Below are 85,362 nucleotides of genomic sequence, written 5' to 3' on the forward strand. Positions count from 1 at the left end.
CTGACTGCCTGCATTGATTTGAGTTACCGTAAGTTTTACAGGTCCCAGAACATCAGATATTTTTTCAAAACGATAATCGCGGAACCATTCGAGAACCTTGATGGTATTATAGATCGAATTATCATCATTCGGATGTGCAGCGTGACTCGGTGTTCCGTTTACGGTGGCATCAAAGACCACTAATCCTTTTTCAGCAATCGCAAGATTCATAAGCGTCGGTTCCCCGACGATTGCCACACTGATTTCAGGAAGATGTTTCAGAACTGAGTTGAGTCCGTGCGGTCCACTGCTTTCTTCTTCTGCAGAAGCCACCACGACAAGGTTATATTTCAGATCCTCCCGATCATAATAATACGTGAACGTTGCCAGTAATGATACCAGGCATCCTCCGGCATCATTGCTTCCAAGTCCATATAATTTTCCGTCCTCGATATGTGGTTCAAAGGGATCTTTCGTGTAGGCTGTATTGGGTTTAACCGTATCGTGATGAGAATTTAAAAGCAGTAAGGGTTTCCCTGTTGTATAGTGCTTATTAAACGCCCATACATTATTATTTTCTCTTTTGAAAGGGATGTTGTGAAGTTCGAACCATTTTTCTATAAGAGCAGCAGTTTTGTCCTCTTCTGAAGAAAAGGAAGGGGTGCTGATAAGATTCTTCAACAGTTCAATCGCCTGTTCGGTAAGTTCACTAATATTCATTATAAGGTAATCGTGGTTTTTATTGATTCTTTACTTCTCAACATTTCAATGTTTCCAATATAGACTTTGTTGACACCTCTGTTCAAGGCATCAAAACAATTATGTAGTTTTGGAAGCATTCCGTCGGCAATGATTCCTGCTGCTTTCAGCTCTTCATAAGATTCTGTATCTATCGTACGAATCACAGAATCTTCATCGTTTATATTTTTTAGCACTCCTTTTTTCTCAAAGCAGTAATAAAGTTCTGTTTCATTTTGTTTGCTTAGCGCAACTGCTATTTCCGTAGCAATAGTATCGGCATTGGTATTGAAAAGTTGCCCTTTTCCGTCATGGGTGATTGCACAGCAAACCGGAGTAATTTCATGCTCCAGAAGCAATGTCAGCATCTTTTCATCAACGGCAGTTACATCGCCGACAAAACCAAAATCATGGGTTTTTACCGGTCTCTTTACCGAAGTAATCAGATTGAGGTCAGCTCCGGATACCCCTGTAGCATTACATGACCTTGCCTGTAATCCGGCTACGATCGATTTATTTACCAACCCGCCATATACCATGGTGATCACTTTGAGGGTTTCGCCGTCTGTGATCCTTCTCCCGTCTACCATATGTACCGGTATGCCCATGGTTTCGGCTAAATTGGTGGCAAGTTTACCGCCTCCGTGAATGAGTACTTTAGGTCCTTGGATCGCTGAGAAGTCATCTAAAAAATGCTGCAGGGTATCCTGATTTTCGATCAGATTACCTCCGATCTTTACGATAGTCACTTTCATTTTCTTAACCAAAATTACGCATTTTGTTCTTCCAGGATTGATTTGATTACAGATTGTGCTGCCCAGGTTCGGTTATTCGCCTGTTGAATGACCAGCGACTGATCACTGTTGAGAACCGCATCTTCAACGATAACATTTCTACGTACCGGTAAGCAGTGCATAAATTTAGCACTCCTGATCTTATCGAGTGTGATCATCCAGGACGGATCGTTCAATAATATTTTTCCATAATCTGTAAAACTACTCCAATTCTTTGCGTAAACGAAATCTGCATCGGCAAGAGCTGCCTTCTGATCTCTGACAACCGGTGTATTTCCGATAATTTCCGGAGCGAGATCATAACCTTCCGGATTGGTGATCAAAAAGTCCACGTCCAGTAATTGCATCATTTTGGCAAAAGAATTAGGGACGGCATGGGGTAAAGCCCTTGGGTGTGGAGCCCAGCTAAGTACGACCTTGGGTTTTGGTTTGTTCTTAAATTCTGTAATGGTGATCGCATCAGCCAGTGCCTGCAATGGATGTGCGGTAGCACTTTCCATATTTACAACAGGAACAGAAGCGTAGGTACTGAAACTGTTCAGGATCATTTCTTTCTGATCCTCTTCCTTATTGGTTAGAGAAGGGAATGCTCTTAAGGCAATAATGTCTACATACTGTGAAATTACCGCTGCGGCTTCCCTGATATGCTCTGCAGTATCACCATCCATGATGGTTCCATCCTCAAATTCGAGTTTCCAGCCATCTGAATTGAGATTCATAACGATCACTTCCATGCCAAGGTTCTGAGCCGCCTTTTGAGTACTTAAACGGGTGCGTAAACTTGAATTGAAGAACAACATACCTATGGTTTTGTTACGGCCGAGTTCTTTAAATGCAAAAGGGTCTTTTTTCAGTGAAATGGCCTGCTCGATCAATCGATCCAGATCAGGGATGTCGTTAAGATCTCTGTATTGTTTCATTATTCTTTTTCAATTTTAATTTTTGATTCAAGTTATTTTACGCCTGCCGGAAATCGGGTATATCCGCCTTTTCCGCTGATAATATCCAGTAAGAATTCGTCTTTCAAACCATTGACGATCCACGTTTCTATACCGGCATTGGCTGCGATTTCAACCGCATCTATTTTTGAACGCATTCCGCCCGTTCCATGGGACGATTTTTTATCCTCGATCTCTCGTAGTATGGTTTGAAGATCATTGACCTCTGCTATGGTTTCTGGAATTCCTTGTTGCATGGACTCCCGGGTATAAAGGCCATTGGTGTTGGTCGCAATGATCAACAGGTCTGCCTGAAGTAGAGCTGCGGTTAAAGCTGCCAGTTTATCATTATCTCCAAATTTTATTTCATCGGTAGCTACGGTATCATTTTCGTTGATAACCGGGATATAGTCATGTTCCAGTAAGGTATTGACCGTATTGATGATGTTCTTTCGGGATTCTTCACTTCGGAAGTCGGAGTAGGTGAGCAGACATTGGGAAACAAGTAAACCCAGCTCGCGGAAATTTTCCTGATAGATTCTCATCAGATGAAGTTGCCCTATGGCTGCCAGAGCTTGTTTTACCTTAATTTCCTTACCATTGCTTTCAAGGTCAACGAATTGCCTTGCCGCAGCAATAGCCCCTGAACTAACTACAATGAACTCATAGGTGTCTTTTAAACTGGCGATTTGCCTTGCCATGTCTTCGATCTTCCCACGCGATATATAGTTGGTTTCACGGGTAAGGGTGTTTGAACCTACCTTCAATACGACCCTTTTCTTTTTGGTTGTTTCCATTTTTGGTCGATCGTGAAATGCTGGAGAAAGATCTCATTTATCGATCTTTCTCCGAGCACACACTGCAAATATGCTATTCTATTTTGGTGAACGCGGTATCCTTGTTCAGTGTATTTAAAATAAAGTTATCCTCCAGGCCGTTCACGATCCAGGTCTCGATATTCGCGTTGTTAGCGATCTCAAGCGCCATAACCTTGGAGCTCATACCTCCCGTTCCGTGTGTCGATTTATCATCATCGACCACTTCTTTCTTAAGTAAGCTGAAGTCATCCACTTCTTCGATGGTTTCCGGCGTACCCTCACGGAAGGATTCTTTTGTATAGATACCGTTGGTGTTGGTCGCAATGATGAGCAGATCAACATCCAGTAAAGCTGCGGTTAAAGCCGCCAGCTTATCGTTATCACCGAATTGGATCTCATCGGTTGCAACGGTATCATTTTCATTTATAATGGGGATATATTCGTTCTCCACCAGAATATCAATGGTATTTCTGATATTTTCCCTGGAAACTTCCTTTTCAAAATCTGAATAGGAGAGTAAACACTGCGAGGCGAGAAGTCCCAGTTCTCTGAAACTTTCCTGAAATATACGGATCAGGTGAGGCTGTCCGATGGAGGTCAGCGCCTGTTTTACGTTGATATCCTTATAATCGCTTTCCAGGTTGACGAATTGCTTGGCAACTACTTTTGCACCGGAACTCACGATAACAAATTCATAATCGTCTTTTAAAGCGGCGATCTGTCTTCCGATATCTTCAATTTTACCTCTTGATAACTGGTCGGATTCTTTTGTAAGCGTATTTGATCCTATTTTTAACAGGATTCTTTTTTTCTTCTTTTCTGGCTTACTCATTTTGTTGTTTTTTGAATTTTCCCTTGGACATCGAAGGCATAGGGCCTTCGGAAAAAATTAGATTAAATTAGTTATACAATATTTTATGATCACCGAATTTGCCCGTTTCCGTGTACGTACCATTTATTGGTTACCAAATGTTGCAGACCTATTGGGCCGCGTTGATGCAATTTATCGGTACTGATCGCAAGTTCTCCACCGAGGCCAAACTGACCTCCGTCTGTAAACCTTGTGGATGCATTATGATAAACCGCTGCGGTATCCACGTTTGCCATAAATTGCTCGGCAACGCTATTATCTCTGGTGATGATTGAGCTGGAATGTCCGCCAGAATATTTATTGATAAAGGCGATAGTTTCTTCTACGGTTTCCGTAGTTCCGATCACGATCTTATAATCGAGAAACTCTTCATGCCAGACATTTTCATCGGTTAGGGTAGTGGTGCCTTCCGTTCCTTTCAGGGATGTATCGGTAAGGATCTCCACATCATATTCGCTGAGCGCTTTGATCAGGCTGTTAACAAATTCCGTATAATTTGGAAGATTGCGGTCAATCAGTACTTTGTCAAGCGCATTACAAGCCGATATTTTGGCTGTTTTAGCATTTACGATAACCTTTTTTGCTAATTCAAGATCAGCATCCTTATGTACGTAAACAAAGTTATTACCTCTTCCGCTTACAATGACCGGACAGGTCGCATTCTCTTTAACAAATGCGATCAGGCGTTCTCCACCTCTGGGAACGATAAGGTCAACCGGTTCTGTAGGGTTGGCCAGAAATTCCTGAGTTTGCTGACGGTCGAATTTGAGGTAATCGATCCATGAAGTAGTCACTCCATGTTTTTTCATGGCTTTATGCCAGAGTTCCGTGATGGTAAGGTTCGAATTCAATGATTCCTTACCACCTTTTAGTAAGATTTTGTTTCCAGATTTAAAAGCGATACCAGCTGCTTCAACCGTAACATCGGGACGTGACTCATAAATGATCATCACGGTTCCGAAAGGCGCGGTCTTATTGAAGATCTCTAATCCGTTATCATGGGTAAAATGAAAGCGTTCCTTTCCAAGCGGGTCTTCATCCGAAGCTAGCTTGTGAAGAGAAGCGATCATACCTTCGATCTTGGCATCGTCAACCTTTAAGCGGTCTTCCATGGCAAGATCATCTCCGTGATAACTGTCGAGATCTTTCCGGTTAGCGTTAAGGATTGCCTGCTTTTCATCAGCGATTAGCTCAGCCATCGTTAACAATACATTGTTTCGCTCTTGAATCGTTAGTGTCGTATTCATTACTTGGTCTTCTCCAGGAGATCGGTAAATGCGTCGATAAACTCATCTACATGACTCCTTTTCAAAGTGAGGGGTGGTAAGATTCTTATAAGGTTCTTATTCGACGAGCCACCCGTAAATATTTTTTTCTCGTAAATAAGCCTTTTTCGTATTTCGGCTACAGGTTGTTCAAACTCCATACCAAGCATGAGTCCTTTGCCTTTAATTTGTTTTAAACCTGGGATTTCCCCGGCTTTTTCAATGAAGTATTCAGATATAACATTCACATTTTCAATGAGATTCTCTGAATCTAAAACCTCCAGCACGGCAATCGCAGCAGCACATGCGAGGTGATTACCCCCAAAAGTTGTCCCGAGCATTCCGTGTTTTGCCTGGAATTTTGGATGGATGAGAATTCCCCCAATAGGAAAACCGTTTCCCATTCCTTTTGCGACTGAAATGATGTCAGGTTGTATGTCAAAATGTTGGAAAGCAAAGAATTTACCACTTCTTCCATAACCGGATTGAATCTCATCTGCGATAAATACGGTTTCGTATTGGTCACAAAGTCTTCGGATATCCGCTATGAATGCGGAAGTAGGCATGTCAAGACCGCCAACACCCTGAATACATTCGATGATCACCGCACAAACATCTCCTTTAGCCAGTTCCGCTTCTAAAGCGACACTGTCATCGAAAGGGATGAATGTAGTTTCATGCTGCGCATTGATAGGAGCATTGATCCCCGGGTTGTCAGTAGCAGCTACTGCTGCTGAGGTACGGCCATGGAAAGCCTTATTAAAGGCGATCACCCGTTTCTTACCATTATGAAAAGATGCTAGTTTCAGCGCATTTTCATTGGCTTCCGCACCTGAGTTACACAGGAACAATGCATAATCATCGCATCCTGATAGTTTTCCCAGTTTTTCTGCCAGCTCCACCTGTAATGGATTTTGGACAGCGTTGGAATAGAACCCGATCGCATTCAGCTGGTCGGTCAGCTTACTTACGTAAACGGGGTGTGCATGGCCTATAGAGATCACGGCATGCCCGCCATATAGATCAAGGTACTCAGTACCGTTCTCGTCATACACGTTGACATCCTTCCCTTTTACGGGAGTGATATCATAAAGGGGATATACATCGAATAATTTCATTTCTTTTATTGAATATTAGAGATCCTTCGGTATGCCGCCATAATACCTTTGATCACCGAAGAGGTGAGTCCGTTGTGTTCCATGGCGTTCAGACCTTCAATTGTACAGCCTTGAGGAGTCGTCACATTATCAACCTCAACCTCTGCGTGTGTTCCGTCTTCAATCAGTGCGGCTGCTCCGATCGCTACCTGTGCTGCGATCGATTGCGCTTCATGAGGGTGGAAACCCATTTGTACACCTCCCTGCGTCATAGCTCGTAAAAATCTAAGGAAGAATGCGGTACCGCTGGCACCCAGAACGGTGGCTGCCTGCATGAGTCGTTCTTCGATTCGAATAGCTTTTCCGATCGTAGTGAACATTTTTTCAACGAATATGGTATCTTCATCTTCGAGTTCATTTGCACAGATAAATGACATGGATGCCTGTTTCACTGCAGCGGTATTCGGCATAGCACGAATCACCTTATTCGAAGGAATGTATTCATTGATCTCACTGATCGAGACTCCTGTAATCGTTGAGATCACCACCTGATCTTCTTTTAGGTGGTCTTTGATCTCATTCATCACTACCGGTAATATTCTCGGTTGAACGGAAAGAATGATCATTCGGGATTGTGCGATAGCTTCCAGATTATTCTCTGTAACCGTCACACCGGCTTCCTGTTGAATGTTGTTGAGGTTTTCTTTTGATTTGTCTGCTACGATGATGTCCTTTGGATCAAACATATCGCTGGATGCTAACCCTTTAATGATTGAACTTCCCAGATTTCCTGATCCAATAACTGTAACTTTCATTTAATGTTTGTTTTTTGTTAGAAATAACTTCCTTTTAAATTTAAACCCGTTACTTCATCTAAACCGAAAAGTAAGTTCATATTCTGCACTGCCTGTCCCGAGGCTCCCTTCACAAGGTTGTCGATAATACTGGTGATTAAAAGCACATCGTCATGGACATGCAAATGAATAAAGCAATTATTGGTGTTTACCACCTGCTTCAGATGAATTTCCTTTTCAGATACGTGAACGAACGGATGACTAACATAATATTTCTCGTACAAATTCCAAGTTTCCTCGGGTTTTAATACATTTTTAACATATGCTGTTGCAAATATACCTCTCGTAAAATCACCTCTTTGCGGAAGGAAATACATCTTTGGAAGTTCCTGTTGAAGGGAACTTAAACTTTGATTGATCTCTCCCAAATGTTGATGGGTAAAGGGTTTGTACCAGGAGAAGTTATTATTACGCCAACTGAAATGGGAAGTCGCTGAAGGAACTACTCCGGCTCCTGTACTACCAGTGGTCGCATTGACATGCATATCACTCCCGATCAGTCCCTCTGCGGCCAGCGGTAACAAAGCCAGTTGTATCGCAGTGGCAAAACAACCCGGATTAGCGATTGCATCGGCTTCCATGATCGCCTCCTTTTGTAACTCGGGCAATCCGTATACGAATTTCCTTCCTCCGAATTCGGCATCTGCATTCAATCTGAAATCGTTGCTCAGGTCGATGATCTTTGTCTTATCGGAGAAATTATGTGCCGCCAGAAACTTCCCGGAATTTCCATGTCCGAGACAGAGAAACAATACATCGATCTCAGGATCGATCGTATCGGTAAAAGTAAGATCACATTGACCATACAGATCTTCATGGGTTGCGCTTATCGGGCTTCCTGCTCTTGTGGTACTATAAACGAATCCGATCTCAGCCTTGGGGTGGTTCAGCAAAATTCTGATGAGTTCACCCCCGGTGTATCCGGATCCTCCTATGATTCCTGCTCTGATCATTACTTATCGTGGTTTACGGCCTGAGCGATCTTCGCCGCATTAGCACTTAATTTGATGAATCCTTTAGCCTCTTCAGAGGTCCATCCTTTGTTCATTTCCCCATAACTACCGAAACTGGCATTCATCAGGTCATGTTTCGAGGAGATTCCGTCTACCTGGAATCGGTACGGATGCAGCGTAACGTATACATCGCCACTTACGTATTTCTGTGAATCTTCAAGGAAAGCTTCGATATTTCTCATTACTTCATCGAGATAGTTTCCTTCATGTAGTAACATGCCATACCAGTTAGACAAGTAATCCTTATGTTGTTGCTGCCACTTGCTCAATACATGTTTCTCCAGCAAATGATGTGCTTTGATCAATATGAGTGGGGCAGGAGCTTCAAATCCAACTCTTCCTTTGATACCGATGATCGTATCTCCGACATGAATATCTCTTCCGATCGCATATTGAGAAGCGATAGCGGTCAGTTTTTCGATGAGGGCAACAGGATTGTCTTCAACACCGTCGATCGCTGCGATCTGTCCCTTTTTAAAGGTAAGGGTCAGGGTCTTTGGTGTTTCGGTCTTTAATTGACTCGGATAAGCACTATCCGGTAGCGGCTTGTCAGAAGTAAGGGTCTCGCTTCCTCCCACACTGGTTCCCCAAAGTCCTTTATTAATCGAATATTGTGCTTTCTCCCACGAAAGACTGATTCCTTTACTGTTCAGGTAATCGATCTCCTCTTGTCGGGAAAGTTTGAGGTCCCGGATAGGAGTGATGATCTCGATCTCCGGTGCCAGTATTTGAAAAATCATATCAAAACGAACCTGATCATTTCCTGCTCCAGTACTCCCGTGTGCGATGAATTGAGCCCCGATCTTCTTTGCGTAATTAACGATTTCAATAGCCTGAACGATACGCTCAGCACTAACAGAAAGCGGATAGGTATTGTTCTTCAGTATGTTTCCAAAGATCAGATACTTTACTACTTTGTTATAAAAGTTATCCAGCGCATCCAGACTTTTATAGGTCGATGCACCTAATTGCAGTGCTCTCTCCTGAATCGATTTAATTTCTTCCTCTGAAAATCCTCCTGTATTTACACTTACAGCATGTACCTCATACCCGTTCTCAGACAGGTATTTTGCACAATAAGAAGTGTCAAGGCCACCGCTGTAAGCTAAAACTAATTTTTTCATCGTTCTGTTTTAATTGATATATGATTTGTTATTTTTCTTTTTTTAAAAAAAGACTCTCTTTGATACTTTTTAATCTTTTGAAGACCTTTTTATCGTATTGATGTTTGTGATCCTTTTTGTTCTTTTCTTTTTCTGCAGGGTCATAGAGCATTCCCGTACACAAACACATCTTTCTTTCCGTTCTGGTGAGAATGTCGAAGTTCTTACAGGTTTTACAACCATCCCAGAAACTGGGATCATCGGTAAGTTCAGAAAAGGTAACTGGTTCGTAGCCGAGATCGTAATTGATCTTCATCACAGCAAGTCCTGTAGTGATACCAAAGATCTTGGCATCCGGAAATTTTGAACGGCTATGTTCAAATACCTTCTTTTTGATTTGGGTTGCCAGTCCCGAACCCCTGAAATCAGGGTGTACGATCAATCCTGAATTGGCCACATATTTACCGTGACCCCAGGTTTCGATATAACAGAAACCGGCAAAACGATTGCCATCCAGAGCTATAACCGCATTGCCATTTGTGATTTTTGTGGCAATGTACTCCGGTGTTCTTTTTGCTATTCCAGTTCCTCGCTGTTTGGCTGATTCCTCAATGGTATCACAGATTTCCTGAGCATATGGAATATGCGAATCATTTGCAATAAGTATTTGCATTGACAATTTGTTTTTTAAAAATAAATGGTGAAAATCTCTTTTGAAGGGGAACCGGACACACCTGGTTCCAATAAAATATGCACACCCTTACGGGCGGCGGCGGGGAGAATGCTCTTGACGGCGAACTGGAATCATAACGTAAGCAGGGGCTGTTGCGAAAAAAGCCCTGATCGTTTTAATAATATTGATTAATTCCTGATACATCCGTAATTGTTCTTTTCCTAAATGGAAGTACAATATTATAAATTAATTTTAATTTATGAACCTATTTCTTTGTTAAATTTGTAACACATTTAAAAAAGGGCTTGGGCTTAAATGAACAGAACCTCAATAAGTTATGAAATTAATGATGCCGATTCGGTAAAAAAAGCACTGCTGCACTGGTGTGCACCGAATGAAGAGATCATCTTTTTAGACAGTAATAATTACCAACAGGAGCATAGTAGTTTTGATCTGATCGTGGCTTTTGATGCGCTTACCGCATTGAAAACCGATTACCATAATGCATTTGAAGATCTTAGGGAATACCGAAGTATCACCGCAGACTGGATCTTTGGATACCTTACCTATGACCTGAAAAACGATGTGGAAGCGCTTACCTCTTCCAATCCCGATCATCTTGAGTTTCCTGATCTGTACTTTTTTCAACCAAAAAAAATCATTTACCTGAAGCAAGGGCGATTATATTTTGACTATTTACCCATGGTGGATGATGAGATCGAAAGTGATTTCCGAGAGATTTCGGAGATCGCTTTCCCAGAATCAGGCACTCCTTCATCAGAACAGCAGATCAAAATAAAGCTCCGTATACATAAAGATGAGTATCATACGAAAGTAAAAGAAATGCTCACGCATATTCATCGTGGTGATATTTATGAAGCAAATTTTTGTCAGGAATTCTATGCGGAAGAGGTCGTTATAGATCCCGTTCATATCTTTGAGAACCTGAATGCGATATCACGTCCACCCTTTGCGACCTATTTAAAGCTGGAAGGGAAGTATCTGATTTCCGCTTCGCCGGAACGCTATCTCCGTAAACAGGGGACAGCGGTTATTTCACAACCGATTAAGGGTACTGCGCGCAGAGCCCGAGATCCTGAAGAAGATCTCAGGCTTATTAAAGCACTGGAGACCGATCCCAAAGAACGTTCTGAGAATGTCATGATAGTGGATCTCGTACGAAACGATCTTTCCAGACTGGCTGTGAAAGGAAGTGTACAGGTATCTGAACTGTGCAAGGTCTATACCTTTGAACAGGTACATCAGCTTATCTCGACCGTAAGGGCAGAACTTAAACCCGGAGTGGATCCGGTTGATCTCGTAAAAGCGACTTTTCCGATGGGGTCAATGACCGGAGCACCAAAGATTTCCGCGATGAAGATCATCGAAGAACTGGAGGAAACAAGAAGAGGATTGTATAGCGGAGCCGTAGGGTATTTTAATCCAGAGGGTGACTTCGACTTCAATGTCATCATTCGAAGTATTCTTTATAATGCCGATAATCAGTATCTCTCGTTTTCCGTGGGAGGGGCCATCACTGCCAAATCTGATCCCGAAAAGGAGTACGAGGAATGCCTGATAAAGGCGAAGGCTTTACGTGAGGTCCTGGGAAATTGACCCGTTCCTATCTATAGGTTTTTAGTGGTCACTTTAAGGGAATTAAGTATATTTAAACTCCTGAATTGAACCTGCCTTAAATCTTTTATCTATGGAATATCAGGGATTTGAATTAGAGTGTCACGAAAAAAGTATTTTTGGTCAGCTTTGGAAACCTTCGGAACCGGAGGCCTGTATGATCCTGATCCATGGTCTTGGTGAACACAGTGGCCGGTATAGTTCATCCATTGTTCCGGAACTGACGCATCGTAATATTGCAGTGATCGGATTCGACCTTTTTGGCCATGGTCATAGTGAAGGTAAACGCGGATGCTGTCCGGGTTACGATGAGGTCCTCGATCTGGTGGATGAAGTGATTCTAAAAGGAAAGGAATGGTTTTCAGATATTCCCATGTTTATTTTCGGGCATAGCCTGGGGGGGAATATCGCACTTAGTTATGTGATGAAAAGAAAACATGACCTGAAAGGAATACTTTGTTCAGGACCTTTCTTAAGAACAAGTATAAAGGTACCGGCATGGAAAATGATTTTCGGTAAACTGTTGTGGAAAATAGCTCCTGAAATAACCTTGTCTAATGGAATCGAGCCGGAAGCATTGACTTCTCTTAGTTCCGAGGTCAGGAAATTAAAGGAAGATCCGTTGTGCCATACCCGAATTTGTCCGAATTATGCTTTTCCTTTTATGTTGTCCGGGGAATGGATTTTGCAGCATGCCGATCTGATTAAAATTCCGGCGTATATCGGTCATGGAACCGATGATCATGTTACCAGCCATTGGGCGAGCAAGGCGTTGTCTAAACAAAATGAGCGGATTACGCTGAAACTTTATGAAGGAGGGCGCCATGAAATTTTAAATGATTCCTGCAGGTCAATGGTAAACGAAGATATTTTAGTCTGGATGAATTCACAACTATCCTTACATTTACAGGGTGATCAGGCAATTTGAACAACATATAGCTTCTCGCTTTCCCTTCCTGAAAAAGTCTAAGATTCTGCTTGCAGTGAGCGGAGGGATCGACAGTATCGTACTTTTTCATCTTTGTAAGGCTCTTTCCCTTGATTTTTCCGTGGCGCATTGTAATTTCAAATTGCGAGGAAAAGAAAGTGATGAAGATGCAATTTTCGTAAAGGAACTGGCAGCACGGAATAACATCGATGTATATATAAAGGAATTCGATACATCCGGCTATGTGGAAGATCACAAGGTCTCCGTTCAGATGGCTGCACGAGAATTGCGATATGCGTGGTTTTATGATTTGTTGGATTCAAAATCTTTGGATTTCCTGATTACCGCACATCACGCCGATGATAATCTTGAGACCTTTCTTATCAACCTATCCCGAAAAACGGGATTGGATGGATTATCCGGAATTCCCGAACAAAACGACCGGATCCTCAGACCGCTGCTTCCTTTCTCCAGAGAAGCCTTACTGAATTTTGCAAAGGAGGAAGGAATAGTTTGGAGGGAAGACCGTACGAACAGTGATACAAAGTATCTCAGGAATCGTATCAGACATAATATCATTCCGGAGCTGCGTAAGTTGAATCCTGCTTTCATGAGTAATGTCAATGCAACTTTTAAAAATTTACAGGGCTCAGCTGCGATCATCGATAATCATATCGATACGATTAAAAGGTCTTTATTTGTTTCGGAAGGGGATGGTTTTCGGATTGAATTAGCCGCTTTAAAAACACTGGAACCCCGCGGAGCTTATTTTTTTGAACTGTTTTCTGAATTTGGTTTTACCGAATGGAATGATCTGGAGCACTTACCGGAAGCGCAGACCGGAAAAATATTGTATTCTGCAACGCATCGGATTTTTAAAGACAGAGATGATCTCATACTGGAACCCCTGGATCATGTTGAATCCAGAAAATTTTCTGATGATTATTTTATTGAGTCAGGAATAAAGGAGATCGAATTTCCCCTGCATCTTTCATTTGAAGAAGTTCCAGAGTTAAGTTCCACAAACAGAAATGCTATCGTTGTTGATGCCGCCAGATTGAATTTTCCATTACGTTTACGCAAATGGAGGGAAGGCGATTATTTTTATCCCTTCGGATTAAAGGGTAAAAAGAAGTTGAGCAAATTCTTAAAGGATGAAAAATTCTCCTTAGCCGATAAAGAGGCGCAATGGATTTTAACGAATGCGAATGGAGAAGTGATCTGGGTCATCGGTAAACGTGCGGATGACCGGTTTAAAGTAACGGAAACAACCCGAAAATTGATGCGGATCAAATACCGTATTTTATAATTATATATACTAACCTTTATTAAAATTAATACCTGTGAAGAAAATTCTATTTTTTCTACTGTTTTTAAGTACAGGATTCCTCATTGCGCAGGAGGAATATGTCGTAAGTGATCACTACACTAAAAAAGAAGTAAAGATAAAAATGCGTGATGGTATTCTTTTACATACCACTATCTATAGTCCGAAAGATACCAGTAAAGAATATCCTATTCTGATGCAGCGTACACCATACAGCTGTCAGCCATATGGCGAAGATCAGTTTCGTGCTACGATTGGTCCGAATACAACCATGATGAAAGAGGGAATCATTGTAGTCTATCAGGATGTGAGAGGCCGATGGAATAGTGAAGGGGTATATGATAACATGCGGGCTTATATTCCCAATAAGAAAAGAAAACAGATCGATGAGGCTTCAGATACCTATGATTCTATCGACTGGCTTGTAAAGAATGTGAAGAATAACAATGGTAAAGTTGGGATCTGGGGAATTTCCTATCCTGGATTTTATTCCACCTATTCACTTCTGGATGCCCATCCGGCCCTTAAGGCAGTTTCGCCCCAGGCATGTATCGGAGATTTCTTCTTCGATGATTTTCATCATAACGGAGCGTATCTTCTGAGCTACTGGATCGCGACTGCATTGTTCGGATATGAAAAGGAACAGCCGGTAACCTCTGGCTGGTATGAGTTTCCCGACATAGGAACACAGGATCAGTATCAGTTCTTTATCGAACATGAACCTTTAACCAAACTGGATACTTTTTACAAAGAGGATAACGTTTTCTGGGAGCAACTGAAAGATCATCCCAACTACGATGATTTCTGGCAGAAGCGCGGTATCATTCAGCATTTGGAAGATATAAAGCCTGCTACGATGATCGTTGGAGGTTGGTTCGATGCGGAGGACCTGTATGGTCCATTGGAAACCTATAAGAATATAGAAGCCCGAAGCAAGAACTATAACACTATTGTGATGGGGCCCTGGAGTCATGGTGACTGGGCGCGTTTGAGAGAGCGTCAGGCAATTGGTAATGTCTATTTTGGAGACAATATTTCCCAATTCTTTCAGGAGAATATTGAGACAAAATTCTTTAATCACTTTTTGAAAGGATCCGGTGATGATAACTCCGGACTGCCGGAAGCCTACGTTTATGATACCGGACTGAATGAATGGAAGACCTTTGAACAGTGGCCGCCTACAAATACAGAAAAAGAGATCTATGGCATGGGACTTCATGAGAATCTTGGGAAAGTTATGACTATGGAATACGGATACAGAGAATTTGTGAGCGACCCTAAGAAGCCGGTACCTTATTCTGAGGATATCAAAGTGGTTTTTACCCCCAGAAAATATATGACCGATGATCAGCGATTCGCTGCCAGAAGACCGGATGTACTGATGTTTGAGACAGAGGTGTTGGAAGATGATGTTACGCTGGCTGGCGATATTCTTGCAAAATTGAAGGTTTCGACCACCGGAACGGATGCCGATTGGATTGTGAAGGTTATCGATGTATGGCCGGCTGATTCAGAAGATTTTCCGGAAACCCAGGATCACCTTAAAATGAGCAATTATCATATGATGGTCCGCAGTGAAGTTATGCGTGGAAGGTTCAGAAACAGCTTTGAAAAACCAGAAGCATTTGTCCCCGACGAGGTAACCGATGTGAACATCAAGCTACAGGATGTTTTCCATACCTTCAAGAAAGGCCATAAGATTCAGGTTCAGGTACAAAGCACCTGGTTCCCGTATATCGATGTGAATCCGCAAACCTTCGTCGATAATATTTTTAAAGCGGAGGAAAGTGATTTTCAAAAACAAACACACAAAGTGTATAATTCCTCGAAGATCGAATTCACAGTGTTGAAGAAGTAACGGAATAAGGGATTTAAAATCAAGAATTTGAGGAAGCATGAATAAGGGTTGAATAAAAAATCTTTGGAATAATGCGAAATCAAGGGAATTCTTTTTTTTAAATCCTTATTTTTACGGTTAATTTTTAATTAAATCCTTAACTAACTATTTTATGAATTCAACATTCGGACTATGGGATTACGTGGTCTTCATATGTTATGCGGTACTGATTCTCAGTGTCGGACTATGGGTATCACGTGGTAAAAAAGGACATCAGCGTAATGCGGAAGACTATTTCCTGGCAAGCAAATCGTTACCTTGGTGGGCGATCGGAGCATCTTTGATCGCAGCCAATATTTCCGCTGAACAATTTATCGGGATGTCCGGATCCGGATTTGCAGTAGGACTTGCGATCGCCTCCTATGAGTGGATGGCTGCACTTACTTTGATCATTGTCGGTAAGTATTTCTTACCGATCTTTATCGAAAAGGGTCTTTACACGATTCCGGAATTTATTGAAAAACGTTATTCGACTAATCTGAAGACCATTCTTGCGGTTTTCTGGATCGCTCTGTACGTTTTTGTTAACCTTACTTCTGTACTTTATCTCGGAGCTCTTGCGATGGAAACCATCATGGGAATTCCTATGATCTATGGAGTTATCGGACTTGCATTGTTCGCGGCTGCCTATTCACTCTATGGTGGACTTTCTGCAGTAGCATGGACAGATGTAATTCAGGTAGTTTTCCTGGTACTGGGTGGACTTGTAACCACTTATCTGGCATTGAATACCGTTTCTGGTGGAGAAGGGGTGATGAAAGGATTGGAAACGATCTTCGAAGCAGCTCCCGAACATTTTACCATGATTCTGAGCCATGATAATCCTGAATTTAAGAATCTTCCGGGTATCTGGGTTCTCATTGGAGGACTTTGGGTAGCGAATATCTATTATTGGGGATTCAACCAATATATCATTCAAAGAACCCTCGCGGCGAAATCTCTTAAAGAATCTCAGCGTGGAATTCTACTTGCTGCATTCCTGAAGCTTATCATTCCATTAGTAGTGGTAATTCCGGGTATCGCGGCCTATGTAATGGTCAATGATCCTGAAATTATGGCTAAGCTTGGCGACCTCGGACTTTTCAACGAGCCATCTATGGCACAACCGGATAAGGCATATCCATGGTTGCTGCAATTCCTGCCTGCTGGATTGAAAGGTATCGCATTTGCAGCTCTTGCAGCCGCGATCGTTTCATCACTGGCATCTATGCTTAACTCGACTTCTACCATTTTTACAATGGATATCTATAAACAATATATCAATAAGAATGCAAGTGATATGACTACCGTTCAGGTTGGTCGTATCTCTGCTGCCGTAGCACTTGTCATCGCATGTATGGTAGCTCCGTTATTGTCAGGATTAGGACAGGCATTCCAGTATATTCAGGAATATACCGGTATTGTGAGTCCAGGTATTCTTGCAGTATTCCTGTTAGGTTTGTTCTGGAAAAAGACCACCAACAAAGGAGCAATCTGGGGAGCGCTGGCTTCTATTCCGATCGCTATGTACTTCAAGGTAGCACCGAACGGATGGTCAGATAGCCCTATCTTTGTTGATCTTCCTTTCTTGAATCAGATGGGAGTTACTGCGATCTTAACGATGATCATCATCGGGATCGTGAGTTTAAGTCAGAATAAAGGACAAGATGATCCAAAAGGAATTCCGCTTACCAAAAGCTTATTCAAGACCGGTCCGGTCTTCAATATTGGAGCCTTTGCAGTAATGATCATTTTGGTCGTACTTTATTCGCTATTCTGGAATTAAAAACAATTTCAATACTAATAAAAAACCGGGTTCTCACCCGGTTTTTTTGTTTATATACGATTCTGTCCTGTACAAGTTAAATAGATGTTGTTTTAATAGAACTTCACGCTCATCTTTCCCGTATTCAGGCCAATAAAATTCGTTAAAGGAAAATGTTCAACTGTTCTAAGTTTGTTGCCCTGTGTTTGATCACTTGACGAATCAAGTTGAATAATCACCCGTAATGATAAATGTTTCATAGGAACCGACGTTTGAATTATAAAATCAAAGGGGACTATTTTTTTGGGACCTACCTGAACCTGTTTCATTTCGAGCTCAGAAACTTTGGTAGCAGGAGCATCGAGCAATCCGGTATTCAGACATGAAATCTGAATACTGTCAGCGATCGTTTCCGGACAATTATCCGGAAGTATGATAGTTCCGGAACAAAGTACTTCATAATTTTGTTCAGTGGATTCCATTTGATCTTTCTATTAAAAGGTTTGCAACAGCCTCTGTAATGGGCAGCCCGGTATGTTGTTCTGCAAAAAGCCATTGCCCGGCAGGGTTCACTTCAAAGAAAACATACTTACCATCATTTGTTCTGCGCATATCGATGGCGCCATAGGCTAAATTTAAAGTTTTTTGTAGTAAAAAGATCTTCTTTTCGATTTCTTTTGGCAAGGCTTCAATACCTACCACTGATTCACCGACGACCATTCTCATATCTGCCGGATAGGATGTTTTTCTGGCATCGATGGAGACTGGGAAGATCTTGTCCCCGACAACAGTGATCCGCAGATCTACACCTTCAATATATTCCTGAAATATAACTGGAGCAATAGATACGTTTTCAATAAATTGCAGATCTGTTTCTTTTAGAATTCTGGTTTCTCTCCAATCATTGATCGAAGCAAGAAAGGCTTTGTAAACCACATTGCCGATTCCGAGATCTCTTATGAATGCTCTGGCCTTCATCGGATCATTCGTAACCAGTGTTCTGGGAAGATTTAATCCGATCCTTCTTGCAACAGACCATTGATAGATCTTCCTGTGTGCAATTTCATCATCCTTTCGCGGATTTATCCAGGGGCATTGAAGTTTATCTAATAAACCATCAATGGCCTGGGAAGCCTCACTCTGAATAAATGCATTATCCTGTGGATTTGATCCATTAATTGTAAAAGGCCTGACTCTTCGCCACCAACCGGCCTTTATGGTTTCACAATGAATAGCTCTGTTATTTATCAGTAATGTGGATTCCTCTGTATCATCCGAAATACGCAATCCAAATCCAGTAGAGGAAGGAAACTGTGACAGGTCAAATAACACAAATTCCTTCCCTTTCCTGAATAGTATTTCATGAACTTTTTCTGTGTGTTCCTCCTCTGGGAATGAAACAGTTAAGATCATAACTAATTACATTTGGTTTAATGATTGTAGTAGCTGCTTGTTAATCGCGTCAAGATCTGCGATCTGTTGATCGATCAAGAGTGCGATATTCATGAGTTCCTGCATTTTCGCAACATCATATCCTGTATTCTGCGGATCATTGAAATGATGAGGTGTCGAAAGAACAAAGGGTCGTCTTATATTGAAAAAACCGGGATCGATACGCTCAACCAATGTTGGATTTGGATCAAGAACCGGATCTTTGGAAATCTCTTTCTTTGTATGAACCGGATCCTGAATAGGGTCTTTTCTGACTTCCTTAAAGGTAGGTTGATCTCCTATGGGATCCTTCGGAATTTCTTTTAGAGTGACTACCGGATCAGATATTGGGTCTTTCGTCATTTCTTTGATCGTAGGAAGATTAATAAATGGATACATCGCATGTACAGCGTCGATATCACCTTGTGACAATCCGGAGCGTTGGCCTATAATCACACCGGCTGGTACGGGTTGCAGGGGTACTATGGTGTTATTTCCATTCTTTGAAAAAGCATTCACAGGATAATGCATGATTGATCCGTAATCATACGTTCCATAATCATCTCCATCCGAAATATGCTGATTGAAATTATGCTCTCGACCTTCCAGAATATTATCCCATTCAATTCTTACAAAGGTATCGCGGTCCTCCCGACTTTGCTCATGCCACAAACCGATCGCATGTCCGATTTCATGGATGGTGTTACCGGTAGAACAACCGGAACCGATGTTAATAGGTTGTTCACCCCCTTGCATTCCACAAAAGGAAGAACAGCCACTTGAAGTTTGAAATTTCACATAATTAGGATAGGTACTTGCATTGGTACTGTTTCTTTCAACAAACCTGATACGCGTATTTGCTTCCCAATGTGCAATTGCGTCCGTAATTCGGTTTTGGTTCGGAAATCCGGAAGCAATCGTATAGGGTACGACACCATTTGGCCATCGGTAACTACTTCCCGATATACCTACTCCTTCAACTAATCCGGAATCAAATTCTGCCTGAATCTGATCCATACTTCCCAGTATAATATCACCTTCAAACATGGCCATACCATCAACATTTGCATACTGCAGACCCTTATTGGTAAAATTGGTTCCGGATACTAATTTGGTACCCGCAACTTTACCTGATCGTAATTCTCCGTGTTCGTTTTCAGAACTAGCTTTCTTTTTTGCCATTTTTAAACTTTTTTAATTATTGATAAAATTGATTTAACTATGAATAGTTAAGTCATCAAAGATTTGAAATGGAGGAATTACAGGTATTCGTTTAGAGATAGTTTGATTGATTATATCGGCAAGGAGGATATTAAATGATTGATTTAAAGGTATTTAAAAATTTAGATTTAAGTAAGGGGAAAATCCCCTGAAATTTGGAATAATTCAAAGAATACATTGTCAGAAAGCGAATAGTTTAAAATTTATGGAGTATAAAATCGAAATTGTTAACGAAGAGCTGAAATAGCCTGGCTTGGTAATTTTACCAAATGGATGTCTTTTAAACTAGCGTTATCCCAGCCATCCTTCTCGATCTAAACTTCGGTATTGAATGGCTTCGCTGATATGAGTGCTTTGAATCATTTCATTTCCCTCAAGATCTGCGATGGTTCGTGAAACTTTAAGGATTCGATCATAAGCCCTGGCGGAAAGATTGAGTCTTTCCATAGCGCTTTTCAACATTTGAAAGGATTCTTCTTTCAACGTACAATAGTTTCGTATCTGGCGGCTGCCCATCTGCGCATTGTAATGAATCCCGGAGATCTCTTGAAATCGTTTGGATTGTATTTCACGGGCTTTGCTTACCCGCTCACGGATCGCGATACTGGATTCACCTTTCCGGTCATCCGATAACTTTTCAAATGGTACCGGGGAAACTTCGATATGGATGTCGATTCGATCCAGTAAAGGACCACTGATCTTACCCATATAGCGCTGCATTTCTGCCTGTGATGTAGCTACCGGGGCGGCAGGATCATTAAAATATCCTCCGGGACTAGGATTCATACTGGCAACCAGCATGAAACTGCTTGGATAGGTAACCGTGAATCGGGCTCGTGAAATGGTTACCTCCCGGTCTTCCAGAGGCTGTCGCATCACTTCCAGAACACCGCGTTTGAATTCGGGAAGTTCATCGAGAAATAGGACACCATTATGTGCCATGGAAATCTCGCCCGGTTGAGGATAGGAGCCTCCACCGACCAAGGCTACATCGGATATGGTATGATGTGGATTCCTGAAGGGGCGCTGTGTCATGAGTCCTTTGTCGCTCATCCTGCCGGCAACTGAATGGATCTTTGTTGTTTCCAGAGCCTCCTGTAATGACATGGGAGGAAGAATGGAAGGTAATCGCTTGGCGAGCATGGTTTTTCCAGAACCTGGCGGACCGATTAAAATAATGTTGTGTCCGCCGGCAGCAGCGATCTCCATGCATCGTTTTATCGTTTCTTGTCCGCGTACATCTGAAAAGTCAAATTCCGGGTGATCCAGTTTATGGTAGAATTCCCTATGTGTATCGATAACGACCTGCTTCAATGCCCCGTTTTCATTAAAGAAATCGATGACTTCGGTAATGTTATGAATCCCGTAAACGGCTATAGAATCTACTACGGCGGCTTCTTCGGCATTTTGCACCGGTAATATGATCCCTTTAAAACCTTCTTCCTTTGCTTTGAGGGCAATGGGTAAAGCACCGGTAATAGGTTGCAGACTTCCGTCGAGTGAAAGTTCCCCCATGATCATATAGTCGCCTATGGAAGTGCCGGTAATTTTTCCGGAAGCCATAAGTATACCCAGGGCGATAGGAAGGTCATACGCAGAACCTTCTTTTCTCAGGTCAGCCGGTGCCATATTGATGGTGATCTTCTTTCCGGGTATCCTGTATCCGTTATTCAGAAGGGCCGCTGCGATTCTATAATTGCTTTCCCGGATCGCATTGTCAGGTAAGCCTACCAGATGGTATCCGACTCCCTGGTCGATATGTACTTCAATAGTAATGGTAGTGGCCTCGATGCCAAAAATGGCACTGCCGTAGATCTTTGAGAGCATGGTAGTATATTTTTCTTAAAGATATAGAAAATATTCTATATTGTAAAAATCTAGAACATGCAACTGTTACTATAACGAAGATTAAAATTCCTGAACTTCTTGATTTACAGGGGGAAATTCCCCCTTTTTTAGGAGAAAAAGTATATGCTATATAGAATAATTGATATATTGAAATTATAACCAACCAAAACTATTCTAATATGAAAAACGTATGTTCTATATTATTTCTATTTATATCTACCATAATATTTTCTCAAAATCAATTAAAAGAGGGAAGTTATATAAAATTAAAAAATACAATTGAAGTTCAATCTAAAGACATTTCTTATCTCAATGATAATGCCTTAAAAAATAAAGTTTATGACAATTTATATTTAGAACAGTTGAATTATGAAATAATTGAGATAGGTGACAATTCTGTTAAATTGAAGGTGGCCAAAATAGCTGGTAATAATAACAAACAAAAAAAATTAAAAAACGCATATGAAGGTAAAATTTTCACAATATCTAAGGATGATTTTTACGCATCAGCGGAGAGTATATCTAAACCAGAAACTCTTTCAATAGGGATTCTTTCACTTCCCTTTAAATTTAGACCTAATAAAGAAACTGTTTATGAAACAGAGTTTAATTTAAACACAGCGATAAATATTAACGTTATTTCCTTAAATGATGAAACAACATTTAATATTCAATTGGGAGCTGGTATTGGAAGTGTTGGACTCGATACAATCAATTCAACAGGAATTGAAAATGATGAAACGCAAAATGTTTCAGCTTTAACCTTTTTGTATGGAATTATGTTTCAATATAAAAAAGTTCAATTTGGAATATACTCAGGATGGGATCATATAAATAACCAATCAAAATATAGTTGGGAAAGTAATGCTAATCCTTGGTTATCATTTGGTATAGGATATAGTATTTTCAAAATATCTGAAAAAGAACCAGTAAATCGATAAGTATAAAAGGCGTCTATTTTGCTCCTTTGAATTATATTATTACTATTTCAGATTAAATTAAATCCTAATACTTTGAAGAAATTTTATCTTGCATCTGTAGTTTTGTAGTTCAATTCCTGCATAGATCAGCAAGAATTAGATAAGGAAATATCCAGATTGCAAAAAGACATTGTAGGCCTTCAAAATAATTCAATGTTTGAATACTTTAATCAAATAGAGAAAGAAAAAAATATAGAAAATATTCTATATGACAATCATTTTCTAAAAAGTACATACAAGCCCAGAACGGGCCCAAATGCCAAAAAGATCAATAGATATTGTGGGTTGATGGTTTCCTGAAGCAGGTTTAGCGTTTGAATACTAACAATGGTGATGGCGAATCCGATGCAATTAACAATAGTCAACGCAGTTCCTCTGTATTCCGCGATGGCATTCTTTGCCACTAAAGTTGAAAAAAGCGGAGAATCGGCTATCACTGCCATTCCCCAACAGATCAGAAACACCAGAAAAATGGTGTTACTCGGAATCTGTAGCATAAAAGGTGATAGCAAACAACAGCAACAGGAGATCAGCAATGCCGTGCGTGCTACTTTTTTTACGCGTTTTTCCCGGGCAATATACACCCCGATCACACAGGCAAGTCCGCCTACTGCAATGATGATAAAGGATAATAATGGAACATTAAGGTCGGAACCGGGTATACTGAGATTTCGGTATTCGAGGAGAAAGGGAATGAAAGCCCAGAAAGCATAGAGTTCCCACATATGGCCGAAATAACCAAAAGCTGCAGTACGAAAGGATCCGGAAGCAAATACTTTAAAGAAGGCATTAAGATGGAATCCTTTACTGACCTTTCTGTAGGGGCCGTCACCCACCAAAGAGAAAAGCAGTATTCCTCCCATCAGGGATAACACTGAAGTAAGTATGACCACCCATCGCCAGGGCAGGGAAGAATCGACAGTAATGACCTTGACAAGATGCGGGAAGGCAGTACCCAGTACCAGGGCTCCTACGAGATAACCCAGAGACTTCCCTAATCCTTTGTCAAAATGGTCGGAAGCGATCTTCATACCAACAGGATATACCCCTGCTAAAGAGAAGCCCACCATGAATCGTGATGTTGCCAACGATATCAGGCTGTTTTGATCGAGAAGCATGATCAGGTTAAACAAGGCCCCGGAAACCGCACAAAAAAGGAAAACCTTTGATGGAGAATAACGGTCGGCTATCGTAAGAATTGCAAAAATCAACGTACCACTGATAAATCCGAACTGAACAGCGGCCGTTAAATGCCCGAGTCCCATGCGGTCGATATCGAATTCTCGCATCAGATCATTTAATACGGCATTACCGGCAAACCATAAAGAGGTACAGCAAAACTGTGAGATTACTATCGCCGGAAGTATCCTTAGAGTGGTTTTCATTACAATAGCGTGGGTTGGTTTCTGAAAGATACAATTTTAAACGGATTCGGAAATATAGCAGGCGAATGCTTAAATAGAACATGTTGTAATTAACTGTTTGAACTATAATTGGTCACGAATTTTTTCATCGGATTAATCGGGGGGGAAACCATATGTTTTTTATATCTTTAAGTAATATGTATAATGGGGGTAAAGCCCTGTTTTTCTTGTGTATTACCAGCCCTTTTTCATACCCCGACCTGTTTATTCACGCATAACGAAATAGCATGTCTGAAAATAAAACCAAGCGATTCCGGAAGTTGTGGAAATTCCTGATAGGAGCCTTCATTTTAATTTTGGCCTCTCTTTATTTTTTACCGATCATCTTTCATGACACCATTACTGAAAAGATCAGAGTACTTATCAATAAAAGCCTTACCTCAGAACTTACCTTTGAAGATTCTCAGCTTTCGTTTTTCAGATATTTTCCATCCCTTACTTTGTCGTTAAAGAATTTGTCGGTCAATGGATCAGAACCATTTCAAGAGGAAAATTTTGTAAAGGCAGAAGAACTGGGTTTTGGAATAAATGTTTGGTCATTGATTTTCGGAGGTAATGTGAATGTCGATGGTATTTATATCTATAAGGCAGATATCGATGTGGAGATCGATCGTTCTGGACGGGCAAATTATAATATCTATAAACAGCAACCGGTTTCCAGGGAAAAGGATACGATGATCAAAGATTCCTCCAACGTGAACATGGAATTGAAGATCATCAGGATTATCGATAGTAAGGTTGACTATCATGACCGTGCCATTGATTTTGATCTAATAGCTGAAGGCTTTGATTATACAGGAACCGGAGAACTTATCAGAGCGGATGCAGAACTGAATACCCACGCCGAGATCCGTAAGCTCGATATTGCAGCAGACGGGATTAAATATCTGGAAAACAAACAGATTTCTGCGGATCTTTTTACCAAATTCAATACCAGATCCCTTTCTTTTATATTTACCGAAAATGAACTGGAGATCAATAGCTTTCCCATTACTTTCTCCGGAGCCTTCAACGTTTTACAACGGGGGTATAATTTAGATCTGGACATCGCATCTTCCGGTTCAAAACTGGAAACCTTATTTACGGCGCTACCACCGGAATATGTAGCCTGGAAAGAAAATGCCGATATCAGAGGAGTGCTGAATGCTGACCTCAGGATAAAAGGGGATTATATAGCTGTGGATTCGATAATGCCGGATCTGAAGATCGATCTGGAAGTTAAGGATGGATTCATAGCTTATAACGAAGCTCCTGTACCAGTAACCGACCTCTATCTCAAAGGTAAAGCGGCGTTGTCCAGAACGAAATCTATATATATGGATATAGCATTCGATTCACTCTCCTTTCGAGCTGCAAGTGGTTTCTTTGATGGTGACTTTGCGGTTCGTGGAAAAGCGGATTCGCTGTATTTGAATTCAAATCTGCATGCTGATATCGATCTCTCTACACTTAACAGGGCTGTAGGAGTTAAAGATCTTGATCTGAATGGGAAGTTAGTGGCCGAAATGGATGCTGATGGTTTATATCATAAAGGGTCTCATAAACTTCCGAAGATCAATGGTAGCTTAAAGCTGACTCAAGGATTGATAAAGACTCCATATTACCCGAATCCAGTAAAGGATATCGAGTTTGATATGATCTTAAAGAATACATCCGGAAATTACAAAGATGCCTATTTACAAATGACCTCAGGAAATTTTGTGTTTGAAGATCAACCCTTTGAGATGCATGCGACCTTATCAGATTTTGAAGATATAAATTACGATATCAGAGCGAAAGGAACCCTTGATATCGGTAAGATCTATCAGGTGTTTTCGCATAAGAATCTTGATGTTCAGGGGATGATAAGGGCCGACCTGACCTTGCAGGGAAAACAGAGCGATGCCACAAATGGAAACTATGCTGCTTTGCATAACAGTGGTACCTTATACGCTAAGGATATTCTTATGCACTCAACGTATTTACCCTTGCCACTATTGATCGAGGAGGGTGACTTTACCTTTTATCAGGACCAGATGAGTTTTGATGATTTTAAAACACAGTATGGAACCACCAGTGCTATGATGGATGGCTATCTGCAGAACGTTATCAATTATGTTTTGCGTGATGATCAGATATTAAAAGGTGCATTCCGATTACAAACCGATGAACTGAATCTTAATGAGTTGTTCGTAGGGGACTATACCCATGTTGAAGATTCGACCAGAGTAGGATCAGGAACGGAAGCCGATAATCGTATAATGACCGATTCAGTAACGGCGGTGTCAGCACCCGGGGAGACCGGGGTGATCAAGGTTCCTGAGAATTATGATCTGAGCCTGGAGCTGATCACCAGGAAATTGCGTTATAAAGATCTTCAGATCGATGATCTCAGTGGTCAACTGGCGGTCAGCAATGGTAGTTTAGTGTTAAAGGATGCAGGATTGACAATCATAGGGGCAAAAGCGCGTATGGATGGCTTCTATAAGAATGAAGGAGCAGACAAGGCATTTTTCGAGCTGGATATTAAAGCTTCTGAATTCGATATAAATAGAGCTTATCGTGAATTGGAACTGTTTAAAGAACTCGCTCCGGCTGCGGCGAATGCCGAAGGGATAGTTTCTGTCGATTATAAGATTTCCGGTGTTTTGAATGGCTATATGCAGCCGGTATTTTCTAGTCTTGAAGGGGGAGGAGTGCTGGGTTTAAAAAAAGTTCAGATCAAAGGTTATAAACTATTGGGAACCGTGTCAAAGAAAACGAATGCTGAGGCGTTGAACGATCCGGAAATTTCTGATGTGGAGATCAGGTCTAAACTGGATAATAATGTAATGAATATCGAAAGGTTTAAGTTTAAAGTTAAAGGGTTCAGATTGAGAACCGAAGGACAGGCGAGTCTGGATGGAGATCTCAATCTTCGAATGCGTCTCGGACTTCCTCCTTTTGGAATTATAGGAATCCCGATCAAGGTTACCGGAAACCGGGAAGATCCGCAGATAAAGCTGGGTACCAAAGGTAAAGATCTGGAGGAGATCGATCTCGATGAAGAAGGACTTTCCGATGAAGAAAAACTCGAATTACAGCGATTACGGGATTCGATCCAGGGTGATCTTTCCGGTTCTAAACTCGATTCCGTGCAGCTTGAGATCAATAAGAAACTAAAGGATTCCCTGCAACCGCTAAATCCTAAGATTCCCGATACGATCAGAAATAACAAAGCCATAGATTCGATCAACCGAATCAATTGAATATTTCGAATGTCTCATCGTTATAGGTTACATTGTTACTTGTTACGTGTAACTTCGTCACTGCGTCACATCGTCACATCTTCACATCCTAAAGCTGTGAAGCAGTAAACTGTTTTCTGTCTTCTGTTTTCTGTTATCTGTAAACTGTTTTCCTCAATTCATGATTATACTGCTAATTTTAATTTCATCTAGCGGGTATTATTCAGTTATACTTTGATGTTATAATGGCTGAATAGAATTTTTTTCATAGTTTTCCCATAAATCCTGACTATAACCTATGAAGAAGTTATTATTGAATGTAATTGGGCTATGTGTAATCTTTTTAGTAGTTCAATGCAAAACCAAGGAGATTTCTCAGGAATCCTCTCCCTTAAAACTTACGCTGTCGGAAGCGAACCGGCTTTCTAAGTTACCTTTGGAATGTATGCAGGTCGAATATCCGAACCGCCTTGGACAAACCTTGCATGATTCGAGTCAGATCGGAAATCCAAAATTATTGCATCCTGCGTTTTACGGATGTTTTGATTGGCATTCTTCTGTGCACGGGCACTGGTCGCTGGTGAAGTTGTTAAAGGAATTTCCGGAACTTGGGGATTCAGAACGTATACGTAATCAGCTAAAAGCGAATCTTTCAAAGGACAATATAAATGCGGAAATAGCCTATTTTGACCGTCCGGGCAGTGCCTCCTATGAACGCACCTACGGATGGGCGTGGTTGTTGAAACTGGCAGAAGAGATCCATACCTGGGATGACCCGTTGGCCAGAGAGCTGGAATCAAACCTTCAACCACTTTCTGAACTTATCGCAACTAAGTTTATTGATTTTTTACCGAAACTTCTTTATCCGATCCGGGTAGGAGAACATACCAATACGGCTTTTGGTCTGACCTTTGCCTATGATTATGCAGAAGCATTTAAAAATGACGTGCTGAAAGACACTATAATTTCTCGCGCTAAGGCATATTATAGGAACGATCGTTCCTGTCCGATCACATGGGAACCGGGAGGATCAGACTTCCTTTCGCCATGTCTGGAAGAGGCAGATATTATGAGGCGCGTTTTGAACGTGGAGGAATTTCGCCAGTGGATTAAGGATTTTCTTCCGCAATTAAGCGACAAGGATTTTCATTTAGAGACCGGAAAAGTGTCAGATCGTACCGATGGTAAACTGGTACATTTAGACGGAGTGAACTTCAGCAGGGCATGGTGTTTATACGGTATTTCGAAAACATTGCCGGAGTATCGTCATTTGAATAGAATTGCCAGGGAGCATATTGCCCATTCACTACCTTCGATCGTAGATGAGAATTATGAAGGAACCCACTGGCTTGGGAGTTTTGCGATCTATGCTTTAAACAGTGCTCACTGATGCTTAGGTTTTTAAAGAATATTGGTCCGGGCACCTTGATCGCTGCTGCCTTTATCGGTCCCGGAACCGTTACCGTATGTACGCTGGCAGGAGTAAGATTTGGCTATTCTCTTATCTGGGCGATGATCTTATCGATCGTGGCTACGATAATTCTTCAGGAGATGTCGAGCAGAGTAGGAATTCTTACAGGTCGTGGACTTTCAGAAGTGATCAAATCGAATATCACCAATCGTTGGGTACGATTAGGAGGAGTTTTGCTTATCCTTTCGGCTATCGTTATTGGAAATACAGCCTACGAAGCCGGTAATATTAGCGGAGCGGCATTGGGGATGGAAGCCTTGTTAGGTAAGGCAGGACATCAGCTTTATCCCTTCATTATCGGAGGGGTGGCATTTTTATTACTTGCCATTGGGAATTACCGATTTCTTGAGAAGAGTCTGGTAGGACTCGTTTTGCTCATGAGTATTTCCTTTGTGATCACTGCCGTGATGACGGGCCCTGATTTCCTGGAGATCCTCAGGGGAATTTTCATGCCGGAGGTGAATGATGCAAATATATTGACGATCGCTGCATTAGTGGGAACTACGGTAGTACCCTATAATCTGTTTCTGCACGCCTCCTTGGTGCGGGAACGATGGAATTCACCGGAAGATCTGAAGGCATCCAGAATCGATACCCTGATCTCAGTGCTTTTAGGTGGATTGGTCTCCGTCTCTATTATTATTTGTGCGGCAGCAGTGAATTCAACCGCTGTCAATAATGTAATGGAACTAGCTATGACGCTTGAACCTCTGTATGGTTCTTTGGCAAAGTACTTTTTAGGAATCGGCCTTTTTGCAGCGGGGATAACTTCTGCGATAACAGCACCATTGGCAGCGGCCTATGTGGCCAATGGATGTTTTGGCTGGAATGCAGGTCTGAAGGATATACGTTTTAAGACCGTTTGGGGAAGTATACTGATCATCGGTATTCTGGTACAGACATTAGGGCTTAAACCCATTCAATTGATCCAGTTTGCCCAGGTGGCGAATGGTATATTATTACCGGTTATTGTGGTCTTTCTGTACTGGATCGTCAACAAAAAGAATTTACTGGGAAACCATGTTAATTCCAAATTCCAAAATATAATTACCTTTATTATTGTTTTAGTTTCTGTTTTCCTCGGATTACGTAGTATTTTAAAAGTTTGGGAACTGTTTTGAAAAATGTGATCGACATCAATTGTGACCTCGGAGAAGGCCTTAATAATGAGGCTGAGATCATGCCGCTCATCGATTCCTGTAATATCGCTTGTGGCGGACATGCAGGGGACAGGGTATCCATAGCTGAATGCCTGCGATTATCAGAACTTTACAGTGTAAAACCGGGTGCACATCCTTCTTATCCGGATAAATTGAACTTCGGCAGGATGTCGATGGAGCTACCGGAGGAGGAACTGATCCATCAATTGGAGTATCAAATGGATCTTATGCTGGAAGTGGTTGTGGAATCCGGAATAGATTTACATCATATCAAAGCCCATGGCGCATTATACAATGATATTGCAAGGAACCATAAACTTGCATCCGTTTATTTAAGGGCAATGGAACCTTATAAGGACCGCTTATTTCTATATGTACCCTGGAATTCGGCGGTAGCAGAAGTCGCACTTGAGAATGGCTATAAAGTCAGATATGAAGCCTTCGGAGACAGGAATTATAATGATGATCTTTCTTTGGTGTCCCGACACTCAGATCAGGCTGTTTTAACTTCAAAGGATCAGGTTTTAACTCATATCAAAGAAATGTTTGAAAACCAAAGGGTTAAAACAGTAAATGGGCTTTATAAAACTTTGAAAGCCGATACTTTTTGCATACATTCAGATACAGAAAACGCAGTAGATATCCTGAAATACCTCAGGGAATCCCTAAACACCTAAGATTTGGATAAATTCAAGCTTGAATATAAACCGTTTGGCAGACGTGCTATTCTTATTCAGTGGCCACGTCTTATCAGTGAATCGATACTGAATGACATTATTCGGTTTAAAAAGATCATTCTGGAACACTATCCAAAACTTGAATTGGTTCCGGCATACAACTCATTAACACTGATGTCACGGACGAATCTGAATTTTTCGTCGATGACCGATTCCTTACGAACCTTGTACAGATCGAATATGAAGGTACCTTTAAGAGAGAGGAAACTTTGGCATATTCCGGTTTGTTATGATCTTGAATTCGGAATTGATCTTGAGGAATTTTCTAATGCGAAAAAAATGAGTATAGAACGGATCATTGAACTACATACTGAACCGATCTATACGATTTATGCAATAGGTTTCTTACCCGGTTTTATGTATCTGGGAGGGTTGCCAGAAGCGTTACATCATCCCAGAAGGGGTAAACCGCGGCTACATATTCCACAAGGATCTGTGGGAATAGGGGGTGAGCAAACAGGTGTGTATCCTCAGGAATCTCCCGGAGGTTGGAATATAATAGGAAATTCGCCGGTGAAGATTTTCAATCCGAAAAATGAAAATCCCTGTGGCGTAAATGTTGGAGATAAGATCAAATTTTATTCGGTTGATAAACCGACACATGAACTGGTGACCATTCAAGTGGAAACCGGAATTTTTCATCTTAAAACATTAGAGCTGGATGATCAAAGTTCTTAATCCCGGTATATATACAACGGTCCAGGACCAGGGTAGATTTGGTTACAGAGATAAAGGGGTTCCCGTAAGCGGATTCATGGATACGATTTCCGGGCAACTCGCTAATTCTCTCGTAGGTAATCCTATTCGTGCGGCGGTTCTTGAAATGACGATGACCGGCCCGGAAATGATCTTCGATGAAGATGGGGTTTTTGCGATTACCGGAGCATTGATGTCGCCTAAACTCAATGGAGAAGATATTTCCAATAACAGAGCCTATGAGGTTAAAAAAGGAGATGTTTTGAAATTTGGTCGATTGGTTATCGGGTTTCGATCGTATCTGGCTATTGCGGGTGGATTTACCACTGAAAAGGTGTTAAACAGCCGTTCCTGGTATTTTCCAATCACTTCACTGACCCATCTTCCAAAAGGTTATGAATTGCCGGTAGGTGAAAAGTACAAAGAGTGCGATACCGATTCAATTCATCATGAGAATGAAATAGATTTTGATGATAACAGATTAAAAGTCTTTACCGGTCCGGAGTACGACCTGATCAGTAAAGATCAGCAGGAGCAGTTACTCAACGGTATTTTCTCGGTCGCCAAGGAAAATAATCGAATGGCCTACCAACTCAATGAAAGTATTTTTCCGCATAATCTTTCAATTCTGACCTCTGCAACACGGCCGGGAACAGTTCAACTGACACCAGCAGGGAAACTCATTATTCTCATGAAGGATGCACAGACAACAGGAGGTTATCCGAGAATCTTTCAGTTATCCGATGAAGCCATCTGTCTTTTAGCACAGAAAAAAACAGGCGACGAAATCTGCTTCGAAAGAATTTCGATTTAAGTAGCGGGGGAACCTGTGCATATTAAGTAGAACTGAAAAAAAAACTATTCCGATGTTTCTGAGATTAAGAAGCACGATCCACAGACCTTCTTCTGTTCACTTCTTCCGCAAGAATCTCTAATGCATCATTTTGAGAGATCTTATCAAGAATCGGTAGTGATCGTTCCTTAAAATCAGGGTGATTGCAGAATAAACGCCATAGCGCATGAATGAACTCCGTAAAATTCATTCCTTCATTGTAATCGATTAGATTGTGTTTGTGAGCATCAGTGATCATCTCACTTACGGATTTGCGTATATCGGTAAGACATTCCTCGATTGGTTTCATGACATCATTTACTGTTTTAGTTAATGTAGGTATTATAGCAGAAAGGGTTTCCAACTGGTCCTCCTTACGCGGAATACGTCTATCAATAGCAATCTGAGTAGCCAAAATACTGGCACGATATCGGGCAATATCCATGAATTGTGAGATCTTGTTTCGACGAAGCATGTCTTCGATCTCATTCAGAATCTTATACATTTCCTCGGAAGCATTTATATCTTCCATTTCAATCATTAAGCGAATCCGGTCAAACGAAGAAAACGTCTTGGAATTCAAACGCTTATATATATCCAGATAGGAAGTAGTGTTGTTCATAATGCCTTTGAGTTTTGGTGTTGATTAATAGCTGAATTTCAAAAAACGTGAAATTTAAGTGTTCCTGAAAATTAAAACGTTTAGCGGATAAAAAAGACGATAACGAGCCAAACTAGTTGTAAATCAGCAAACTATATATCGTTGATATACCGAAATATATTATTTTTATTATGCATCCTTTACTTGCAAATCGATGAGGTATTTACACCAGCCCTGTTCGTGAATCACGTAACCGGGTATGAAAAATGTACCTCGACATCGGAAAATTAAAGAGAAATTGCCTCGATATTACAGGGAAAAATCCCCCTTTTTATACCTGATACTTTTGGCTATCTTTCGTCTTATCAAAAAATTGGATGATTAAACCCTTTTAGTAAAATACTGATATTCTGTAAAATATAGTGTACATTATAATGAATTGAATTATGTTCCTCCGAATTATTTTAAATCAATAGCCAGGAAATATAAACGAGAATTTTAACTAAAATCAACCAGAATCATGAGAACAATTTTTAAGAATTTATCAGTAGTGACACTTTTATGTGCTGTAGTTATGGTATCCTGTAAAGAACAACCAAAAGCACCTGAAAAGACCGAAGAACAACAGGTTTCACAACGAATTGAAAAAGAGGATGTCGATATTTTGATCACGCCACCTACTGCACGTGAAATGCAGCAGCGATATCTGGCGACAAGATCCAATTTATTCCTCGATAGATACGGATACTGGGATGCCAGTGACTTTACTATGAAAATCAGTGAACTACGCGAATATCTGGATTATGTTGAGCAGGAACTCGGAGCCAACTATTCCGATGAATCCAAGATCTTTGTTTTCTTAGGAGTTACCGATTATTTGGATGACAAGGGTGATGTAGTAGATAATGAAAAATACCCAATGGGAAGTACTACAATCTTTTTAGCACCCTATCATAGCAGAGACGGATCCTTTGATTATGAAACACTGGATACTACCCAAAAGTCTTACAATAAAAGACAGGAAGGTAATATTCTGTCATTTATTGCAAAACCTGCCTATGCCAGTGATATAGAGCCAGCAGATAAGGCTGGTCAGGGTCATCCGCCAACAATTTATTAAAAATCAATCTGTTTTGACAATATGTTTCCCATTTCAGCTGATCGCAGCATTAGCAGCCACCTTGACGTGGAAGGATCTAAAAGGTACACCGGCATTTAATTTCATAGGATATCTCTGGTTTGCTATTTTTATCGAACTGGCATATCTGCTTACCAATGAATGTTATGCTGAAGATCCCTCCCAGCTCTTTCTGTGGTTTAAACAATTCATATCTGATAGATGGCTTTGCGAAAATATTTGGCTTAGTAATCTCTATGATATTGTTTCCTACATGTTCTTTATGAATTTTTTCAAACAGATCCTGAAACGCAAAAAGCATATTAAATTCATGTCGTTTGCAACGATTGTAATAGGTGTGTGTTTTCTGATCGAAACGATTATCAATTGGGACATTATTAATATTTCAGCTAATAAGGGAACCATGATCGTTGGTTCCCTTTCTATTCTGATCGGTTGCGGACTGGTCATGCTGGAATATTTGAATTCGGATGAACGACTGTCATTTTATAAGGATTACCTCCTTTGGATTATCATGGGAATCATTTGTTTTCATTTATTGATCACCCCAGCCTTTTTAGCTGCGGAAGTTATGGGTTATGAAAATACTGTGTACCTGAAGATTATCTATACGGGAATCATCATTTCAAGTATATTGTTTACGATCGGATTTATAGTGAACACCTTACATAAAAGAGCCGTCAGGAAGAAGTCCATTCTTTGAATTTCCTGATCCATTTTCCAAATAATGCCGGTAAGAACAAATGCACATCAAAGTAAATTAAGGCGTTCTTTCAATTTATTGTCATTCAACGATATTTAAGTCAATTTAAACCAAATGGAATTGTAATAGATAATAAAATCGATGGTTTCTGATTTATTTTCTCTGAAAATTAATAACTTCATGGTCTCATATCCAACCTAAAAAATGATCTTTCAGGAAGAAGTTGTTTCCAATTCATCTTCGGCATCAGCAGTGGAAACTGCTGTAGATTCCGCTGCCAGTCAGGTGACCTTTATTATCGTGTATGTTTCGATTCTGATCTTTATCGTCATCGTATTCCTGATCAGTTTCTTTTTTGCTTACCATAAACGGAAAACTAATCTATTACTTCAACAAGCTGAGGAGCGAAGGAGGTTCGAAGAAGAGCTTTCAAATGCGCAAACTGAGATCCAGGAGCAAACCCTTAAGAATGTAAGCTGGGAACTTCATGATAATGTCGGACAATTACTTTCGGTTGCCAAAATGCAATTGAATATGGTTAAACCCAAAATTCCGGAAATGGTACAAGATAGTTTTCAGGAAGCTTCCAATATGCTTGGGGAAGGATTAAAGGAGGTCAGAATGTTGTCGAGAAGTCTGAATACTGACTATATAACCCGAACCGGATTGAAGGAAGCTCTGGAATTGGAGATCAACAGGTTCAAACGACTTAAGTTTATCAATATCGATTATAAGCTTTCAGGAGAACCAAGAGACCTGGATCCTAAGGATGAAATAATTATTTTCAGGATCTTTCAGGAATGTTTTTCGAATGTCGTTAAATATTCAAGGGCTCAGAATCTGGAAATTTCATTGAAATATAATACAGAAAATATGATTGTTATGGTCAAGGATGACGGTATCGGGTTTAATCCTGATGAAACGGAATCCGGAATCGGACTCACCAGTATGAAAAGCAGAGCTGATCTTATTGGAGCAGCACTTAAGATCGATGCAGCGGAAGATAAAGGAGTAAGTGTATTACTGGACTATCCTTATAAGATCTTGGCAAATACCAACTGATAAGAAAAGTTAAAGGAGTAAAATCAAGAATTTCCCCCATACATATAAATTAATATCATTTGGCAATTAAATTAACAAATTATGGCAAACAAACCTAAAAAATGCATTCCGATCGCTGATGCGGAAAAATTACAAAAGAACTACATCAATACCATTGGAAAACTACTAAAACAGGAGTACGGGCATGATGAGGTTCAGGACTTTTCATGGACGGCCGGAGATCTTGAAGATTATATCGCCTGGCTAAAGGAGAAAACCGGAATCGAAGACCCGTCAAAACTCGGACTCAGATTTTATCTCGGTAAGTATGATAAAGAGGATAATACGCAAACCACTCTTTTCGTAGCTCCGTTTAAAGTTGATGAAACTACCGGAGAAAATGTAAATTTGCTTAAGGCTGAAGGAGTAGATGAGGAAGTTGAACCGCTAAATGATGCAGGACAAGGTTGGCCACCGACTATTTATCCATAATGAAAGCAGAGTATTTTATATTTACGATCTATACACTGGAAATTATCGCAACGATAATAGCCAGTATCACCTTTAAAGAGTACCGGCATACGCCAAGCCGGTACTTTTTATATCTTTTATGGTTTACAATTTTCGTCGAACTCATTGGAAGTATACCTGCAATTCTGTATTATTTTCCGACGAGTGGTTTTAGTGAATTTGTACATAATAAAGTTCCTGATTTTTTCTATAAAGGGAACTACTGGTTGTTTAATATCAACAGGATAATTACCTTCATGGTGTATTACCTGTTTATCTTACACTATCTTAAAACTCCCTGGATGCGAAGAATTACCATCGGGATCATAGGAATCATTATAGCCGTGTTTATTTCCGAATTGATTATAGATCCGGAGATCATTTTAAAAAGAGCTATGCCGATCACCAAGATCAGCGGTTCCCTGGGATATCTTATCATCGGTTCCTTCTTCCTGCTCGAGACGCTCCGGTTTGAACATAAGCAGCATATAACAGCCGTCATCATAATTTTCGGAGGTATGCTGTACCACCTTTTAACCGTTCCGATTTTCGTTTTTTCAAATCTGATAAGAGTAAATACATTGGCACATTACGGAATCCTGTTATTTGCCAATATCATATTATATGGCAGTTTTTGTTATGCCTTTATCACGGCTTCGGGCAGCAATGATGAAACGTTAGTGACCGATCACCTCCATTAATACCGTTCTTTTTGATTATCAGATAGAAATAGGGTGAAAATCCCCGTTTCCAGGCTTTGGATAAAATGTAATTTTACCACATCAAATTCATTTATTCGAAAGTTAAGTAAAAAGCCCGATTGATATGGTTAATCAGGATGTGGTAATAAGTTTAGTAGTATATATAAGTACGCTGATCATTATTGTATTTGTTTTTGTCGTACTGTACTACCTGGCTTTTCAACATAAGAGAACGCAATTGATGCTTGAGATCGCAAAACAACAACAGTATTACGAGGAGTTGAACCGATCACAATCAGAACTGCACAGGCAATCCTATAAAAACATTCGCTCTGAACTTCATGATAATATAGGTCAACTCTTGTCCGTCGCCAATATGCAGTTTAAAATGCTGGAAAATGAATTTCCGGATACCAAAAGAAATCGTTTTAAGGAATTGTCGGAGGTAATTCGTATGAGTTTATCAGAAACCCAGAAATTATCCCGCTCAATTCATCCCGATGATGAAGACCAGTTGGCACTTCAATATCTAATTGAAAATGAAGTGGAGCGCTACCAGCGATTAAAACATCTTTCTATAGACTATAAACTCCAGGGAGAAGTCACAGAGCTCAGAAAGGAGCACGAGTTGGTAATCTTCAGAATATTTCAGGAAACGATCTCCAGAAGCCTCCAGCTTACCAAGGCAACTCAATTTACCATACGGGTTGATTATTCTGAATACGAGCTTTCATTAACCATAGAGAGCAATGGATCAAAGATCGATCTGGCAAGCTCCGGTAACATCAACAGTCTGACATCTTTAAGGAATAAGGCGGCTGTGATCGGGGCAAATTTCTCGGTTACTCCTTCCGAAAACGGTGGAGTTTATGTAACTTTACGTTATACATATTAAACAAACCAACCATTATGAAGACCATAGCAATTGTTGATGATCATTTACTTTTTGCTGAGTCTTTGCAAAAACTTGTAGAATCTTTTGATGAATACAAAGTTATCTTTCACGCTACTAATGGTAAGCAGTTCATCGGTCAACTTTCTGAAGATAATAGCAAACCGGATATCGTTCTGATGGATATCAATATGCCGATTATGAGTGGAATTGAAACCATGCAATGGCTGAAGGATAATCTACCTGACCAGAAAGTACTGGCGCTATCGATGGATGATAGTGAGGCGACGATCATTCAGATGTTACGACTGGGTGCACGCGGGTATTTATTAAAGGATATCAATCCGGAAGATTTTGAAAAGGCCTTAAAGGATGTTTCAGATAAAGGATTCTATTTTTCAGATCGGGTAACCTCCACTTTGCTCGATAACCTGGATAAGGATCCATCAAAGCAGGAAATCACACTTAAAGATCGGGAAATTGAATTTTTAAAGCTCGCTTGTACCGAAAAGACCTATAAAAGTATAGCCGATGAAATGTTCCTTTCTCCAAAGACCATAGACGGTTACCGTGAAACATTATTTGAAAAGCTACATGTGAAAAGTCGTATTGGACTTGTACTTTACGCTATTAAGCATAATATTATTGAAGTTTAAACAACCCGGAATCTTAAGGGTTTAAAAGTAATTTTTTAGTCTTTCAAGCCATTTTGTTCCATTTTTGTAAGGCGCATAGCGAAGTGGTATGTCCAGCCAGTTACCGCGGGTGACTACCGGTTTTTTATGGGTGAATGTATCGAAGGTATGCTTCCCGTGATAAGCTCCCAAACCACTTTTACCAACCCCTCCAAAAGGGAGTCTTTTATTGGCAAGATGAATGATGACATCGTTAATAGCTCCTCCTCCAAAACTATATTTTTGAATGAGTTTTTTAGAAAATTCCTGATCCCGGGAAAACACATAGAATGCAAGTGGGTTTTCATAGTTCCTTAAAATGTTTCCTAGAGAAGTTTCATCGTTATAGGTAAGTACAGGGAGCAACGGACCAAATATTTCCTCCTGCATGACTGTGCTTTGTAGCGGGGGATACTCGAGTAGCGTAGGCGAAATATAAAGTTCTTGCTCATCATATTCGCCTCCAAATAAAACCTGGGATTCTTCGATATACCGCTGAAGTCTTTTAAAGTGTTTCTGATTGATGATTCTGGCCAGATCAGGAGAGTTTTTGATATCGGTTCCATAGACCCGGGTAATTTCCTCCTTTACTGCATCGATGAATGAAGCTTTAATATCCCGATGCAATACCAGGAAATCGGGAGCTACACAGGTTTGTCCGGCATTGATGAATTTTCCCCAAACGATTCTTTTCGCACTGAGTTTGATATTAGCCGTATGATGGATCACACATGGATTTTTACCACCCAGCTCCAGAGTAACCGGAGTCAGGTTTCTGGCGGCAGCCTGATAGACCAGTTTCCCCGTAGCAGGACTTCCCGTAAAGAAAATGTAACTCCAGGATAGGTCAAGAAGTGCTTTTGCCACATCCGCATCACCATTGATAACTCTTGCATGATCAACTGTAAAAACCTCATTGAGGATCTCTTCGAGAATAGCCGCGGAATTCGGTGCATATTCAGAAGGTTTCAGTATTACTGTATTTCCGGCTGCGATTGCTCCGATCAGGGGTACCATACTCAGATAAAAAGGATAATTCCAGGGTGCTATGATCAGTACCTGTCCGAAAGGTTCCTTATATATTCTGGCACTTGAAGGGAAATTAAGAACTGATGGGCGAACCTTAATTGATGTTGACCAGGATTTTAAATGTTTGATCGTATGCTTCAGTTCTCCAAGCGTTATGTAGAATTCAGTAGCAAGCGTTTCAAATTCCGGTTTGTGAAAATCAGCCTCCAACGCCTTCACTACGGTATCTTTCCTCGATGAAATTGCATTATATAGTTCCTTGAGTACTTCGATTCTGAATTCGATACTTGAGGTATTGCCGTTTCTGAAGTATAATCTTTGAGATCGTAAATACGTTTCTAGTTTATCATTCAATAATTTTGACACAGGCTTTTAAAATTAATTTTTATTGCAGTCAGTTGAACATCCCATAACCATAGCTTTGTGATAATCACAATCACTTAAAGATACTCAAGCTATATCGCGTATCAGCACTATGGGTACGATTAAATTCCTGACAGACGTAACTTAGGTGTCTGTCAGGACCAGAGAGGATAGCAACTGTACCTTGCACTTGTCACCGGAAGATTTTAACCGTACCTCAATAATTAATATTACTAAATTACTTTAGTATATCCGAAATATTACTTAATATTGTGCTAATGAATCAAACAATGATCAATATTATTGCTGTCATCATTATTGTGATTATTTCACAATGATGCGGGAAGGATATTGTTATTGTTAAAGCCTTCCAATTCGGAAGGCTTTTTTTATTGAACGGATTTTAGAAACCTATGAAAAATTATATCAGCATTATTATTGTCATTATCGTCATTATTAGCTCGCCTTGAGTTGATACGGATAATCATGTGCTGAATGAAAAACCTGTATCAACGTTGATACAGGTTTTTTTTTGGCGTATGATCAAGTGTCAATGATAAACTTTGAAAGTATTACTTGATTTGGATATGCTAAAAATATGATATTAAAGTGTTGTGAATCAGCGAATTAAGTACTATGACTTAGGGTTGGATTTAAAACAATTCTATTAAAAGACGGAAAATTAGAAATTCATTAAAATAATTTTGAATATAAATGTTAACCCATAGAAAATTTAACATAAAAAGTGATTTTAAATAAATACAGTAAACAAATTACACAAGACCCGTCGCTACCGGCTGCACAGGCCATGCTTCATGCATTGGGTCTTACCGATGAAGATCTCGCAAAACCTTTTGTAGGAATTGCAAGTACAGGTTACGAAGGGAATCCTTGTAATATGCACTTGAATGATCTTTCGACTCAAGTAAAGGAAGGTACCAAAGAGGCCGATCTTGTCGGACTTATCTTTAATACGATCGGGGTAAGTGATGGAATTTCAAATGGAACGTACGGGATGCGTTATTCCTTACCCTCCAGAGATATCATCGCTGATTCGGTGGAAACAGTGGTTCAGGCCATGTTATATGACGGATTGGTTACGGTAGTTGGTTGTGATAAGAATATGCCCGGAGCATTGATGGCAATGCTTCGACTGGATCGTCCATCGATCCTGGTCTACGGAGGATCAATTTCTCCCGGATGCCACAAGGGACAAAAACTGGATATTATTTCAGCATTTGAGGCATGGGGACAGAAAGTAGCAGGAACCATTACACAGGAGGACTTTAAAGCAGTAGTGCATAAAGCATGTCCGGGAGCGGGAGCCTGTGGTGGAATGTATACGGCGAATACCATGGCTTCGGCAATTGAGGCATTGGGGATGTCTTTGCCGTTCAATTCTTCAAATCCTGCTACCAGTGATGCTAAAAAGGCTGAATGTATCGAGGCGGGAAAAGCGGTTCGATATCTTCTTGAGAATGATATTAAACCTTCAGATATAGTAACTCGTAAATCGCTGGAGAATGCGATTCGTTTGGTGACCGTTCTTGGAGGTTCCACCAATGCAGTATTGCACTTCCTGGCGATCGCAAAGGCAGCCAAGGTAGAATTTACATTGGCTGATTTTCAGCGAATCAGTGATACTACACCTCTTTTAGCAGATCTGAAGCCTAGTGGAAAGTATGTTATGGAAGATCTCTATAAGATCGGAGGCGTTCCTGCAGTGTTAAAATATATGCTTAAGAAAGGTATGTTACATGGAGATTGTCTCACCGTTACCGGTAAGACGATCGCAGAGAATTTACTGGATGTACCGGATCTGGAAGAAGGGCAGGAGGTGATCCACACCGTGGAGAACCCGCTCAAAAGTTCAGGACACCTCAGAATACTTTACGGAAATATCGCGACGGAAGGAGCGGTTGCAAAGATCACTGGAAAAGAAGGATTGAGTTTCACAGGAAAAGCTAAGGTTTTTGAAGGAGAAGTTGCTGTGAATGAAGGAATTCGTGATGGATTGGTACAGAAAGGTGATGTAGTGGTCATACGTTATGAAGGTCCGAAGGGAGGTCCGGGAATGCCGGAAATGCTGAAACCAACTTCTTCAATAGCCGGGGCAGGTCTGGGCAAGGAAGTAGCACTGATCACCGATGGAAGATTTTCTGGAGGGTCTCATGGTTTTGTAGTAGGACACGTTTCACCGGAAGCACAGGTCGGAGGGAATATCGCCCTGATACAGGATGGTGATATCATTACTATTGACGCCGTAAACAATACAATAGATGTTCAGGTGTCAGATGAAGAACTGGCTGAGCGAAGAGCTAAATGGGTTCAGCCGGAATTAAAGTTCAAATCAGGAGTTTTATATAAATACGCTAAAAATGTTTCATCGGCTTCACAAGGCTGTGTAACCGATGAATTCTAAGTAACCGGACTTCAATAGAAGCACCAATTACTGTTCGTTATGATGGATGTAAAAACAATAAAAAAGGAACAAAGCAAAACCGGTACCAAAGTAAGGATCACCGGTGCTGAGGCTGTGATTCATTGTCTTCTCGCAGAAGGAGTGGATACCATCTATGGTTATCCCGGAGGAGCGATCATGCCGGTTTATGATGAACTTTATAAATTCCAGGATAAGCTGCATCACGTGCTTACCCGCCATGAGCAGGGAGCGACGCATGCAGCTCAGGGATATGCCAGAGTCTCCGGGAGAGTGGGTGTTGCCATCGCAACCTCAGGTCCGGGAGCGACCAACCTGGTCACCGGTATAGCCGATGCACAGATCGATTCCACACCGCTGGTATGTATTACAGGTCAGGTTGCGCGTCATCTTTTGGGTTCAGATGCTTTCCAGGAGACTGATATTATCGGTATCAGTACACCGGTTACAAAATGGAACTATCAGATCACGAAAGCATCCGAGATTCCTGAGATCATGGCTAAGGCCTTTTATATAGCACGTTCCGGAAGACCCGGACCTGTATTGGTGGATATCACCAAAAATGCACAGTTCGAAGAATTCGATTTTGAATACAGTAAATGTACTGCAGTACGCAGCTATAATCCGGTTCCGAAAATCGATACTGAAAAACTTCAGCAAGCAGCAGATCTTATAAATAGTGCGAAAAAGCCATTTATAATCTGGGGTCAGGGGATCATCCTTGGTAAGGCAGAAGAAGAATTAAAAGCTTTCGTCGAAAAGACAGGAATACCTGCGGCCTGGACGATTCTCGGTGCTTCCGCATTATCGTCTTCCCATCCGTTGAATGTAGGTATGGTGGGTATGCATGGAAATTATGGTCCGAACCTTTTGACGAATGAATGTGATCTGCTGATAGCCCTGGGAATGCGATTTGATGATCGTGTTACAGGTGACCTGAGTACGTATGCCAGGCAGGCGAAGGTGATCCATTTTGAGATCGATCCTGCGGAGATCAATAAGAATGTCCATGCAGATGTTCCGGTTCTGGGAAATGTAAAGGATGCTCTGGAACAAATTCTTCCCTTATTGAAGGAGAATAAGCATGAATCATGGCATGAAGTGTTCAAAGCGAAATATGCTATTGAGTTCGATCAGGTGATCAAGAATGACCTGTATCCTGAGAAGGAAGGACTGACGATGGGAGAGGTGATCGAATCTATAAATGAGGCTTCTAAACATGAAGCGGTTATTGTAAGTGATGTGGGACAGCATCAAATGATCGCATGTCGCTATGCCAAGTTCAATACCTCGAAAAGTAATATTACTTCAGGGGGATTAGGTACCATGGGATTTGCTTTACCTGCATCTATCGGTGCTAAAATGGGTGCTCCGGAACGGGAGGTGGTTGCGATCATCGGTGATGGTGGTTATCAAATGACCATTCAGGAACTCGGAACCATTTTTCAAACAAAAGTACCCGTGAAAATCGTTGTTCTGAATAATGAATTTCTTGGAATGGTGAGACAATGGCAGCAATTGTTCTTCGATAAACGGTATGCATCAACAGAAATGACAAATCCGGATTTTGTGACCATTGCAAAAGGGTATCATATTCCGGCTGTCAGAGTTACTAAAAGAGAAGACTTGAAAGGTGCCGTGGAAGAGATGATCGCATCGGAAGGGCCTTATTTCCTGGAGGTAATGGTTGAAAAAGAAGATAATGTATTTCCAATGGTACCAACCGGAGCTTCGGTTTCCGATGTTCGTTTAAGCTAATAAAGAGTTATGGAAGAAAGAAAAACATTTACCATTTCCATCTATTCGGAAAACAGCGTAGGATTGTTGAATCGTATTTCAGGGATCTTTTTAAAGCGCCATATCAATATTGAAAGTCTGAACGTATCTGGTTCTGAGATTGAGGATGTTATGCGATTTATTATCGTAGTGAACACCACTGAGACCTGGGTTCGGAATATCGTAGGTCAGATCAATAAACAAGTCGATGTGATCAATACCTATTATCATGATGATGAGCAGACCATCTTTCTGGAAACTGCTCTGTTTAAGATCGCGTCTCATCTATTGTTTGACGAACGTCAGATTCAAAACATCATTAAGGAAAGTCATTCTGATATCGTTACTGTGGCCAGAGATTTCTTTGTGATCTCTAAATCGGGTCGCAGAGATGAAATCGAGGAGCTTTACAGTAAGCTAAGACCTTATGGCATTATGCAATTTGTAAGGTCGGGAAGAGTATCCGTATCCAAATCGGAGATGCATATTTCTGCAATGTTGCGCGCCTTCCAAAATGAAACCGTTTAAAACAATTAATAATACTAATAGAAAATTATACAAATGGCAAATTACTTTAACACACTCCCTTTAAGACTACAACTGGAACAACTGGGAGTATGTGAGTTTATGGACCAATCCGAATTCAGCGAAGGCGTTGAAAAACTGAAAGGAAAGAAAATAGTGATCGTAGGTTGTGGTGCTCAGGGACTGAATCAGGGTCTGAACATGAGAGATTCCGGTCTGGATATCTCTTATGCACTTCGAGAAGGAGCGATCAAAGAAAAAAGACAATCTTATATCAATGCCTCAGAAAATAATTTTAAGGTAGGCACTTACGAAGAGTTGATCCCATCTGCTGATGTGGTATGTAATCTGACTCCGGACAAACAACATACCGGTGTGGTTAGTGCTATTATGCCTCTCATGAAAAAAGGAGCAACGTTGACGTACTCACACGGTTTTAATATTGTGGAAGAAGGTATGCAGGTTCGTAAGGATATCACCGTGATTATGGTGGCGCCGAAATGCCCTGGATCTGAGGTGAGAGAAGAATATAAAAGAGGTTTCGGGGTACCGACTTTAATCGCGGTACACCCTGAAAATGACCCGGAAGGTAAAGGTCTTGAACAAGCGAAAGCTTATGCAGCAGCAACCGGCGGTCACAAAGCCGGTGTACTACGTTCTTCTTTCGTTGCTGAGGTTAAGTCAGATCTAATGGGAGAGCAGACCATTCTTTGCGGTCTGTTACAAACGGGATCTATTCTTAGCTTTGATAAAATGATCGAAAAAGGAATCGATCCTGCTTATGCATCTAAACTTATTCAATATGGATGGGAAACGATTACCGAGGCGCTGAAATATGGTGGTATCACCAATATGATGGACCGACTTTCAAATCCGGCTAAAATAAAGGCATTTAAGCTTTCTGAAGAATTAAAAGAGATCATGCGTCCGTTATTTCAGAAGCATATGGATGATATTATGAGTGGTCATTTTTCCAAAACCATGATGGAAGACTGGGCCAATGATGATGTCAATCTTTTGACCTGGCGTAAGGACACCGGAGAAACGGCCTTTGAAAAGACCCCGGCGGGGGATATGGAGATCCCGGAGCAGGAATATTTCGATAATGGAGTGTTGATGGTTGCTTTTGTAAAATCAGGTGTAGAACTTGCATTCGAAACTATGACAGAAGCTGGAATCATCGAGGAATCGGCTTATTATGAATCGTTGCACGAGACACCACTGATCGCTAATACCATCGCCAGAAAGAAACTTTTTGAGATGAATCGGGTGATCTCGGATACAGCAGAATACGGTTGTTATCTGTTCGATCATGCATGTAAGCCTTTACTTGCTGATTTCATGAAGCAGATCGATACCGATGTTATCGGAAAGGCCTATGAAGATTATTCAGGCGTTGATAACAAAGAGCTTATCGAGGTAAATCAGGCGATCAGAAATCACCCTATCGAGGAGGTTGGTGCCTGGTTGAGAACCGCGATGACCGATATGAAAAAGATCGTCTGAGACGAATCTGTTTATTATAATCAAACAACCCGCTGGGGTGTGTTTTAAAATGGCCTATGGAGACAAAATCGATATTCATTCCAAAGATATCTAACGTCAGAGAAGCTGCGGCTACCCTTAAAGGGGTAGCTGCTCTTACTCCGACATCAAGAAGCCTGCGTTATTCCAGGGATTTTGATGCGAATATATTTTTGAAACGGGAAGATCTGCAACAAGTACGTTCGTATAAGATTCGTGGTGCTTATAATAAGATCAGCTCACTCACCCAGGAAGAACGTGAACGCGGAATCGTATGTGCTTCAGCCGGAAATCATTCTCAGGGAGTAGCATTTTCCTGTAATCTTCTTAAGATTAAAGGAACGATCTATATGCCGGCACCAACACCGCGACAAAAGATCGAACAGGTGATGATGTTTGGAGAAGATCAGATCGAGATCATACTTATAGGAGACACCTTTGATGATGCGAATAAGGCTGCAATGGCTGCCTGCAAAGAACAGGGAAAGACCTTTGTGCATCCCTTTGATGATGAAAAGGTCATCGAAGGTCAGGCAACGGTTGGACTCGAGATTCTCGAGCAGACTAAAATGAACATCGATTATGTTTTTGTGCCGGTAGGTGGAGGTGGACTAGCCTCCGGATTATTAAGCGTGTTTAATATCCTGTCACCGGAAACCAAAGTGATAGGAGTGGAGCCACAAGGAGCTCCTTCAATGTTTACCTCGTTGCAGAACGGGGTGAATACCGAATTAGGAGAGATCGATAAATTCGTCGATGGGGCAGCCGTTAAAAGTGTCGGGGATAAAACCTTTGCGATCTGCCGTCAACTATTACATAAAATGATCACTGTTCCGGAAGGTAGAATTTGTCAGGAGATCCTGGACCTTTACAATAAGGATGCGATCGTTGTAGAACCTGCCGGGGCACTTACACTTTCTGCCCTGGATCAATTCAAAGATGAGATTCGTGGTAAAAATGTCGTGTGTGTCATCAGTGGAAGTAACAATGATATTACCAGGACCGCAGAGATCAAAGAGCGTGCATTGCTGTATGCTAACCTCAAACATTATTTCATCGTTCGTTTTCCTCAGCGTGCCGGAGCTTTAAAAGAGTTCGTAGCAGAGATTCTGGGCCCCAACGATGACATTACTCACTTCCAGTATTCCAAGAAAAATGCAAAGGAAAACGCTCCGGCTGTAGTTGGAGTGGAGCTGAAATCTGAAGAAGATCTGCAACCATTGATCGACAGAATGAAAGCTCATAATTTCTTCGGTGAGTATTTAAATAACAAACCTGACCTGTTTCAGTATCTCGTGTAACTAAAGTATTGACAAAGTATTTTGTCTTTTATTGCGGGATTGTCGAAATTTACAAGTGAAATTTTTAAGTTGATAATTTCATAGGATAGTTACACACCAATTTTAACAACAACAATATATTTTAATGGAAACTAATATCACGACCATTCCTGAAGCATTTCAGATAAAGGAAACTATAGCGCAAAACACTTACCTGGTCAATGGTAAGCTCCAGCAGTGGAACGGTAAAACTACTGAAGTCTATTCTACCATTTCCTCTACAGGAGATGATAAGCCAACTTTGCTTGGAACAATTCCATACATGGGAGAATCAGAAGCGAATGAAGCGCTGGAAGCAGCAGCCAATGCATTTGATAAGGGTAAAGGACTTTGGCCTACAATGAAAGTATCCGACAGAGTTGCCTGTATGGAGAAGTTTGTTAAACAAATGGAGACCAAGCGAGAACAGGTAGTGAAGCTTTTAATGTGGGAGATCGGTAAATCATTACCGGATTCTGAAAAAGAATTCGACCGTACCGTTGAATATATTTACGATACTATAGAAGACTACAAACAATTGGACAGAGATTCGGCTAACTTTAAGAAAAGAGACGGAATCTATGCCCATATCCGCCGTGGACCACTTGGCATTGTATTGTGTCTGGGACCTTATAATTATCCGCTGAATGAGACTTTTGCCTTGCTGATACCTGCATTGATCATGGGTAACACAGCAATTTTTAAGCCTGCAAAACACGGTGTTCTGCTATTGACTCCATTATTGGAGGCCTTTAGAAGTAGTTTTCCACGAGGAGTGGTGAATATTATTTTCGGAAGGGGAAGAGAAGTGGCAGCGCCGATTATGAAATCGGGAAGAGTTGATGTACTTGCCTTGATCGGTAATAGTAAGTCTGCCGTGGCATTACAGGATCAGCACCCGTATAAGAATCGATTACGCCTGGTACTCGGTCTGGAGGCTAAGAATCCGGCGATTGTACTGCCTGATGCCGATCTCGATCTTGCGATCAATGAATGTATTACGGGAACACTATCATTCAATGGTCAACGTTGTACGGCTTTGAAGATATTGTATGTACACGAAGATATTATCGAGGAATTCAATAAACGTTTTGCTAAAAAGGTCGATGAATTGAAATATGGGAATCCATGGGAAGACGGGGTTAAACTGACGCCGCTGCCAGAGCCTGGCAAACCCGACTATATTCAGGAACTCATCGATGATGCCAAAGCAAAAGGTGCTGAGATCATCAATGACAAAGGAGGTGAACGAACCTATAATTATATTTATCCGGCAGTTTTGTATCCGGTTAATAAGGATATGAGAGTGTATCAGGAAGAGCAATTCGGTCCGGTAATCCCAATCGTTCCTTTTAGTGAGATTGACGAACCGGTGAATGATATTGCAGATAGTAACTACGGGCAACAGGTAAGTCTTTTCGGAGCGAATATCAGAACCCTTGCTCCGCTTATCGACACATTGGTAAATTTGGTATGTCGTGTAAACCTGAACAGTTCCTGTCAGCGAGGACCGGATGTATATCCGTTTACAGGCAGAAAAGATTCAGCGGCAGCAACACTAAGTGTTCATGATGCGTTGCGTTCTTTCTCCATCAGAACTTTTGTGGCCTCAAAAGATAATGAATATAATAATCGTATTCTTAATGACCTGTTAGGCAGCAAGGCCTCTAATTTCGTGAGTACTGATTACATATTGTAATAATTAAAATACAATTCAAATAAAAAGCCCCGGTATCTCAAGACACCGGGGCTTTTTATATTTTTCAAAAAGGATCGATTATTGAAAACGATCTCAGATTCTGTAAAAGAATTCAGCGTTATTGCGGAAGCGGAGCACCAACAGCCAGATCACATCGGTGCCCGGGTAATCCGTGCGCGGGATTTTTCATGGTACTGCTGAGCAAGGTGTTGTCATTGGTCGTTTTAACCGGAGCATCTAAGGAGGTTCCCACCGGGATATCACAGCGATGTCCGGGTTGGCCATGTGCAGGGTTTAGCTTCGTATTCGTTGTTATTGCACCAGGATTATTCTTGATAGTTTCCTGATATTGTTCCTCGGCGACTTTACTGTCATACCCTTCGAGTACTTCAGATTCGGCCAAAGTGGTGTCATTGTAATACAAATAGGTAAGTGCTGTAATAGCTACAAATCCGATTAGAAATATAGTAGATCTTTTCATAATAACAGGCATTTAGGTATAGTCAAATATAGTATTTATTTTCAGTATTTAAGCAGATCCCTAAGGAAGGGGGTCTGGAGAAGCGATTTCTGTAGGGACTCAGTTAACTCATTAAAAAAATTAACCCCGGACTTCTCCGGGGTCAATTAACACTAAAACGAATTTAAATAATCTATATAATTGTAGATTGTCCGTAATCTATATTCTCTTGATTGTAATTGATATTCTCATCAGCATTAACGATGAAATCAGCAATAAAACTTCCTACCTTATCAGTTCCGAATTTGGTATTCGGATCCAGATCCGGAGTAACGATATTCAATTCAAGCGACTTTTCAACAGCCTTATTGATGGCCAGTGCTTCTTCATGAAGCTGGAAATGTTCTAACAGCATCGCTGCCGAAAGAATGGATGCGATAGGATTAGCAATATTCTTTCCTTTACCCTGAGGGAATGATCCATGAATCGGTTCGAACATCGCATTTTCTTCACCTACAGATGCAGAAGCGAGTAAACCGATGGAACCACCGATAACACTACCTTCATCAGAGATGATATCCCCGAACATATTTTCGGTTAGGATCACATCAAACTGACTTGGGTTAAGAATCATTTGCATAGCAGCATTATCCACAAACAGGAAATCCAGTGTAATGTCGGGATAACTCTCAGCAAGTGTGGTCACCTTTTTTCTCCATAGTCTGGAAGTCTCCAGAACATTCGCTTTGTCGACTAAAGTTACTTTCTTCTTTCGGGCTCTTGCAGCTTTGAATGCCAGATGAGCGATTCTTTCGATCTCGAAGTCTGAGTATTCGCAAAGGTCTGATGCCTTACTTCCGTCTTCACTTTTATGTTTTTCCCCGAAATAAATCCCACCGGTAAGTTCACGGTAGATCGACATGTCGGTACCTTCGATACGCTCTCTTTTCAGCGGAGATTTATCCAGAAGGGTAGGATAGGCTTTAATCGGACGTATGTTGGTGAAGAGTCCGAGTGATTTTCTCAATTTCAATAACCCTTGTTCAGGTCTAACCGGAGCAGAAGGATCGTTATCGTACTTAGGATCCCCGATCGCTCCGAAAAGCACGGCATCACTTTCAAGACACAATTTAAGAGTGGAATCTGGTAAAGGATCACCGGTTTCGTCGATAGCAATGGCTCCAACAACGGCTTCTTCGAAGGTAAATGTGTGATTATATACTTCACCTATAGCCTTAAGCGTTTTGATGGCCTCCGCAGTAACTTCAGGTCCGATACCGTCTCCTGCGAGAACAGCTATTTTAAGTTTCATATGATATTCTTTATGCTATTAAAATTCTCTTGAAGCTTCATAAGCTTCTATCTTATCCTTATTACTGATAAGGAAATCAATGTCATCATACCCGTTCATCAGGCACATTTTTTTGTAGGCGTCGATCTTAAAGTCTTCGCGAAGGTCAGTCCCTTCCACGGCGATAAACTGCTCTTCAAGGTTCACAAGAATTTGAACCGAAGGATCTTTTTTGATCACCGCCAGCATTTCTTTTAGCATTTCAGGTTTCACCTGAACGGGCAGTAGTCCGTTATTCAAAGCGTTACCTTTGAATATATCTGCAAAATAACTTGATACGATTACCTTAAAGCCGAAATCGGTCAATGCCCATGCAGCGTGTTCTCTGGAACTTCCACAGCCGAAATTATCACCTGCTACGAGTATACTTCCACTATAGGTGTCATTATTCAGTACAAAGTCTGCAACTTCGGTATTATCTTTACCATATCTCCAGTCTCTGAACAGATTTTCACCGAATCCGATCTTACTGGTCGCTTTCAAAAAACGAGCAGGAATGATCTGGTCGGTATCTATATTTTCAATAGGCAATGGAATTGCCTGTGATTCTAATGTTGTAAACTTCTCCATTTCCTTAAACGCTTGCCGGTTCTGGTTCTTCAATTTCTGTGGTTACATCGATGATCTTTCCTGCTACTGCAGTTGCTGCCGCTACCAGTGGGCTTGCAAGAATCGTTCTCGCACCTTGCCCTTGTCTTCCTTCGAAATTTCGATTGGAAGTAGAGACACAATATTCTCCTGCCGGTATCTTATCTTCATTCATTCCGAGACAGGCAGAACAACCACTTTGACGTATCTCAAATCCTGCTGCTTCAAAGATTTCCTGTAATCCTTCTGCTTCGATCTGTTTGGCAACCTGTTGAGAACCGGGAACGATCAAGGCATTTACATTAGCAGCTTTCTGTCTTCCTTTTATATAGGTAGCCGCTACCCGAAAATCTTCGATTCGTGAATTGGTACAACTTCCGATAAAAACATAATTGATAGGTTTGCCTAGTAATTTCTCTCCTTTATGTAGTCCCATATATTTCAGGGATTTTTCAAAAGAAACATCGTTTATGTCTGGAATTCGATCATTGATCTTTATTCCCATTCCGGGATTGGTTCCGTAGGTTACCATCGGTGCAATATCGGCTGCATCAAAGGTGTATTCTTTGTCGAAGGTCGCCCCTTCATCAGTAGGGAGGGTACGCCAGTACGCTACTTTCTTATCGAATTCCTCGCCCTTGGGAGCAAACTCTTTTCCTTTAACATACTTGAAAGTGGTTTCATCCGGAGCGATCATACCACCACGGGCACCCATTTCGATACTCATATTACATACGGTCATACGACCTTCCATACTCATGTTTTCAAAAACATCACCGGCATATTCGACGAAATATCCGGTTCCGGAATTCGTTCCAAGCTTTGCGATAATATATAAAATCACATCTTTCGGCAGTACTCCGGGTTTAAGGTCACCGTTCAAGGTAATGCGCATGCTTTTAGGTTTTGAAAGCAGCAGGCACTGACTAGCAAATACCTGTGCCACTTGGCTGGTTCCGATACCGAATGCGATTGTTCCGAAGGCACCATGTGTTGAAGTGTGGCTATCACCACATACCATGGTCATTCCAGGTTGCGTAACCCCGAGTTCCGGAGCCATTACGTGAACGATTCCCTGATAAGGATGTCCGAGACCATAAAGCGTCACACCGTGTTTTTCACAATTAGTGCTTAACATCTCCACCTGTTTTTTCGATAACAGATCCTGTATCGGCAAATGCTGATCTTTGGTAGGAACATTATGATCGGCAGTAGCTACGATCTGATCTTTCCGGAAAAGCGGGATGTTTCTCTCTTCAAGTTCCGCAAATGCCTGCGGACTCGTTACCTCATGAATGAGGTGTTTGTCGATATAAAGTATCTGAGGACCGTTATCCACTGAATGAACAACATGACTATCCCATACTTTATCAAATAATGTCTTTTTCATAAATACTATCAGGCAGTAGCCTTGATTCCAATTTTACTTATCTCTATAATCTGATGAATATCTTCATCAACAACTTCTTTTTTTCTGTCGGCAAAATTGAGGAATTCTTCGTAAACCTTGTCCAATTGAAGTTTTGTCAGTTCATATCCTACTTTCTTTGCTCTATATGCCAAAGCAGCACGTCCGCTTCTTGCAGTCAGTACGATCGCAGATTCGGTAACCCCTACCTCTGCAGGATCGATGATCTCATAGGTTTCACGATTTTTAATAACACCATCCTGGTGGATTCCGGAACTATGTGCAAAAGCATTTGCTCCTACGATAGCTTTGTTCGGTTGTACAGGCATTCCCATACTCTCCGACACAAGGCGACTGGTAGAATATAATAATTTGGAATTGATATTGGTGTCCAGATTAAGAGTAGGGTGCTGACGCATTACCATAACTACTTCTTCCAGAGAAGTGTTTCCGGCACGTTCTCCGATCCCATTGATGGTACATTCGATCTGGCGGGCACCATGAATGGCTCCGGCGATTGAATTTGCTGTTGCCAATCCAAGATCATTGTGGCAATGACAAGATAAAATGGCTTTGTCGATACCCGTTACATGTTCCTTCAGGTATTTGATCTTGGCACCGTATTCCTCAGGAAGGCAATATCCGGTGGTATCCGGGATGTTGAGTACAGTGGCACCTGCCTTGATAACCGCTTCACAAACCCTCGCCAGGAATTCATTGTCGGTTCTACCTGCATCTTCCGCATAGAACTCAACATCTTCCACGAAAGATTTAGCATAGCGTACGGCTTCTACCGCCCTTTCTATAATCTTTTCAGGGGTGGTATTGAATTTGTGTCGGATATGTGATTCTGAGGTTCCGATTCCTGTATGTATTCTTGGCTTTACCGCATATTTTAATGCTTCCGCCGCAACATCGATGTCTTTTTTTACGGAACGGGTAAGACCACAGACCGTTGCATTCTTAACCACTTTAGAAATCTCCTCGACAGATTTGAAATCTCCGGGGCTGGAGATCGGGAAACCTGCCTCGATGATATCTACTCCAAGTTCGTCCAGACGTCTGGCAATCACAAGTTTTTGCTCGGTATTCAATTTACAACCGGGGACCTGTTCTCCGTCTCGAAGCGTGGTGTCAAAGATTTGGACTATTTCTTTACTCATTTTATATTTTTAGTGTAATTTCAATATTGTTTTACGAATTTATATTTTGCAAAGCAGAAATAGCTGTGTTCGGGTAGTTGCTTTACAATGTTAAAGCGTGTATTAGACTACGTAAATACCTGAAAATCAATTAATTGAATATTTTTATTTTACAATGACTAGTAGTCAAAACGATAGTTTATTTATCCTTATCAAATCGTTATCTAAATCGGAAAAGCGACAATTTAAGTTGTATGTGAACCGACTGGGAGTGAATGCTGATGCCAAATTCCTGGCACTTTTCAATCTCCTCGATAAGATGAATGATTACAATGAAACCGAGATTCTGAATAGCGGAATTGTTAAAAAGCAACAGCTTTCGAATTTGAAGGCACATCTCTATAAACAAATCCTGGTGAGTCTACGATTAAATCCCGTTAATCAGAATATCAGGATTCAGATCAGGGAGCAACTTGATTTTGCAACCATTTTATATCATAAAGGACTTTACAGGCAGGCATTGAAAATTCTCGATAAGGTTAAATCGGTAGCGATAGAGAATCAGGAAAAGGTCGTGGCCTATGAAATCGTAGAGCTGGAAAAGGTTATTGAAACTCAATATATCACCAGAAGTATCAGCGGAAGGGCAGATGAGCTGGCTATTCAGGCCAAGAATCTGAGTGTTCAGAACGTGCTTACCAGTAAGCTCTCGAACCTGTCGCTCCAGTTGTACGGGATCATGTTGAAATTTGGGTATGTAAAGAATGATGAAGAATACCAACGGGTCACGGAATATTATAAGGCACATTTACCGAAATTTAAAATGTCCGATCTGGGATTCAGGGAAAAACTATGGCTTTATAAAGCACAATTATGGTATAGTTTTTTAACTCAGGATTTCCTTTCCAGCTACAAATATGCTACGAAATGGGTGGAATTGTTCTATGATAACGAAGCGATGATTTATTTGAATCCAGTGTTTTACCTTAAAGGAAATAATTATTTGCTGGAATCCATGTTTTATGTCAAATATCGGTCTGGATTCAGGGAAACGCTGAGCAAAGTGGAAAAGGTCTTGCATTCCGATAAGTTTCCTAAGAATGATAATACAGAGGTGTTGGGATTCCTTTATTTATATTATAATAAGATCAATCTCCATTTTCTGGAAGGAAGTTTTGAGGAAGGACTGAAACTTGAACCTGAAATATTGAGTGGTATAAAACAATATCGCAATAAGATAGATATACATCATATTATGGTGTTCTATTATAAAATTGCATGTCTGTATTTTGGTAGTGGTGATAATAAGAGTTGTATACGTTATCTGAAAAAGATCATCGATAACAAAAACCTTAGTATGCGTGAAGACCTGATGTGTTTCGCAAGGGTGCTGAGTCTGGTTGCACATTATGAAGCAGGGATGGATTACCATTTGGAACTTCAATTGAAATCTACCTATAAGTTCCTGCTAAAAATGGATGATCTTCATGAAGTACAAAAGGCGATGATCAAGTTCCTTAGGAATCTCGGGGAGATTTATCCTCATGAACTAAAGGATGAATTTATCAAATTACATAAGACGCTGAAGAGCTATGAGAGTCACCCCTATGAGAAACGTGCATTTCTCTACCTCGATATTATCTCGTGGCTGGAAAGTAAGATTAGAAATATACCTGTCGGGGAGATCATCCGGGAGAAAGCTGCTGAACTAACCCGATAATTTCTGAAGATTGACAGCTATCAATAAAAGATTTTTACCCATTCTGGAACTCAATATCGCCGTGTTGTTCATCAGTACATCCGGTCCGTTGGGAAGGTATATCAATTTACCTCCGGAACATACAATCCTTTTCCGGGCCATACTCGCGGCGGTCTTCATATTTCTGGTATGCAAATTTCGCAAGTATAGCTTAAAGATTGATGATCGCAGGGATCGTGCTAAGATTTTGTTATGTGGTTTGTTCTTTGGAATTCACTGGGTAACTTATTTTTATGCGCTTCAGTTGTCAAGTGTCGCGATCGGTATGTTGTCGATCTATACCTATCCGGTGATCACAGCCTTTCTCGAGCCGGTGATCCTGAAAACTTCTTTCAGAAGGTCACATCTTCTCCTTGCATTAATGGTTTTAATCGGGATTTACTTCCTGGTACCCGAGGTCAGTTTTGAAAACCAACATTTCATAGCAGTGCTTTGTGGAATTACCTCAGCGTTCTTCTATGCCTTGAGGAATATAATGATGAAACCGCAGGTTGAAAAATACAATGGTTCGGTGTTGATGTTCTATCAGATCCTTGTCATTTCTTTTATGCTAAGTCCGCTATTGTTCACTGCAGATTATGAGTTGGTGCGAAACAATTTGGGTTGGCTGGCATTTCTAGCCTTGTTTACCACGACCATCGGACATACTTTGCTTTTATTGAGTCTGAGGAATTTTGCGGTTACAACCGCAAGTATTCTTAGCAGTGTCCAGCCGGTCTACGGAATTTTACTGGGAATGGTATTTCTTGGGGAATATCCACCCTTGCATACCCTTATCGGGGGGGCGATGATTCTGAGTGCTGTGGTGATCGAAAGCAGCCGTAATTTGAAAGCATAAGGCTTCTATTGAAAAGGCCGGCATGCCTGCCATACCGGATCATTTTCAGGGTATGGTGCCTGAATGATGATCTTTTCCTTTTTTACAGGATGTATGAATTCTAGTCTTGCAGAATGAAGATGAATACTACCATCTTTGTTGCTTCGGTCAGCACCATATTTAAGATCTCCTTTAATGATACAACCGATAGAAGAAAGCTGTGAGCGGATCTGATGGTGTCTTCCGGTTTCCAGATCGATCTCGAGCAGGTAATATTTTTCAAGCCTGCCTAAAAGCCGGTAATGGAGTATCGCCTTTTTGCTGTCCTTTACCTCTTTATTATGGGCATAACTTTTATTTTGTTTAGGGTTTCTTTTTAACCATTGTTCGAGCGTACCCTCGGTGTCGGGTGGTGCATTTTTTACAACGGCATGATAGGTTTTTTTGGCTTCTTTGTCTTTGAACAAATTGTTCAGTCTGGGTAAGGACTTAGAGGTTTTAGCGAATAATACAATTCCACTTGTAGGACGGTCCAGCCGGTGAACGACTCCCAGATATACATTTCCTGGTTTGTCATATTTTTGTTTTAACCAGGTTTTCACAACCTCTGAAAGGGGTTCATCACCGGTCTTGTCTCCTTGTACAATATCTCCGGGTCGTTTATTGACCACGATTATATGGTTGTCTTCAAAGAGCACCTGAAGATTTTCAGGTGTTGAAATGACCTTACCGGAAAGATTGTTCATAAAAGAGATTCAAAAAAGGAGTTATTAATACTGTTCGTTGTCATTCGGAAAATCCCTCGACTTAACATCATCGACATACTGAGAGATGGCCTCGGTCATTTCATCATAAAGGTTAAGATATCTTCTGAGAAATCTGGGGTTGAATTCATGGGTCATACCGAGCATATCATGTATAACCAGTACCTGACCATCAACACCATTTCCTGCTCCGATTCCAATCACCGGAATGTTGATACTTTCCGCTACTTCCTTTGCCAGTTTTGCAGGAATCTTTTCAAGTACGACTGCAAAACAACCCGCTTTTTCGAGCATTTTTGCATCGGCTTTTAATTTTTCAGCTTCTTCCTCTTCTTTGGCGCGTACCGTATAGGTCCCAAATTTATAGATCGACTGTGGGGTCAAGCCTAAATGTCCCATTACCGGGATGCCTGCATTCAGAATCCGTTTGATAGATTCTTTGATCTCTTTTCCACCTTCTACTTTAACTGCATGCGCACCACTTTCCTTCATGATTCTGATCGCTGAACGGAGTGCTTCCTTAGGATCAGACTGATAACTTCCAAAAGGGAGATCGACAACAACCAAAGATCTGTTGATGCCACGGATCACAGAAGATGCGTGATAGATCATTTGGTCAAGGGTGAGGGGAAGGGTAGTTTCGTGCCCTGCCATTGTATTACTTGCTGAATCACCAACCAGGATAACGTCAACACCAGCGCCATCAACGATCTTTGCCATCGTAAAATCATAGGCGGTTAGCATTGAGATCTTCTCACCGCGTTGTTTCATTTCCAACAGAGATTTGACGGTTATCCTTTTGTATTCTTTTTTTGCAACAGACATGAAGTATGTGTTTTTTATGAAGGGATAAAAGTACTGCTTTACGACTAAATTATCACTCAAATAAAGCTTTAAATGAGCATCAGATACGTTTTACTTTCCGGATAATTCACGGTATAAAGTGTTTAGCAATTCATTATTGTCTGCATGATATTCCCAGAACATCGCACCGCCCAGTCCGTTTTTAAGTATATAATTTGCCTTGGCGGTTACTGATTCTTTATCATCATAAGTAACAAAGACCCTTCCGGAGGGATCCCAAAGATAAGGAGCCGCTGCAGGTAAATCTCTGAAAACCTTGAAATTTCCGGAATCCAGGGTATCTGCAATTTTCTTATAAGGGACGCTGAATCCTCCGTTCGATTCCTGATAGAGACCGTTATTTTTGGGAGTAACATTATTCCAGCCACGTCCGTAAAATGCTATGCCAACTACCAGTTTTTCAGGGGGGATTCCCGCTTTCAAATGTTCCAAAACAGCCGTATCGGTACTTTGTTTGTATTCGGCTGGGTCATTGGGTGATGGATAAAGATTGGTATGATGTCCTGTCAATGCACTCCATTCTCCATTGTAATCATAGCTCATAATATTGATATAATCCAGATATTCTGCAATCTTTTCACCTTCTACATGGGCCAGATAATTCTTGTTGGCTGCAGTTGCGATGGTTTGGAGATAAGGAGTATGACCGGTGACTGCCGAAAGCGAGTCTAGTTTTTCGCGGATTCTTTTTAGAGTTAAAGTGAAATTCTGTTTATCCTCAGGCCTGTAAGTGTTTCCGGCTCCCGACTGTCCGGGATATTCCCAGTCTAGGTCTATTCCGTCCAGATGATGTCGTTTTATGAGTTCGATCGCACTATTCGCAAATATTTCCCGGGATTCCTGGGTAAGAGCTGCATCCGAAAATCCCCCGGACCAACTCCAGCCACCTACGGAAACCAGGATCTTCAAATCAGGATTCTTTTTTTTAAGGGAATTCAGCCAGGCCAGATGCAAGGAGTCATTTTCATGTCCGTCGATGATCTTACCATCCTCTATATTGGCGAAGGCATAATTTATATGGGTCAGTTTATTTACTGCGATCGGGGTGTTGATACTATCGATCCTCGAACCCATGACATAGCCGATGATTACAGGGTTTTCTTGTCCGTAGGATACTGTGTTAAAGATGGAGAACAGCAGCAGTAAAGCAAAGGATCGTGAGGTCATTTGAAAATGATTTTATTTTATTAAAGTTAGAAACTTTTTATAATTATCTTTTCAGTCGACTAATCAAATTTATGACTGGCATTCTTCTGAATCTGAATCAACAGGATTATTTTCGGTAAAATGTTCGTCTTATTATATTAATTTAAAGAAATGAAACACTTAATTACACTGATTTTATTAACGATGAGTACATCACTTGTGTCCGCTCAAAGCGAAGAGGATGCTGTAAAACAGGTTATTGTCGAATTCTTTAAGGCTTTTCATGAAAAGGATACTACGGCTTTGCGTAAGCTTACTTATGGTGATGTGACCTTACAGAGCATAGGTAACGATAAAGAAGGGAAAATTAAATTGAGTTCTCAACCTTTCAGTAAGTTTCTCGGAGGTATTGCTGCGATACCGGATGATCGTGAATTTAAGGAAGAACTTACCGGTTACCATATACAGACTGACGGGGCTATGGCCAATGCATGGACCCCTTATAATTTCTACTTACAGGGGGATTTAAGTCATAGCGGGGTAAATTCCTTTCAGTTATTTAAAACCGATGACGGATGGAAGATCATTTATATCATTGACACCCGCCATCGGAATTAAGCAATTTTTTTAAAAGATCGCATAACCGAATATCAAGGAAATTCCAGTGTATTTGGGGTCTGATTTTAATTTATTCTTAAAAAGGTCTTTGTTGCTGTGATAGCGTAGTTCTAAGCTGATTTTATCCTTAAATTTATAACCCATTCCGAAAGCCAAATAATTGCCTGAATGAACCTCCTCATCGATCAGATCTTCGCGTTCCGCATAGAAATGTCCGGAAAGGCTAATGATGTGTTCCAGAATAGTTTGGAAGTATCGGATAAATAAGCATAGTAACGAACTCCAATCGGAATTTCAATCGAACTATAATTTATATGCAGCAGGGTATATTGTGGCCCGTTTTTAGTTTCAAAGTAATTTGCCTGTACAGAATTCTGATAATTTTGGTAGGTAGGTTCCTTAAAAACAGACCATTTTGAATTATTGAATGGCAGGATATATTCAGCCTCAATTCCGAAGGTTAAAAGAATTTTTTTATCAAATTCAATATGAGGGTCGTCATTGAACAGATCCTCGAATGTAAGTGAAGTTAATTTAGCACCAGGCTTAATATTCAGGTGAAAGAACTTCTCAGTTTTTCCGGAACTTCTTCTTCTTATGATGTTATTATTTCCTTGTTTATTGTAAAGATTGCAGATTTTTATAAGATCCTTTTCGTTGTAATCGGTATTTCTGATCATTTTTTCGGATATATCTTCGGATGATAGGTCGTTATAGATCTGTTGATGGAAAAAGTAATTTTCAGCGATTTTAACCCCTTCCTCTGTGTCGACAAAATATCTCTTATAGATGAATTGGGTGGGAACTTCCTGGTTTATACGATAAAAGAATCTTACTGTATTTCCCTTTTTGAATTCGTATAAGGTGACATCTCCCTGAATTAGCACGTTTAAAAAAAGTGTTTGAAATTCTAGTTTTGGATTTTTGTCATAGGTTAGCAAATTGGTTCTGTCATCCGAGATGTCTATTGAAACCAAATGTTTCTCATACCTGAACTTTTTCTCTACACCAAATGCAGAAATATCTTCTAACCCGTGAGTTCTAATCTCATCATCTGCTGAAAATTTATATTTAAATTTATCCGGATTGTACTTCCAGTCTGTATTTTTGATATAGCAATTCAGACTGTCTCCATTGTTTAAGATGAAATATCCTTTTTCAAATTGAGTTTGGCCAAACGATAGCAGAGTTGTAAAAAAGAGTGCGAGGCACCAAAAAATGCGCATAGGCGGATTCATAGTATAATAGGTTATTTTTTTAAGGGAGCATAAGTATAAGACGGGATACTATCCCTGTAAGAAAAAGTAAATAGTTGTTCACAAATTTTTTTTAAAATGGTGAAGAAAAATCTCAGTTTATTTCCTAAACCGACCTTCATTTTTCATTAAGAATTTGCGTAAAATTTACGTTTGCATATCGTGCAAATTTCATCGAAAATTCAATTAAAATTTCCTGAAAGCATATCCAATAACTGTATATTTGCCGGCAATTTAAAACGTTTGCGTCAATGGAATGCATCAGTGTATTCGATATGTTGAAAATAGGGGTAGGGCCGTCCAGTTCTCATACCCTGGGCCCCTGGAGGGCTGCAGAACGATGGATCGGTGAACTTTGTGAAGAAGCCAGGTTTGAAGCGGTTTCTGAAGTTCGAGTTCATATCTATGGTTCTTTATCTTTAACGGGGAAAGGGCATGCCACTGACCTGGCCATAATGCTCGGGCTTTCAGGAGCAGATCCTGAATATATTCCTACCGATGAAATTCCCGTGATCATCGAAACTATAAAAGCTGGTAAAACCCTATGTTTCGGGGGTAAACGCATGATTGCATTTGATCCTGCAGTGAATCTTGTCTTCCATCGGGACTTCTTGCCTTTCCATGCAAACGGACTTAAATTTGAAGCAAAACTGATTACCGGAGAAATTATTGATGAAACCTATTATTCTATCGGTGGTGGTTTCGTGGTAAAGGAGGAACGTATTCATGCTAAAGAAAATCTGGCAGTCTTTAAATCCTTTCCTTACCCGGTACAGAAAGCATCGGAGCTTCAACTGTATTGCGATCAGCGTAATTGTCATATTTCCGAACTCGTATTAGAGAACGAGCGTTCCCTTCGAACCGATGAGGAAATCGACAATGAGATCAATCGGGTATGGGTGACCATGCTTGAATGTATGTATACCGGATGCCATACGGAAGGTGTGCTACCGGGCGGATTGCAGGTGAGACGCAGGGCTTTTGATATGCATCAAAAATTAAAGGGTGATCTGCCGTATGCGAATGCCGCAGAGTGGCTTCAGGTGATCCGTAAGACCGAAGTGAGGTTTCGTCAGATCCTGAAATGGGTGAGCTGTTTTGCTTTAAGTGTTAATGAAGTGAATGCCTCTCTGGGAAGAGTGGTTACAGCTCCTACGAATGGAAGTGCCGGTGTGATTCCAGCGGTGTTGATGTATTATCTGGTAATCGAAAATCATCAGGCAGGTTTTGAAGAGATCAAAAAGTTTCTTCTGGTGGCCGGTGAAATTGGAAGTATCTTTAAAAAAGGAGCTACCATTTCAGCTGCGATGGGTGGTTGTCAGGCCGAAATAGGTGTTTCTTCAGCGATGGCTGCAGCAGCCCTTACCGAATTGATGGGAGGATCTCCGGAACAGGTGCTTATCGCGGCTGAAATTGCGATGGAACATCATCTCGGATTAACCTGTGATCCGATTGGAGGTCTTGTTCAGGTACCATGCATCGAACGTAATTCTATGGGCGCTATCAAAGCCATCAATGCTGCAGAACTCGCCTTGGAAACCGATCCTAAAAATGCCAAGGTTCCATTGGATAAAGTGGTAAATACCATGTGGGAGACCGCAAAGGATATGAATGCAAAATACAAGGAAACCTCAGAAGGAGGTCTTGCAGTAGGTGTGCATTTAAGTGATTGCTGATCCTACCGGGTTCCGGAAAGTACCTGAAGATCCATGATCGCGATATTTCCATTGAGCAATGCAGCAAAATGGTCAGATTCAGATTTCAGGTAGGAAGCCCTTGATTTTAAATATTCCGACTGGGTGATCAGCCCGGTTTCGTAAGCGTCTGATTTGATTCGGAACTCTTCCCTTCGGAATTGAAAGGCTTCTTCGGCAACCTTAGCCATTTGCAGAGCCTGATGTGCATTGCGATAAGCTTTATGGATTTCGGCTTCAATATTCTTTTGCTGATATTTCAAATAGGAATCTGCCTGGTTTTTCTTTGATTCATATTGTTTCTTCTCAGCATCATTACTTCCAAAACTAAGTATGTCCCAGGTGAAATTCGCACCGATAAAATAATTCATATCCGGAAGTTCCTCGATGATCCCCTGATAGCTCATCCCTCCGATGATTCCCAGATCCGGAAGATATTTGTTTAGTGCCGCTGCAAGACCGTATTCGGATTGGATGAGTTGCATTTCCGCATAGCGCAGATCAGGATTACCTTCTTTCGCATGGTCCAGATAATAGGATTCCGGACTTAATTCATAGATCTCGATCACCGTGGTGTCAATTACCATGTTTATACTGTCGGCTATATCGAGATTCGTTTTAAGGTCAGCGATGTAGTCTTTCAATTTGTATTCTTCTAACAGCAATTGGTGTTTTTTATCAGCCAGATCAGCCTTGAGTCCCAAAAGTTCAACCTCTTGTACCTCTCCCGCGATCAAACCGGTTTCTCCCTCCTGAAGTTTTACAGTTGCCTGCTCAACATTGGCAGTTACACTGGCAAGTTTTTTTTGCTGGATCCGAATTCCGTAATATAACTTTTCGATACTGTTCTCCGTTTCAAGTACCGCTCTGTCATATTTGATCTCTTCCATTCGGGTTTCAGCCTCATAAGCTTTTACGCCATTGCTGATTCGGAATAATTGGGTGAGTGGCTGATAGCCTAATAAACCCGCAGCAAATATATCCTGTTTAGCCTGGTATAAGGTGAAATCATCTACCGGTACCGGTATATCGAGAATGGTCCCGATTCCACCGGGAGGAATCACGAAATTTACATCATTGAAGGTATGCATGTAATTTCCACTCAACAATAGCTTAGGCCAGGCATTAACGGAAGTGGCATCGATTTTATAGGAGATCTCATTGATCTTCTCTTTTTGAATACTTAAAAGATCATTCTGATCAAGTGCAGTGCGTTTAGCATTTTCCAGATCGAGGATCATGACGTTTTGTGATACCATGTATCCGGAATGAAGAAGAACGAATAGCAACAGTAAGTTTCTTAATATGTGGGATCGTATTTCCTGCATCAGTTCAGAGGTTTGTCTTTAACGAATATGGTGTACAGAACCGGAATAGTAAGCAATGACATTACCATAGACCAGATGACACCTACGGCAAGTACACTGGCTAAGGGACTCCACATAGGAGAACCGGATAGGATCATAGGGAGTACCCCGATTGCGGCTGCCATCGCCGTAAGAAATATGGGTCTTAGTCTCCGCTTTCCTGCTTCGATGGCAGCTTCCCGAACCGATTCGCCTTTAGCCCTTAATTCACGGGTGTAATCGATGAGGATGATCGCATTCCTGACAACGACTCCCGATAGACTTATAAGTCCCACAAATGCGGTGAATCCAAAATTGTTTCCCGTAATCACCAGTCCCATAAAAGCTCCAAAAAGACAGAGAGGAATAGTGATCATCACCAACAGTGTTTCAGTGATATTTTTGAATTGAAAGAGCAATATGAGCAATATCAGTACAATGCTGATCATCAGGGCAACGATCATTTGAGCAAAAGTTTCTTCCTGATTTTCATATTCACCTCCGAAAGTCATGGTGATCCCGGCAGGCATCGTAATACTGTTAATACGTTGCTTAAATCCAGAAAGAATCTCACTGGGGAGCGTACCGGTTTCTGCATCGCTGAGAACCGAAAGTGTACGGACGCCATTTCTGCGAACGATTCTTCCGGTAAACCATTTGGGAGTGAGATTTGCAATTTGTCGTAAGGGTACTGAAGCCCCGGTAACCGGAGAAGGCAGATACATATTTTGCAGATCTGAAATACCGGAACGATTTTCTTCATTTAATCTGAATACTATGGAGACAGCATCACTGCCCTCATAGATCGTGCTTACAGGTGCCCCTTTAAATCCGACGTAAATAGTTTTAGCTATACTTTCTGTGGTGAATCCAAGACGACTTGCTTCCGGTTTGAGATCGATACTGAGTCCTGCATAATCTTCATGAAAATTATCCCTTACATCCTTGCTCCCCGGAATATTATACAATAGGGCTGTAAGACTATCTCCCCAGGTCTTGACCTCGGAAAGGTCGTCACCGGCAATTCTGATCTCCACTGGTGCCAGATATGGGGATCCTTGCTGCATTAACAGAACCTCTGCCTTGCCTTTGGTCAGGGTTGAAGCGATTTTAGAGTCCAGTGCAATTGCCAGTTCCTCAGCCGTTTTATCACTGGTGGTATTGATGAGAACCTGACCGAAATTTGAGACGGGAACTTCCGGGGAAAAGTTATAATAGAAGCGGGGAGCACTCTTTCCGGTAAAACTGGCATAAGTGACCACTCTTTCATCATTTTCTATAAGTTGTTCAAGTTTTTCTATTTCCCGTAGGGTGGTATTCACGTCGGTACCGGTTGGCATCCAGAGATCGATCACGAACTGATTGCGTTCCGCGGCAGGGAAGAATTTCTGAGGTATCAGAAAATACATTCCTACCCCGAGCAGGATCACAAGCATACTGAATAAAATAATGAGCCTTGGATATTTCACCGCCTTATCGATGGTGTTGTCATAGATCGATTGCATGCGATCGAGCAAAGAAGTTTTTTTCGTTTCAATATTGTCCCGGGTGTCATGCAATCCCTTTTTTATAAAGAATCTGCATAACATGGGCGTCAGTAACATTGCTACCAGAAAGGAAGAGGCAAGAGCTATGGTTACGGTTACCGGTAGCGAAACGATAAATTCACCAACCGATCCACTAAGAATGACCATGGGTAGAAAAGCCGCAATGATGGTGATTGTAGCGGTCAAAACCGGAATTATAAGATCTGAAGCACTTCTCCAGGCGGCCTCTTCTCTGGGTACACCTTCATCGAGTAATTCGACATAGTTGTCAGCGATCACGATAGCGTCATCGACTACCATTCCGAGCACTACGATCAATGCGGCCAGAGAAACCTGGTGTAGTTCAACGCCAAATGCATGCAGCATCGCAAAGGTCATGGCTATAGTCATCGGGATAGCCATTGCTGCCACCAATGCAATGCGAAAAGGGAGGAGCAGAAGGATGATCACGATAACAGCAATAATGGCGATAAAGAATTCGCGAATAAAATGACTTACGTTCTGATCGACAATTGAGGGTTGGTCGATGATCTTTACGATCTTTACATCTGTAGGCATATTTTGTAAAAAGGCATCGATCTCGTTTTGTACCTGCTCTCCGAAATCAACAATATTGTTACCTTCCTGCATTTGAATACTCAGCATCATGGCAGCGGATCCGTTCAGTCTCGTGAATTCTTCCGGTTCTTCGTATTTCCGTTGAATCTCAGCAGCATCTCCTAATTTTATGACATTTCCATTGGAGGCAGTTCCGATGATCTGTTCTGAAAGTTCCTGCTCTGTGCTGTAATAGCCTTTGGTATACAAAGGAAGTTGCACCTCATTTACCGTAAGGTCTCCTGTTGGGTAGATGTTGTTCTGGGATCGGAGTATGTCGATGACCTGGTCAAATTTAATTCCATACTGGGCAAGCGTTTCCGAACTGGAACTGATTACGATCTCCTGTTTCTGTTCTCCTAGTCTTTTGATCTTGGATGCAGCCCTGATTGCCCGGATCCTGTCCTCCAGTTGTTCGGTGTAAATCTTTAATTGCCGATAGTCGGTATCGGCTGTGATTCCTAATACCAATGCTTCGGTATCCCCAAAATCAGAATTGATCACAGGACCCATAATATTCGAAGGAAGCGTGGTTGCTTTGGTCAGTTGTAAGGCAACCGTAAGTTTATTCCAGAAAACATCGGGATCCTTTACCCATTCTTCCAGCTCCACATTGATAACCATAACTCCGTCTCTGGAGGTTGAAAAGGTTTTGCTTTTGCGTACTTCTGCAAATTGGAATAACGCATTTTCAACTTTTTTAGTGAGCTGTTCTTCTACCTGTAGTGAATTAGCACCAGGAAAGTAGGCGAGTACAAGACCCTGACGGATCGTAATTTTTGGATCTTCCCGCCTGGGCATGGTTAACAATGCATAGACACCTGCAATGAATATTATAGCCAGGACGACCTGTGTAACTTGTGGATATTTTAAGGATCCTTTGATGAAAGACATAGGTTCAGTGCGTAGTTAACATTCCGTTTGTTAGATTTTGTGTGCTTCCGGTTACGACCTTTTCTCCAGGTCTTATTCCTGAGGAAACCGATATACTGTCGTTAACAATCTTTCCGACCGAAATTCTTCGCCGGTAGATTTTTTTGGAAGTCTCATCCAGTACATATACGGAATGTTCGTTGTTTCCCATTTGCGAAATTGCATTTAAAGGAATCAGAATTTCGGGGTTGGAGGAAGGTCCCTGTATAGTGGCGGAAGCGATCATACCGGGTAATATCTGGTGATCCGGATTTTTTATCTCTATCTGAGCGGTATAGGTCCTGGTAGAAGGTTCTGCCGCTTTTCCAACTTCGGTGATCGTTCCGGTAAAGAATGTGTCCAGGGCAAATATCCGGACCGTTGCAGTCTGGCCGATCTTTACATTGCGGATCTCACTTTCCGGTACCGCGGTACTGATCTTAACATTATCGATATTTCCGATGGCAAATACAGGCAAGCCTTTGTCCAGGATCTCTCCTTCAGAAACACCTTTCTTTAATAGTACTCCGGTTATGGGGGCGATGAGCCGGGTATCATTCACTTGTTTAAGTCGCAGATCATATTGCGCCTGTGCCTGTTGCAGACCTGCACTTATTTTCATGAAGTCGGCTTCACTGATACTTTTCCGATCGTGCATGATTTTAAGTCTGTCATACTGATCTTTTACTTCCAGTAGTTTTCCTTCTGCCGCCGAGAGACCGATGCGATAATCACTGTCATCAAGTCGTGCCAGAATATTGCCTTTTTTGATGGTTTCCCCTTCGTCAGTGCTAATTTGTGCCACTTTGCCTGCAACCATGAAGCCTAATCTGACCATGGTTTCAGCTTCTACATTTCCACTGAGGTCAAGTGTGGTGGTTTTACTTCTGGAACCTACTTCAAATAGTTCTACAGTAACCGGTTGTGTTTCTTCGGACGCTGTGGTCTGTTGATCTTTGCAAGAATTACAAATGAGGAGGCCAATGGTGAGAACAAGCGGGATTTTGAAAATTGAATGGTAGTTCTTTATCATTGATATTCTGGTGTTTAGATATATAAATATACCTCAATTTGACAAAATTGACTTTTACTTTGCGACAAACGGAAGTACTAATCGGTTATCGAGAAATCTTTAAAGTTTTTCTGACACTATGTCATATTTTAAGAGATGGCATAAAGATTGACTTATGCAATGCGATCGAAATAAATTTAAAAACACCATAAAAATATAAGCATGAGTAAAATTATTGGAATCGATTTAGGTACTACAAACTCCTGCGTTTCCGTGATGGAAGGTAACGAGCCTGTGGTTATACCTAATGCAGAAGGAAAGCGAACTACTCCCTCAGTTATCGCTTTTGTTGACGGAGGTGAGATCAAGGTTGGTGATCCGGCAAAACGTCAGGCAGTGACCAACCCGCATAAAACCATATATTCTATCAAAAGATTTATGGGGAACAAATATTCTGAATCTCAAAGAGAGGCACAGCGTGTTCCTTATACAGTGGTAAAGGGAGATAACGATACACCAAGAGTAGATATCGATGGTCGTATGTATACTCCTCAGGAGCTTTCAGCAATGATCCTTCAGAAGATGAAGAAAACCGCTGAAGAATATCTTGGACAAGATGTTTCTGAAGCTGTTATTACCGTACCGGCCTATTTTAATGACGCTCAGCGTCAGGCGACCAAAGAAGCCGGGGAGATCGCAGGACTAAAAGTTCAGCGTATTATCAATGAGCCAACTGCTGCAGCACTGGCTTATGGATTAGATAAAAAAGGTCAGGATCAGAAGATCGTGGTATTCGACTTCGGTGGAGGTACGCATGACGTTTCTATCCTGGAATTAGGTGACGGTGTATTCGAAGTATTGTCAACAGATGGAGATACGCACCTTGGTGGTGATGATGTGGATGAGCAGATCATCAACTGGCTTGCTGATGAATTCAAATCTGAAGAGGATATCGACCTCAGAAAAGATCCAATGGCACTTCAACGTCTTAAAGAGGCTGCTGAAAAAGCTAAGATCGAATTGTCTTCATCAAGTCAGACTGAGATCAATTTGCCTTATATTACCGCAACCGCAACCGGGCCTAAGCACCTTGTAAGAACGCTATCAAGATCAAAGTTCGAACAACTTATCGAAGATATCGTGAAGCGTACTATCAGACCTTGTGAAAGCGCACTTAAAAATGCAGGTCTTTCTAAAAGTGATATCGATGAGATCATCCTTGTTGGAGGGTCAACCCGTATTCCAGCCGTTCAGGAAGCTGTTGAAAGTTTCTTTGGAAAGAAACCTTCTAAAGGAGTGAATCCGGATGAAGTAGTTGCTATCGGTGCAGCGATTCAGGGAGGAGTACTTACAGGAGATGTTAAAGACGTATTATTATTGGATGTAACGCCATTATCTTTGGGTATTGAGACTATGGGAGGTGTAATGACCAAGCTTATCGAAGCGAATACAACCATTCCAACCAAGAAGTCTCAGGTGTTCTCTACGGCTGCAGATAACCAGCCATCTGTTGAGATCCATGTACTTCAGGGTGAGCGTCCAATGGCAGCGGATAACAAGACGATCGGACGTTTCCATCTTAATGATATTCCACCAGCTCCAAGAGGTGTTCCTCAGATCGAGGTAACCTTCGATATCGATGCAAATGGTATCATCAATGTATCTGCAAAAGATAAAGGAACGAATAAGGAACAGAATATCAGAATTGAAGCTTCTTCAGGACTTACAGAAGAAGAAATTCAAAGAATGAAGCAGGAAGCTGAAGCAAATGCAGAAGCGGATAAGAAAGCTAAGGAAAAAGTTGAAAAACTGAACGAAGCTGATGGTATGATCTTCCAGACTGAGAAGCAATTGAAAGAATTTGGAGATAAATTGTCTGCAGATAAGAAAAAATCTATCGAAGACGCTCTTGAATCTCTTAAGAAGGCTTATGAGTCTAAGGATGTAGATACAATCCAGCCTGCTCTCGACAACATCAATGAAGCATGGAAATCTGCTTCGGAAGAAATGTACAAAGCTCAGGCCGAAGCTCAGCAGAATGGTGCAGCCGGAGGAGCTGATCAGGCACAGGATAACGCCGGTGCTACCGGAAAAGAAGGTGAAGATGTACAGGATGTTGATTTCGAAGAAGTGAAATAAACAATTCTTAATTGATAACTTTAAAAAAGCCTCCCGATCGGGAGGCTTTTTTTATGGGGTCGCTGTAGTTTCCAATAATGTTAGACATAAGCGTATGGTCCAGTAATCCATACTGCCATTGAAGTGGTCGTAATAAGGTTTTAATTTATCAGGCTCTTTTAATGTTTCCCGTGCTTCCCGTACCGAATCCAGATCTCGTTTGTCCACAAATCTGAAAAGATCTACATCTTTACCATCCGAATATAGCTTCGCTAGATGAGAAAAGATGGTAGTGCTGTTCAATTGACGTTCCTTAGCGATCTCTTCAACGGTCATTCCTTGCTTATAGAGGTCGAATGTCTTTTGATAGGTAGCGTCCTTTTTTTTAGGTTTGCCAGCCTTTTTTTCTTTCTGAAATGAAATCACTTCTTTGATAAAGGCATATCCGTAAGCATCGAGTTTTCTTTTCCCCACACCGTTGATCTGCATAAATTCCTCATCGGTTTGCGGCCGTACCTGTTCGATTTCCCGTAAGGTTGCATCACTGAAAACAAGATATGCGGGGATATCTTCTTCCTGCGATATCTGAAGGCGTAAAGCTTTAAGTTTTTCAAAAAGTCCGCCAGATTTGGAAACTGAGGATTTAGCCGCTTTCGCAGGAACAGATTGTTTTGATTTTTCCTGTGGAAGACTAAGGGCAACTTTCTCCCCATTAAATAATACTTGATTAGATCGGTCTGTAAGCTTTATGTGGTTTTTTTCATGGAAAGCGATCTCGAGATAACCAATATTGATTAGCTCTATAAGATAATGTTGCCAATCGCTCCAGGAAATATCCTTTCCGACGCCGTAGGTCTTGATATTGTCATAACCACCTTCCATTACCGCTTGATTATGTGAACCCCTGAGAATGTCTATTATCGTTCCAATTGGTTCCTTCTGCGCTATTCTCGCTACACATGACAAGGCTTTTTGAGCTATAATGGTACCGTCGGTAAATTTTGGCGGGTTTGTGCAGATGTCACAATTACCACAGTTTTCCTCCATATATTCCCCAAAATATCCGAGAAGTATCTTTCTTCGACAAGTGAGGGCATCAGTATATTGCTTTACACGGTCGATCTTTGCTAGCTGAACTTCGCTATTACCCGTATTTTCAGCAAATTTTCGTAGTTGAAGTACATCGCCATAACTGTGAAAAAGAAGGGTATCTGAAGGTAATCCATCCCTTCCGGCACGCCCGATCTCCTGATAGTAACTCTCAATGTTCTTTGGCAGGTTGTAGTGGATGACCCATCGTACATTTGATTTGTCGATACCCATCCCGAAGGCTATGGTTGCACAAATTATCTTAATCTTGTCATTGACGAAGTTGTCCTGAACTTTAGCGCGTTGAAGGGGGTCAAGACCTGCATGGTAACAGGCTGCTGAAAGTCCGGCATCGTTTAGTTTAGCCGCCAGATTTTCCGTGGATTTTCTGCTGAGGCAATAAATGATCCCGCATTCATCAGGATGATCATCGATGAAAGTGAGTATCTGTTTGAATCGTTCATTAGCAGGTCTTACCTCAAGACTTAGATTCTGACGATTAAATGAGGATATATAACGCTGGGCATTGGGTATGTTAAGCTGCTGTACGATATCTTCCCGTGTAGCTTTATCTGCCGTTGCGGTAAGTCCTATAACAGGGGTTCCCGGATACCGGTTCTTCAAATATCCGAGTTGGGTGTAGCTCGGTCGAAAATCATGTCCCCAGGAGGAAATACAGTGTGCTTCATCCACCGCGATAAGACTGAGTTCAGTCATGGACAGCAGCGGATCGATATTTCCTAAACTTTCAGGAGCTACATACAGGAGTTTGATTTTTTTATCACGGATCTTTTTAAATAATTCATCCTGTTCCGAAGCTGATTGGGTACTATTGAGAAATGCTGCTGAAATACCATTGGCATGTAATCCGTCTACCTGATCCTTCATCAGGGCGATCAGTGGTGAAATTACCAATGTCAAACCAGGCAGCAGTATGGCAGGTAGCTGATAACATATCGATTTACCGCCACCCGTTGGCATAATGACTAGATTATCATTTCCACTCAGTACAGAATTGATGATCGCTTCCTGGTGAGAACGAAAAGAATCAAATCCAAAATAATCTTTAAGTGCTTTATAAACTTCATTTCCTGCTGCCATATTATAAAAAGTCGAATTCATTTAAAGTAAAGAAAATAATCTATACTTCAGGAAGTGTCGACGTATTTAATCCTTAATTTATATTTTGCAAAGGAAAAGAAAGTATCGGCAAGTAGAAAGGAAGGAGTTTAATAGTTTTCAACGAAAGCATCAACGAAACCATTCTTCTTTCAGAATGCCATAACAGCAGGTATTTCTTTTATAGCCGTCGGGAAGATATACGTTTTTACGAAGGATTCCTTCCAGTTTCGCACCGAGTTTTTCCACAGCCTTTCGGGAACGAATGTTCCTGTCGTCGATCCTGAATTCTATTTTTTCCATCTTCATAGTCCGGAAAGCATAATTAATCATGAGGTACTTTACTGCGGTATTGAGACCTGTTCCCTGAAATTCACGACCGATCCATGTCCAGCCGATATGAATTACTTTGTTCTTTTCGTCGATATTTCCGAAACGGGTACATCCGGCATAGCGATTTACACGTTTATCGAAAATGATAAATGGAATACAGGCGTCTGCCGCTGCCAGATCGAGTGCGTTCTGTACATAATCCTTGAGTTTGGGAAACGTTTCAATCGATGAAGGAGAATATCTGAGCAGGTCTTTTTCTGCGCTGATGGTGATAAGTTTTTTGAAATTTTCGATGGTTAAAGGCATCAATCTGACGATTTCATTTTCCAGCGTAGGTATTTCCATCATACAGTTTTTGTATTTTTACCCTCAAATGTAAACAATTCGAAGTTGGAAAAGACAAAAATTCTCGAACGCTGTAATGCTATTTGTAAGAATACCTTAATGGAAACACTTCAGATTGACTATGTTGATGTTGGGGATGATTATCTGACTGGGCGAATGCCCGTAAATGAAAGGGTTCACCAACCCGACGGCGTACTTCATGGAGGAGCGACCGTAGCGCTTGCCGAGAGTGTTGGAAGTGCTGCATCTATGATTTTTCTGAATGCACAGGAAGTTATGATCAGGGGAATAGAAATCAATGCAAATCATGTGCGTTCGATCCGTTCAGGCTATGTGTTTGCCAAAGCTACTTTTCTCCATAAAGGACGAACCACGCAGCTTTGGGATATCAGGATTACTAATGAACAGGAGGAATTGATTTCTGTATGTAAATTAACGACTATCAGCCTGCCACGAAAATAGAACATGATCGATTGCCCTTTATTTTTTGATAAGATCCAAAACCAGTTACTTTTAGAAAGACCATTTGTGGTTTATCGCAAACCTGGTGAAAATACTGTAAATGGTATTTTACAGCATAGTGAAGAGTTGATTCGCCCAGAACCTGATAACAGTGATGGTTTCATTTTCGCGCCTTTCGACGCTTCCCGTAAAGCAGTACTGTTACCTTTTGATGAGGTTTGTCAATGTATCTATGAAGTTGGTAGCGATATAGAGCATTCAAAAGAGAACCAGCATAAAGTCTACGAGGATAATACTATACAGCAATCCTATGAAAAACTAATCGCAGATACGGTAAACAGTATCGAAAATTCCGATTTGGAAAAGGTGGTTATTTCCCGGAAGTTCACTGTCAGCAGGGATCAGCGTGACCCGGTCATAATCTATAAAAGGTTGCTGAATACCTATCCGGATGCATTTGTCTATTGGTGGTTTCATCCGGTAATCGGAATGTGGATGGGAGCAACCCCCGAGACGCTGCTGATTTCAGAGAATCATCGATTCCATACCATGGCATTAGCCGGTACCCGATTGAACAGGGATATCGATCCCGGCGAAGTGGAATGGGGACGTAAAGAGATCCGTGAACAAGCATTGGTGACCGAATCGATAGAAGCCTGCCTCCGACCCGTTGCAAAAGAACTGAATAGCACAGGACCAGATACTGTGGCTGCAGGAAGATTATATCATTTGTGCACAAAATTTGAAGGTGTACTCAAAAGTGCAGGGAAATCTGTTCTACCTGAGCTCATTCAAGCATTGCATCCTACACCTGCTGTATGCGGACTTCCAAAGGAGGATGCATTGAAGTTCATTCTTGAAAATGAAGGCTATGATCGGGAATATTATGCCGGGTATCTGGGAATTTGCAAGATGGAAACCGAAGGAAGTGAGCTACTCGAACTTTTTGTGAACCTCAGATGTATGAAATGGACCGTTGATCATATTGAAATATTTGTTGGAGGTGGGATTACCGATGATTCGGATCCGCATTCAGAATGGATGGAAACCGAAAATAAAAGTATGACCATGCTGCGTGTATTAAATTAATCCTTGAATTTTCGTTTACCTCTTTCAGATTGGTTAATTTTACCTCATTAAAGTGATCTTCACATTACATGAAATATTCTGACATTCCCTTAGCGCAAACCGTCGTGAGCTTGTGCAAGGCTAAAAACATAAAACATATCGTAATTTCTCCGGGTAGCCGGAATGCACCTTTAACCATCGGATTTACCGGAGATGATTATTTTAAAACGTATAGTGTTGTCGACGAAAGAAGCGCTGCATTTATCGGTGTTGGGTTAGCCCAGCAACTTCAGGAACCGGTTGCGGTGGTATGCACATCGGGCTCTGCTTTACTAAATTATTATCCTGCGGTGTCTGAAGCCTTTTACAGTGATATTCCCCTGGTAGTGATCTCGGCAGACCGACCTGGATATCGTATCGATATCGGTGACGGGCAAACCATTCGTCAGGATAATGTCTTTGACCGTCATATTTTATATAATGCCAATCTAAAGCAGGATATCAGGGATAATGAGATCAGAATACTGGCAGAAAAAAATAAAGCTCCATTATTGCAAGGGGCGGATGATCAAAAGTTGCAACAGGAAATCCAGGCTTTTAATGAAGCTGAAATGATGAAAGCGCTGACACTTGCAGCATCACAATCCGGACCTGTACATATCAATGTTCCTTTTGAAGAACCCTTGTATGGTAACAGCACCACTCCTTGTATCGATGTAGATATTCCCGAAAGTTCGTCTGTACCTTCACAGGAACTGGAAATCGATGAATACGTTTCGATCTGGAATGGTGCCAGAAGAAAGATGATACTTGTAGGTGTGTTATCGCCGGATGCTCTGGAAAATGAGGTTCTGGAACTGTTGGCAGCAGATCCTTCAGTGATCGTTTTTTCAGAAACGACTTCAAACTTGCATCACGAGCAATACTTTCCGAATATCGATAAGATTATTGCCCCGCTGGAAAAGCTCAACGATCCGGATGAAATGTTTCAAAAATTACGGCCGGAGATTTTGATGACCTTTGGAGGTATGGTGATCTCTAAAAAGATCAAGGCCTTTTTGAGAAAGTATCAACCGGACCATCACTGGCATATCGATTCCAAAAAAGCCTATGATACGTTTTTTTGCCTGGAACGACATTTTAAATGTGAACCCAATAACTTCTTAAAGCAGTTTTTTGGGAAGACTCAGGCTCAGGAAAGCGAGTATCAGCCTTATTGGCTGGAAATTCGCAAGCTGAGGTCGGCTTGTCACCGAACTTATGTCGATCAGATTCCTTTTTCAGATTTTAAGGCTTATGAAAGAATTTTAAAGAATATTCCGGGAGTATATAACCTTCATCTTAGTAATAGTTCCACCGTGCGTTATGCGCAGTTGTTCTTTCTGACCGATAATCTGAGAGTGTATTGTAACCGGGGAACCAGTGGAATTGACGGGAGTACCAGTACTGCCGTGGGGGCCGCAATCCATAGTGAATACCCAACGCTGTTGGTGACCGGAGACCTTAGTTTTTTCTACGATTCCAATGCGTTGTGGAATAGCTACCTGAGAAAAGATTTCAGGATTATTATGCTTAACAATGGGGGAGGAGGAATCTTCAGGATTCTGCCTGGAGATAAATCGGATCCGAATTTTGAAACATATTTTGAAACCCCTCACGACCTGAATGCAAAAGGTATTTGTGAAACCTATGGTTTGGATTATTTTTCAGCAACGGATGAGTTAGGTCTCCTGGAGGTATTGACCAACTTTTATGAGGATAGTGAAAGACCTCGTTTACTCGAGATCTTTACCCCCAGAAAAATAAACGATCAGGTATTGCAGGGTTATTTTAAATATCTTGCAGACCAGCAACCTAAATAAAAAAGATCGCCCTTGAGGCGATCTTTTCATATATAGTAATTTTTATAACTCCCGGAATTCATATGCTTCCTTCCGGAATGCATTTTACTTTTTATTCTTAAAGGATTTATCGGGATAAGCAGGAACTGCCGGGATCTCTCTTGGATCTTTCGCGATTTCTTCCTGAAGTACTTTGATCGCCATATCGAGCTGTGCATCTTCACCATTAAAGGTGGCATGCGGCATATTGACCACCTCGATATCTGGAACGAAACCATGCCCTTCGATAAGCCATTCACTCTCTTCTCCATAAACACCCATCATCGGTGCCCTGGCAACTCCATAATCAGTAAGGGTATTTACGCCACTCAACCAGATCTCACCTCCCCAGGTGCGCACCCCGATGCTCTTCCCGAGACCAAGGCGTTTAAATCCTTCTGCAAATGCTTCACCATCGGAGGCGGTAAGTTCATCAACAAGAATTACGATATGACCTCTGAATGCATACTGCATGTTCCAGTAAGGTTTTCCAGATCGTTGTTTCCAGTACATCCAGGCTTTTCTCAAGAGCTTTTCAAGGATGAAACTTTCGATGTTCCCACCGCGATTATGGCGTACATCGATGATTAGTCCGGCGCGATCGAAAACAGGGTAGAATTCACGATACCACTGGCTGAGATCACCGGATCCCATAGCTCTGAGGTGAACATAACCGATCTGATTTTTTGAATCCTCTTCAACCTTCAGTCTTCGTGTATATTCCCATTCAGTATATCTCAGATTATAATCATTTTGAATGGGTTCAACGATCTTATCAATATTTCCTGAATTATTTTTCAAGCTTACTCTCACTTGTTTCCCGGCCTGATCTCTTAGCAGGGCACCGATATGATTCACTGAAAGTACGGAAGTTCCATTGATGGCAGTGATCACATCACCCTCACTGATATTAAGGTAAGGATCATCAAGTGGAGATTTTTCATCGGGATAATCCGGATCAGCCTTATAGATGTGATCGATCACGTAACCTCCTTTTTTCTCATCCCTGAGGAGCCTTGCACCAAGACTTGCAACACTTATGTCTTTTTCATCTTCGCGTTGATCACCTCCACGAACACTGGTGTGTAATGCTGCCAGTTCGCCTACATATCTTCCGATAAGGTCGGAGAGTTCCTCCCTTGTGGTCACGCGTTTAAGTAACGGATAATAACGGTCATACATAGCCTTCCAGTTCACCCCATGCATGTTCTTATCATAGAAATAATCTCTTTCCATACGCCATGCGTCCATGAACATTTGCTCCCAGTCTTCCCTGGGAGAAATCGCAAATTTCCAGGAACTAAGATCCAGCGCATTGTCATTAAGTCCGGATATTGGCGAGGTACCAGCGTTGGTGACATAGAAATTTCGACCTTTTCGAATCAGTAATTTTTTCCCATCAGCACTAAGGTCTAATCCGTTGACGTCTTCCAATATGGTTTTCAGCTTTGCATCTTCATCCTTTACAGGGATTGCTTTCAGATGAGTCTTGGCATTTAAACCGGTTTCTGATGCCAGTACGAATAAACCGTTCTCAGTAACTTTGAGACTTCGGTAATTTCCGGATGATACAGGTACTTCCATAAGTCTTTCCTTAATTCCATCAAAGTCGATGGCAACTGTAACTCCGGAATCAGCCTCCTTACTATCTTTTTTAGAGGACTTACTTTTCGGAGTTTCCTGAGTATCCGTTGAGGTTAGGAGTTCATCAGGAGCCTTGAAAGGGGAGCGGTATTCCTTTTTCAGTGGTATCAGATAGATCTTATCGGTCTGATCGAAGTATGGCTCCGGTTGTCTCGGCCCCCATGGAGCACCCACCAGACTTTGGAAATTTCGGTCTGATAACAGGTACAGGAACTTTCCGTCCGGACTCCATTCTGCAGAAATGCTGTTTGCCCTGTCAGTGGTGACTGCGGTGGTCTTTCCTGATTCAAGACTATAGATCATGACCTGATACATCGTATTGTCTGCTTCCTGACTGAATGCAATCCATTTACTGTCCGGCGACCAGGAATATCCAGCGATTCCCTGTTGATTGGTGGATATCACTTTGCTTTTGCCGGTATTTACATCAAGAATAAACATGTTGTTCTCAAGATCGTTATAAGCGATCCATTTACCATCGGGAGAATTAACACCACCAAATCTCAGAACATGACCGTCGGTTGTGATCGGTTTGGAATCCTGGAGGCCTAATGCGTCTAGTTTTACATATTCGAATTCTCCACTCTCATCGGAAAGGGCATAAATAGATTTTCCATCGGCAGAAAAGAATGCATCGCGGTAGCGAATATCCTTTTTAGGGGCAAAGGTTATAAACCGGCCTGACTTTACAGGCGCGATGAAGATACGCCCTCTTGCGGTGATTACGACCTTTTCACCTTTGGCATCGGTTTTAGCCGATGAGATGTATCGCGATGGATTATCAACCCATTTTTCACGAAGTTGATCGAGGTCGGAAGGGAGCCAGATTTCGATCTTCTTATCACTGCCTGAAGCAAGGTCCAGATGCCATAGATCGGCTCCGGTCTGATAAACGATATTCGCATTGTGAAGATCGGCTGAACGAACATCAAAAACTTCGTGCTTTGTATGTTGTTTAAGATCGTTACCTTCAGTATTCATCGACCAGATATTCATGATTCCGTCACGGTCCGAAAGAAAATAAATACGGTCGTTATAGAACATTGGATTAAAGCTCTCACCATTATAATCAGTGGTTAATTTTAAGGCATCCGCAGCACCCGGAACAAATTTCCAAATCTGTCTTGCCGTACCGCCCATATAGCGTTTAGTAACGTTCCGGTGGTCCATCGGACTCACAAAAAACAGGGTCTTTGATCTTGTATCGATATCCGCTTCACTCGCCTGAGATAACGGAATTCTTTCTTCGGTGTGAGTTTTTACGTTGAGTTTAACAAGTTGGAAGTCCGGTAAGGTTGCGTAGGCCGTAGTGTGATAAATCAGTTCTTCAGCACTTGCCCAGGAATCTGCAACAGCTCCTGCGTTCTCATAAGTTAATCGCTCAGGTACACCTCCTGATAACGACATCAGGTAAAGCTCAGATGGTCCTTCATAACTGGCTGTAAATACCACTGATTTTCCATCGGGAGAGAATACCGGGGCGGATTCTGATTCAGCATGCGTAGTAAGTCTTACGGCAGCACCTCCGGTGAGGGGTACTTTCCAAAGGTCTCCTTCAGCGGCAAAAACCACTGTAGCGCCATTTACTGTTGGAAATCTATAATATCCCTCAAAGTTTTGACCATACATCAGACAGCTGAGGAGGGAGAACAGAACTGCCAGGAAAAAAGGTCTTTGATCATGGATAGAAATCGCCTGAACAATAACCTTGGATTTACATAGAGTTGGTTTCATTACGGTTAATTTTTTTATAAAGATTGTCAAAAAAAATCAGATTCTGTAGCCCACACCTAAAAAGGCGTGATTTTTACATTTTCGGCGAGAATTTTAAATAAATTCTGAATATCTGAAGATAGTAGAATCAGTTATCAAGGCCATTTCTTTACTTTTGTACCATGATACATTTAGGAAGAAAGAATACCTTAAAAATCTTACGCCATACTTCGGTAGGGTTATTCCTCGGAGATGAGGATGGTCATGATATATTATTGCCCAATAAATACGTACCGGCGACCTATGAGATAGGAGACGACATCAATGTATTTTGTTATCTTGATCATGATGAAAGACCTATAGCTACAACGCTGGAACCAAAGATTATGCTGGATGATTTTGCAGTTCTGAAGGTGGTTGAGGTAAATGAGATCGGCGCCTTTCTGGATTGGGGAATGGAAAAACATCTTTTTGTTCCGTACCGCGAACAGGCCCGAAAAATGGAGGAGGGGAAGTGGTACCTGGTCTATTTGTATATGGATGAAAGAACCGGGAGACTTACGGCATCCAGTAAAACGGATCAGTTCCTGAGCAATGAATCACTGTCGGTGAAACGTTTTGAGCATGTAGACCTGATCGTATCACGGTTTACTGAACTGGGAGCAGAAGTGATCATCAATAACCAACATAAGGGATTGGTTTATAAAGATGAGATCTTTCAGGAACTTAAATTAGGTCAGCGACTTACGGGCGTAATTAAAAAGATCAGGGAAGATAATAAGATCGATGTGTCTTTACAGGAATTAGGCTACAGAAATCTTGAGCCTGCCGCTAAACATATTCTGGATGTTCTCAACGATGCTGAAGGATACCTTCCGCTACATGATAAAAGCGAGCCGGATGAGATCAGGGATTTATTGGGAATGAGTAAGAAAAGCTTCAAAAAGGCGATTGGAGTGCTTTATAAACAACGCGAGATCGAGATTACCGATAAAGGAATACGTAGAATTAAAAGAATCAATGACAGGTAACCCCTGATAATTATACACCGGAAGGTTTGTATTCCGGATTAAATCAAAGATATTTACACGAGAAATAGAAATTACAGTACTATGAATACTCCCGAGTGGAAAACCGTTAAGGAATACGAAGACATTACTTATAAGAAATCGGGTGGAGTAGCCCGAATCGCTTTCAATCGTCCGAATGTACGAAATGCATTCAGACCAAAAACTGTTGGAGAACTTTTTGAAGCGTTCGTGGATGCACGGGAGGATACTTCCATTGGGGTAGTATTGCTTTCAGCAGAAGGGCCATCAACGAAGGATGGTATTTATTCTTTTTGTAGTGGAGGAGACCAGAATGCACGTGGACATCAGGGATATATCGATGATGACGGGATGCCAAGACTGAATATTCTTGAGGTACAACGTCTCATTCGCTTTATGTCTAAAGTGGTAATTGCTGTAGTTCCTGGTTGGGCCGTTGGAGGCGGACATAGTCTGCATGTGGTTTGTGATCTTACCCTGGCGAGTAAGGAGCACGCGATCTTCAAACAGACCGATGCCGATGTAACCAGTTTTGACGGGGGATATGGTTCTGCATACCTCGCAAAGATGGTTGGCCAGAAAAGAGCACGGGAAATATTCTTCCTTGGACGTAACTATTCAGCACAGGAAGCCTTTGAGATGGGGATGGTGAATGCAGTGGTTCCACATGCGGATCTTGAGCAAACCGCTTTTGAATGGGCGCAGGAAATTCTTGCTAAATCGCCAACTTCAATTAAAATGCTTAAATTCGCCTTTAACCTGACCGACGATGGTATGGTGGGTCAGCAGGTTTTTGCAGGTGAGGCTACACGACTTGCGTATATGACAGAGGAAGCTAAAGAGGGACGTAACGCCTTTCTGGAAAAAAGAAAGCCTGATTTCAAGGATATCAAGTGGATACCATAGGATACCTGTAATAAATCAAGTTTAATTAAAATTTTTTCTATGCCCTTCATTGAAGAAAAACATTTAATTGAGCTTCACGAAAGTTTGGAAGCCAAAGAATTATCAGAAGAAAAATTAGTTGATCAGCTTAAAGAGGAGCGTTATCAATTGTCGATGATGAAACGAAGCCGGAATGTACTGTTTACGGTTTCTGTTATACTTTTAATCGTAATTGGCGGATTCTTTTTTACCTATATGTACTATCCGGAGTTACTGATCAATCAAAGTTCACTGGAAGCAAAGAATAAGATCATTATCGATGCCGATCAGTTGAATGGTCTGGAGAAGGAGGTTGCCTCTCTTCGGAATGATAAGACACTTTTGCTGACAAAGTTTAAGAGAACAGAGGAACAACCGGAACCGGAATTACCTCCTGCAGATCAGGTGATCTATGCAGTGCAGGTTGCGGCTCTTGAAAATATGGATCTGTCGTTGTTTTCAGGTAGTTTCAGAAATCTTATCTTTTATAAATACAAGAACTTCAATAAATACGCACTCGGCAATTTCGATTCGCTCGAAGACGCACGATCATTTAGAAAGGCATTGGTAAAACTTGGGTTTGAAGATGCCTTTGTCGCTTCTTATAAGAATGGAAAGCGCATAAGGATTGAGGAGTCGCTGTAATTTACTATGAATAAAACTAAAGCATTCGTTTCAGCGGCAAGGCTTCGCACGTTACCGCTGTCTTTATCCGGCATTATTGTCGGATCTGCTATTGCGGCACATGAAGGAAAATTTAATGTAGTTATTTGTGTCCTCGCACTTATTACGACCATCGGTTTCCAGGTGTTATCAAATTTCGCCAATGATTACGGCGATGGAATCAAAGGAACCGATAATGAACATCGTATCGGTCCGATGCGTGCTTTGCAAAGCGGAGTCATCACTCCCGCAGAAATGAAAAAAGCGATGATCGTAACTACAATACTGACGATGATTGCAGCTATTGCCCTTATCTATGTTTCCTTCGGAAGTGAGAATTCAGGGTATGCGCTTTTCTTTTTTCTTTTAGGATTAGCTTGTATTGGAGCAGCCATTAAATATACGGTAGGAAGTGGGGCATATGGTTATCGCGGTCTGGGAGATATTTTCGTTTTTATCTTTTTTGGTTTGGTAGCTGTTGTAGGAAGTTATTTTTTATATGCGCAACAGTTACAATTTTCCGTATTCCTTCCGGCGATAACGATTGGTCTTCTAAGTGTTGGTGTTCTAAACCTTAATAACATGAGAGATCGTGAAAGCGATGAACGATCCGGTAAACTAACGCTTGCGGTAAAGTTGGGAGCAGCAGCCTCCAGGAAGTACCATGTCATCGTAATAGTACTAGCTATAGTTAGTAGTTTGGGATATCTTTTTATTGAATATAATAGCTGGATCAACCTTATTTTTCTCCTTTCTTTTATTCCGTTGATACTACATATAAAAAGAGTTGTAGGAAATGTCTTGCCTAAGGCTTTAGATCCGGAACTTAAAACTCTGGCATTGAGTACTTTCTTATTCTCTCTGCTATTCACTTTGAGTTTTAATATTTTTTTGTAGATTTATTGACACCACTAACTGCAACATATTTTGGACCAACCGATTAAGATTTTAATAGTAGAAGACAATGTGATTATCGCTGACGACATGCAATCCATGTTAGAAGAGATAGGATATAACATTGTAGACAACGTAATTGATTACGAAGGTGCCGTAAGTGCCCTTGAAGAAAATGAAGTAGATCTCGTTTTGGTAGATATCATACTTGCCACCGAGAAAACCGGTATCGATGTAGGTAAGTATATCAGGGAAAATCATAATATCCCTTTTATTTTTGTGACTTCGAACTCTGATAAAGCTACGGTGGAGAATGCTAAGACCGTTAAACCAAATGGTTATTTGGTGAAGCCTTTCGAACAACAGGATTTGTTTACATCCATCGAAATAGCTCTGGCTAACTATAATGAACAGAGGCCTGCCGCTGCAAATATGAAAGACCGTGAGGAAAATGATAACTCACATATGTCTAATTCAATATTAAGAAATTCAATCTTCGTTAAAAAGAACCAGCATTATCACCGCATCCCCTTCGATGATATTCATTATGTTAAAGCAGATAATGTATACCTTGAAGTTACTACTCAAGATAAGACCTATCTCGTTAGGTCGGCCTTAAAGGATTATCTGGAAAAGTTACCTTCCAGTCAGTTCTACAGAGCGCATAAGTCATATATTGTAAACCTGGATCATATTGAAGCGATCAATACAAAGGATATTCTCATCAATGGGAAGACTATCCCGATCTCTAAAGATTTCAGGGAATTCATCTTGTCTAATATGACTTCCTAATTTACCCTTAACAACAATTTAACAGTACTTTACAACAACCTGATTCTATTCCGCAACATTAATTTTAACAAGTGTGTTTTGTGAGATATATTTACAGTGTTGTTAGAAATTAGAAGACTGATAGCGAGCCCCAAATGTTATCAGTTTACATAAAAGTCCCAATCTAACTAATACCTGACTAACTACTATTATGTGGTTTATGTAAAAAGAGTTTTAGTGTAAGCTAAGGCTCTTTTTATTTTTTGGTCGGTTCTGGTATTTCTCAAAAGTCAATTTATCTAAGCCAAGGTCACTTTCCCTCGAATTTTGTGTCAACTAAATTTAATTTCAAAAAAGCGACCCCAAATCGAAGCGAGGCGTAGCGAGCCTCAGG

General features: G+C 41.2%; 71 protein-coding genes (1 of these 71 running past the window's edge). 38 read left to right on the forward strand and 33 right to left on the reverse strand.

Features of this window, described 5'->3' with window-relative positions; genetic code table 11:
* The 11 genes from DMZ48_RS13555 to DMZ48_RS13605 form a co-directional block, all read right to left on the reverse strand.
* Nucleotides 1-699, reverse strand: the 5' portion of a protein-coding gene (locus DMZ48_RS13555) for a M20 family metallo-hydrolase (RefSeq protein ID WP_143955693.1). Its footprint begins 372 nt before the window's first position; only the first 699 of its 1,071 coding nucleotides appear in the window; its start codon is at nucleotides 697-699; its stop codon lies beyond the left edge, outside the window.
* Nucleotides 699-1,472: an acetylglutamate kinase gene (gene argB / locus DMZ48_RS13560; protein ID WP_143955694.1), complete on the reverse strand. Its 774-nt coding sequence runs from the start codon at nucleotides 1,470-1,472 to the stop codon at nucleotides 699-701. Before argB ends, DMZ48_RS13555 begins: the two co-directional genes overlap by 1 nt.
* Before the next feature lie 14 nt (nucleotides 1,473-1,486).
* The gene (locus DMZ48_RS13565) at nucleotides 1,487-2,431 is read right to left on the reverse strand and encodes a Rossmann-fold NAD(P)-binding domain-containing protein (protein WP_143955695.1); all 945 of its coding nucleotides are present in this window, start codon (nucleotides 2,429-2,431) and stop codon (nucleotides 1,487-1,489) included.
* Between the two features lie 32 nt (nucleotides 2,432-2,463).
* A complete protein-coding gene (proB, locus tag DMZ48_RS13570) occupies nucleotides 2,464-3,246 on the reverse strand; it encodes a glutamate 5-kinase (protein ID WP_143955696.1) in 783 nt (260 codons plus the stop codon).
* Between the two features lie 73 nt (nucleotides 3,247-3,319).
* Nucleotides 3,320-4,099, reverse strand: coding sequence for a glutamate 5-kinase (gene proB / locus DMZ48_RS13575; protein WP_143955697.1), 780 nt, complete (start codon nucleotides 4,097-4,099; stop codon nucleotides 3,320-3,322).
* An 89-nt stretch (nucleotides 4,100-4,188) separates the two neighbouring features.
* Nucleotides 4,189-5,385, reverse strand: coding sequence for a glutamate-5-semialdehyde dehydrogenase (locus DMZ48_RS13580; RefSeq protein WP_143955698.1), 1,197 nt, complete (start codon nucleotides 5,383-5,385; stop codon nucleotides 4,189-4,191).
* A complete protein-coding gene (locus DMZ48_RS13585) occupies nucleotides 5,385-6,521 on the reverse strand; it encodes an aspartate aminotransferase family protein (RefSeq protein ID WP_143955699.1) in 1,137 nt (378 codons plus the stop codon). Before DMZ48_RS13585 ends, DMZ48_RS13580 begins: the two co-directional genes overlap by 1 nt.
* A 5-nt stretch (nucleotides 6,522-6,526) precedes the next feature.
* The gene (gene proC, locus DMZ48_RS13590) at nucleotides 6,527-7,315 is read right to left on the reverse strand and encodes a pyrroline-5-carboxylate reductase (protein WP_143955700.1); all 789 of its coding nucleotides are present in this window, start codon (nucleotides 7,313-7,315) and stop codon (nucleotides 6,527-6,529) included.
* A 17-nt stretch (nucleotides 7,316-7,332) separates the two neighbouring features.
* On the reverse strand, nucleotides 7,333-8,307 hold the full coding sequence (gene argC, locus DMZ48_RS13595; RefSeq protein ID WP_143955701.1) for an N-acetyl-gamma-glutamyl-phosphate reductase: 975 nt from the start codon (nucleotides 8,305-8,307) through the stop codon (nucleotides 7,333-7,335).
* A complete protein-coding gene (gene argG, locus DMZ48_RS13600; RefSeq protein WP_143955702.1) occupies nucleotides 8,307-9,491 on the reverse strand; it encodes an argininosuccinate synthase in 1,185 nt (394 codons plus the stop codon). Before argG ends, argC begins: the two co-directional genes overlap by 1 nt.
* Nucleotides 9,492-9,519: 28 nt before the next feature.
* Nucleotides 9,520-10,143 carry a GNAT family N-acetyltransferase gene (locus DMZ48_RS13605; protein ID WP_143955703.1) on the reverse strand — a complete coding sequence of 208 codons (624 nt, stop codon included), beginning with the start codon at nucleotides 10,141-10,143 and terminating at the stop codon, nucleotides 9,520-9,522.
* A gap of 315 nt (nucleotides 10,144-10,458) precedes the next feature.
* Between DMZ48_RS13605 and pabB the strand changes: the two genes are divergently transcribed.
* From pabB to DMZ48_RS13630, 5 genes are all read left to right on the forward strand, one after another.
* Nucleotides 10,459-11,760, forward strand: coding sequence for an aminodeoxychorismate synthase component I (gene pabB, locus DMZ48_RS13610; RefSeq protein WP_143955704.1), 1,302 nt, complete (start codon nucleotides 10,459-10,461; stop codon nucleotides 11,758-11,760).
* 91 nt (nucleotides 11,761-11,851) lie between these two features.
* Nucleotides 11,852-12,706, forward strand: coding sequence for an alpha/beta hydrolase (locus DMZ48_RS13615; protein WP_143955705.1), 855 nt, complete (start codon nucleotides 11,852-11,854; stop codon nucleotides 12,704-12,706).
* On the forward strand, nucleotides 12,690-14,015 hold the full coding sequence (tilS, locus tag DMZ48_RS13620) for a tRNA lysidine(34) synthetase TilS (RefSeq protein WP_143955706.1): 1,326 nt from the start codon (nucleotides 12,690-12,692) through the stop codon (nucleotides 14,013-14,015). The genes DMZ48_RS13615 and tilS overlap by 17 nt, the downstream gene beginning before the upstream one ends.
* A gap of 34 nt (nucleotides 14,016-14,049) precedes the next feature.
* Complete coding sequence (locus DMZ48_RS13625; protein ID WP_242009207.1) at nucleotides 14,050-15,891, forward strand: CocE/NonD family hydrolase; 1,842 nt, start codon at nucleotides 14,050-14,052, stop codon at nucleotides 15,889-15,891.
* A 151-nt stretch (nucleotides 15,892-16,042) separates the two neighbouring features.
* The gene (locus tag DMZ48_RS13630) at nucleotides 16,043-17,695 is read left to right on the forward strand and encodes a sodium/sugar symporter (RefSeq protein ID WP_143955707.1); all 1,653 of its coding nucleotides are present in this window, start codon (nucleotides 16,043-16,045) and stop codon (nucleotides 17,693-17,695) included.
* Between the two features lie 92 nt (nucleotides 17,696-17,787).
* Here the strand turns inward: DMZ48_RS13630 and DMZ48_RS13635 are convergent, their stop codons facing one another.
* The 4 genes from DMZ48_RS13635 to DMZ48_RS13650 form a co-directional block, all read right to left on the reverse strand.
* Nucleotides 17,788-18,156, reverse strand: coding sequence for a hypothetical protein (locus DMZ48_RS13635; RefSeq protein ID WP_143955708.1), 369 nt, complete (start codon nucleotides 18,154-18,156; stop codon nucleotides 17,788-17,790).
* Entirely contained in the window at nucleotides 18,143-19,087 is a 945-nt protein-coding gene (locus DMZ48_RS13640; protein WP_143955709.1) for an MvdC/MvdD family ATP grasp protein, read from the reverse strand. Before DMZ48_RS13640 ends, DMZ48_RS13635 begins: the two co-directional genes overlap by 14 nt.
* A 6-nt stretch (nucleotides 19,088-19,093) precedes the next feature.
* Complete coding sequence (legP, locus tag DMZ48_RS13645; RefSeq protein WP_143955710.1) at nucleotides 19,094-20,287, reverse strand: Dot/Icm T4SS effector Zinc-dependent metalloprotease LegP; 1,194 nt, start codon at nucleotides 20,285-20,287, stop codon at nucleotides 19,094-19,096.
* A gap of 330 nt (nucleotides 20,288-20,617) precedes the next feature.
* Nucleotides 20,618-22,153: a YifB family Mg chelatase-like AAA ATPase gene (locus DMZ48_RS13650; RefSeq protein ID WP_143955711.1), complete on the reverse strand. Its 1,536-nt coding sequence runs from the start codon at nucleotides 22,151-22,153 to the stop codon at nucleotides 20,618-20,620.
* A 200-nt stretch (nucleotides 22,154-22,353) separates the two neighbouring features.
* On the opposite strand from DMZ48_RS13650, the gene DMZ48_RS13655 reads away from it, so the two are divergent.
* The gene (locus tag DMZ48_RS13655; protein WP_143955712.1) at nucleotides 22,354-23,115 is read left to right on the forward strand and encodes a hypothetical protein; all 762 of its coding nucleotides are present in this window, start codon (nucleotides 22,354-22,356) and stop codon (nucleotides 23,113-23,115) included.
* A 254-nt stretch (nucleotides 23,116-23,369) separates the two neighbouring features.
* Here DMZ48_RS13655 and DMZ48_RS13660 read toward each other — a convergent pair whose 3' ends face one another.
* Nucleotides 23,370-24,539 carry an MFS transporter gene (locus DMZ48_RS13660; protein ID WP_143955713.1) on the reverse strand — a complete coding sequence of 390 codons (1,170 nt, stop codon included), beginning with the start codon at nucleotides 24,537-24,539 and terminating at the stop codon, nucleotides 23,370-23,372.
* Nucleotides 24,540-24,805: 266 nt separating this feature from the next.
* Between DMZ48_RS13660 and DMZ48_RS13665 the strand changes: the two genes are divergently transcribed.
* The 6 genes from DMZ48_RS13665 (at nucleotide 24,806) to DMZ48_RS13690 (ending at nucleotide 32,662) form a co-directional block, all read left to right on the forward strand.
* Nucleotides 24,806-27,805, forward strand: coding sequence for an AsmA family protein (locus DMZ48_RS13665; RefSeq protein WP_143955714.1), 3,000 nt, complete (start codon nucleotides 24,806-24,808; stop codon nucleotides 27,803-27,805).
* Between the two features lie 277 nt (nucleotides 27,806-28,082).
* A complete protein-coding gene (locus DMZ48_RS13670; RefSeq protein ID WP_143955715.1) occupies nucleotides 28,083-29,174 on the forward strand; it encodes a DUF2891 domain-containing protein in 1,092 nt (363 codons plus the stop codon).
* A complete protein-coding gene (locus tag DMZ48_RS13675) occupies nucleotides 29,171-30,376 on the forward strand; it encodes an Nramp family divalent metal transporter (protein WP_422395440.1) in 1,206 nt (401 codons plus the stop codon). The genes DMZ48_RS13670 and DMZ48_RS13675 overlap by 4 nt, the downstream gene beginning before the upstream one ends.
* Nucleotides 30,377-30,381: 5 nt before the next feature.
* Nucleotides 30,382-31,092 carry a LamB/YcsF family protein gene (locus DMZ48_RS13680; RefSeq protein WP_242009212.1) on the forward strand — a complete coding sequence of 237 codons (711 nt, stop codon included), beginning with the start codon at nucleotides 30,382-30,384 and terminating at the stop codon, nucleotides 31,090-31,092.
* A gap of 3 nt (nucleotides 31,093-31,095) precedes the next feature.
* Nucleotides 31,096-31,830 carry a 5-oxoprolinase subunit PxpB gene (gene pxpB, locus DMZ48_RS13685; RefSeq protein ID WP_143955718.1) on the forward strand — a complete coding sequence of 245 codons (735 nt, stop codon included), beginning with the start codon at nucleotides 31,096-31,098 and terminating at the stop codon, nucleotides 31,828-31,830.
* Nucleotides 31,814-32,662: a 5-oxoprolinase subunit C family protein gene (locus DMZ48_RS13690; RefSeq protein ID WP_143955719.1), complete on the forward strand. Its 849-nt coding sequence runs from the start codon at nucleotides 31,814-31,816 to the stop codon at nucleotides 32,660-32,662. Before pxpB ends, DMZ48_RS13690 begins: the two co-directional genes overlap by 17 nt.
* Before the next feature lie 64 nt (nucleotides 32,663-32,726).
* Here the strand turns inward: DMZ48_RS13690 and DMZ48_RS13695 are convergent, their stop codons facing one another.
* Nucleotides 32,727-33,302 (reverse strand): hypothetical protein, encoded by a 576-nt coding sequence (locus tag DMZ48_RS13695; RefSeq protein WP_143955720.1) that lies wholly within the window; start codon nucleotides 33,300-33,302, stop codon nucleotides 32,727-32,729.
* A gap of 499 nt (nucleotides 33,303-33,801) precedes the next feature.
* On the opposite strand from DMZ48_RS13695, the gene DMZ48_RS13700 reads away from it, so the two are divergent.
* From DMZ48_RS13700 to DMZ48_RS13730, 7 genes are all read left to right on the forward strand, one after another.
* On the forward strand, nucleotides 33,802-34,401 hold the full coding sequence (locus DMZ48_RS13700) for a hypothetical protein (protein WP_143955721.1): 600 nt from the start codon (nucleotides 33,802-33,804) through the stop codon (nucleotides 34,399-34,401).
* A gap of 13 nt (nucleotides 34,402-34,414) precedes the next feature.
* Nucleotides 34,415-35,122 (forward strand): hypothetical protein, encoded by a 708-nt coding sequence (locus DMZ48_RS13705; RefSeq protein WP_143955722.1) that lies wholly within the window; start codon nucleotides 34,415-34,417, stop codon nucleotides 35,120-35,122.
* Nucleotides 35,123-35,326: 204 nt separating this feature from the next.
* On the forward strand, nucleotides 35,327-36,184 hold the full coding sequence (locus DMZ48_RS13710; RefSeq protein ID WP_143955723.1) for a sensor histidine kinase: 858 nt from the start codon (nucleotides 35,327-35,329) through the stop codon (nucleotides 36,182-36,184).
* Nucleotides 36,185-36,265: 81 nt separating this feature from the next.
* Nucleotides 36,266-36,655, forward strand: a complete 390-nt coding sequence (locus DMZ48_RS13715; protein WP_143955724.1) for a hypothetical protein — start codon at nucleotides 36,266-36,268, stop codon at nucleotides 36,653-36,655.
* Complete coding sequence (locus DMZ48_RS13720; RefSeq protein ID WP_143955725.1) at nucleotides 36,655-37,374, forward strand: hypothetical protein; 720 nt, start codon at nucleotides 36,655-36,657, stop codon at nucleotides 37,372-37,374. The genes DMZ48_RS13715 and DMZ48_RS13720 overlap by 1 nt, the downstream gene beginning before the upstream one ends.
* Before the next feature lie 124 nt (nucleotides 37,375-37,498).
* Nucleotides 37,499-38,269: a sensor histidine kinase gene (locus DMZ48_RS13725; RefSeq protein WP_143955726.1), complete on the forward strand. Its 771-nt coding sequence runs from the start codon at nucleotides 37,499-37,501 to the stop codon at nucleotides 38,267-38,269.
* Between the two features lie 14 nt (nucleotides 38,270-38,283).
* Entirely contained in the window at nucleotides 38,284-38,922 is a 639-nt protein-coding gene (locus DMZ48_RS13730; protein ID WP_143955727.1) for a response regulator transcription factor, read from the forward strand.
* A gap of 21 nt (nucleotides 38,923-38,943) precedes the next feature.
* On the opposite strand, the gene DMZ48_RS13735 is transcribed toward DMZ48_RS13730, so the two are convergent.
* On the reverse strand, nucleotides 38,944-40,335 hold the full coding sequence (locus DMZ48_RS13735) for an aldehyde dehydrogenase (RefSeq protein ID WP_242009208.1): 1,392 nt from the start codon (nucleotides 40,333-40,335) through the stop codon (nucleotides 38,944-38,946).
* Between the two features lie 742 nt (nucleotides 40,336-41,077).
* Here DMZ48_RS13735 and ilvD point away from each other — a divergent pair.
* From ilvD to DMZ48_RS13765, 6 genes are all read left to right on the forward strand, one after another.
* Nucleotides 41,078-42,754, forward strand: coding sequence for a dihydroxy-acid dehydratase (ilvD, locus tag DMZ48_RS13740; protein WP_143955728.1), 1,677 nt, complete (start codon nucleotides 41,078-41,080; stop codon nucleotides 42,752-42,754).
* Nucleotides 42,755-42,796: 42 nt separating this feature from the next.
* Nucleotides 42,797-44,530, forward strand: coding sequence for a biosynthetic-type acetolactate synthase large subunit (gene ilvB, locus DMZ48_RS13745; RefSeq protein WP_143955766.1), 1,734 nt, complete (start codon nucleotides 42,797-42,799; stop codon nucleotides 44,528-44,530).
* 9 nt (nucleotides 44,531-44,539) lie between these two features.
* Nucleotides 44,540-45,076 (forward strand): acetolactate synthase small subunit, encoded by a 537-nt coding sequence (gene ilvN, locus DMZ48_RS13750; RefSeq protein WP_143955729.1) that lies wholly within the window; start codon nucleotides 44,540-44,542, stop codon nucleotides 45,074-45,076.
* A gap of 33 nt (nucleotides 45,077-45,109) precedes the next feature.
* Nucleotides 45,110-46,579, forward strand: coding sequence for a ketol-acid reductoisomerase (ilvC, locus tag DMZ48_RS13755; RefSeq protein ID WP_143955730.1), 1,470 nt, complete (start codon nucleotides 45,110-45,112; stop codon nucleotides 46,577-46,579).
* 56 nt (nucleotides 46,580-46,635) lie between these two features.
* Entirely contained in the window at nucleotides 46,636-47,898 is a 1,263-nt protein-coding gene (gene ilvA / locus DMZ48_RS13760) for a threonine ammonia-lyase IlvA (RefSeq protein WP_143955731.1), read from the forward strand.
* Between the two features lie 124 nt (nucleotides 47,899-48,022).
* Complete coding sequence (locus DMZ48_RS13765; RefSeq protein ID WP_143955732.1) at nucleotides 48,023-49,615, forward strand: NADP-dependent glyceraldehyde-3-phosphate dehydrogenase; 1,593 nt, start codon at nucleotides 48,023-48,025, stop codon at nucleotides 49,613-49,615.
* Nucleotides 49,616-49,733: 118 nt separating this feature from the next.
* Here the strand turns inward: DMZ48_RS13765 and DMZ48_RS18905 are convergent, their stop codons facing one another.
* The 5 genes from DMZ48_RS18905 to DMZ48_RS13790 all read right to left on the reverse strand — a co-directional run bounded on the left by DMZ48_RS18905 (nucleotide 49,734) and on the right by DMZ48_RS13790 (nucleotide 54,585).
* The gene (locus tag DMZ48_RS18905) at nucleotides 49,734-50,096 is read right to left on the reverse strand and encodes a hypothetical protein (protein ID WP_199287993.1); all 363 of its coding nucleotides are present in this window, start codon (nucleotides 50,094-50,096) and stop codon (nucleotides 49,734-49,736) included.
* A gap of 172 nt (nucleotides 50,097-50,268) precedes the next feature.
* A complete protein-coding gene (gene leuB, locus DMZ48_RS13775; RefSeq protein ID WP_143955733.1) occupies nucleotides 50,269-51,387 on the reverse strand; it encodes a 3-isopropylmalate dehydrogenase in 1,119 nt (372 codons plus the stop codon).
* Between the two features lie 18 nt (nucleotides 51,388-51,405).
* On the reverse strand, nucleotides 51,406-51,996 hold the full coding sequence (gene leuD / locus DMZ48_RS13780) for a 3-isopropylmalate dehydratase small subunit (RefSeq protein ID WP_143955767.1): 591 nt from the start codon (nucleotides 51,994-51,996) through the stop codon (nucleotides 51,406-51,408).
* Nucleotides 51,997-52,000: 4 nt separating this feature from the next.
* Entirely contained in the window at nucleotides 52,001-53,404 is a 1,404-nt protein-coding gene (leuC, locus tag DMZ48_RS13785; protein WP_143955734.1) for a 3-isopropylmalate dehydratase large subunit, read from the reverse strand.
* 8 nt (nucleotides 53,405-53,412) lie between these two features.
* Complete coding sequence (locus DMZ48_RS13790) at nucleotides 53,413-54,585, reverse strand: 2-isopropylmalate synthase (protein WP_143955735.1); 1,173 nt, start codon at nucleotides 54,583-54,585, stop codon at nucleotides 53,413-53,415.
* Nucleotides 54,586-54,739: 154 nt separating this feature from the next.
* Here DMZ48_RS13790 and DMZ48_RS13795 point away from each other — a divergent pair, with 154 nt between their 5' ends.
* Both DMZ48_RS13795 and DMZ48_RS13800 read left to right on the forward strand, forming a co-directional pair.
* Nucleotides 54,740-56,284, forward strand: coding sequence for a hypothetical protein (locus tag DMZ48_RS13795; protein WP_143955736.1), 1,545 nt, complete (start codon nucleotides 54,740-54,742; stop codon nucleotides 56,282-56,284).
* 10 nt (nucleotides 56,285-56,294) lie between these two features.
* Nucleotides 56,295-57,161 (forward strand): DMT family transporter, encoded by an 867-nt coding sequence (locus DMZ48_RS13800; RefSeq protein ID WP_242009209.1) that lies wholly within the window; start codon nucleotides 56,295-56,297, stop codon nucleotides 57,159-57,161.
* Between the two features lie 5 nt (nucleotides 57,162-57,166).
* On the opposite strand, the gene DMZ48_RS13805 is transcribed toward DMZ48_RS13800, so the two are convergent.
* From DMZ48_RS13805 to DMZ48_RS13815, 3 genes are all read right to left on the reverse strand, one after another.
* Nucleotides 57,167-57,886, reverse strand: coding sequence for an RluA family pseudouridine synthase (locus tag DMZ48_RS13805; RefSeq protein ID WP_143955737.1), 720 nt, complete (start codon nucleotides 57,884-57,886; stop codon nucleotides 57,167-57,169).
* A 24-nt stretch (nucleotides 57,887-57,910) separates the two neighbouring features.
* Nucleotides 57,911-58,729 (reverse strand): 3-methyl-2-oxobutanoate hydroxymethyltransferase, encoded by an 819-nt coding sequence (gene panB, locus DMZ48_RS13810; protein WP_143955738.1) that lies wholly within the window; start codon nucleotides 58,727-58,729, stop codon nucleotides 57,911-57,913.
* 90 nt (nucleotides 58,730-58,819) lie between these two features.
* On the reverse strand, nucleotides 58,820-59,935 hold the full coding sequence (locus tag DMZ48_RS13815) for a glycoside hydrolase family 18 protein (RefSeq protein WP_143955739.1): 1,116 nt from the start codon (nucleotides 59,933-59,935) through the stop codon (nucleotides 58,820-58,822).
* Between the two features lie 183 nt (nucleotides 59,936-60,118).
* On the opposite strand from DMZ48_RS13815, the gene DMZ48_RS13820 reads away from it, so the two are divergent.
* Entirely contained in the window at nucleotides 60,119-60,532 is a 414-nt protein-coding gene (locus tag DMZ48_RS13820; protein WP_162558725.1) for a nuclear transport factor 2 family protein, read from the forward strand.
* A gap of 185 nt (nucleotides 60,533-60,717) precedes the next feature.
* Here the strand turns inward: DMZ48_RS13820 and DMZ48_RS13825 are convergent, their stop codons facing one another.
* Nucleotides 60,718-61,758, reverse strand: a complete 1,041-nt coding sequence (locus tag DMZ48_RS13825; protein ID WP_162558726.1) for a hypothetical protein — start codon at nucleotides 61,756-61,758, stop codon at nucleotides 60,718-60,720.
* A gap of 281 nt (nucleotides 61,759-62,039) precedes the next feature.
* On the opposite strand from DMZ48_RS13825, the gene DMZ48_RS13830 reads away from it, so the two are divergent.
* The gene (locus tag DMZ48_RS13830; RefSeq protein WP_143955742.1) at nucleotides 62,040-63,464 is read left to right on the forward strand and encodes an L-serine ammonia-lyase; all 1,425 of its coding nucleotides are present in this window, start codon (nucleotides 62,040-62,042) and stop codon (nucleotides 63,462-63,464) included.
* 2 nt (nucleotides 63,465-63,466) lie between these two features.
* Here DMZ48_RS13830 and DMZ48_RS13835 read toward each other — a convergent pair whose 3' ends face one another.
* Genes DMZ48_RS13835 through DMZ48_RS13845 form a run of 3 tightly spaced genes read right to left on the reverse strand, consistent with a single transcriptional unit; the run spans nucleotide 63,467 to nucleotide 68,917 of the window.
* On the reverse strand, nucleotides 63,467-64,810 hold the full coding sequence (locus tag DMZ48_RS13835; RefSeq protein ID WP_143955743.1) for a TolC family protein: 1,344 nt from the start codon (nucleotides 64,808-64,810) through the stop codon (nucleotides 63,467-63,469).
* A complete protein-coding gene (locus DMZ48_RS13840) occupies nucleotides 64,810-67,866 on the reverse strand; it encodes an efflux RND transporter permease subunit (protein WP_143955744.1) in 3,057 nt (1,018 codons plus the stop codon). The genes DMZ48_RS13835 and DMZ48_RS13840 overlap by 1 nt, the downstream gene beginning before the upstream one ends.
* A gap of 4 nt (nucleotides 67,867-67,870) precedes the next feature.
* On the reverse strand, nucleotides 67,871-68,917 hold the full coding sequence (locus DMZ48_RS13845; protein ID WP_143955745.1) for an efflux RND transporter periplasmic adaptor subunit: 1,047 nt from the start codon (nucleotides 68,915-68,917) through the stop codon (nucleotides 67,871-67,873).
* Nucleotides 68,918-69,118: 201 nt separating this feature from the next.
* Here DMZ48_RS13845 and dnaK point away from each other — a divergent pair, with 201 nt between their 5' ends.
* Nucleotides 69,119-71,035: a molecular chaperone DnaK gene (gene dnaK, locus DMZ48_RS13850; RefSeq protein ID WP_143955746.1), complete on the forward strand. Its 1,917-nt coding sequence runs from the start codon at nucleotides 69,119-69,121 to the stop codon at nucleotides 71,033-71,035.
* A 51-nt stretch (nucleotides 71,036-71,086) separates the two neighbouring features.
* Here dnaK and recQ read toward each other — a convergent pair whose 3' ends face one another.
* Together recQ and DMZ48_RS13860 are read right to left on the reverse strand one after the other, a co-directional pair.
* Nucleotides 71,087-73,204, reverse strand: a complete 2,118-nt coding sequence (recQ, locus tag DMZ48_RS13855) for a DNA helicase RecQ (protein ID WP_143955747.1) — start codon at nucleotides 73,202-73,204, stop codon at nucleotides 71,087-71,089.
* A gap of 150 nt (nucleotides 73,205-73,354) precedes the next feature.
* A complete protein-coding gene (locus tag DMZ48_RS13860) occupies nucleotides 73,355-73,900 on the reverse strand; it encodes a GNAT family N-acetyltransferase (protein WP_143955769.1) in 546 nt (181 codons plus the stop codon).
* A gap of 45 nt (nucleotides 73,901-73,945) precedes the next feature.
* Here DMZ48_RS13860 and DMZ48_RS13865 point away from each other — a divergent pair, with 45 nt between their 5' ends.
* From DMZ48_RS13865 to menD, 3 genes are all read left to right on the forward strand, one after another.
* Nucleotides 73,946-74,362: a PaaI family thioesterase gene (locus tag DMZ48_RS13865; protein ID WP_242009210.1), complete on the forward strand. Its 417-nt coding sequence runs from the start codon at nucleotides 73,946-73,948 to the stop codon at nucleotides 74,360-74,362.
* Between the two features lie 3 nt (nucleotides 74,363-74,365).
* Nucleotides 74,366-75,451, forward strand: coding sequence for an isochorismate synthase (locus tag DMZ48_RS13870; RefSeq protein WP_143955748.1), 1,086 nt, complete (start codon nucleotides 74,366-74,368; stop codon nucleotides 75,449-75,451).
* A gap of 68 nt (nucleotides 75,452-75,519) precedes the next feature.
* On the forward strand, nucleotides 75,520-77,292 hold the full coding sequence (gene menD, locus DMZ48_RS13875) for a 2-succinyl-5-enolpyruvyl-6-hydroxy-3-cyclohexene-1-carboxylic-acid synthase (protein WP_143955749.1): 1,773 nt from the start codon (nucleotides 75,520-75,522) through the stop codon (nucleotides 77,290-77,292).
* A gap of 84 nt (nucleotides 77,293-77,376) precedes the next feature.
* On the opposite strand, the gene DMZ48_RS13880 is transcribed toward menD, so the two are convergent.
* Nucleotides 77,377-80,688 (reverse strand): S41 family peptidase, encoded by a 3,312-nt coding sequence (locus DMZ48_RS13880; RefSeq protein WP_143955750.1) that lies wholly within the window; start codon nucleotides 80,686-80,688, stop codon nucleotides 77,377-77,379.
* A gap of 161 nt (nucleotides 80,689-80,849) precedes the next feature.
* Between DMZ48_RS13880 and DMZ48_RS13885 the strand changes: the two genes are divergently transcribed.
* The 5 genes from DMZ48_RS13885 to DMZ48_RS13905 all read left to right on the forward strand — a co-directional run bounded on the left by DMZ48_RS13885 (nucleotide 80,850) and on the right by DMZ48_RS13905 (nucleotide 84,989).
* The gene (locus DMZ48_RS13885; protein ID WP_143955751.1) at nucleotides 80,850-81,698 is read left to right on the forward strand and encodes a CvfB family protein; all 849 of its coding nucleotides are present in this window, start codon (nucleotides 80,850-80,852) and stop codon (nucleotides 81,696-81,698) included.
* Between the two features lie 81 nt (nucleotides 81,699-81,779).
* A complete protein-coding gene (locus DMZ48_RS13890; RefSeq protein WP_143955752.1) occupies nucleotides 81,780-82,622 on the forward strand; it encodes a 1,4-dihydroxy-2-naphthoyl-CoA synthase in 843 nt (280 codons plus the stop codon).
* A 39-nt stretch (nucleotides 82,623-82,661) separates the two neighbouring features.
* Nucleotides 82,662-83,285 (forward strand): SPOR domain-containing protein, encoded by a 624-nt coding sequence (locus tag DMZ48_RS13895; protein WP_143955753.1) that lies wholly within the window; start codon nucleotides 82,662-82,664, stop codon nucleotides 83,283-83,285.
* 6 nt (nucleotides 83,286-83,291) lie between these two features.
* Nucleotides 83,292-84,200 (forward strand): 1,4-dihydroxy-2-naphthoate polyprenyltransferase, encoded by a 909-nt coding sequence (locus DMZ48_RS13900; RefSeq protein WP_143955754.1) that lies wholly within the window; start codon nucleotides 83,292-83,294, stop codon nucleotides 84,198-84,200.
* 30 nt (nucleotides 84,201-84,230) lie between these two features.
* Complete coding sequence (locus tag DMZ48_RS13905; protein ID WP_143955755.1) at nucleotides 84,231-84,989, forward strand: LytR/AlgR family response regulator transcription factor; 759 nt, start codon at nucleotides 84,231-84,233, stop codon at nucleotides 84,987-84,989.
* Nucleotides 84,990-85,362: the final 373 nt, after the last annotated feature.

It is taken from the genome of Robertkochia solimangrovi (assembly GCF_007279655.1).
Taxonomy (GTDB): domain Bacteria; phylum Bacteroidota; class Bacteroidia; order Flavobacteriales; family Flavobacteriaceae; genus Robertkochia; species Robertkochia solimangrovi.

What these genes read in the sequence shown, in the direction of transcription:
- DMZ48_RS13700 (WP_143955721.1), top strand. Translation starts at nt 33,802, where the DNA reads ATGAGAACAATTTTTAAGAATTTATCAGTAGTGACACTTTTATGTGCT.
- DMZ48_RS13845 (WP_143955745.1), bottom strand. Translation starts at nt 68,917, where the DNA reads ATGATAAAGAACTACCATTCAATTTTCAAAATCCCGCTTGTTCTCACC.
- DMZ48_RS13655 (WP_143955712.1), top strand. Translation starts at nt 22,354, where the DNA reads ATGAAAAACGTATGTTCTATATTATTTCTATTTATATCTACCATAATA.
- DMZ48_RS13720 (WP_143955725.1), top strand. Translation starts at nt 36,655, where the DNA reads ATGAAAGCAGAGTATTTTATATTTACGATCTATACACTGGAAATTATC.
- leuD (WP_143955767.1), bottom strand. Translation starts at nt 51,996, where the DNA reads ATGGAGAAGTTTACAACATTAGAATCACAGGCAATTCCATTGCCTATT.
- DMZ48_RS13565 (WP_143955695.1), bottom strand. Translation starts at nt 2,431, where the DNA reads ATGAAACAATACAGAGATCTTAACGACATCCCTGATCTGGATCGATTG.
- DMZ48_RS13870 (WP_143955748.1), top strand. Translation starts at nt 74,366, where the DNA reads ATGATCGATTGCCCTTTATTTTTTGATAAGATCCAAAACCAGTTACTT.
- legP (WP_143955710.1), bottom strand. Translation starts at nt 20,287, where the DNA reads ATGGCAAAAAAGAAAGCTAGTTCTGAAAACGAACACGGAGAATTACGA.
- DMZ48_RS13660 (WP_143955713.1), bottom strand. Translation starts at nt 24,539, where the DNA reads ATGAAAACCACTCTAAGGATACTTCCGGCGATAGTAATCTCACAGTTT.
- DMZ48_RS13580 (WP_143955698.1), bottom strand. Translation starts at nt 5,385, where the DNA reads ATGAATACGACACTAACGATTCAAGAGCGAAACAATGTATTGTTAACG.
- DMZ48_RS13835 (WP_143955743.1), bottom strand. Translation starts at nt 64,810, where the DNA reads ATGCAGGAAATACGATCCCACATATTAAGAAACTTACTGTTGCTATTC.
- DMZ48_RS13880 (WP_143955750.1), bottom strand. Translation starts at nt 80,688, where the DNA reads ATGAAACCAACTCTATGTAAATCCAAGGTTATTGTTCAGGCGATTTCT.
- DMZ48_RS13765 (WP_143955732.1), top strand. Translation starts at nt 48,023, where the DNA reads ATGGAAACTAATATCACGACCATTCCTGAAGCATTTCAGATAAAGGAA.
- DMZ48_RS13795 (WP_143955736.1), top strand. Translation starts at nt 54,740, where the DNA reads ATGACTAGTAGTCAAAACGATAGTTTATTTATCCTTATCAAATCGTTA.
- DMZ48_RS13790 (WP_143955735.1), bottom strand. Translation starts at nt 54,585, where the DNA reads ATGAGTAAAGAAATAGTCCAAATCTTTGACACCACGCTTCGAGACGGA.
- DMZ48_RS18905 (WP_199287993.1), bottom strand. Translation starts at nt 50,096, where the DNA reads ATGAAAAGATCTACTATATTTCTAATCGGATTTGTAGCTATTACAGCA.
- argG (WP_143955702.1), bottom strand. Translation starts at nt 9,491, where the DNA reads ATGAAAAAATTAGTTTTAGCTTACAGCGGTGGCCTTGACACTTCTTAT.
- DMZ48_RS13860 (WP_143955769.1), bottom strand. Translation starts at nt 73,900, where the DNA reads ATGGAAATACCTACGCTGGAAAATGAAATCGTCAGATTGATGCCTTTA.
- leuB (WP_143955733.1), bottom strand. Translation starts at nt 51,387, where the DNA reads ATGAAACTTAAAATAGCTGTTCTCGCAGGAGACGGTATCGGACCTGAA.
- DMZ48_RS13815 (WP_143955739.1), bottom strand. Translation starts at nt 59,935, where the DNA reads ATGACCTCACGATCCTTTGCTTTACTGCTGCTGTTCTCCATCTTTAAC.
- DMZ48_RS13725 (WP_143955726.1), top strand. Translation starts at nt 37,499, where the DNA reads ATGGTTAATCAGGATGTGGTAATAAGTTTAGTAGTATATATAAGTACG.
- proB (WP_143955697.1), bottom strand. Translation starts at nt 4,099, where the DNA reads ATGAGTAAGCCAGAAAAGAAGAAAAAAAGAATCCTGTTAAAAATAGGA.
- ilvB (WP_143955766.1), top strand. Translation starts at nt 42,797, where the DNA reads ATGGATGTAAAAACAATAAAAAAGGAACAAAGCAAAACCGGTACCAAA.
- argC (WP_143955701.1), bottom strand. Translation starts at nt 8,307, where the DNA reads ATGATCAGAGCAGGAATCATAGGAGGATCCGGATACACCGGGGGTGAA.
- proC (WP_143955700.1), bottom strand. Translation starts at nt 7,315, where the DNA reads ATGAAAGTTACAGTTATTGGATCAGGAAATCTGGGAAGTTCAATCATT.
- DMZ48_RS13885 (WP_143955751.1), top strand. Translation starts at nt 80,850, where the DNA reads ATGATACATTTAGGAAGAAAGAATACCTTAAAAATCTTACGCCATACT.
- DMZ48_RS13730 (WP_143955727.1), top strand. Translation starts at nt 38,284, where the DNA reads ATGAAGACCATAGCAATTGTTGATGATCATTTACTTTTTGCTGAGTCT.
- ilvA (WP_143955731.1), top strand. Translation starts at nt 46,636, where the DNA reads ATGGAGACAAAATCGATATTCATTCCAAAGATATCTAACGTCAGAGAA.
- dnaK (WP_143955746.1), top strand. Translation starts at nt 69,119, where the DNA reads ATGAGTAAAATTATTGGAATCGATTTAGGTACTACAAACTCCTGCGTT.
- DMZ48_RS13830 (WP_143955742.1), top strand. Translation starts at nt 62,040, where the DNA reads ATGGAATGCATCAGTGTATTCGATATGTTGAAAATAGGGGTAGGGCCG.
- proB (WP_143955696.1), bottom strand. Translation starts at nt 3,246, where the DNA reads ATGGAAACAACCAAAAAGAAAAGGGTCGTATTGAAGGTAGGTTCAAAC.
- DMZ48_RS13670 (WP_143955715.1), top strand. Translation starts at nt 28,083, where the DNA reads ATGAAGAAGTTATTATTGAATGTAATTGGGCTATGTGTAATCTTTTTA.
- DMZ48_RS13825 (WP_162558726.1), bottom strand. Translation starts at nt 61,758, where the DNA reads ATGCGCATTTTTTGGTGCCTCGCACTCTTTTTTACAACTCTGCTATCG.
- DMZ48_RS13890 (WP_143955752.1), top strand. Translation starts at nt 81,780, where the DNA reads ATGAATACTCCCGAGTGGAAAACCGTTAAGGAATACGAAGACATTACT.
- DMZ48_RS13715 (WP_143955724.1), top strand. Translation starts at nt 36,266, where the DNA reads ATGGCAAACAAACCTAAAAAATGCATTCCGATCGCTGATGCGGAAAAA.
- DMZ48_RS13900 (WP_143955754.1), top strand. Translation starts at nt 83,292, where the DNA reads ATGAATAAAACTAAAGCATTCGTTTCAGCGGCAAGGCTTCGCACGTTA.
- ilvN (WP_143955729.1), top strand. Translation starts at nt 44,540, where the DNA reads ATGGAAGAAAGAAAAACATTTACCATTTCCATCTATTCGGAAAACAGC.
- pabB (WP_143955704.1), top strand. Translation starts at nt 10,459, where the DNA reads ATGAACAGAACCTCAATAAGTTATGAAATTAATGATGCCGATTCGGTA.
- panB (WP_143955738.1), bottom strand. Translation starts at nt 58,729, where the DNA reads ATGTCTGTTGCAAAAAAAGAATACAAAAGGATAACCGTCAAATCTCTG.
- DMZ48_RS13710 (WP_143955723.1), top strand. Translation starts at nt 35,327, where the DNA reads ATGATCTTTCAGGAAGAAGTTGTTTCCAATTCATCTTCGGCATCAGCA.
- DMZ48_RS13695 (WP_143955720.1), bottom strand. Translation starts at nt 33,302, where the DNA reads ATGAACAACACTACTTCCTATCTGGATATATATAAGCGTTTGAATTCC.
- DMZ48_RS13840 (WP_143955744.1), bottom strand. Translation starts at nt 67,866, where the DNA reads ATGTCTTTCATCAAAGGATCCTTAAAATATCCACAAGTTACACAGGTC.
- DMZ48_RS13615 (WP_143955705.1), top strand. Translation starts at nt 11,852, where the DNA reads ATGGAATATCAGGGATTTGAATTAGAGTGTCACGAAAAAAGTATTTTT.
- recQ (WP_143955747.1), bottom strand. Translation starts at nt 73,204, where the DNA reads ATGGCAGCAGGAAATGAAGTTTATAAAGCACTTAAAGATTATTTTGGA.
- DMZ48_RS13665 (WP_143955714.1), top strand. Translation starts at nt 24,806, where the DNA reads ATGTCTGAAAATAAAACCAAGCGATTCCGGAAGTTGTGGAAATTCCTG.
- DMZ48_RS13640 (WP_143955709.1), bottom strand. Translation starts at nt 19,087, where the DNA reads ATGATCTTAACTGTTTCATTCCCAGAGGAGGAACACACAGAAAAAGTT.
- DMZ48_RS13585 (WP_143955699.1), bottom strand. Translation starts at nt 6,521, where the DNA reads ATGAAATTATTCGATGTATATCCCCTTTATGATATCACTCCCGTAAAA.
- DMZ48_RS13690 (WP_143955719.1), top strand. Translation starts at nt 31,814, where the DNA reads ATGATCAAAGTTCTTAATCCCGGTATATATACAACGGTCCAGGACCAG.
- ilvC (WP_143955730.1), top strand. Translation starts at nt 45,110, where the DNA reads ATGGCAAATTACTTTAACACACTCCCTTTAAGACTACAACTGGAACAA.
- DMZ48_RS13635 (WP_143955708.1), bottom strand. Translation starts at nt 18,156, where the DNA reads ATGGAATCCACTGAACAAAATTATGAAGTACTTTGTTCCGGAACTATC.
- DMZ48_RS13650 (WP_143955711.1), bottom strand. Translation starts at nt 22,153, where the DNA reads ATGCTCTCAAAGATCTACGGCAGTGCCATTTTTGGCATCGAGGCCACT.
- DMZ48_RS13630 (WP_143955707.1), top strand. Translation starts at nt 16,043, where the DNA reads ATGAATTCAACATTCGGACTATGGGATTACGTGGTCTTCATATGTTAT.
- DMZ48_RS13605 (WP_143955703.1), bottom strand. Translation starts at nt 10,143, where the DNA reads ATGCAAATACTTATTGCAAATGATTCGCATATTCCATATGCTCAGGAA.
- DMZ48_RS13820 (WP_162558725.1), top strand. Translation starts at nt 60,119, where the DNA reads ATGAGTACATCACTTGTGTCCGCTCAAAGCGAAGAGGATGCTGTAAAA.
- leuC (WP_143955734.1), bottom strand. Translation starts at nt 53,404, where the DNA reads ATGAAAAAGACATTATTTGATAAAGTATGGGATAGTCATGTTGTTCAT.
- DMZ48_RS13805 (WP_143955737.1), bottom strand. Translation starts at nt 57,886, where the DNA reads ATGAACAATCTTTCCGGTAAGGTCATTTCAACACCTGAAAATCTTCAG.
- menD (WP_143955749.1), top strand. Translation starts at nt 75,520, where the DNA reads ATGAAATATTCTGACATTCCCTTAGCGCAAACCGTCGTGAGCTTGTGC.
- argB (WP_143955694.1), bottom strand. Translation starts at nt 1,472, where the DNA reads ATGAAAGTGACTATCGTAAAGATCGGAGGTAATCTGATCGAAAATCAG.
- DMZ48_RS13895 (WP_143955753.1), top strand. Translation starts at nt 82,662, where the DNA reads ATGCCCTTCATTGAAGAAAAACATTTAATTGAGCTTCACGAAAGTTTG.